Source organism: Acinetobacter kookii (assembly GCF_900096895.1).
Lineage (GTDB): Bacteria > Pseudomonadota > Gammaproteobacteria > Pseudomonadales > Moraxellaceae > Acinetobacter > Acinetobacter kookii.
Genome location: NZ_FMYO01000003.1, coordinates 1 through 115,343, shown reverse-complemented (window position 1 = coordinate 115,343; position 115,343 = coordinate 1). Strand labels below are relative to the sequence as shown.

The 115,343-nt window shown below is 41.0% G+C and carries 100 protein-coding genes, 1 tRNA gene and 2 pseudogenes (1 of these 103 running past the window's edge); 46 read left to right on the top strand and 57 right to left on the bottom strand.

All coding sequences use genetic code 11. The features are described from left to right. The 9 genes from moaCB to BLP85_RS06635 form a co-directional block, all read right to left on the bottom strand. Window positions 1-379: the 5' end (the start) of a bifunctional molybdenum cofactor biosynthesis protein MoaC/MoaB gene (gene moaCB / locus BLP85_RS06675; protein ID WP_092819345.1), read on the bottom strand. It extends 545 nt beyond the left edge of the window; the window shows 379 of its 924 coding nt (coding positions 1-379); the start codon lies at window positions 377-379; its stop codon lies off the left edge, out of view. Window positions 380-463: 84 nt separating this feature from the next. After that, on the bottom strand, window positions 464-982 hold the full coding sequence (locus BLP85_RS06670; RefSeq protein ID WP_228143261.1) for a molybdenum cofactor biosynthesis protein MoaE: 519 nt from the start codon (window positions 980-982) through the stop codon (window positions 464-466). A gap of 1 nt (window position 983) precedes the next feature. Further along, window positions 984-1,235 (bottom strand): MoaD/ThiS family protein, encoded by a 252-nt coding sequence (locus BLP85_RS06665; RefSeq protein ID WP_092819344.1) that lies wholly within the window; start codon window positions 1,233-1,235, stop codon window positions 984-986. A gap of 1 nt (window position 1,236) precedes the next feature. After that, the gene (gene moaA, locus BLP85_RS06660; protein ID WP_092819343.1) at window positions 1,237-2,289 is read right to left on the bottom strand and encodes a GTP 3',8-cyclase MoaA; all 1,053 of its coding nucleotides are present in this window, start codon (window positions 2,287-2,289) and stop codon (window positions 1,237-1,239) included. A 133-nt stretch (window positions 2,290-2,422) separates the two neighbouring features. Then, window positions 2,423-3,049, bottom strand: a complete 627-nt coding sequence (mobA, locus tag BLP85_RS06655; RefSeq protein ID WP_092819342.1) for a molybdenum cofactor guanylyltransferase — start codon at window positions 3,047-3,049, stop codon at window positions 2,423-2,425. Then, window positions 3,046-5,826, bottom strand: coding sequence for a nitrate reductase (locus tag BLP85_RS06650; RefSeq protein WP_092819341.1), 2,781 nt, complete (start codon window positions 5,824-5,826; stop codon window positions 3,046-3,048). Before BLP85_RS06650 ends, mobA begins: the two co-directional genes overlap by 4 nt. 274 nt (window positions 5,827-6,100) lie before the next feature. Then, entirely contained in the window at window positions 6,101-7,720 is a 1,620-nt protein-coding gene (nirD, locus tag BLP85_RS06645; RefSeq protein ID WP_092819340.1) for a nitrite reductase small subunit NirD, read from the bottom strand. 20 nt (window positions 7,721-7,740) lie between these two features. Then, the gene (gene nirB / locus BLP85_RS06640) at window positions 7,741-10,287 is read right to left on the bottom strand and encodes a nitrite reductase large subunit NirB (RefSeq protein WP_092819339.1); all 2,547 of its coding nucleotides are present in this window, start codon (window positions 10,285-10,287) and stop codon (window positions 7,741-7,743) included. A gap of 27 nt (window positions 10,288-10,314) precedes the next feature. Next, window positions 10,315-11,655, bottom strand: a complete 1,341-nt coding sequence (locus tag BLP85_RS06635) for an MFS transporter (protein ID WP_092819338.1) — start codon at window positions 11,653-11,655, stop codon at window positions 10,315-10,317. Between the two features lie 448 nt (window positions 11,656-12,103). Between BLP85_RS06635 and BLP85_RS06630 the strand changes: the two genes are divergently transcribed. The 3 genes from BLP85_RS06630 (at window position 12,104) to BLP85_RS06620 (ending at window position 15,961) form a co-directional block, all read left to right on the top strand. Next, complete coding sequence (locus BLP85_RS06630; RefSeq protein WP_092819337.1) at window positions 12,104-12,691, top strand: ANTAR domain-containing response regulator; 588 nt, start codon at window positions 12,104-12,106, stop codon at window positions 12,689-12,691. 3 nt (window positions 12,692-12,694) lie between these two features. Next, on the top strand, window positions 12,695-13,690 hold the full coding sequence (locus tag BLP85_RS06625) for an ABC transporter substrate-binding protein (RefSeq protein WP_092819336.1): 996 nt from the start codon (window positions 12,695-12,697) through the stop codon (window positions 13,688-13,690). A gap of 192 nt (window positions 13,691-13,882) precedes the next feature. Then, complete coding sequence (locus tag BLP85_RS06620; protein WP_092819335.1) at window positions 13,883-15,961, top strand: TonB-dependent receptor plug domain-containing protein; 2,079 nt, start codon at window positions 13,883-13,885, stop codon at window positions 15,959-15,961. 125 nt (window positions 15,962-16,086) lie between these two features. Here BLP85_RS06620 and BLP85_RS06615 read toward each other — a convergent pair whose 3' ends face one another. Then, window positions 16,087-16,362: a hypothetical protein gene (locus BLP85_RS06615; protein ID WP_092819334.1), complete on the bottom strand. Its 276-nt coding sequence runs from the start codon at window positions 16,360-16,362 to the stop codon at window positions 16,087-16,089. A 353-nt stretch (window positions 16,363-16,715) separates the two neighbouring features. On the opposite strand from BLP85_RS06615, the gene mdh reads away from it, so the two are divergent. Then, window positions 16,716-17,927: an iron-dependent methanol dehydrogenase gene (mdh, locus tag BLP85_RS06610; RefSeq protein ID WP_092819333.1), complete on the top strand. Its 1,212-nt coding sequence runs from the start codon at window positions 16,716-16,718 to the stop codon at window positions 17,925-17,927. A gap of 245 nt (window positions 17,928-18,172) precedes the next feature. Then, entirely contained in the window at window positions 18,173-19,156 is a 984-nt protein-coding gene (locus BLP85_RS06605) for an alpha/beta hydrolase (protein ID WP_092819332.1), read from the top strand. A 22-nt stretch (window positions 19,157-19,178) separates the two neighbouring features. On the opposite strand, the gene BLP85_RS06600 is transcribed toward BLP85_RS06605, so the two are convergent. Beyond that, window positions 19,179-20,360, bottom strand: a complete 1,182-nt coding sequence (locus BLP85_RS06600) for a helix-turn-helix domain-containing protein (RefSeq protein WP_092819331.1) — start codon at window positions 20,358-20,360, stop codon at window positions 19,179-19,181. A 203-nt stretch (window positions 20,361-20,563) separates the two neighbouring features. On the opposite strand from BLP85_RS06600, the gene exaC reads away from it, so the two are divergent. Together exaC and BLP85_RS06590 are read left to right on the top strand one after the other, a co-directional pair. After that, the gene (gene exaC / locus BLP85_RS06595; protein ID WP_092819330.1) at window positions 20,564-22,075 is read left to right on the top strand and encodes an acetaldehyde dehydrogenase ExaC; all 1,512 of its coding nucleotides are present in this window, start codon (window positions 20,564-20,566) and stop codon (window positions 22,073-22,075) included. A gap of 144 nt (window positions 22,076-22,219) precedes the next feature. Further along, the gene (locus BLP85_RS06590) at window positions 22,220-22,939 is read left to right on the top strand and encodes a glutamine amidotransferase (protein ID WP_092819329.1); all 720 of its coding nucleotides are present in this window, start codon (window positions 22,220-22,222) and stop codon (window positions 22,937-22,939) included. A gap of 61 nt (window positions 22,940-23,000) precedes the next feature. On the opposite strand, the gene BLP85_RS06585 is transcribed toward BLP85_RS06590, so the two are convergent. The 3 genes from BLP85_RS06585 to tkt form a co-directional block, all read right to left on the bottom strand. Beyond that, the gene (locus BLP85_RS06585) at window positions 23,001-23,585 is read right to left on the bottom strand and encodes a YceI family protein (RefSeq protein ID WP_092819328.1); all 585 of its coding nucleotides are present in this window, start codon (window positions 23,583-23,585) and stop codon (window positions 23,001-23,003) included. A 362-nt stretch (window positions 23,586-23,947) separates the two neighbouring features. Then, the gene (locus BLP85_RS06580) at window positions 23,948-24,163 is read right to left on the bottom strand and encodes a hypothetical protein (RefSeq protein ID WP_086195075.1); all 216 of its coding nucleotides are present in this window, start codon (window positions 24,161-24,163) and stop codon (window positions 23,948-23,950) included. A gap of 158 nt (window positions 24,164-24,321) precedes the next feature. Then, window positions 24,322-26,310 (bottom strand): transketolase, encoded by a 1,989-nt coding sequence (tkt, locus tag BLP85_RS06575; RefSeq protein WP_092819327.1) that lies wholly within the window; start codon window positions 26,308-26,310, stop codon window positions 24,322-24,324. 848 nt (window positions 26,311-27,158) lie between these two features. Here tkt and metK point away from each other — a divergent pair. After that, complete coding sequence (gene metK / locus BLP85_RS06570) at window positions 27,159-28,325, top strand: methionine adenosyltransferase (RefSeq protein ID WP_092819326.1); 1,167 nt, start codon at window positions 27,159-27,161, stop codon at window positions 28,323-28,325. Window positions 28,326-28,440: 115 nt separating this feature from the next. Further along, window positions 28,441-28,752: a monooxygenase gene (locus BLP85_RS06565; protein WP_092819325.1), complete on the top strand. Its 312-nt coding sequence runs from the start codon at window positions 28,441-28,443 to the stop codon at window positions 28,750-28,752. Window positions 28,753-28,820: 68 nt separating this feature from the next. On the opposite strand, the gene BLP85_RS06560 is transcribed toward BLP85_RS06565, so the two are convergent. Next, on the bottom strand, window positions 28,821-29,054 hold the full coding sequence (locus tag BLP85_RS06560; protein WP_092819324.1) for a hypothetical protein: 234 nt from the start codon (window positions 29,052-29,054) through the stop codon (window positions 28,821-28,823). A gap of 315 nt (window positions 29,055-29,369) precedes the next feature. On the opposite strand from BLP85_RS06560, the gene BLP85_RS06555 reads away from it, so the two are divergent. Then, a complete protein-coding gene (locus tag BLP85_RS06555) occupies window positions 29,370-29,558 on the top strand; it encodes a hypothetical protein (RefSeq protein ID WP_092819323.1) in 189 nt (62 codons plus the stop codon). On the opposite strand, the gene BLP85_RS06550 is transcribed toward BLP85_RS06555, so the two are convergent. Together BLP85_RS06550 and BLP85_RS06545 are read right to left on the bottom strand one after the other, a co-directional pair. Further along, complete coding sequence (locus BLP85_RS06550; RefSeq protein ID WP_092819322.1) at window positions 29,555-30,196, bottom strand: LysE family transporter; 642 nt, start codon at window positions 30,194-30,196, stop codon at window positions 29,555-29,557. The genes BLP85_RS06555 and BLP85_RS06550 overlap by 4 nt on opposite strands. A gap of 145 nt (window positions 30,197-30,341) precedes the next feature. Further along, window positions 30,342-30,917, bottom strand: a complete 576-nt coding sequence (locus tag BLP85_RS06545) for an FxsA family protein (protein ID WP_092819321.1) — start codon at window positions 30,915-30,917, stop codon at window positions 30,342-30,344. 122 nt (window positions 30,918-31,039) lie between these two features. Here BLP85_RS06545 and ruvC point away from each other — a divergent pair, with 122 nt between their 5' ends. Continuing rightward, window positions 31,040-31,585, top strand: coding sequence for a crossover junction endodeoxyribonuclease RuvC (gene ruvC / locus BLP85_RS06540; protein WP_092819320.1), 546 nt, complete (start codon window positions 31,040-31,042; stop codon window positions 31,583-31,585). A 6-nt stretch (window positions 31,586-31,591) separates the two neighbouring features. Here the strand turns inward: ruvC and BLP85_RS06535 are convergent, their stop codons facing one another. From BLP85_RS06535 to BLP85_RS06525, 3 genes are read right to left on the bottom strand one after another with little or no spacing between them, the layout of a single operon-like run. After that, a complete protein-coding gene (locus tag BLP85_RS06535; protein WP_092819319.1) occupies window positions 31,592-31,921 on the bottom strand; it encodes a hypothetical protein in 330 nt (109 codons plus the stop codon). Window positions 31,922-31,938: 17 nt separating this feature from the next. Then, a complete protein-coding gene (locus BLP85_RS06530; RefSeq protein WP_092819318.1) occupies window positions 31,939-32,235 on the bottom strand; it encodes an acylphosphatase in 297 nt (98 codons plus the stop codon). After that, window positions 32,232-33,719 (bottom strand): NAD(P)H-hydrate dehydratase, encoded by a 1,488-nt coding sequence (locus tag BLP85_RS06525; RefSeq protein ID WP_092819317.1) that lies wholly within the window; start codon window positions 33,717-33,719, stop codon window positions 32,232-32,234. The genes BLP85_RS06530 and BLP85_RS06525 overlap by 4 nt, the downstream gene beginning before the upstream one ends. A 23-nt stretch (window positions 33,720-33,742) precedes the next feature. Between BLP85_RS06525 and queG the strand changes: the two genes are divergently transcribed. Continuing rightward, window positions 33,743-34,855 (top strand): tRNA epoxyqueuosine(34) reductase QueG, encoded by a 1,113-nt coding sequence (gene queG, locus BLP85_RS06520; RefSeq protein ID WP_092819316.1) that lies wholly within the window; start codon window positions 33,743-33,745, stop codon window positions 34,853-34,855. 285 nt (window positions 34,856-35,140) lie between these two features. Further along, on the top strand, window positions 35,141-36,130 hold the full coding sequence (bioB, locus tag BLP85_RS06515) for a biotin synthase BioB (protein ID WP_092819500.1): 990 nt from the start codon (window positions 35,141-35,143) through the stop codon (window positions 36,128-36,130). 53 nt (window positions 36,131-36,183) lie between these two features. Here the strand turns inward: bioB and BLP85_RS06510 are convergent, their stop codons facing one another. Beyond that, window positions 36,184-36,396, bottom strand: a complete 213-nt coding sequence (locus BLP85_RS06510; protein ID WP_092819315.1) for a hypothetical protein — start codon at window positions 36,394-36,396, stop codon at window positions 36,184-36,186. Between the two features lie 669 nt (window positions 36,397-37,065). Then, window positions 37,066-37,266 carry a hypothetical protein gene (locus BLP85_RS06505; protein WP_092819314.1) on the bottom strand — a complete coding sequence of 67 codons (201 nt, stop codon included), beginning with the start codon at window positions 37,264-37,266 and terminating at the stop codon, window positions 37,066-37,068. Window positions 37,267-37,507: 241 nt separating this feature from the next. Here BLP85_RS06505 and BLP85_RS06500 point away from each other — a divergent pair. Then, window positions 37,508-37,856, top strand: a pseudogene (locus BLP85_RS06500) (IS5/IS1182 family transposase); the annotation flags it as partial. A 301-nt stretch (window positions 37,857-38,157) separates the two neighbouring features. On the opposite strand, the gene BLP85_RS06495 reads toward BLP85_RS06500, so the two are convergent. The 4 genes from BLP85_RS06495 to BLP85_RS06480 form a co-directional block, all read right to left on the bottom strand. Further along, window positions 38,158-38,844, bottom strand: a complete 687-nt coding sequence (locus BLP85_RS06495) for a metallophosphoesterase (protein ID WP_092819313.1) — start codon at window positions 38,842-38,844, stop codon at window positions 38,158-38,160. A gap of 177 nt (window positions 38,845-39,021) precedes the next feature. Continuing rightward, window positions 39,022-41,352, bottom strand: coding sequence for a DUF262 domain-containing protein (locus BLP85_RS06490; protein WP_171259670.1), 2,331 nt, complete (start codon window positions 41,350-41,352; stop codon window positions 39,022-39,024). Window position 41,353: 1 nt separating this feature from the next. Beyond that, window positions 41,354-43,312, bottom strand: coding sequence for a DUF262 domain-containing protein (locus tag BLP85_RS06485; RefSeq protein WP_228143260.1), 1,959 nt, complete (start codon window positions 43,310-43,312; stop codon window positions 41,354-41,356). Window positions 43,313-43,346: 34 nt separating this feature from the next. Further along, a complete protein-coding gene (locus tag BLP85_RS06480) occupies window positions 43,347-44,540 on the bottom strand; it encodes a DUF4268 domain-containing protein (protein WP_092819310.1) in 1,194 nt (397 codons plus the stop codon). Between the two features lie 1,257 nt (window positions 44,541-45,797). Here BLP85_RS06480 and dndB point away from each other — a divergent pair. The 4 genes from dndB to dndE are packed head-to-tail and all read left to right on the top strand — an operon-like array spanning window position 45,798 to window position 50,756. Continuing rightward, on the top strand, window positions 45,798-46,916 hold the full coding sequence (dndB, locus tag BLP85_RS06475) for a DNA sulfur modification protein DndB (protein WP_092819309.1): 1,119 nt from the start codon (window positions 45,798-45,800) through the stop codon (window positions 46,914-46,916). Then, entirely contained in the window at window positions 46,917-48,410 is a 1,494-nt protein-coding gene (dndC, locus tag BLP85_RS06470; protein WP_092819308.1) for a DNA phosphorothioation system sulfurtransferase DndC, read from the top strand. Further along, window positions 48,407-50,413 carry a DNA sulfur modification protein DndD gene (dndD, locus tag BLP85_RS06465; protein WP_092819307.1) on the top strand — a complete coding sequence of 669 codons (2,007 nt, stop codon included), beginning with the start codon at window positions 48,407-48,409 and terminating at the stop codon, window positions 50,411-50,413. Before dndC ends, dndD begins: the two co-directional genes overlap by 4 nt. Next, window positions 50,394-50,756 carry a DNA sulfur modification protein DndE gene (dndE, locus tag BLP85_RS06460; RefSeq protein WP_092819306.1) on the top strand — a complete coding sequence of 121 codons (363 nt, stop codon included), beginning with the start codon at window positions 50,394-50,396 and terminating at the stop codon, window positions 50,754-50,756. The genes dndD and dndE overlap by 20 nt, the downstream gene beginning before the upstream one ends. Before the next feature lie 29 nt (window positions 50,757-50,785). On the opposite strand, the gene BLP85_RS06455 is transcribed toward dndE, so the two are convergent. The 7 genes and pseudogenes from BLP85_RS06455 to BLP85_RS06425 form a co-directional block, all read right to left on the bottom strand. Further along, window positions 50,786-51,769, bottom strand: coding sequence for an O-methyltransferase (locus BLP85_RS06455; RefSeq protein WP_092819305.1), 984 nt, complete (start codon window positions 51,767-51,769; stop codon window positions 50,786-50,788). Continuing rightward, on the bottom strand, window positions 51,762-53,072 hold the full coding sequence (locus tag BLP85_RS06450; RefSeq protein WP_092819304.1) for an ATP-binding protein: 1,311 nt from the start codon (window positions 53,070-53,072) through the stop codon (window positions 51,762-51,764). The genes BLP85_RS06455 and BLP85_RS06450 overlap by 8 nt, the downstream gene beginning before the upstream one ends. Before the next feature lie 15 nt (window positions 53,073-53,087). Then, window positions 53,088-53,411, bottom strand: a complete 324-nt coding sequence (locus BLP85_RS06445) for a hypothetical protein (RefSeq protein WP_092819303.1) — start codon at window positions 53,409-53,411, stop codon at window positions 53,088-53,090. Between the two features lie 12 nt (window positions 53,412-53,423). Next, window positions 53,424-58,604 carry a DNA phosphorothioation-dependent restriction protein DptH gene (dptH, locus tag BLP85_RS06440; RefSeq protein WP_092819499.1) on the bottom strand — a complete coding sequence of 1,727 codons (5,181 nt, stop codon included), beginning with the start codon at window positions 58,602-58,604 and terminating at the stop codon, window positions 53,424-53,426. Then, window positions 58,585-59,895, bottom strand: coding sequence for a DNA phosphorothioation-dependent restriction protein DptG (gene dptG, locus BLP85_RS06435; RefSeq protein WP_092819302.1), 1,311 nt, complete (start codon window positions 59,893-59,895; stop codon window positions 58,585-58,587). The genes dptH and dptG overlap by 20 nt, the downstream gene beginning before the upstream one ends. Before the next feature lies 1 nt (window position 59,896). Beyond that, window positions 59,897-61,498, bottom strand: a complete 1,602-nt coding sequence (dptF, locus tag BLP85_RS06430; RefSeq protein WP_092819301.1) for a DNA phosphorothioation-dependent restriction protein DptF — start codon at window positions 61,496-61,498, stop codon at window positions 59,897-59,899. A 405-nt stretch (window positions 61,499-61,903) separates the two neighbouring features. After that, a pseudogene (locus tag BLP85_RS06425) lies at window positions 61,904-62,578 on the bottom strand (IS5-like element ISAba12 family transposase); the annotation flags it as partial. Between the two features lie 986 nt (window positions 62,579-63,564). On the opposite strand from BLP85_RS06425, the gene BLP85_RS06420 reads away from it, so the two are divergent. Then, window positions 63,565-63,846 (top strand): type II toxin-antitoxin system RelB/DinJ family antitoxin, encoded by a 282-nt coding sequence (locus tag BLP85_RS06420; RefSeq protein WP_092819300.1) that lies wholly within the window; start codon window positions 63,565-63,567, stop codon window positions 63,844-63,846. Between the two features lie 261 nt (window positions 63,847-64,107). Here the strand turns inward: BLP85_RS06420 and BLP85_RS06415 are convergent, their stop codons facing one another. From BLP85_RS06415 to BLP85_RS06400, 4 genes are all read right to left on the bottom strand, one after another. Continuing rightward, window positions 64,108-64,338: a hypothetical protein gene (locus tag BLP85_RS06415; RefSeq protein ID WP_092819299.1), complete on the bottom strand. Its 231-nt coding sequence runs from the start codon at window positions 64,336-64,338 to the stop codon at window positions 64,108-64,110. A 189-nt stretch (window positions 64,339-64,527) separates the two neighbouring features. After that, window positions 64,528-64,764, bottom strand: coding sequence for a hypothetical protein (locus tag BLP85_RS06410; RefSeq protein ID WP_092819298.1), 237 nt, complete (start codon window positions 64,762-64,764; stop codon window positions 64,528-64,530). Between the two features lie 105 nt (window positions 64,765-64,869). Beyond that, window positions 64,870-66,102, bottom strand: coding sequence for a tyrosine-type recombinase/integrase (locus BLP85_RS06405; protein WP_228143259.1), 1,233 nt, complete (start codon window positions 66,100-66,102; stop codon window positions 64,870-64,872). A 171-nt stretch (window positions 66,103-66,273) separates the two neighbouring features. Next, window positions 66,274-66,350, bottom strand: a tRNA-Ile gene (locus BLP85_RS06400). A gap of 968 nt (window positions 66,351-67,318) precedes the next feature. Between BLP85_RS06400 and BLP85_RS06395 the strand changes: the two genes are divergently transcribed. Beyond that, a complete protein-coding gene (locus BLP85_RS06395; RefSeq protein WP_092819297.1) occupies window positions 67,319-67,900 on the top strand; it encodes a 1-acyl-sn-glycerol-3-phosphate acyltransferase in 582 nt (193 codons plus the stop codon). Between the two features lie 112 nt (window positions 67,901-68,012). Then, window positions 68,013-68,762, top strand: coding sequence for a YebC/PmpR family DNA-binding transcriptional regulator (locus BLP85_RS06390; protein WP_092819296.1), 750 nt, complete (start codon window positions 68,013-68,015; stop codon window positions 68,760-68,762). A 103-nt stretch (window positions 68,763-68,865) separates the two neighbouring features. On the opposite strand, the gene BLP85_RS06385 is transcribed toward BLP85_RS06390, so the two are convergent. Together BLP85_RS06385 and BLP85_RS06380 are read right to left on the bottom strand one after the other, a co-directional pair. Beyond that, the gene (locus BLP85_RS06385; RefSeq protein WP_092819295.1) at window positions 68,866-69,336 is read right to left on the bottom strand and encodes an Lrp/AsnC family transcriptional regulator; all 471 of its coding nucleotides are present in this window, start codon (window positions 69,334-69,336) and stop codon (window positions 68,866-68,868) included. 372 nt (window positions 69,337-69,708) lie between these two features. Continuing rightward, a complete protein-coding gene (locus BLP85_RS06380) occupies window positions 69,709-70,473 on the bottom strand; it encodes a glutathione S-transferase family protein (RefSeq protein WP_092819294.1) in 765 nt (254 codons plus the stop codon). Between the two features lie 380 nt (window positions 70,474-70,853). Here BLP85_RS06380 and BLP85_RS06375 point away from each other — a divergent pair, with 380 nt between their 5' ends. From BLP85_RS06375 to ychF, 8 genes are all read left to right on the top strand, one after another. After that, window positions 70,854-72,056 carry an SfnB family sulfur acquisition oxidoreductase gene (locus BLP85_RS06375; RefSeq protein WP_092819293.1) on the top strand — a complete coding sequence of 401 codons (1,203 nt, stop codon included), beginning with the start codon at window positions 70,854-70,856 and terminating at the stop codon, window positions 72,054-72,056. 11 nt (window positions 72,057-72,067) lie between these two features. Then, on the top strand, window positions 72,068-73,291 hold the full coding sequence (locus BLP85_RS06370; RefSeq protein WP_092819292.1) for an SfnB family sulfur acquisition oxidoreductase: 1,224 nt from the start codon (window positions 72,068-72,070) through the stop codon (window positions 73,289-73,291). After that, window positions 73,291-74,712 (top strand): LLM class flavin-dependent oxidoreductase, encoded by a 1,422-nt coding sequence (locus BLP85_RS06365; RefSeq protein ID WP_092819291.1) that lies wholly within the window; start codon window positions 73,291-73,293, stop codon window positions 74,710-74,712. The genes BLP85_RS06370 and BLP85_RS06365 overlap by 1 nt, the downstream gene beginning before the upstream one ends. 15 nt (window positions 74,713-74,727) lie before the next feature. Beyond that, window positions 74,728-75,558, top strand: a complete 831-nt coding sequence (locus tag BLP85_RS06360; RefSeq protein WP_092819290.1) for a MetQ/NlpA family ABC transporter substrate-binding protein — start codon at window positions 74,728-74,730, stop codon at window positions 75,556-75,558. 11 nt (window positions 75,559-75,569) lie between these two features. Then, window positions 75,570-76,406 carry a MetQ/NlpA family ABC transporter substrate-binding protein gene (locus BLP85_RS06355; RefSeq protein ID WP_092819289.1) on the top strand — a complete coding sequence of 279 codons (837 nt, stop codon included), beginning with the start codon at window positions 75,570-75,572 and terminating at the stop codon, window positions 76,404-76,406. A 10-nt stretch (window positions 76,407-76,416) separates the two neighbouring features. Further along, window positions 76,417-77,487, top strand: coding sequence for a methionine ABC transporter ATP-binding protein (locus BLP85_RS06350; RefSeq protein WP_092819288.1), 1,071 nt, complete (start codon window positions 76,417-76,419; stop codon window positions 77,485-77,487). Then, window positions 77,468-78,127, top strand: coding sequence for a methionine ABC transporter permease (locus BLP85_RS06345; RefSeq protein ID WP_092819287.1), 660 nt, complete (start codon window positions 77,468-77,470; stop codon window positions 78,125-78,127). Before BLP85_RS06350 ends, BLP85_RS06345 begins: the two co-directional genes overlap by 20 nt. 113 nt (window positions 78,128-78,240) lie before the next feature. Beyond that, window positions 78,241-79,332: a redox-regulated ATPase YchF gene (ychF, locus tag BLP85_RS06340; RefSeq protein WP_092819286.1), complete on the top strand. Its 1,092-nt coding sequence runs from the start codon at window positions 78,241-78,243 to the stop codon at window positions 79,330-79,332. A 386-nt stretch (window positions 79,333-79,718) separates the two neighbouring features. On the opposite strand, the gene BLP85_RS06335 is transcribed toward ychF, so the two are convergent. Then, the gene (locus BLP85_RS06335; protein ID WP_092819285.1) at window positions 79,719-80,252 is read right to left on the bottom strand and encodes an Mpo1 family 2-hydroxy fatty acid dioxygenase; all 534 of its coding nucleotides are present in this window, start codon (window positions 80,250-80,252) and stop codon (window positions 79,719-79,721) included. Between the two features lie 100 nt (window positions 80,253-80,352). On the opposite strand from BLP85_RS06335, the gene BLP85_RS06330 reads away from it, so the two are divergent. Continuing rightward, window positions 80,353-81,054, top strand: coding sequence for a Crp/Fnr family transcriptional regulator (locus BLP85_RS06330; RefSeq protein WP_092819284.1), 702 nt, complete (start codon window positions 80,353-80,355; stop codon window positions 81,052-81,054). 133 nt (window positions 81,055-81,187) lie between these two features. On the opposite strand, the gene BLP85_RS15130 is transcribed toward BLP85_RS06330, so the two are convergent. Together BLP85_RS15130 and BLP85_RS06325 are read right to left on the bottom strand one after the other, a co-directional pair. Continuing rightward, the gene (locus BLP85_RS15130; protein WP_265733820.1) at window positions 81,188-81,322 is read right to left on the bottom strand and encodes a hypothetical protein; all 135 of its coding nucleotides are present in this window, start codon (window positions 81,320-81,322) and stop codon (window positions 81,188-81,190) included. A gap of 269 nt (window positions 81,323-81,591) precedes the next feature. Continuing rightward, window positions 81,592-82,071: a hypothetical protein gene (locus tag BLP85_RS06325; protein WP_092819283.1), complete on the bottom strand. Its 480-nt coding sequence runs from the start codon at window positions 82,069-82,071 to the stop codon at window positions 81,592-81,594. Between the two features lie 119 nt (window positions 82,072-82,190). On the opposite strand from BLP85_RS06325, the gene BLP85_RS06320 reads away from it, so the two are divergent. From BLP85_RS06320 to dapC, 5 genes are all read left to right on the top strand, one after another. Beyond that, the gene (locus BLP85_RS06320; protein WP_409449180.1) at window positions 82,191-82,931 is read left to right on the top strand and encodes an AzlC family ABC transporter permease; all 741 of its coding nucleotides are present in this window, start codon (window positions 82,191-82,193) and stop codon (window positions 82,929-82,931) included. Further along, complete coding sequence (gene ygaH, locus BLP85_RS06315) at window positions 82,921-83,268, top strand: L-valine transporter subunit YgaH (RefSeq protein ID WP_092819281.1); 348 nt, start codon at window positions 82,921-82,923, stop codon at window positions 83,266-83,268. Before BLP85_RS06320 ends, ygaH begins: the two co-directional genes overlap by 11 nt. A gap of 159 nt (window positions 83,269-83,427) precedes the next feature. Continuing rightward, complete coding sequence (gene purT, locus BLP85_RS06310; protein WP_171259669.1) at window positions 83,428-84,642, top strand: formate-dependent phosphoribosylglycinamide formyltransferase; 1,215 nt, start codon at window positions 83,428-83,430, stop codon at window positions 84,640-84,642. 30 nt (window positions 84,643-84,672) lie between these two features. After that, a complete protein-coding gene (gene glnD / locus BLP85_RS06305) occupies window positions 84,673-87,339 on the top strand; it encodes a [protein-PII] uridylyltransferase (protein ID WP_092819279.1) in 2,667 nt (888 codons plus the stop codon). Window positions 87,340-87,364: 25 nt separating this feature from the next. Further along, entirely contained in the window at window positions 87,365-88,534 is a 1,170-nt protein-coding gene (dapC, locus tag BLP85_RS06300) for a succinyldiaminopimelate transaminase (protein ID WP_092819278.1), read from the top strand. Window positions 88,535-88,678: 144 nt separating this feature from the next. Here the strand turns inward: dapC and BLP85_RS06295 are convergent, their stop codons facing one another. Together BLP85_RS06295 and msrB are read right to left on the bottom strand one after the other, a co-directional pair. Continuing rightward, complete coding sequence (locus BLP85_RS06295; RefSeq protein ID WP_092819277.1) at window positions 88,679-89,161, bottom strand: glutathione peroxidase; 483 nt, start codon at window positions 89,159-89,161, stop codon at window positions 88,679-88,681. Next, the gene (msrB, locus tag BLP85_RS06290) at window positions 89,158-89,577 is read right to left on the bottom strand and encodes a peptide-methionine (R)-S-oxide reductase MsrB (protein WP_092819276.1); all 420 of its coding nucleotides are present in this window, start codon (window positions 89,575-89,577) and stop codon (window positions 89,158-89,160) included. Before msrB ends, BLP85_RS06295 begins: the two co-directional genes overlap by 4 nt. Before the next feature lie 151 nt (window positions 89,578-89,728). Between msrB and BLP85_RS06285 the strand changes: the two genes are divergently transcribed. Beyond that, window positions 89,729-90,964, top strand: a complete 1,236-nt coding sequence (locus BLP85_RS06285; RefSeq protein WP_092819275.1) for a pyridoxal phosphate-dependent aminotransferase — start codon at window positions 89,729-89,731, stop codon at window positions 90,962-90,964. A gap of 96 nt (window positions 90,965-91,060) precedes the next feature. Here BLP85_RS06285 and BLP85_RS06280 read toward each other — a convergent pair whose 3' ends face one another. Further along, a complete protein-coding gene (locus BLP85_RS06280) occupies window positions 91,061-93,037 on the bottom strand; it encodes an acyltransferase family protein (RefSeq protein WP_092819274.1) in 1,977 nt (658 codons plus the stop codon). 230 nt (window positions 93,038-93,267) lie between these two features. Here BLP85_RS06280 and BLP85_RS06275 point away from each other — a divergent pair, with 230 nt between their 5' ends. Continuing rightward, window positions 93,268-94,446, top strand: coding sequence for a YbfB/YjiJ family MFS transporter (locus BLP85_RS06275; protein ID WP_092819273.1), 1,179 nt, complete (start codon window positions 93,268-93,270; stop codon window positions 94,444-94,446). 11 nt (window positions 94,447-94,457) lie between these two features. Here BLP85_RS06275 and BLP85_RS06270 read toward each other — a convergent pair whose 3' ends face one another. Beyond that, window positions 94,458-95,003 carry a M23 family metallopeptidase gene (locus BLP85_RS06270; RefSeq protein WP_092819497.1) on the bottom strand — a complete coding sequence of 182 codons (546 nt, stop codon included), beginning with the start codon at window positions 95,001-95,003 and terminating at the stop codon, window positions 94,458-94,460. 154 nt (window positions 95,004-95,157) lie between these two features. After that, a complete protein-coding gene (gene icd, locus BLP85_RS06265; RefSeq protein WP_092819272.1) occupies window positions 95,158-96,411 on the bottom strand; it encodes an NADP-dependent isocitrate dehydrogenase in 1,254 nt (417 codons plus the stop codon). A 195-nt stretch (window positions 96,412-96,606) separates the two neighbouring features. Between icd and BLP85_RS06260 the strand changes: the two genes are divergently transcribed. Continuing rightward, window positions 96,607-97,395 carry an rRNA large subunit pseudouridine synthase E gene (locus BLP85_RS06260; RefSeq protein WP_092819271.1) on the top strand — a complete coding sequence of 263 codons (789 nt, stop codon included), beginning with the start codon at window positions 96,607-96,609 and terminating at the stop codon, window positions 97,393-97,395. 113 nt (window positions 97,396-97,508) lie between these two features. Beyond that, the gene (uraH, locus tag BLP85_RS06255) at window positions 97,509-97,907 is read left to right on the top strand and encodes a hydroxyisourate hydrolase (protein ID WP_092819270.1); all 399 of its coding nucleotides are present in this window, start codon (window positions 97,509-97,511) and stop codon (window positions 97,905-97,907) included. A 162-nt stretch (window positions 97,908-98,069) separates the two neighbouring features. Here the strand turns inward: uraH and BLP85_RS06250 are convergent, their stop codons facing one another. The 3 genes from BLP85_RS06250 to BLP85_RS06235 form a co-directional block, all read right to left on the bottom strand. Continuing rightward, window positions 98,070-98,552, bottom strand: a complete 483-nt coding sequence (locus tag BLP85_RS06250) for a hypothetical protein (RefSeq protein WP_092819269.1) — start codon at window positions 98,550-98,552, stop codon at window positions 98,070-98,072. Window positions 98,553-98,582: 30 nt separating this feature from the next. After that, the gene (locus BLP85_RS06245) at window positions 98,583-98,810 is read right to left on the bottom strand and encodes a hypothetical protein (RefSeq protein WP_092819268.1); all 228 of its coding nucleotides are present in this window, start codon (window positions 98,808-98,810) and stop codon (window positions 98,583-98,585) included. 367 nt (window positions 98,811-99,177) lie between these two features. Continuing rightward, window positions 99,178-100,884, bottom strand: a complete 1,707-nt coding sequence (locus BLP85_RS06235; protein WP_092819266.1) for a M61 family metallopeptidase — start codon at window positions 100,882-100,884, stop codon at window positions 99,178-99,180. 181 nt (window positions 100,885-101,065) lie between these two features. On the opposite strand from BLP85_RS06235, the gene BLP85_RS06230 reads away from it, so the two are divergent. From BLP85_RS06230 to slyD, 3 genes are all read left to right on the top strand, one after another. Then, window positions 101,066-102,376, top strand: a complete 1,311-nt coding sequence (locus BLP85_RS06230; protein ID WP_092819265.1) for a D-alanyl-D-alanine carboxypeptidase PBP6B — start codon at window positions 101,066-101,068, stop codon at window positions 102,374-102,376. 121 nt (window positions 102,377-102,497) lie between these two features. Beyond that, on the top strand, window positions 102,498-103,799 hold the full coding sequence (locus BLP85_RS06225; RefSeq protein ID WP_092819264.1) for an NAD(P)/FAD-dependent oxidoreductase: 1,302 nt from the start codon (window positions 102,498-102,500) through the stop codon (window positions 103,797-103,799). 135 nt (window positions 103,800-103,934) lie between these two features. Then, window positions 103,935-104,417 (top strand): peptidylprolyl isomerase, encoded by a 483-nt coding sequence (gene slyD / locus BLP85_RS06220; RefSeq protein WP_092819263.1) that lies wholly within the window; start codon window positions 103,935-103,937, stop codon window positions 104,415-104,417. A gap of 136 nt (window positions 104,418-104,553) precedes the next feature. Here slyD and BLP85_RS06215 read toward each other — a convergent pair whose 3' ends face one another. The 4 genes from BLP85_RS06215 to rnk form a co-directional block, all read right to left on the bottom strand. Next, window positions 104,554-105,252 (bottom strand): Crp/Fnr family transcriptional regulator, encoded by a 699-nt coding sequence (locus BLP85_RS06215; protein ID WP_092819262.1) that lies wholly within the window; start codon window positions 105,250-105,252, stop codon window positions 104,554-104,556. A gap of 150 nt (window positions 105,253-105,402) precedes the next feature. Beyond that, window positions 105,403-106,368 carry a TauD/TfdA dioxygenase family protein gene (locus BLP85_RS06210; RefSeq protein WP_092819261.1) on the bottom strand — a complete coding sequence of 322 codons (966 nt, stop codon included), beginning with the start codon at window positions 106,366-106,368 and terminating at the stop codon, window positions 105,403-105,405. 9 nt (window positions 106,369-106,377) lie between these two features. Next, window positions 106,378-106,512 carry a hypothetical protein gene (locus tag BLP85_RS15125; protein WP_265733819.1) on the bottom strand — a complete coding sequence of 45 codons (135 nt, stop codon included), beginning with the start codon at window positions 106,510-106,512 and terminating at the stop codon, window positions 106,378-106,380. A gap of 271 nt (window positions 106,513-106,783) precedes the next feature. After that, window positions 106,784-107,188 (bottom strand): nucleoside diphosphate kinase regulator, encoded by a 405-nt coding sequence (gene rnk, locus BLP85_RS06205; protein WP_092819260.1) that lies wholly within the window; start codon window positions 107,186-107,188, stop codon window positions 106,784-106,786. 126 nt (window positions 107,189-107,314) lie between these two features. Between rnk and BLP85_RS06200 the strand changes: the two genes are divergently transcribed. Next, on the top strand, window positions 107,315-108,931 hold the full coding sequence (locus tag BLP85_RS06200; protein WP_092819259.1) for a hypothetical protein: 1,617 nt from the start codon (window positions 107,315-107,317) through the stop codon (window positions 108,929-108,931). A 48-nt stretch (window positions 108,932-108,979) separates the two neighbouring features. Here the strand turns inward: BLP85_RS06200 and glyA are convergent, their stop codons facing one another. Then, on the bottom strand, window positions 108,980-110,233 hold the full coding sequence (gene glyA / locus BLP85_RS06195) for a serine hydroxymethyltransferase (RefSeq protein WP_092819258.1): 1,254 nt from the start codon (window positions 110,231-110,233) through the stop codon (window positions 108,980-108,982). A 153-nt stretch (window positions 110,234-110,386) separates the two neighbouring features. Further along, entirely contained in the window at window positions 110,387-111,682 is a 1,296-nt protein-coding gene (locus BLP85_RS06190; protein ID WP_092819257.1) for an alpha/beta hydrolase, read from the bottom strand. A 617-nt stretch (window positions 111,683-112,299) separates the two neighbouring features. On the opposite strand from BLP85_RS06190, the gene BLP85_RS06185 reads away from it, so the two are divergent. The 3 genes from BLP85_RS06185 to BLP85_RS06175 all read left to right on the top strand — a co-directional run bounded on the left by BLP85_RS06185 (window position 112,300) and on the right by BLP85_RS06175 (window position 114,278). Next, window positions 112,300-112,998 carry a putative quorum-sensing-regulated virulence factor gene (locus tag BLP85_RS06185; RefSeq protein WP_092819256.1) on the top strand — a complete coding sequence of 233 codons (699 nt, stop codon included), beginning with the start codon at window positions 112,300-112,302 and terminating at the stop codon, window positions 112,996-112,998. An 87-nt stretch (window positions 112,999-113,085) separates the two neighbouring features. Further along, window positions 113,086-113,712 carry a hypothetical protein gene (locus BLP85_RS06180; RefSeq protein ID WP_092819255.1) on the top strand — a complete coding sequence of 209 codons (627 nt, stop codon included), beginning with the start codon at window positions 113,086-113,088 and terminating at the stop codon, window positions 113,710-113,712. 215 nt (window positions 113,713-113,927) lie between these two features. Further along, complete coding sequence (locus BLP85_RS06175; RefSeq protein WP_092819496.1) at window positions 113,928-114,278, top strand: hypothetical protein; 351 nt, start codon at window positions 113,928-113,930, stop codon at window positions 114,276-114,278. A gap of 209 nt (window positions 114,279-114,487) precedes the next feature. On the opposite strand, the gene BLP85_RS06170 is transcribed toward BLP85_RS06175, so the two are convergent. After that, window positions 114,488-114,706, bottom strand: a complete 219-nt coding sequence (locus BLP85_RS06170; protein WP_092819254.1) for a hypothetical protein — start codon at window positions 114,704-114,706, stop codon at window positions 114,488-114,490. Between the last annotated feature and the right edge of the window lie 637 nt (window positions 114,707-115,343).

Here is a 115,343-nt window from a genome sequence, read left to right as displayed (position 1 = left end):
GATCCAGGCATAAATCTTCCGGTTCACAGTGCGGTTTCAACATGTCATACAAGGTTAAACCGGCCAGACTGACTGCGGTTAAGGCTTCCATTTCCACCCCGGTCGGACCGATGGTTTCTACGGTTGCAATAATCTCGACATGGGCATCGAACAGTTCATATTCCACATCGGCACGGTAAATCGGCAGCGGATGACACAGTGGAATCAGCTCATCGGTGCGTTTCGCAGCTAAAATGCCTGCTATCCGTGCAGTCTTCAAGGCATCGCCTTTTTCAGTATTGCCTTGACGTAATAATTCAATGCAATGTGGCGGCGCATACAGAATCCCTGTGGCTACTGCAGTCCGGTAACTTTCTGCTTTCATCCCGACATTTTTCATTGCATATTTCCTGAATTCATTTTTACTTTAAATATTGCTGTTGACTGACATCTACCTGGGTTCACTCAGTAGATGAAACTGTTTTTAATGATGGCAATGGGCATGATCACCGTGTGCAGGTTGTTTATCTGCATGATGATGGACATGCACCTGCTCCGCTGTATCTTTACGGATACAGCAGCCTTCTACATATTGACTGCTGCCATCCAGATAAAATTCCTCTTTCCATACCGGAACTTCATGTTTGACCCGTTCCACCGCTTCCTCACAGGCAGCAAAGGCTTCGCGTCGATGGGCCGCATAGGCCATGGCAATAATGGCTTTTTCACCAATAGCCAAAGCCCCAATTCGGTGAATCACCCGAACATAGGACACCGCATATTTGGCCTGAATCTCCTGTTCGATCTGACGGATCATTTTTTCCGCCACGGGTGCATAGGCGGTATATTTCAGCGCTTTAACCGCTTTACCTTCATGATGATTGCGTACGGTGCCGATGAACACGCCAATTCCCCCACACTCGGGAAAATGTTCGATCGGGTCAAAACTGTCCAAGGTTAAGGCAGTATCCTGAATTCTGGAAAATGCTTTGAGTTGTTCCATTTCAGCCTCCTGCCACTGGCGATAACAGCACTAGACTACTGTCGATGCTTAATTGCGTCTGGCGTGAAATAATGTCTTCACCGATGGCACAGGCACAGCGTTCAATCATGGCAAAAGCTGCCGGATAATCTTGCCCTACTTGAGCCAATACCTGAGCAACCGTGCTGTATGGGCTACACATCATTTCCAGATTTTCCGGTAACTGGCGTTCTACCGCACCAAAGGCCTCAATTTTAATTTTGATCTGTGGCATCTTAACCTCCAAGCATGTGCATGCTGATTTTTCGGCTGCTTTTATTCATGCGCTGATTTTCCAAACGTTGTGCGATGGCGTGATAACCTGATTCTTTGTTCCAGATATATTTGGATAACACGGCATGCAAGCTCAGCTCACTCAAAGGCTCAGAACAACTCAGGGCTTTAATTTCAGTTTTTAGATTCAGGCCTTGAGGAGCAAACAGGCAGTTATAAAATTCACCTTGTGCGGTTAAACGGACGCGATCGCAAGTTCCACAAAATGAATTGGTAATGGTGGATATGATTCCAAGCGGATGGCCATCCATAAAATACTGTCGTGCCGGCTCTGAACTGGAGCGTGCCGAGTCACCTGGCTGTTGAATTACAGTAAATTCAGTACTCAGGCTATCTAAAATCTGCTGTTCGCTGACCACATGTTCTGATGACCATTTACGGTCACCATCCAGGGGCATAAATTCGATAAAACGCAGCATAATTTTTTGCTGAACCGACCAGCGTGCCAAAGGCAGAATTTGATTGTCATTGATCCCGTTCATCAATACACAATTGATCTTGATTGGCAGACCTACCGCTTGTGCTGCATGAATTCCTTCCAGTACGGGAGATAACTCTTTTTGCGTCAGCTGTTTAAATTGATGCGTATCCAGACTGTCCAGACTGATATTCAGATCATCCAGTCCGGCCTGTTTTAACGCGGCTGCATACTGTTTTAAATAATGGGCATTGCTGGTCATGGAAATGCGTTTAAGCCCAAGCTTTTTTAAGTTTTGCAGTTGAGCGATAAAGTGCACCACCCCTTGACGCATTAAAGGCTCTCCGCCGGTAATGCGAATAGATTCAATGCCACGACGCACCATAAAATCACAAAATTGATAGAGCTGCTCAAAACTCAGCAAATCATGTTTTTTCATCCATTCAGGATGTTCCGGCATGCAATAGACACACTTGAAATTGCAGCGGTCGGTCACTGAAATTCGCAATTTGCGCTTGCTGCGACCAAACTGATCGACAAATCGCGCATTGGTTTCAAGCTCTGTCATCATATTCATGTTGAACATCCATCTTCAGACATCTGGTGGTAACTGCACACCTATTGTGCGCAAGATTTAAGGTGCCCAATCTTGTGATAATTAGATTTGCAATAAGTGTTCCAACTTTGTGCCAAAGGCGAAATATTCAGGTTTAGTGCAGAAATTTGAGCTGCTGATACTGCTGCAGTTCATCGAGCGAGTTAATACTGTGAAAAAACAGGGCATGATTTTTAAAACGCGCCACTTGAGCGTGCAAATGGCTAAAACAGTGCTTTAAACTGCGCTGTTTTTGTTCAAGCTGGGCAGTCAGGGTCAGCATACTGCTCCGTTTCACCAGACAAAATGGATACAGGGCAACCCCATTCATTTCCACATACGCGACTTCTGACAAACTATTTTTGGCTAAAGCCTGATGCAACTTGAGTAGAACTCTCGAAGGAATATAAGTCACATCACAGGGTACAAACAGCACATAGTCTGCCTCTACATGTGACCAGGCACTTTTCATGCCCATCAGCGGACCTAAAAAGCCGCTTTCATCATCCTGATAGCAATGAATACTGGGAATGATTTTCTGATAAATCGAATAATCACGATGGCTGTTGATCCAGACCTGTGCAACATCGGATTTCAGTTGCTGATGTATTTTGATCAGTTGAATCTGGTCATCAAATTGCTGCAACAGTTTATTGATGCCATTCATGCGCCGTGCCTGACCACCGGCCAGAATCACCAGATCAGTGCCGGGATAAGCTGAAAGTTCCAGTTTCTTTCTCATTCCACCGCCTCCATTTGACAGGTTTTGATCAGGCCACGAATTTCAGGCAGACATGAACCGCAATTCCCTCCTGCTTTCAGGCATGCAGTGACCTGTTTTTCATCGGTGATATTTTTTTCTTTAATGGTGTCAATAATCCGGTTTTTACCGACCTTAAAGCAGCTACACACCAGTGGACCTTCATTATTGGCCATCGACATCGGTTGTCCGGCAAGCAGTGCCTTGCGGTGCATGGCACTCAGACGTTCACGTTTAAACAGGCTGGCGACCCAGTCGCGGTCCGGCAGCAAGGCCTTGGGGGCAATATATAAACTGGCAATTAAATGGCCCTCTTTCAGCACCACACTGTGACTGATATGGGCGGTTTGATCTTCAAGATTCAGCCATTCAAAACTCTCATCCTGAAACGGCAGCAGCTCTTTCAACTGCTCGGTGGTCTGGGTAAATTTTTTACGGTCGGCCAGTTCATAGCGCACCGCTTTGGCGGTGGTGATTTTCGTCCACCACACCGTATTTTCAATGGAGGATTGCACGATCTTTTCAAAGCCCTGACGCACATAAAACACGCCCTGCCACTGGCTGTAAAAGGGATGGATCATCACCGGCGTATGCTTGAACTCAGGTTCACCGGAAATGGCATCCACCACAGGATTGACCACTTTGCCAATACGGGCATCCGATGCCACCTGGTCATTCCAGTGAATCGGTACAAAAACCTGTCCACGGCGGATATCGTCACTGACCGTCGCGCGTAAAATACAATTGCCCCACTTCGATTTCACTTCTACCAGCTCGCCATCTTTCACTCCGTATTTCAAGGCATCATGCGGATGGATTTCACAATACGGTTCTGCACGGTGGCTTCCTAAATTGGCAGAGAGTCCGGTACGGCTCATGGTATGCCACTGGTCACGAATCCGGCCGGTATTCAGCACCAGAGGAAATTCGCTACAGATTTGATTGACCGGATTCACCGCCGTGATGGCGATAAATTTGGCTTTGCGATCTGCATGGCTAAACTGCCCTCGGGTATAGATTCGTGCCACAGCACCGTCTGGCTGATCTTTAGTCCAGACCGGCCACTGTAGCGGTTCTAGTTGATCATATTCAGTGGCATTTAAATCGCTTAATGCTTTTAGATTGAAATAGCGAAAATAAGGCGTTTCAGCACGATGCTCCAGATCTGAATTTTGTTCAGCCGATAACCGGGCATGTTCCACAAAAATGTCATGACTGCTGTTAAAGTCAAAACCGCTAAAACCTAACTTTTTAGCGACCTGGCTGATGGCCCACCAATCGGCTTTGGCCTGTTCTGGCTCATCCAGAAAGGCGCGCTGTCTGGAAATACGGCGTTCAGAATTGGTGACGGTGCCGTCTTTTTCACCCCAGCCCAGTGCAGGTAACAGCACATCGGCATATTGCGTGGTATCGGTATCTAAACAAATATCGGACACCACCACGAACTCACATTTTTCCAGGGCACGTTTGACCTGATCGGCATCGGGCAAACTCACCACAGGATTAGTCGCCATAATCCAGATGGCTTTAATCTTGCCGCTTTCGACTGCATGGAATAGATCGACGGCCTTAAAACCTGCCTGCTTGGCGATATAGGGACTTTGCCAGAAGTTCTGCACCAGCTGCTGATGGCTTTCGTTTTCCAGTTCCAGATGGGCTGCCAGCATATTGGCCAATCCACCAACCTCACGACCGCCCATGGCATTCGGCTGACCAGTCATGGAAAATGGCGCAGCACCCGGTTTGCCAATTTTTCCAGTGAATAAATGGCAGTTGGTTATGCTGTTGGCTTTATTCACTCCTTGCGAAGACTGATTCACCCCCATGGAAAACAGGGTCATCACTTTTTCGGTTTGGGCAAATTTTTCATAAAAAGTTTGCAGTTTTTCCAGTGAAATACCGGTACGGACTGCGACATCTTCAATGGACGATTCAGTTTGGCTGTGTGTTAAAGCTTGCTCTAAGCCTTGGGTATATGCAGCAATAAAATCTTGATCTGCATGACCATTTTGTGCCAGATATTGCAATAGGCCATTGAATAATTTGACATCTTGCCCCGGTAAAATCGGCAAATGCAAGTCTGCCGCTTCACAGGTACTGGTAAAGCGTGGATCAATCACCACCACAAACAGGTCGCGCTGCGCTTTGGCTTTCATGATGCGTTGATATAAAACCGGATGACACCATGCGGTATTGGAACCGACCAGAACCACCATGTCGCTATGTTCAAAATCTGCATAGCTCGCGGGAACAATATCTTCACCGAAAGCACGTTTATGGGCTGCTACAGCCGAAGACATACAGAGTCGTGAATTGGTATCAATATTGGCCGTGCCCAAATAGCCCTTCACGAATTTATTCACCACATAATAGTCTTCTGTCAGCAATTGCCCGGACACATAAAAGGCAATACTGTCACGCCCGTATTGGTCAATACATTGCTGAAACTTATGGGCAATTAAATCAGTCGCCCTATTCCAGTCGGTCTTTTCCCGCTGTTGCTTACGGCCCAGCATGGGATGAAGGACACGGGTTTCAAGTCCCAGGGTATCGGCCAGATTGCTGCCTTTAATGCACAGTTTTCCGTAGTTGGAGGGATGGTTAACATCCCCTGCAACCGACACTTTTCGACCCAAAGCTGTGTCCTGTACAGTCGCAGTGACACCGCATCCCACCCCACAATAGGGACAGGTGGTATTGGTGATTTTCGTATTTATTTCTGTGGAGCTATGCAGTTCCATCACAGGGATACTATTCATGGATGCTCCTTTCTATCGAATAAATTCACTTGAATAATTTCTTCTATTTTCCAAGCTATCTAAATCTTTAGAGTTCACGTAAGCATATATTCTGTCGAGGTGGCATGGATGCCACCGTTTCCCATCATTACAGGACGTAATGTATGGGAAACAAAGATTTTTGTTACTTTTGATCTTTCAAAAGTAAGATCATGCCTACGCAATTACTCTTTACTCATTAAGACAAAATGTGGCTGTGCAAATATTTAAAATTGAACAAATACCACTTATGTGATTAACCTGCTTTCTTTAATGCAAAATCTTTACCAAACAGCAATTTATTACGAATATTACTGATTGGCGTTTGGTCTGAAATCAGTTCTGCATACCACGCACCATCTTCCGTATCGCCAAACAGCACTGCACCAATGACTTTATCTTTTTGAATAATAATGCGTTTATAGATCTGACGCTTTTCATCATTCAAGATAATGTCTTCGTAATCGTCCTGCGGTTCAAAGTTGCCAGCTGAAAATACATCACAGCCACTGACCTTGAGCTGGGTTGGAACCGTCGGTGCTTTAAAAGTTAAGCTGCCATGCTCTGCCAGATGCGAGGCACAAATGAAAGCCTGGCCCCAAAGTGGTTCAACCAGACCGAAGGTTTGGCTACGGTGTTCAATACACTCACCGACCGCATAAATACTCGGGTCAAAGGTCTGCATGGTGTCATTCACCAGCACGCCGCGGTTACAGCGTAAGCCTGCACTCTGTGCCAGTGCCATATTCGGACGAATGCCCACAGCAAAAACCACCAGGTCAGCCTCTAAAACAGTGCCATCTTTCAGCTGGATTTGCTTCACATGACCGTCTTCGCCAATCAGTTGTTCGGTATTGGCCTGAGTTATGATATTGATACCCTTTGCTTCAATACTCTGCCTTAACAAGCTGCTGGCACGACTGTCCAATTGACGTTCCATAATCCGGTCCATCAGATGCAACACCGTTACATTCATGCCACGTTGTTTCAGACCATATGCAGCCTCCAAACCCAGCAGACCGCCGCCAATCACCACGGCATTCTGTTTAGACTTGCAGTAATCCAGCATGGTATTGACATCGTAAATGTCACGGAAACTGAGCACACCTTTTAAGTTACTTCCCGGAATCGGTGGAACAAAAGGTTTGGAACCGGTCGCCAGAATCAGGCGGTCATAATCTATAATTTCGCCTTTTTCGGTATAAACCTGCTTGCGTGGACGGTCGATTTTCACCGCGGCATCGCCGGCAATAAAGCGGATATTTTTATCGCTATACCAGGCATGCGGGTGCAGCATGATGTCATCAATGGTTTTATCGCCCGACAACACCGGTGAAAGCATGATGCGGTTGTAGTTCCCCCAAGGCTCCTCACCGATCACGGTAATTTCATAGCGATCCGGTGCCATATCCAGCAAATCTTCCAGGCAACGCATCCCCGCCAATCCATTGCCGATCAGGACCAGTTTCATCTTTTCCTGAGAGCTGCCGTTATTGGTGATATAGGTTTTTTGCGGTGTTGGACTGATCCAGACTTTGCCGTTTTCAATCTTGCTTGGGAATACCAGCAGTTTCTGGTCTTTATCTTCCAGACAGCGGCCCGTTGCCAGACTGAAATGCTGTTTATAGATTGGAGAGGCCACGACACGCTCGCCTTGCAGATCGCCAATGATGCCGCGCGACATCACAAAAGCCTGACTAAACGGATCCTGGTTACTTAAGGCATAGACCCGTTTTTCATTACCGACACGGAAAATGGCAATTTGCTGATTGTCAATTAATGCACCCACACCGGTGTTTGGGGTAATGTCATCCAATGCACAGATTTCCACCCATTCCAGCTCATGGGTTTTATTCATCTCTTTAAATATTGTCATCTTCTTTCTCCTTTATTCTTTTAAGCTTCAACAACAGGAATACGTGTCACATCACGCTCAGCTTCAGTTTTTGGACGAATTTGCCCGCGAACCTCTGCAAATTGAATGTGCGGATCGTTTTGCTGCTCAACTTTTGCATTGATAAAGGTTTTAAAGCGTTTACGGACTTCAAGATCTTGCACCGCGGTACGCCATTCATCCTGATAGGTGCCCACCACATGGTTCATACGGCGTTCCAGTTCTGCCGCCAGACCCAGCGAGTCATTCACCACCACATCTTTTAAATAATCTAGGCCGCCTTCCAGGTTGTCACGCCATACCGAAGTACGTTGCAAACGGTCTGCCGTCTGGATATAGAACATGAAGAAACGGTCGATATATTTGATTAAAGTCTGGGTATCCAGATCCGATGCCAGCAGTTCTGCATGACGTGGTTTCATGCCGCCATTACCGCACACATACAGGTTCCAGCCTTTTTCTGTGGCAATCACCCCGACATCTTTACTTTGCGCTTCGGCACATTCACGGGTACAGCCAGACACTGCCATTTTCAGCTTGTGTGGAGAGCGCAGGCCTTTGTAGCGGTTTTCCAGAAAAATGGCTAAGCCGACCGAATCATCCACCCCGTAACGGCACCAGGTACTACCCACACAGGATTTCACGGTACGTAAGGATTTACCATAAGCATGCCCGGACTCGAATCCCGCATTGATCAATTTTTCCCAGATTTCAGGCAGTTGATGCACTTGTGCACCAAACATGTCGACACGCTGCCCACCCGTGAGTTTGGTATACAAACCATATTCTTTGGCAATCTGACCAATTGCGATCAGACCTTCAGGCGTCACTTCACCACCTGCCATACGTGGCACGACTGAATAAGAACCGTCTTTTTGAATATTGCCCAGATAGTAGTCATTACTGTCTTGTAACCCTGCATGGCTTGGCTTCAATACAAAGTCATTCCAGCAGGAGGCCAGAATATTTGCCGCAGTCGGCTTGCAGATATCGCAACCAAGACCATGACCGTGTTGCTGAATCAGGTCATCGAAGGTCTTGATTTCATTGACCCGCACCAGGTGATACAGCTCTTGGCGTGAATAGGCAAAGTGTTCACACAGATGGTTATTCACAGTTACGCCTTGGCGTTGCAACTCCGACTTCAATACTTGAGTGACTAAAGGTGCGCAGCCACCACACGCCGTTGCGGCTTTGGTACATTTTTTCAGGGCACCCAGCGAAGTTGAACCTTCTGCAATTGCAGAACAGATATCGGCTTTTGAGACGTTATTACATGAACAAATGGTGGCGCTATCTGGAAGCAGATCCACACCGCTACCACCCGCTTTGGCCGTAGATTGCGCATAGCCTGGCATGATCAGGCTTTCAGGATTTTCCGGAATTTCCAGTCCATTCAGCATCATTTGCAGCAGGTCGTTATATTCCTTGGCACAACCCACCAGCACAGCTCCGAGCAGCTTGGTTTTTTCGCTATTTACCACAATCTTTTTATAGATCATGGCATCTTCATCGGCATAGAAATAGCTGAGCGCATTTGGCGTCATGGCATGCGCATCGCCTACCGATGCTACATCAACCCCCATCAGTTTCAGCTTGGTGCTCATGTCCGCACCGGCAAATGAATTACAGGCCTGATCCATGACATGTTTTGCTGCAATACGCGCCATGTCATAGCCCGGTGCCACCAGACCGTAGATTTTGTTTTGCCATAGGGCACATTCCCCAATGGCATAAATGTCCGCATCTGAAGTCTGGCAGTAATCGTTAATCACGATACCACCACGCTCACCAATTGCCAGGCCACTATGACGCGCCAGCTCATCACGCGGGCGAATACCCGCAGAGAACAGAATAATATCGGTTTCCAGCTCTGAACCGTCACCAAACTTCATCACATGCTTGGCATTCATGCCGTCTTCAATTGCAGAAGTGGCTTTTTGGGTATGAACTTTCACGCCCAGGTTTTCGATTTTGGAACGTAAAACCTTACCGCCCAGGTCATCAATTTGCACCGCCATCAAGCGTGGGGCAAATTCCACCACATGGGTTTCCAGGTCCAGGTCACGAAGGGCTTTGGCTGCTTCCAGACCCAGCAATCCCCCACCGATTACCACACCGGTCCTGGCATTTAAACTCGCGGCACGAATCGCATCCAGGTCTTCAATAGTACGGTAAACAAAACAGTTCTCGCGGTCATTACCTGGAATAGGAGGAACAAAAGCATATGAACCGGTTGCAAGCACCAATTTGTCATAAGCAATCACATCACCATGACTGGTCGTGACTGTTTTATTTAAACAATCAATGGCGGTTGCCTTGGTATTTAAGCGCAGATCTATTCCATAGGCATCAGCAAAATCTGCACGGCAAAGCGTTAAGTCCTTGGCTGATTTACCAGTGAAATATTCGGTTAAATGTACACGGTCATAGGCTAAACGCGGTTCTTCTGCCAAGATGGTGATTTCAACCTCATCCCCTGCATGTTCAAGCACGGATTCAATAAATTTGTGTCCAACCATGCCATGGCCAATCATTACCAGTTTCATATTGTTTCTCCTATTCTTTTAATCTATTTAAGCCATGTTGTTGCGTTCAAGCACTGCCTGTTCAAACAGCTTTTGTTCCTTCTCTTTATGTTCAACCGAGAAACGGATCATCAGAACAAAACTTGCTGCAATCACGACCAGGCCACCCAGCACCATTAACGTGGTTTGAATATCCAGCATGCCTTTGAGCAAGAAACCTGCTGCCACGGCACCGACATTGCCGCCTGCACCAATAATGCCGGCCACACCGCCTAAAGCATCACGGTCAATGAAAGGAACCAGCGCATAGGTGGCGCCACAGGCCATATGGGTGAAGAGTGCAAATACCGTCATGACAAGAATTGCAAGAACTGCGGTATTCATTTGTGAGAACACGATCAGGAACAGACCTTCCATCAGGATCATGCCAAATAGCACTTTGGTACGGCCATCCAGACCTTTTTTGGTTGCTACCTTGTCTGAAACGATGCCACCCAAAGCACGGGCAAACAGGGCCAGTAAACCAAAGATCCCCGCCGCCATGCCGGCTTCTTTTAAGCCAAAGCTGAAGTGTTCAACGTAGTACATCGCCACAATGTTATGAATGAAGATTTCAATACCGAAGCACGCCGCATAAGCTCCAAACAGAATCCAGACGCGGTAGTTACGTGCAGCATGCATGAGAATTGCCATGCCACCTTTTTTCTCACTTCCGACTTGAATGCCTTGCGCACGAAGTTCCTTAAAGTTGCCTTGCGGACAGTCTTGGGTAAATTTCCAGTACAGCGCACCGACAATCAGCATCATCAAGCCCGGAACAATCAGTGCAATTCTCCAGCCCATAGCTTGCTCAACACCGAACATCACCAAAGCAGCAAGCATTAATGGCATCAACGCCTGTGTGGCACCACCACCCGCATTCCCCCAACCTGCTGATGCCGCATTGGCCGTACCCACCACATTCGGTGCGAACATAATACTGGTGTGATATTGGGTGATGACGAAGCTGGCACCAATCGCGCCTATCAGCAAGCGGAAAAACAGGAATGATTCATAACTGTTGGCCGATGCCACACCAAACACCGGAATACTGCCAATGACCAGCAATGCGGTATAGGTTTTGCGTGGACCATACTTGTCACACAAAGGTCCCACAATCAGCCGGACTAAAATGGTAATGGCAACGGCAGCAATATTGATATTGGCAATCTGGTCTTTGGTGAGATGAAATTCACCGGCAATCACAGGCATGAGCGGTGCACAGGCAAACCAGGCAAAGAAGCAGACAAAAAAGGCGAGCCAACTCATGTGGAAGGCTCTCATCGCCGCGCTGTTAAAACTAAAAAGACTTATTTTTGTTGCTTTTTTTTCATATAAATTTGAAGACATGGCCTTCTCCTTCCTGAACTGAACGTATTGGGTTATCTGCCATACGGATAGCTGCATAACAGATTCGATCAGAACGGACGTCGTTGGCCGTCTTACAAATTTTTTTAGAGTCGTCTTTGACTCACCAGAGAATAAGCAATGACTGTGCCAACAATAAAATAAAAATACCAACTTATTATTTTTAATAACTTTTTATTTAATTTTTATCATTATTCAAACTGGTGAAATTCTTCGTCTTCCCTTTTGAATATCCAACTGGCTCGTCTTAGCAACTGCACTTATGCTTCCTCATGGCGCATTTTTGCATCAAGACGGGGCAGCACCAGATAGCATTCAACTTTTATGTCTGATTTTTATATAAAAAAAGAAATCCATTAATTTTGGCATTTAAATTGCTTTCATTTAGGGAGAAATTTTTCTGGCTCTGCTTGATGGTATTTAGCTCAATATGCCAAAACTGAAAATTGCACTGATTGATGACGATCAAGAACGTGCCAACTATATAAAAGCGTCCCTGATCGAACATCATTTCGAGGTGGTGGCTTGCCTGACCATCGACCATTTAAGCCTGTTCCGTTTAGAACAGTTACATGCCGATGTGATTTTGCTGGACATGGATCATCCCCATCGTGACATTATTGAAAGTTGTGTCAGCCAGTTCGATTTACCCACCGTGCTGTTTACTAAAAACAGTCATAAAGACACCATTAAAAGCGCCATTGATGCCGGAGTCACGGCGTATATCGTGGACGGAATTGATCCGGCAAAACTGCAAAACATTCTGGAAATTTCGATTGCACAGTATAAAAAGCATAAAAAATTACTGGATGATCTGGAAGAGACCAAAAATAAACTGGCCGACCGTAAAGTGGTCGATCAAGCCAAAGTGCTGATGATGCAATTGCATTCCCTGACGGAAGAACAGGCATTTCAATTACTCAGAAAAAATGCCATGAGCCACCGTATGACCATTGGCGAAATGGCACGGCGCTTACTGGATGCCCAACAACTGTTACAAAACCAATTCAAGGAATAAGCCATGACAGATTTAGAAAAAACCCAAATCCAGATTGGCTACATTCCTTTGCTTGACTGTGTCGCCGTGCTTTGGGCCAAACAGCGTGGCTTCTTTGCAGAGCGTGGCCTGGAGATCACGCTCGTCAAGGAAGCCTCATGGGCAAGTTTAAGAGACCGGCTGGCCTTTGGCTTTCTGGATGCAGCCCATTGCCTGTCTGCCATGCTTCCTGCCGCAGCACTGGGCGAAGACCAGCTGGGTATTCCCTTGCAAACGGCATTGGTCCTCAGCCATAACCGCGCCTTTATCAGTCTGAGTCAGAAATTGTGTTTTGATCTGCAGATTTCAGAACAAGATCATGCCCGGCAATCGGCCGAGAAAGTTGTTTCAGCCATACAGGCACAGCAATCGATTCAGCTGGCGCATGTATTTAAGCAGTCGATTCATCATTATTGCTTAAGAGAGTGGTTAGCCCTTGCCAATGTTGAAATTGCAGAAAAAATCAAGCTCACGACCCTTCCGCCTCCCTATATGGTCGAGGCCTTGAGGAGTCATGTGATTGACGGTTTCTGTGTCGGAGAACCGTGGAACACACAAGGAGAACTGTTGGGACTCAGCCAGATTGTGGCCAGCAGTCAGGATGTTATTCCCAAGGTGGCAGATAAGGTGCTGGCAGTCACTGCCGACTGGGCCACACAGCATCCGCATACGCATCGTGCTTTAGTGGCGGCGATTGAAAAAGCACAGCAGGAATTACAGGTGCTGGACGACTATACCGAGGTCTGGAAAATGTTGATGGATTTCAATATTGTGCAATTTCAATGCTCTGACAGCATCCATGTAAAAAAATTCCACTCCATTCAGACAATTATACGTAACTTTGTGAATGAATCATCAGCACCCAAACTGGAAGATTTTCACTGGCTGATTCAGCAAATGCTGAAATGGGACCAGATTCGCCTGAGTGAGCAGAGTATTGATCAGATCAGCCAGAACTGTATTTTATCTTTCGATCCTTAAAAAACCATTTCTATTGGACCAATGCCCCCGCTTACTCACCTGAACAGGCAGCTGGGGCTAAATGATTCATTTTGGTTAGATTTCAGTTGAATCCACGTTTGATCTTTTATTTTTATTTGCGCGATTTTCCACAATTTTTCTCCACATTTTTACGTTATCTTACGCACCAAACGACATCTGGAACATTGAATAATGAAACGCATACAACCGCGTTGGAAACTAAGTGCATTAAGCTGCGCCTTGTTTGCTTTTATGTCCCCCACTTGGGCTGCCGATAGCACCGCAGATACAACTACAACAGACAGCAGTGCCCCCCAGATCGATCCGGTACAAACCCTGGCGACTTTAAAATTTGAAGCCGCACCCGCCCAGGCCAAAGACCCGGATATCAGTGCGGTGGCGAAAACCATTGTCACTCGGGAAGAAATGCTGCAATTTGGCGATCAGTCGGTAAATGATGCCCTACGTCGTGCAGCCGGTTTTCAGATGCCCGCGCCAGGACAAGGTCCGCGTGGAGGTGGCGGTGCTTCAGCTATGCGTTTTCGGGGTGGCGGTGCCCCGATATTTTTAATCAACGGCGAACCTGTTCAAGGCGGCCCGCGTGGAGGCATGTCTGTGGTGGACAGCATCACCCCGGACATGATTGAACGGATTGAAATTACCAAACAGCCAAGTGTTGCTCAGGCCTCTGTGGCATCTTCCGCCGTCATCAATATTATTCTGAAACAACCCTGGGATGATGCCCGCATCAGCGGAACGATCCGTGCCGGATATGGTTTGGCGAAATCAGATCAAAAAGAAGAACAACGTAAAAATATCAGTGTTCAGGCCGAAGGTCGTGATAATGCTTGGCTATACAGCATATCTGCCAACCAGATGTGGAATGGCACCACCTCGATCACCCAGACTCAAACCAGTAACGAAACACGTGAACAAAAACGCGTCACTGAACGCAAGTCGCAAATGCTGGCACCGCGTGTTGAATATGAACTGGATGACCAGCAAAAACTGGTTGCCGAACTGTTCTATCGCAACAATGAAAGTGACGGTAGCCGCGGTGATCAGACCCAAAACGACAAGAATGACAGCATCCGTTTAAATACCCGTTATGAACGCAAGGACAAGGGCAACTCGGACAAGATTCGCCTTTCTGTAGAACAGCAGAATGAAACCGAATCGACCCGATCGCCACTATTCAGCAGCTATACGGATGAAACCGTGAATGAATATGGGGCGGCTTATGATGGGGTGCGTAAGTTTGATGAAAACAGACAACTGAAGTTTGGTACGGATCTTCGTTCCAGTGAGCTTGAAAGCAATATTGCCGATACACTCGATGAACAGCGTTATGCACTCTATACCGAAGGCAGCTGGAAATTTACCGACCGGCAAACCCTCACCCTGGGGGCACGTCAGGAATGGATCAATCGTTCCGGACTGGTGGATTATAGTGACCAGCACTTCAGCCCTGTTTTGGCTCATCGCTTCGATTTTGATGATCACTGGTCACTGCAAACCAATATCAGCCAGGCATTCCGCAGTCCTAAAACCGACCAGCTGCTGCCGACGGTTTCAGTTTCTACCGACAGCGATGCCGGCAGCCTGAATAACCCGGACCGGGGCGGCAATCCAAATTTACGTCCGGAAAAAATTACAGCTTTTGAATCGACCCTGGGTTATAACACCCCGGCAGGTGGCGTCAACATCACAGCCTATCAACGTGAAATTGACGACTATATTGAGAAAGTGATTCGTCAGGAAAACGGCCGTTTTGTTGAAAGACCGATTAACCAGGACAATGCCACTACCTACGGGGTTGAAGTTGCTGCTCGCTATGCATTGAAACAAACGGAAAATGGGCATTCATTGATGTTGAATGGTCAACTGTCGACGGTACGCGCAAAAATTGAAGATGCCAATCATCAGGAACGTTTAGCCAGTGATGTGGCCCCTTATACAGCAAGTGCCGGTTTGTCTTATAACTATCAGCCTTGGCGTATTTCCAGCAGTATCAATCTGAACTATGTTCCTGAATTTACCCGTGCCCTGGATAACCAGCCTTACGATCGTACCAGCAATGAGCGGGTCAATATGGATATCAGTGTGACCAAACGCTTTGACGATGGCTGGGCAACGACCCTGAGTGCACGCAATATCTTGAGTACAGATTATAAAGAGCGTTTAAACAGTCAATCTGATGGCAGCCTGTATGAATCACGGGTGAATCAGGCCATTCCAAGTGTACTCCTCAGTGTAGAAAAGAAATTCTAAGCTGAAAGATAAAAACCGGTGCCTGACACCGGTTTTTATCACACGCTATTCGTTGTATTTACGCCTGTTGTGGATGAAGTCGCCCTTTTGCTATGGGCTACTCAATTGTCTCATTCATTTGAACTTTAAACCGACAGTCCCTTAAGCAAACTCGCTATTCTTAAAGTATGTTGCTTATTTCCCTTTTGCTCTATGACCTTATGTTCAATACGCCATAGATAGTCAAAAATTTCAGACTCGCTTGCATTTTCATTCAGCATATTAAAAATTTTGGGTAAATAATCCTCATATTCATCCCGCATGGAAGGGTTACAGCAAATCCCCAAGGGATCCCATTCCTGCAGTAAAATTTTATGTATGGCATGTAATAATTTGACATCTTTATTTTGTGTGGCTTCCATACATCCCCCTACACTTCATCATAATATTCATATAAATAAAATATTTTTTTTAATGAAAGACAATCTATTCATAAAAGAAAAATATCTGTATCGCACTTTCAGATTTGTCCTCAACTTTTTCTTGTTCCTAAAAAATGATTTTTAAAATTATCTTTCACTCTAAAAGTTTTATCATTCATTCAAGCTAATTCCAACCCCCTTCCGCATTTTAATTTTCTACAATTCCTGCATCAAAAATATCTAAAATTTAAATGGTAGGTTTTTGGTAGGTGGGATTTTTTTACGCTTCATTGAATACTCAAATCACGGTGAGGGTCACCGATAATACAACGAATGGTAGAAGGAATCGCACCATGGCTTTTAAAAATATTGCAGATCAAACCAACGGTTTTTATATTCCCTGTGTTTCACTTTTCGGTCCAGGCTGTGCCAAAGAAATTGGCGCAAAGGCACAAAGTTTAGGCGCAAAAAAAGCCTTAATTGTAACTGATGCCGGTCTGTTCAAATTTGGTGTGGCAGATACCATTGCCGCCTACTTAAAAGATGCTGGTGTAGACAGTCACATTTTCCCGGGCGCAGAGCCTAACCCAACCGATATCAACGTGCATAACGGCGTACAGGCCTATAACGAGCATGCCTGTGATTTTATTGTGTCCTTGGGTGGCGGTTCATCGCATGACTGTGCCAAAGGCATTGGCCTGGTGACAGCGGGTGGCGGTCATATTCGTGACTACGAAGGGATCGATAAAAGTACAGTTCCGATGACGCCGCTGATTGCGATTAACACTACAGCCGGTACGGCATCTGAAATGACGCGTTTCTGTATTATTACCAATACCGAAACCCATGTAAAAATGGCGATTGTGGACTGGCGCTGCACCCCATTGATTGCGATTGATGATCCTAAACTGATGGTGGCAAAACCTGCGGCCTTAACTGCAGCAACCGGTATGGATGCCTTGACGCATGCCGTTGAAGCTTATGTCTCTACAGCTGCCACTCCCATTACCGATGCCTGCGCAGAAAAAGCGATTAGCATGATTAGCGAATGGCTCAGCCCTGCCGTTGCCAATGGTGAAAACCTGGAAGCGCGTGATGCCATGAGCTATGCACAATATCTTGCAGGCATGGCTTTTAACAATGCATCACTCGGTTATGTGCATGCGATGGCGCATCAGCTCGGCGGTTTCTATAACCTGCCGCACGGTGTATGTAATGCCATCTTGCTGCCGCATGTCTGCGAGTTTAACCTGATTGCCTGCCCTGACCGTTATGCCAAAATCGCCCAGCTCATGGGGGTAAATACAGAGGGCTTAACCGTAACTGAAGCGGCATATGAAGCCATCCAGGCAATTCGCCAGCTTTCAGCCTCAATCGGTATTCCATCAGGTTTAGCCGAACTGGGGGTAAAAGAAGCTGATTTAGGCATCATGTCTGAAAATGCCCAGAAAGATGCCTGCATGCTGACTAACCCGCGTAAAGCCACACATGCACAAGTGGTCGATATCTTTAAGGCAGCTTTGAAATCCAATGCATCGGTAGTCGATTTTAAAGCAGCCGTATAGACCTCCATGTAAGTCTTCTCTCCTATCTTTTGACTTACATTTTTGGCAACCCACATTCCCGCTCCAGTCTGGAGCGGCTGAGGAAATCGTCTTGAACCGGCTGTTTCCTCAACTGTTCCCTTGGACCCTGTATAACACGGGGTCAGGAATGGGGTTGCTTTTTTTTATTAAAATAATTCAATTTGACAAATTACTGCCCATCATGAAGGATAAGAAAAAACCGATGTTTCCAAATGAGTATAACAATGACAAATGGTACAATCACAAATGGCACCCTTGAACCGCTTTACCAGCTGGATGTATTAGGTCCAGGCTATGAACAGGCCACGCTGGACTTTCCCGATGATTATGAAGGTCAAGTCACTGCAACTTTAATTCGAAAAAAAGCAGCGCAAACCACCCCTAAAGCTGTTTTATATATTCATGGTTTTATTGATTATTTTTTTCAAACCGAAATGGCAGAACGGTTTAACCAGCATGGTTTTGACTTTTATGCGCTAGATTTACGCAAATATGGCCGCTCACATCTGCCCCATCAAAAATATTATAACGTCCGCGAAATGTCGGAATATGATGCCGAGATTAGCCAAGCCTTAGACATTATAGGTGCAGAAGGACATGATGCGGTGCTGCTCTGTGGACATTCGACTGGCGGCTTGACCACCACACTTTATGCCGCCCATCATCCCGATCATCCATTAATTAAAGCACTTTGGGTCAATAGTCCCTTTTACGACTTTAATATGAACCCGATCAAGAAAAAATTGGGGCTGCCTAATTTAAGTCGCGTCGGCAAAATCTGCCCGGATTTAAAGTTCCCCAGCGAACTGAATAAATGGTATGTGACCAGTCTGCACCACAGCTTGAAGGGAGAATGGGACTTTAATCTGGAATGGAAACAAGTCACTTATCCTATGGTTCGCCTGAGTTTTGTCCGGGCCATTTTTGAAGCACAAAAGGAAATTCATCAAGGCGTGAGCTTAAATGTCCCGACTTTGGTGATGCATTCCCATCAAACCAAAAATCCGAAAAAATGGCATAAATATGCTCAAACCAGTGATGTAATTCTAGATGTCAAGCACATAAAAAAATATGCCCAAAAAATAAAAGGAGATGTCACCATCAGCGAAATAAAAGATGGCTTACATGACTTGGTACTGTCAGAAAAATCGGTGCGCGAAACTGTCTATCAACAACTGTTTGAATGGTTAAAGCAGAAAGGCTTATAAAAACAATTATCCGATATCAGTATTAATTGTCTTTATATTTCAGTAAGGTTTGATGCACGGGGTGAGTTTTTGGCATCAGTTCAATCAAGCGCTCCACCGCATCGATCGCTTCTGGAAAATGTGCCATGTGTTTAAGCAAAACATCGGTTTCATTGGCTTTAAAAATGGCATGACTTAAACGCGATTCCAGACAATCACGCCAGGCACATAAAAATGGGCTTTCCGTTTTTGCCAGAAAAACACCGGTACACAGTTTTAAGGCAGAATCGATATATCCGGCATCTAGAGACTGTTCGGTCAGTAAAAAGTCAGCTTCGACATGTGCCAATAAACGATAAGGCCTGGAACCCAGCATGCCGCCTAAAATATCGCGCAACTGTGACATTTCCGCCTTTAAGGTGCCGATGCTGACTTTGCGTTCACCGTATAAGGCCTGATGTAAACTGTCCAGGCTTAAACCTTGCGGACACAAAGCCAGAATGGTCAAAATTTCGATTTGTCTTGGCGTGAGCACCAGGACCTTGCCATTAAACAACACTTGCGGCACGGAAAAAGCCCGGATAAACAGGCGCTGTTTTTGATATTCAAGTAATGCCGATTGAATAATCGAGGCACATCGTTCAGCTGCAAGCAGGCCCAGACTATTATGCTTTTGCCAGGTGGTCGACAGGTCAATCACCCCTAAAACCTGTTTGGAATAGGGATCAACAATCGGTGCTGCATAACAGACCCAATCATGAATGGAAGACATGTAATGCTCATTGGAAAACACACAGCTCGACTGCTGGGTTTTAAGTGATAAAGCCAAGGCATTGGTTCCGACCAGTTCCTCGCGCCACTGCCCGCCTTCGATAAAATGCACGCTTTCGGCTGCACGCTGCATTTGTGGGCTCGACGCTGTCCAGATGATGGTACTGCCGATATCTCCAACCGCCAGCACCATGGAAGATTGTTCAGCAATATGTTTTAAATCCTGCATACAATGTTGCAGGGCTTGTGCCAGGGCCGAAGGATAGGTTTCTTTTTGTAAATGAACCAAGGGCGCAGCTGCACGATCTTTTGGGATTTCAGCAGAAGTCGAGCGTTGCCAGGAACTGACAATGCTTTGGCCCAATTGTTCCGCATGCAAGGGAGAAAGACTGCTACTTTGTCTAAACTGCTCAATTTTCTGTCTTTTTTGCATCAAACTTTGCTTATTCATCATTCCTTATTCTCACAACAATTCATGACTTACATCCACTGTAATCTTTATTTTTTAAGACTGTTTGGAAAGATTGTAAACCTTCTTGTCTCCAACCTTTCTCCAACCTTATTCCCTGTATGCTAATCAAATAATGTACAAAAGTACCTTATACCAAAGCTGTAGATACAGCTTCTTCACACGAGAATAAGCAAAGGAAAATACATATGCGTTACGTCGATCCTAATCAACCCGGTTCAAAAGTTCAGTTTAAGGCCCAGTATGAAAACTTCATTGGTGGACAATGGGTCGCTCCTGTAAAAGGAGAATACTTTGACAATATTTCTCCTGTAGATGGCAAAGCCTTCACCAAAGTTCCGCGCTCAAGCGTTGAAGATATCGAACTGGCACTCGATGCAGCGCATAAAGCCAAAGCACAATGGAACAAGTCCTCTCCGACTACCCGTTCCAATATCCTGTTAAAAATTGCCGACCGTTTAGAAGCCAATCTGGAACTGTTGGCGGTTGCTGAAACCTGGGATAATGGTAAGCCGATCCGTGAAACCCTGGCAGCAGATATTCCTTTGGCGATTGACCATTTCCGCTATTTTGCCGGCTGTATCCGTGCACAGGAAGGCGGCATTTCAGAAATCGACGAAGATACCATTGCCTACCACTTTCATGAACCTTTAGGTGTGGTCGGACAGATCATTCCGTGGAACTTCCCGATTTTAATGGCGACCTGGAAACTGGCACCGGCTCTGGCTGCGGGTAACTGTATTGTTTTAAAACCTGCTGAGCAAACTCCGGCAAGTATTTTGGTCCTGGTTGAACTGATTCAGGACCTGCTACCGGAAGGCGTATTAAACGTTGTGAACGGTTATGGCATTGAAGTGGGCCGCCCACTGGCTACCAACCCGCGTATTGCCAAAATTGCATTTACCGGCTCAACAGCTGTGGGTCAGCAGATCATGCAATATGCAACCGAAAATATTATTCCAGTCACACTAGAGTTGGGCGGTAAATCACCAAACATTTTCTTTGAAGATATCATGGCTCAGCAAGATGACTACCTGGAAAAAGCGCTGGAAGGCTTTACCATGTTTGCGCTGAACCAGGGGGAAATCTGTACCTGTCCATCACGTGCGTTAATTCAGGAAAGTATTGCTGACCAGTTCCTGGAGATGGCAGTAGAACGGGTAAAACGCATTAAAACCGGTCATCCGCTGGATACCGACACCATGATTGGTGCTCAGGCATCGCAAGAGCAGCAGGATAAAATCTTGGGCTGTATTGCCACAGGCCGTGAAGAAGGTGCTGAATTGCTGACTGGTGGCGGTGAACGCCGTGAAGTGGGCCAAGGCTTCTACATTGAGCCGACCATTTTCAAAGGTACCAATGACATGCGTACATTCCAGGAAGAAATTTTTGGACCGGTACTTGCAGTGACCACCTTTAAAGATTTTGATGATGCCATCCGAATTGCCAATGACACCATTTATGGTTTGGGTGCGGGTGTCTGGTCACGCTCTGCGCATACCTCTTACCGTGCGGGCCGTGCAATTGAAGCCGGTCGTGTATGGACCAACTGCTATCACATCTACCCTGCGCATGCCGCTTTCGGTGGTTATAAAAAATCAGGGATCGGACGTGAAAACCACAAGATGATGCTGGATCATTATCAACAAACCAAAAACTTGTTGGTCAGCTATGCCACCAAGCCAATGGGCTTCTTCTAACATAACCTTGTATAAAGGATATCAAAAGCGAACTTCGGTTCGCTTTTTTTGCTTTAAATTGCAAACAATCCACAGTGAAATCTTCATTTTTCTGGCTATTCAGGCTAAATTGCACTTATTCCTGCCCTCTTAGAAAAATAGTATATGACTACAGCATCTCCAGACTTTCCCGACACCATTTATGCCATTCAGCATCTTGCTTTTGAAGACCTGGGTGCATTGGAAGATATATTTTATCAACTGGGCTTTCGGGTACGCTATTTTGAAGCTGGCGTAGATGACCTAAGCAAAGCATTTCAGCATAAAGGCTTAACTATTATTTTAGGTGGACCGATTGGGGTTTATGAAACAGAAGATTATCCATTCTTACAACAAGAAATAGACTTACTTAAAGTTCGCTTAAAAGAAAATTTGCCAACTTTAGGCATTTGTCTGGGTGCCCAACTGATTGCGCATGCCTTGGGAGCCAAAGTCTATGCAGGCCATCAAAAGGAAATTGGCTGGAGTCCCTTAAGCCTGTCCAATACTGAACATAACCTGCTTGCCCCCTTAATGGATACCCCGGTATTACACTGGCATGGCGATACTTTCGATTTACCTGAACAAGCTGAATTATTGGCCAGTTCAGCAATTTACCCCAATCAGGCCTTTGCGATGGGTAAAAACATTCTGGCCTTGCAATTCCATATTGAAGTTGCAGCAGACAGTCTGGAAAAATGGCTCATTGGCCATACCTGCGAATTGCGCAAAGCCAATATCTCCATTCCTGCTTTGCGGGCAGACAATCAACGCTATGCCCATGCCGTAGAAGTGCAGGCACAGGCTGTATTGCAGGCATATCTCCAACAGATTTCAGCAATTTAAAGTAAAATTTCAATAAAAAAAGCACCATCTTAATGGTGCTTTTTTATGAGCCACTTCGAACTTATTTTTTCGCAGGAACAGAGGCTTCAGTGGTAATGTTTACCGTGATTTTATCGCCCACATTTGGAACATAGCCGCCTACACCAAATGCTGAACGGTTAAATGAAGTCGTTGCATTGAAACCAATAGACTCTGCTTTAGTCATTGGGTGTACGCCCTGTTTATTTAACACTGCATCTAAAACCACCGGTTTAGTTACATCTTTTACGGTCAGGTTACCCGTGATTTTATATTTGTTTTTACCTAAAGCTTGAACCTTGGTACTTTTAAATGTGATGTTAGGATATTTGGCTGCATCAAAAAAATCTGCTGTTTTTAAATGCTCATCCAATGCCTTGACATTGGTATTTAAACTCGATAAAGGAATCGTCACATTCACAGATGAATTTGCAGGTTTTGCATTATCAACGTTAATGGTACCTTGAATGTCGCTAAAGTTTGCAGATGGGGTAGAAAAACCAAAATGGTTCCAGCTAAATACAGTCGCTGTATGGGTTGGGTCAATTTGGTAAGCCACAGGCTTTGCCAAAGACAATGTTGCTACCGATGCTACCGCCAAACCTAAAGTTATTGCTTTGAAATTCATGTGTCATTATCTCGCTTTGGAATGGTTATTAGTCTATACCTTTCTTATCTTAATTCACCGATATACATAAAACGATATGTTGCAAGAATAGAACAATTACTGGTTATCTAGCCCTATAAATGAAATGATAAAATCACCTAATCTTAATATATTGATAATCATCACAAATTATTTTAAACCCTGATCCGCAGCTTTATTGGTTTTGTCGCTTCTGTCTGTTTTTATTAAGAATTTCATACAAAAATATACAGTTTATAAAAATCATGATGAAGTCATCAAAATTGCGCTCTGCCTAACTGATGATTTTTAAATGTCCAAAATAATCAAAGCCCCGACTGGGGCTTTTTAAAGGTCTTTCATCTTTATAACTTTTCAACCAGAATACGGTCGATTTGCTTCAAGCCGGTATGCTTTTCATGATTCTTACGGCGAATCTTAATCACCTTGTCTTCCTGCAAGTCTTGCAGCATCAGTTCAACCGCAACCATGGCATCAAGTTCAAGGTCTGCACCAATCCATTTCTGTTCACCAGCATCCATCAGGACAATTTCATCATTAATCTGATCATAAAGGCTCATATTTTCCTCACTTGGGGCAATCATGCACCCCGGGCTGAATACTGTATGAATGAATTAATTTTAAACCTGTAGCTTTAAATCATTCGTTACAAATCGTTATTTTGCAATAAAAAACGCCCCTTCTACTGGGGCGTCTTTTAACCGGCTAATCGAATTGATTAAGCGGTAATTTCTTTCACAGCTGCAACCACTGCTTCAGTGGTAATACCGAAGTATTGGAACAAATCTTTTGCAGGCGCAGATTCACCGTAAGTGGTCATCCCGATCACGCGACCATCCAGACCCACGAATTTCCACCAGTAATCCACATGCGCAGCTTCAACGGCTACACGCGCACGAATATGAGATGGAAGAACCGCTTCACGGTAAGCAGCATCCTGTTTCACAAACTCTTCAGCACATGGCATAGACACTACACGCACACCTTCAAGCTGCGCATAAGCTTCCATTGCCAATGAAACTTCAGAACCTGTGGCAATAATGATGGCTTTTAATTCACCTTTTTCTTCAGCCAGAACATAACCACCTTTAGCAACGTTCTCAATTTGCGCTTGATTACGGGTCTGGAATGGCAAGTTTTGACGAGAGAAAATTAACGCGGTAGGACCTTCACTACGTAACAATGCAGATTTCCATGAAATAGAAGCTTCTACAGTGTCACATGGACGCCAGGTATTTAAGTTTGGCGTGCCACGTAAAGAGGCGATCTGTTCTACCGGTTGATGCGTAGGACCATCTTCACCCAGACCGATTGAGTCATGGGTATAAACGTGGATGACACGCTGTTTCATTAATGCAGACATACGTACTGCATTACGCGCATATTCCATGAACATCAGGAATGTTGCAACGTAAGGGATGAAACCGCCATGCAGTGCTACACCGTTGGCAATTGCAGTCATACCAAATTCACGTACGCCGTAGTGAACATAGTTACCCGCCGGATTGTCTTGTACGCCTTGCGCACCTTTCCAAAGCGTCAGGTTAGAACCTGCCAGGTCAGCAGAACCGCCCAGAACCTCTGGCAATAATGGTACAAGTGCCTGAAGTGCATTCTGGCTGGCTTTACGGGTTGCAATGGTTTCTGCTTTTGCATTCACTTCAGCAATATAAGCATCTGCTTTAGCGACGAAGTCAGCCGGTAATTCACCGCTTAAACGGCGTTTAAGTTCAGCTGCTTCAGTTGGGTATTTTGCGGCATATGCTGCAAAAGTTTCATTCCATGCAGATTCAGATTGAGCACCCTTGTCTTTGGCATCCCAAGCTGCATAAACGTCAGCAGGAATCACAAATGCTTCTTCTTTCCAGCCCAACGCTTCGCGAGTCAATGCGATTTCGTCGTTACCCAGTGGCGCACCGTGGCAATCTTCTTTACCTTGTTTGTTTGGTGAACCCAGGCCAATAATCGTTTTACAGATAATGATGGTTGGCTTAGCCGTTTCCGCTTTTGCTTCTACAGTTGCCTGACGGATCGCATCGCTATCGTGGCCATCCACTTTAATCACTTGCCAGCCATAAGATAAGAAACGTTGTTCTGTATCGTCAGAGAACCAGCCTTCAACTTCACCGTCAATAGAAATGCCGTTGTCGTCATAGTAAGCAATTAACTTACCTAGACCCAAAGTACCCGCCAGTGAACATGCTTCATGTGAAACACCTTCCATCAAGCAGCCATCACCCAGGAAACAGTAAGTGAAATGGTCTACAACCTGGATGTCATCTTTGTTGAATTGAGCAGCCAAGGTTTTTTCAGCTAAAGCAAAACCAACCGCATTGGCAATACCCTGACCCAATGGACCAGTGGTGGTTTCAATCCCTGGTGCATAACCTAATTCTGGGTGACCCGGAGTTTTAGAATGTAACTGGCGGAAAGATTTTAAATCTTCGATAGAAAGATCATAACCGGTCAAATGCAATAGCGCATATTGCAACATAGAACCATGGCCATTAGACAATACAAAACGGTCACGGTTTGCCCATTGCGGGTTTTGCGGGTTGTGATTTAAAAATTCGCGCCAAACCACGTCAGCGATGTCTGCCATCCCCATCGGAGCACCTGGATGTCCTGAATTTGCTTTTTGCACAGCATCCATTGCCAATACACGAATTGCGTTTGCAATACGACGTTCGTTAAGCGGGGTTGTCATAGGTCAGAGTCCAACTAAATCGTTTAAAGAAGATGATGAATAGGAAAATTCAAAGCTGGCTATATTGTCTTAAAAAAACAGCAAGGGGTAAAGCCTAATAGCCAACATTTCGGCATTTATTCACCTCGGGGCATATTTTAATGCAGGCAAAGCTCAATTTCAGATCATTTGCAGGGACTTGGCACCCACGTAAATGCCTTGACCTATTGAGTTTAAAACTTATATATGACATTTGAACGAACAGTCCGCTGCCTTTTAAGGAGTGGATATATCATTCAAGACCTCTATCATTCATAAAATCATTTTCATTTGCTGATGATTTGACAGATTTTCAATACAGAATCAAAGCAGCTCAATTTTAGTTTCGCGAGAATGATGAATAAATGTGCAAAACCCAAAAAACTGAATTAAATTCAGCTCAAATAAAACTAACTGAAAAATTTAACCCCTGTTCATGGTTACTTTTTACTGGATGGCTTTTATTCAACCCCTTCCCAGCAAGCTGGGTCAAGTCTAAATTCCCACCAAGGAAATAAATATAAGCAGCTAATATTTATCATCTTTTTAAACCATAAAATCCTTTTATTATTCTCCATGAGAGTTTTTCAATTCAAAACAGTCCCACGTTTGAATTCCTGGGTAAATATTTGCTTAACAAAATTCATGAAGGGTAAATGTCAATTTTCAAACTCAATTTTACTGGCTTATCAGTTTTTTAGATGCCCATATCAATTAAAAAGTCATTGAATTGAAATAAATTCATCCATTTTTATCGTCTAGAACTGGCCCAAAAGACCAACTCGATGTAACATATTGCGTCTTTTGAATTATTAACTGTGATAGGACTTATGCGCGAGTACGCTGTATTTACCTCGGAATCTGTAAGCGAAGGCCATCCGGATAAAATGGCTGACCAAATCAGTGACGCTATTTTGGATGCAATCTTAAAAGAAGACCCATATGCACGGGTTGCTTGTGAAACGCTTGTAAAAACGGGTGCGGTAGTACTTGCCGGTGAAATCACAACAACGGCAAATGTTGACTTCGAAGCGATTGTACGTCAAACCGTAAATGGCATTGGTTACCACCATTCTGACCTCGGTTTTGATGGTTCAACCTGTGCGGTAATCAACATGATTGGTAAGCAGTCTCCTGAAATTGCTCAGGGTGTAGACCGCCAAAAACCTGAAGATCAGGGTGCCGGTGACCAGGGCTTGATGTTCGGTTATGCCAGCCGTGAAACTGACGTTTTAATGCCAGCTCCAATTTCATATGCACACCGCTTGATGGAAAAACAGGCTGAGTTACGTCGCAATGGTTCTCTACCATGGTTACGTCCGGATGCGAAAAGTCAGGTGACTTTTGCCTATGAAAATGGCCTGCCGGTTCGTCTGGATGCCGTGGTACTTTCTACCCAACATGATCCTGAAATTTCACAAGCCAATCTTAAAGAAGCTGTGATTGAAGAAATCGTGAAAAAAATCATTCCTGCAGAAATGTTCCATGCAGACACCAAATTCCACATCAACCCGACCGGGATGTTTGTGATTGGCGGTCCTGTGGGTGACTGTGGTTTAACTGGCCGTAAAATCATTGTCGATACTTACGGCGGTATGGCTCGTCACGGCGGCGGTGCGTTCTCTGGTAAAGATCCATCAAAAGTTGACCGTTCAGCAGCTTATGCCGGCCGTTATGTAGCGAAAAATATTGTGGCAGCGGGCCTTGCAGATAAATGTGAAATTCAGGTGTCTTATGCAATTGGTGTTGCTGAGCCAACTTCTATTTCAATCAATACATTTAATACTGCAAAAGTGCCTGAAGAATTCATTATTCAATTGGTTCGTGAGCACTTTGACTTACGCCCATATGGCATCACCCGCATGTTGAACCTGATTCAACCGATGTACAAGCAAACTGCAGCTTATGGTCACTTTGGCCGTCAAGGTTCAGACACTGCATTTACCTGGGAAAAAACTGATAAAGTCGAAGCGCTTAAAGCTTCTGCCGGACTGTAATTTTTCCATCAAAAAGCCCACATTTTTGTGGGTTTTTTTATTTCTGCTTTAAAATAATATACAAAAGCTTAAAATGTTATGATCAATCATCTTTTTATGGCACAGGATAAAAAAAATGGCCGTTATTCTTCAAGTTGACTTCCCTTCTCAAGGTCCATTTGGAGCGGAAATGAGTCAAGCCTATCAGCAACTTGCCGAAAGCATTAATCAGGAAGATGGCCTGCTATGGAAAATATGGACAGAAAATAGTGCCTATCAGGAAGCAGGCGGCATCTATTTATTTGACAGCCAAGCCAATGCAGAAAAATACTTACACATGCACACTGCACGTCTGCAAAGTTTTGGCATCGATCATATTCGTGGAAAAATTTTTGAAGTGAACCAAGCTCTATCTGCCATCAATCAGGCAGACTTTTTAAATATCTAAAAACTGATCCCCACAAAATCCTGATCATCAACAATCAGGATTTTTTCAATCCTTCAAACCGAAGTCTATTATTGTCTGGCACTAATCACTTCGAGTACCGAGGGTTGCACCGGAACGTCTTGATGATCCTGTAAATAAACATGGACAATCTTAAAGAGAATCACGGCTGCCAGGCAGGTTAAAATACAAAAAATCCAGAAACCGTAAGGACTTTTAATATTGTGTGAACCGCAATTTGTGCATTCTTTTTCGGTTGATTCCACAACCTTGTTACAACAGGCACAATGATATTGATATAACATAGGTATGCTCCTATCACTTTCTACTGTTTTTGTTTTTATTTTTCCACTCTTGGCACTGATGGACTGGAGTCTCAATAAAATATTAAGCCAGTCTTTTGGGGAATACAAGCCTATTGAGTCACCTGTAAAGTTCCCTAAGCAAAAACATCATTAAAACCATAATAACTTATTAATTTTTATATAAAATTTTAAAACCTCAAAATAAAGAGTGATGATTTATCATACGCATACATCACCTTTTAATCTTGATATTTTTATCTCCACATGCTGGCTCATATTTTTAGTAAAATAGCGGTAAATGACTAGGAGGATAGTATGGTTCAACTGATTAAAAAAGGCGGCTTACGCGAACGTGCCAACCGTAGTCGTAGTTATAAAGGTTCAGAAAATACAGAAACAACCTTAAAACCTAACCGTTATGTACAGCCACAAAAAAATGAGCAAGTCATATCCTCTGCTCCCTCATCTATTCCTGCGACTGAAGATATCAGTACAGAGCATTAAAGCATGGTCAATGCGTCATACCACAACCAGATGGCAAAAATCAGGAATAATCCGCCCGAGATTACATCAATATAACTGCCCGAACGCTGATAGGCCCTTTTAATTTTTGGCATGGATAAAATCAGCATGAGCAGAGCAAAGACCAAAAAGGTTTGTAGGGGAATAATGATGGCCAGCTGTGTTTTTAAATGATTTGAAGCGGAAGAACTTAAGGCCAGAGAAAAGACACTACTAAAATAAATCAGCGTTTTGGGATTGGAGAGATTGGTCCATAATCCCGATAAAAAATAATTTTGGGTATCTGCTGTCGCAACCTGTTGACCATCCGTCTCTACGCCGGTGTGCTGTTTAAGGGTTTTTAAACCGCCATTCAACATGGCCCAGCCCATCCGCGCTAAAAACAGCCCACCAACCAGCATCAAAATCTGTTGTATCCAGGGAAATTGTTCAACCAGTACAGTGAAACCCAGCAAGGTCAGCACCACCCAAACCAGAATACCCACAGAAATACCCAGAATAATCTTTAATGTATTCGCTCTTGAGGTCGATGCCGAACTTCTGGCAATCAATAGAACATCCGGTCCCGGGCTAAGCTGTGCAACAAAATGCAGTGCACAAATGGTCAAAAGCAGTGACATAGAAAGAGAGGAGATTTTTTAAAAACCGTATTATATCGCCTGTTCAATTTTTTGCATGATTGCAGCTTTAAATAATTTAGATAAAAATCCAGAACATAAAAAAGCCGAATTCTCATGATTCGGCTTAAAAATATCATTTAAAAAATTATTTTTTCACATCTTTCATTTCAATTTTTTTCGCTTCGGGTGTCACTTCACGCGCTTCACCATCAATAATGCTGGAATCGCGACGCTGTGAACCGCCCTGTTGCATGTCTTGCATTTGACGCATTAAATCGGCAAATGGATTCTGACCCTGAGCATCACCACCCATGCCATTCATATTACCCATCATGCCACCCATCATTTTATCCATCATGGCTTGCTGACGTTTGGCCATGGTTTTCATCATGACATTTTTAAATGTATTCTGAACGCCCGGAATCAAAATCAGTAATGCCAAAACATCGGTTATTAAACCTGGAATCAGCAGGAAAAAACCGGCCAGAATTTTAGGCAGATTATTGGTCAATGCAGGGTCGCCACTCATTTGCCCCATCTGCATCTGCTGCATTTGCGGCATTAAACCCGCTGAATATTTACGAATCAGGTTCATACCGATAAAAAAGGCTGCAACAAACCAGAAAAACACGTACCACATGCTGCCGACGAGGTCGCCCACGCCAATCCAGACAAAGACTTCCAGGATTAAGCCAACCAGTACAATAAGAAATAATTTCATGAAAATTAATCTAATCTCAACAAAATGAATAAGGTGTAGTCATTTACGGCTTAATCACCATCAAGCTTTTTTGCTACGCTTATGTAACAATATGGGCATTATTTTATTTTTAAAGGCTTTGCATGTCATTAATTATCGGTATTGACCCCGGTTCACGTTTAACAGGTTATGGCATCATCGAAAAAGATGGGCAGAAACTGACTTTTGTAGATGCAGGAACCATTCGTACCGAAACTCCGGAAATGCCTGAGCGTTTAAAACGGATTTTTGCAGGTGTGGAACGGATTGTTAAATTTCATGGCCCTACTGAAGCCGCAGTCGAACAGGTGTTTATGGCACAAAACCCGGACTCTGCTTTAAAACTCGGTCAGGCCCGTGGTGCAGCCATTGCGGCTTTGGTCAATCTGGATTTGCAGGTTGCTGAATATACGGCCCGCCAAATCAAGCAATCGGTCGTGGGTTATGGGGCAGCGGATAAAGAACAGGTACAGATGATGGTGATGCGGATTTTAAATTTAAGCATTAAACCACAGCAGGATGCTGCCGATGCACTGGCCGCAGCCATTTGCCATGCACATGCGTCAGGCAGCATGAGTAAAATGGCGGTACTGAATGCCTTAGGGGGCATGGCCCGTGGTCGTAGCCGATATAGTGTTCGCAGACGCTAAGTCAATTCATGAAAGATATGGCGCAAAATCCTGACGCATTTCCCGAACTGAGGGTTCCTTGCTATAGGTAAAAGTGATTCTCCGCCCAAAGTTCCTGACGTTCTTTTTCTGGCTCGGATCAATTCGAATCAACACCAGCTCATCCAGTTCGTTACGATGGTTAATTTCACAAATCATAATGGTCTGATTCTTTTCAATGACCTTATATTTATTGAATTCTTTTTGCACAATGTCTTTAAATGACCTGCTCGCTGAACTCATATCAGCGCGCTGCGTATAAATAACGATGAATATGCATAAGATCACGACTATAGCCACCACCAGATATTTATCCATCTTTCCCTCTTAGATCATTATTCTGATTGCGTTTTCATTGAATACAATATTTTAAAATCTTTCAGATTCGAATCTGGCTGAACTGGTGTTTGAATAATATGGGAAACTTCTGCCCGATAAGGCCCTGCCCAACTTCGCTGCACAAGTTTCTGAATAGTCAGTTCATCACAGACAAGCATGGCCTCCACTTCACCCGTGGGCAAATTTTTCACATAACCTTTCAGTTCTAATTCCCGGGCCTGCTGTTCAAACCAGCGACGATAACCGACACCTTGAACCTTGCCCTGAATAATGAGTTTGATCGCCTGATTCATTTGTGACTTCCCTGATTCACCACATGATAAATTGCTGCGTTCATATGATGGGCCTGCAAACCGCGCATGCCTTGCTCTGCCAGCCAGTCTCCCGCCAAGGCATGCAAGCTTACAATTTCATGCAGCTGGATTTTCCCGGCAAACTGGGCTTTTAAACTGGCAGTCATACCGGCCAATACATCCCCCATACCACCAGTTCCCATACCCGCATTACCGGCGGTACAAATCCACAGCTGATCTTGCAGAATCAGACTGCCTGAACCTTTCAGTACCCATTGTCCGGCATATTTTTCCTGAAGTTGATGAATGGCGGCTATCCGGTCGCTTTCAACTTCTTTGACCGAGCAAGCTAACAATTTTGCTGCTTCACCCGGATGTGGTGTGGCATAAGTATCCGATTTTAATGCTTCTGGATGCTCGGCTAGAAACCACAGTGCATCTGCATCCAGCACGACCTGTAAATGATCGGCGGCATTGATTTTAGGGAACCATTTAAAATATTGCTGTTCCGACCAGCTGTCACGGCCAAGTCCCATCCCGAAACTCACCGCATCAACATGTTCTAAAAGCTGCTGAATCTCGGCTTTGGTCAAGGCATTGATATCACGCAGCATGATATTCGGTGCACGGGCCAAAATCGCGGTGTGATGTTTTTCATGGCAGACAATGGTGACTTTACCTGCACCCGCAGCAAAAGCCGATTCTGCCGCCATCATCACTGCGCCGCCCATATCTGCATGACCACCGACCACAAGCACATGACCATAACTACCTTTATGACCAAAAGCCTCACGCTGTGGCAAAGAAATAGACCTTGGCGAAAGCTGGGCAATGGGCTGTAATTCAGCATCGGCAGGAATGAGGGAAATCACCTCCACCTGTCCGGCAAACTCTTTGCCTTGACCGGTAAAAAGTCCTGCCTTTAAGCCTAGCGCGGTATAGGTATAATCTGCCTTAATGGCACAAGGTAAAGGCTGACCGCTATTGGCGTGTAAGCCGCTTGGAATATCAATGGCGATTTTCAGGCCTGTTTGAACATTAATTCCTTGAATGATCTGCTGCCAGTCTGCACCCAGCTCACGGTTTAAACCAATGCCAAACAGCGCATCAATATAAGCGTCATATTTTTTTTGAAATATAAACCCTGCACAGATGCAGATTTCAGCATCTACTGCCTCCTGACAGGCAGTGTGCAAATCTTTGGATGCACCCAATTCAGCTGCGTAAATCTCGACATCAAAACCGTATTGTTTTAGATATTTAGCCGTGAGATATCCATCTCCGGCATTATTGCCCTGCCCACAGCAAACTGCGATATTTTGTATATTCTGTTGCTGAAAAACAGGAACTAAGCGCTGTGCAATGCTCCAGGCCACTTGCTGCATGAGGCCATAAGAACTGTTTTGCCGGGCAAACCAGCGTTGCTCCCAAGCTTGAATACTTTGGCTATGATAAACAGGGCTATGGTAAACTTGCTGAGGCATTGTTCTTCCTTTTTTATATCATTATGGCTTCTTCCACAGCATCACAAAAAATTCCTTTAGATCAAACCGATCCTGAAGCGCTGAAGGCGTGGATTAAAGCCCAGGCATTGCAATTAGGCTTTAGTGATTGTGTCATTGCCAAACCGGATGCTCAAGAAGAATTGCCACGTTTTCAGGAATATTTGAAACGTGGCTATCACGGCGACATGAAATTTCTGCAAGAAAATCTAGAAAAACGTGCCGACCCGACTTTGCTGCTTCCGGGGACCAAAAGCATCATCTGTGTCCGGATGAACTACTTGGTGGAAACACCTAAACCGCGTTATGTACCGGATGAACCGAATGCCGCCATCATTGCGCGTTATGCCCGTGGCCGTGATTACCACAAAACCATGCGCGGTCGCTTAAAGACTCTCGCCACGAAAATCCGGGAAAAGGTGGGAGATTTTGAATCCCGTCCCTTTGCTGATTCTGCGCCAATCTTTGAAAAATCTTTGGCTGAAAATGCCGGCATGGGCTGGACCGGGAAACACACCCTGCTCATTCATAAAAAATCAGGTTCTTTCTTTGTCCTGGGCGAGCTATTTACCTCGCTGGATTTGCCCTTTGATGGTCCAAGCAGCAAGCACTGCGGCTCGTGTACAGCGTGTATTGATATTTGCCCAACCCAGGCCATTGTTGAGCCCTACATGCTGGATGCACGTAAATGTATTGCCTATCTGACCATTGAATATCAAGGCATCATTCCTGAAGAATTGCGCCGTGGGATTGGCAACCGTGTATTCGGCTGTGATGATTGCCAGCTGATTTGTCCCTGGAACAGTTTTGCCAAGAAAGCCACAATTGAAGATTTTAATCCGCGACATGGTCTGGATCAGGTGAGTTTACTGGACTTATGGCATTGGGATGAACAGACTTTTTTAGCCCATACCGAAGGTAGTCCACTACGACGTACCGGTTACCAAAGCTTTATGCGTAATATTGCGATTGGTTTGGGCAATGCGCCTTTTTCCCGTGAAATTATGGAAACTTTAAAGCAAACTCGCGACCAGCATGATGAGATTGTGCAAGTCCATATTGATTGGGCAATTCAAGAACAGCGGGCCAAATCCAGTTCAATAATGAACCGGAATTAACAGCTGTCATTCCAGTTTTTTAATTTCAAGATACTGACAAAGTTTTGCCCTAATAAAAAACATAAACTCCAGATCAGGACAAACTTGTAAAAACAATAAAAAAACTTTGCAGTGATATTTACATTAAATCGGTTCAGTTTGCTACTAAATATAAAATCTTACAATAAGCATAAATTTTAAAAACCCATCGTGAGATACTCTTATTTTTGGTCGTTTATGCCTTTGGATTTGCCATAAATTATGTATGATAAAAGCAATAATGAAGATGATTATGGAATTTCACTAATGAATGTACGTAATGACTGGACACGAGAAGAAATTCAGGATTTATATAACCGGCCTTTTTTAGATCTGGTTTTTGAAGCACAGCGCATTCATCGTGAACATTTTGCTGCAAATACCATTCAGGTCAGCACCCTGCTTTCAATCAAAACAGGTAAATGTCCGGAAGACTGTAAGTATTGTTCACAATCTGCACATTACGATTCAAAACTGGAAGCCGAAAAACGTATAGCCGTGGACAAAGTAATTCAGGAAGCCAAAGAAGCGCTTGCTTCTGGCTCATCACGTTTCTGCATGGGAGCCGCGTGGCGTAATCCGCATGAACGCGATATGCCCTATGTGCTGGAAATGGTAAGAGAAGTCAAGTCACTGGGTCTGGAAACCTGCATGACTTTAGGCATGCTTAATCAGTCGCAAGCAGAACGTTTAAAAGATGCCGGTCTCGATTACTACAACCACAATCTGGATACCTCACGCGAATACTATTCCAATGTGATCAGTACCCGTACCTTTGATGACCGTTTAAATACACTGGACTTTGTCCGTCAGGCCGGCATGAAAGTCTGTAGTGGCGGTATTGTCGGCTTGGGTGAAAGCAGTCAGGACCGTATTGGTTTGTTACATGAGTTAGCCACATTAGCGATTCACCCTGAATCGGTACCCATCAATATGTTGGTGCCTATTGAAGGTACGCCACTGGCTGATGTGGAAAAACTGGATGTCACTGAATGGATTCGTACCATTGCAGTTGCCCGCATTATTATGCCGAAGAGCTATATCCGCCTGTCTGCGGGTCGTGAATCCTTATCTGATTCTGATCAGGCACTGGCTTTTATGGCGGGTGCCAACTCGCTTTTCTCTGGTGAAAAACTTTTGACCACCCCGAATGCCGGTGAAGGCAAGGACAGACAGTTATTTAGCAAGTTAGGTTTAATCGCAGAAAAAGCCAAGCCAACAGTCAAAGAACTCTCCGTCGATGCCATGGCCAGTTAAACTGAGCGAATTCTAAAAAAAGCCCACTTGGGCTTTTTTTATTTACTTTTTATTTAACTAGAAGTAAGCAAAAGGCCATACCGTGCATTTAAATAATTTCCCCGACGGATAACGTCTGCCCCATTGGCATGGTAAACCACCAACTCCTGAGTAAAAGTGTCATAACTGAACGAATCAAAACAGTCCTGATGATGACTTAACCAGACCAAAGTGTCTGCCAATTGATCAGTGACAATGTATGTATCTGCGGTAAAATCAATGCTCATGACTACAATTTCAAATAGCTTTAAATTGGTAGTTTAATCTTTTTTTCAATTTTTTCTAAGCATTAAAAAGTGAGCCTGAAGCTCACTTTTTAATGATCCCCATAGTTTCATTTAAAGCGGTTTATTCACTCCACACTTTCTGCATTCCTTATGATGTTCCTCGATCTCTTCCATGTGTTCATACTCATACACATGTAAGCAAAATAATTTCATAAGTAATTGAAGCATCTTCCCAACTCCCTTCTGATTGTTTTTAAAATTTAAATTTTTAAAAAATACATTTCATCCCGAAATATCAATGTGATTAAAAAAACATCATATTTATTTATTACCATATTTTTATGAAAATTCAAGTAACTTAACTTATAATTTTTCAAGAAAATTACACAATAAACGTTACCTTAATGACTTAAAAAAGTAAGGCTGTTTTTAAAAGTATGTGGCTATTTATGTTCAACGTCATTCACTTAAGATACATCCAGAGTCGGTATCATGACCGGCTGTACAAAAAGAGAAGCTCTACACTGTTAGACATAACCCTATTAAAAAATAGTTTTCCGAGAAAGCCGCGGATTTATTTCTGCTTTTTTATTATTTTCAAGAGGGAGCTTATTTTGCTTCTATTTTGATAGGCAATAAAAAAGCCCAATACTGAATTAGGCTTATTCTTTACTCTTCAATTTCGATGGGATCTCCATCTTCAGGACGAATATGGCGCGTTCCATCATCTGCCGGATCAACACTTGAACCATCTTTAGTAATCGTGTTGTACATTTCATCCTCTTTCTTATCATTGATAAACTCTTCATCTTCAAGATCTAGAGGCTCATCATCGTCTTCGAAATCCAAGGGCTTTTCTTCATCTATCATGGCGATCCATCACTTATTTAACCAAGATGACTTCATGTTCAAACATTCGCCAACGTTATTCAATAGTGGCTTTGTTGCATAAACCCATGACCACAGATTTATTCAGGCCTATAATCTGGCCATGAGTAAACCAGCCCCTAAAATCTATCAAACAGGAAATTGGCCTTTTTACAATCAAGCCTGGATTAATCAAGGAAATATAACGATTTGGCTTGCTGCTAACCTACTCGATCATCCCCCCCCTGAAGATGAATATATTGATTCAGTCTATATCGATGGGATTTTGATACATAATAATGCCGTCAGACAGTTTCAAATCGACAAGTACATGCACCTGTTCCACCCAGGAAAAATGCTAAGCCCTGGAACAACTCAAGGACAAGTTCCTTTGGGTGAAATGAATTGCTAAAGACAATAAAGCGTTTAGGTCGGACAATATGAAAAAATGGTCGGGGTACCATCGTCTAAGTCTGATAGAAACCAAGATGCCTGTCCTGCGTCAAATTATCAGCGATACATTGTCAGCAAAATATTTTTCAAGTCAGGAAATCCATGCATGTGTGGCAGTACTTAATAAATTTATTGAATGAGGCAGACCGCATGCCCGAGTTGTATCTTAAATTTGAATGGTTTGGGAAAATTTCAGCTTTTGAATATTTGTGCCCCAAAGCTTATCTAAAAACAAAAACCCCTTACGATTAGTACACGTAAGGGGTTGTTTTATATGGTGGGCCCAGACGGACAACAACCCTCTCCTACCCTATTGTTTTTAATAAATAAATTATCTATGTTAAAATTTAGGATACAAAGCAGGATACACGTTTTAAATGTTGTTTTTTTGATCAATTAAACTTTTAACACTACTTTACTCCCCCACTCCAAAGCAAATTTTTATTGAACTTTTACAATACAAAGCTTATGAGTGAAAGATGATCCGACATCAATATAATGACAATTATCAATTTGAGTATGTTCTTTTACGATCGTATGACCTAAATAGATTTCATCGATATTTTCAACAATATCATATTGGTTTGAGTTATTACGTATTCTTCCCCTTCCCCATAAAGCGTTTATGTACGCTGATGTGATTCCTGAAATTTTATAATCGCCTTGCACAATATCTTCTTTAAAGCTGATCCAATCGTTAATATCAATATCAGCATGAACGATGCCGATTTTTTTACTTTCTAGTTGAACTTCTATGACTAAAGGTAATTCTTTAAAGTAATTGATAATTTCTAGCTGCTTTTGCTGAGGCAACTTATAAAACCATTCCCCACCATTCCTTTCATGCATGTCTTTCATTTTAGGATCATACTGCCCGCGAATACACATTTCTTCATGATTACCGCGTACAGTTAAAAACCATGTTTGATCCAGTAATGAAATACATTCTAAATTTTCATTACCTCTATAGATGAGATCACCTGTACAGATCAATAGATCATTTTCGAAATCAAAATTAATCTTTTGAAGTTCTTGCATTAAAAGTTTATAAGAGCCATGAAGATCTCCTACGATATACAATCGTATCTGAGGATTTAGTTCGAAATGTAGAATTAAGCGATTAGTCATCAACTAATCCTATTTAATTATCCTGTATATAAGATATATATCTAATGACAATCTATCCACAAACTTTGATTTAAAGGTGTTATTCAGTCATGTTTTTTCGAATATCCCTTATACATTTCCTGAGCAACACCTTTCTAATTAACACTTTTAAAGCTTTTCTATCTGTTTAACTTACTCTTATGCAACTTCCTCTACTTCTTGTACTTCAACCCAACTCATTAGTTCTTTTTCCAAATCTATAACTTTTGCATATTCCGGTCTCATCAATAACTCTGTATATTCAGATCCGTTCTCCTCATTAATTACTGAATCTTGCATCAGGAAGTCATTTTTAAATGAACCTGCTTCAAATTTTACTCTTAAAATAGGTAAATCCTTTGACTTTACAATTAATGAAGGATTTTCACTACTGGTAGCAACTTCGACATACTGTACTTTAGATTCGTCGAAACCTATTTTAAGCAGCTTTGAATATAGAACATATGTTCTTAGTTCAGCATGAGCACCATTCATTTGTCTTGAACTTAATAAATAAATTTCGTTTTCATTATGGAAACGTATCTGATATTTTTGACAATATGTAATAGTCTTAGGTTCTTTAATGAAATAGCTACGCCAGTCTTTAACCTGGCTAATATTATTTGAAATAATATTTTTTAAGCTTTCAAACTCACTACCTTCATTGATTTGATTTAGTAAAGTTTTAAGCATTTTACGTCTGTCTTTATCTTCAAATACTTTTCGCCAATTTTCATTTCTTTGTCGAACAGTATTAAAAACTTGTCGCCCAAAACTCCAGTTAGATCCATCTTTTACTAAATAATCTCCGATGCTTAATAAGCTTCTATGGAAAATATAATCTTCATCTTTAAGGAATTTATCAGTAAAAATTTTACTGGAGATTTCTGCATACTTCGTGAATATATCCATAGAAACATTTTGATTCCCCTCATCTTTGGCATAATCAATTAAAAAACTGATTTGCCCATAGAAGTAGTCATGTTTTTCATACTTTCTAAATAGTGATTTCCATGCTGCATTATGATGTATTAATTCTGCTTTTTCTATTTCATGCTCAATATGCTGTTTATCAAATGCCGTAGTAAGTTTTTTAAATATTTCACTCGTCTCAGTCAATGAACGGATTTTGTCTAAAATATTGTTTTCAGAAATTTCAACTGCTAAATGATTGATTGCATCCAAAACACTAATTAAATCTTTTTCAGCATTAAAATAGTTTTTGGCATTATTAACTAATCTCTTTGTAACATTAAACCAATCATCGAATTGGCTTTCATTATTAATGTATGCATTATAAAAATAGAGAATTGCAAATTGTGCCTGGGCTTCATAAGAACTATCTTTAGAGTTAAAAATATTCAGTAAAATATCCTGAATATTTTCTTCACCACTATAGTTTTTTAGAAACTCAAAAAACCTATAAATATTTTGCATAATTTGTACTTGTGAATTCGCATTGCCCAATAGCACTTCATATTCATCTGTTGTAATAATGAGGTTTTTTCTTAAACGACTAACCAAACTTTTTTCATCTTTATCATATGTACTCTCTGTTTTTGCATTTTTAAATGTTGCTAATACATAACTATGACACAATAAGCAGGACTTAAAGAGCTGCATATACATCTCATCAAAGTTAAGATTGTGAGGCTTGTTAGTATCCTTTGATTTACTTGAAAACTGTTTCAAGGTCCACAAATAATCCGTCCATTCGCGATCTATTTGATTAAAGAAATCTTTCCTAGTCTCATTATCTATAGATTTTTCTAAATACCCCTGTAACCAAGCTTTGAAATTCTCAAATTCAGTAAGCTGAACTCCCCTAGCGTTCATCTTAATGTAAAGCTCCTCACTCAGGGCAAAGTCATTCATTGGCAATAGATAAAAACAAAGTACTTTGTCTATTGTCAGAGCTTTCCATAATTCAATTGCAGTTATTTTTGAGTAATTTACTAATGCTTGAAACTGACTATGAATTTCATCCAATACCGTCAACATCGATATAACTGTAGGGTCTTTTTTCCAGATAGCTAAATACCAAGCCTCATTTTCGATCATTGAAGATAACTTATTATCTTCGGCCACCTGTTTTATCTGTATTTCATGACCATGCTGAATGAGTTCAGAAATAAACATTCTTGAACTAACTCGAGTTTGATAGGTAAATTGACTTAGATTTTTTTTAATTTCAATTTTTTGAAGCTTTTCTTCAGTTCTATTTGCCAGATACCAATGTAACAGGAATAAAGTCGTCAATCGCTGCTGACCATCCAACAATTCCAATTCATCCTGATGTAAAGCACCGTATATGAAGTCCAATTCTAATGGGACTGAGGAAACAAGATGATCAAATAGGTTTTTAATAAAGCCTTTTCTAATCTGTTCAATCTGACGATCATCTTTTCGACCTTGAGCATAGTCTCGCTGAATAATAGGAATAATGACTTTATATTGCTGTAAAGTATTCCATAATGTATATGTTGCCATGCTATTCTCCCCCCATTCCAATATGGTTAAGTTGAATACCATATTTATTAAAACAATTTATTAATGCTTTTTTATACGCATCCCTATCAGCAATACCCCATTTCAGCATTTGGTTTACATTTGGACTAAAGTACTTTGAAAACACTTGTTGAGATGCCAAAGGTATAAAACTAGTTTTCAAATCAGTTTTAGTATTCTCGTGTTCCCATTTTTGTTCACTACTAATAATGTCTTGCCGTTTAATAAAAAATGGAGCATTTCCGATCGAACGATTAATTTCATCAGGTAGAAGACATAAGTTATCAAGTGTATGAACATTTTCAGATGTATCACCTACAACGGCGTATAATTCTTTCAAATATTCAGTTTGCAAGATATCAGACTCATCCTTATTCGCTGCTCTATATCTATCCAATGCTGTTCTTAAACGGGCTTGATCTTCGCTAGGTACATTGTCAATAATTTTATTTTGGTCTTCAAACCAACTTTTTAACTTATCCTCTTGTGAGAGTTCTGGGCTTTGCTGGGCATGAATATGCTCAATATCCCATTTACATGCATAATATTGTTTAAATGGAAACCGTGTTCTTTGCTGCTCATGGCGATAAATATTAAACAATGTTAATAATGAGATCAGTTTTGGCCGAGCATTACTACGTTCATAATCAATAGCCTCAAAAGCCAAAATTTCCTTATCTTCTTTTTTTTGCTTAAAAATAGTTTTAAGTTCTTCTCCAATAAAACCAATCAATATATGCTTAAAATTATCACGTTTAGTTTCCTTAGCCGCTTCCCAAAGGTCCTGTATCTTCTTATATTTCTGCCCGATTAAATAACCGATTAAATGATAAAGCCGATCATCTTGATACCACTCATTTAAGCGTTGAAAACCAGTCAGTACATCTTGCCAAATTAACTCAAGGGTTTCTTTAAGTTGTTCTTTGGAATTGACATCGCTTTTAAACTGGTTTGCATAATGAAGGAAAGTTTGATGATCTTGTTCAATGGCTGAATGTTCTAACTTAGATTTTTGTGCAATCAAATCAAAGATCAATTCAATACGAGTATATTTATTCGTGTCTTTGTGTGGGCTTAGAAAGGCCCAAAAATCATTATCCTGTAATGATTGCTCAATTAAATCCCACTGATTCGCCATTTCCATCTGTTTTTGAATAGCAATTTCTGGGATTTCATAAGCCTTAACTACATTTTGTAAAAACAAAGCTTTGAGTAATTCAGCATCTGTTAAAGGAATCTTACCTTGATTCAGGCGAGTAAAGATTTCTATAGATTGTTTTCTGAAATCTTCATTTTCATTATTACGAACTGCATACCAAATCACTTTAGTATTCTTTAAAAGCTTTGATTTCCAATCTTCACGGCTAAACCCAGCCTCTTCCTCTTTTTTCAAAAACCATTCCTGGATGGCCTTGTAAGCTTCAAAAAAATAATGACTATCAATTGTACTTAAGGGAATCTCACTAGCATTTTCAGGCAAATTAGATAATTGATTTAAAAACTCTATGCTTTCTTTCCGGGTTTCATATCTTAGATGGAAAAATTTTTCTTTATTCAGGTAACTTAAAATAATAAAAATTGTGGTCATACGTTGTTGACCATCAATTAGTTCCCAATAGTATTGGGCATCATCTTGTAATTTTGTTCGCTTAACTACGACAGGTTGTAAACAATAAAAATCTGAAGATTTTTCAATCTTAAACTCATCAATATCATCCAACAATGCTTTGACCTGTTGGGGCTTCCATTTGTAGCCACGCTGATAACTGTCTACAAAAAAGTGTTTATTTCTTAACTCCTCAATTCTCTTAAGCTCAAGAGAATTTTCTCTTTGCTCTAAATCATTAATTAGATGATTTAAAGATCTTTCAGCAACTTCAAATAAATCAGGTTTTTGTCTTAAAATTTCTTGAACCTTTGATAGTAGTTTTTCAGCTTGCAAGATTTTCCCCTCAATTTTAAATTTGTTGTAGAAACTACTTGATGACCTGATGAGCTTCGCTCATAAAAGGCTTAAATGCTTGTTCAAGTTTTTGAATATATTCCAAATGCCAAACTATATGTCTTTGCCAAAGATCTGGATTGTGTGCATCTACATCTATAGTAAATTCAATTCTTGAGGACTTTTTATCTTCTAATCTTAACCAATCTAATGAATGACCAAAATTTCTTTCGATTTCATCTTTATGACCATAGAAGAAATCAAATAGCTTTTTATTTTCTACTGATTCTTTTCGGGCAAATTCAACATCTACACGCAGGGCTTTTTGCAAGATAATCAAATGATAGTTACATTGAGCTATTCCTGTCGACCCACTTAGCCAATGTGCAGTTGTAGGGCCAATGTTGTTATAAAGGGTATTATTGTTCTGAGCGAAATATGCCAGTAACTTTTCCCAATACTGATAACGAATGTCTGAAGTATCTTTACCTTTTGTTTTTGCTTTGATTTCTTCATCTTCCTTTCGAATTAGCCGAACCATATATTCTGAGGCTTCAGGTACAGGAATAATCTGCTGGATATCTACCAATAATTGATCACCTAACTTGTATGGCGAAACCTTAACGCATTTGACATCAATCTTTCGATCAAGAAGCCATAATGCTGTATTTGTTACTTCTTTACGGAACTCTCCAGCCACCAAAATGATGCGCTGACTATTGCGTGGATTTAATGTCGTTATCTGTTTGTCCGTATCCTGGAATTCTTCTAAAAAACGTTGAATTAGAAGTTTTGCCGTATTCTTAACTTGATCTAGTTCAAAAGCATTGTCATCCAGATCAGAATATTTCGGTTTGTTTTTAAGCAGGTATTTTGCAAATACATCCTCAATATCATCTGCAGTAAACGGCGCAACATAGGAAGCATATTTGAGTGCTTGCCAAACGGCGTCACGCCCACTGTCATCTCGTTTGTTTTCTATAAGAACTAACTGTCCTTGTGTATCTAAAGCTAAAAGATCTAGACGTTCACCTGTTCCATCAAATCCATCAAACTCTTTTTGGATAATCAGTAACTCTTCGCCTAGTGCTTCTGGATGGCTGACTAACCATTCCTGTAGATCATAACGTTCTGTAAGTTGTTGTTCGCCAAGTGTTGTACCACTAAGTGTTGTACCACTAAGTGGCTGTAGTTTCTTAACGGCTGTATCTACTGTATATAAGCCCATAATAAAAATAACTAACTTTTTAACTTATTGTTAATTCTAATTTTATCTTATTTCATATTTTTTTCATGCCATACCTATACCTTTTTACTAATAAAATTTATTTATAAATTACCAAATCTGATTTTTTTCATCTCAAAAAGTTGAGTATGAAACGGACTAAAGTGAGGCATTTCTGTGCCTAAAATGTGCCAAAAGTGAAATATAACTGCGACTTTAGTGATAAATAAGTGAAGCATTTATGTGCCAAAACTTGGTCATAAATGATACAAAAGTGTGCCAAAGTCTTTTCAAAAGTTTATATAAAACTCCCAAAATTTAAATAAGAAAAATCTAAGAATATAACTCTTATGAAAATAATATTTTTCCAAATTCTATTTAATTTAAAGTTATTTAATAATATTTAAACATCAATATATAATTAACAATTCGTTAAAGACAAATATATTTTCAATATAAAACATCATATTTTCTATTAGAATTTATGACGTAACACTGATTATTTTTCATACACACTATGACGTAACACCGATCAAACTTTAATCTCATTATGACGTAACACCGATGATATTTTGTACTAATTATGACGTAACAAAAATTATTGTTAAAAATCCTTCGGTGAGTAACAGTAGTCTTGTATATAATTTAACCAAAAAGATTTGTTGAGAATTTTTCTTATTTCTAAAACCATGCAAGCTAAATTTGATCACCAGGAAGCATATTGGGCCAAAATATTAACATTAGAATATTTTTCAATCATCCTAGAACTCTAAATATAAATATTAATTAATTTTCTATAAAAATAATTCCGAAAAATAATATTTTTTAATTAACTCTAAATATTTTTATAAATAATAAGAATTAACAACCTTTAATAGAAAATTAATCCCTAATTATAATCTAGTTATGCGTCATGGTGTCGCAATGATAGTTATAGCTTTGATGCAATCCAATTGTAGGAATTGTAGGAATTGTAGGAATTGTAGGAATTGTAGGAATTGTAGGAATTGTAGGAATTGTAGGAATTGTAGGAATTGTAGGAATTGTAGGAATTGTAGGAATTGTAGGAATTGTAGGAATTGTAAAAGTAAACCTATTTCCTTACCTATACCTCATAAATCTGTTTACTTGATAGAAGAATTAAAGATATCGAATTCCTAGATCCAGCTCATTTTTTTAATTTTATAAACGTCCAACTTATAAAGTTTTAACGTCCTTTGTGATATTATCACAGAAAATTTAATTAGGAATTTCCAAGTTATGGATGGCAATTGGTTTGAATTTGTGGCGATGCAAGGCCTCCAGGCACGTTCAGCATTTTATGTCATCATGGTGCCTCTTAAATTTGTACCCAAGTTTTTTAAGTTCGACGATGAGTCATTACCAGCTACACTCAGAGCTCAAAGGACACTTAATAAAGCTCGTATTCCGCAAATAAGTAGATACATTACTGAAAATCCACATGAGTACATCATGTCTTCCCTATGTGCGTGTATAGACGGCGAAGTTAAGTTTGAACCTTCCCCTATTTCTCACAATATGGGGAAACTTAAAATTTCAATGGATGCCACAGTACTCATTAATGATGGCCAACATCGTCGTGCTGCAATTGAGGAAGCTATAAAAGCAAAACCATACTTAGGTGATGAGACAATTTCTGTAGTTCTGTATGCTGATAAAGGGCTTAAACGTTCCCAACAAATGTTTGCTGACCTCAATATGCATGCAGTAAAACCTGCTCAATCAATTAAATTGCTTTTTAATCATAGAGATGAGCAAACACATATTACTAAAGCTGTAATTGAACAAATACCATTGTTCTCGCGATTTACTGATTTTGAAAAATCGAGTATTTCTCACCGCTCAAATAAAGTCTTTACTTTCAGCTCATTACATCAAGCAACTAAAGAGCTCTTATGTTCAAAAAGTGAAAATCTTAGTACTGAGAATGCTATAAAAATCTCAACCGAATTCTGGCAAGAAGTAATACAATACATCCCTGGTTGGCTGGATTTACTAGAAGGCAAAACAAGTGCATTTCAAATGAGACAGGAGTATATCCATGCTCATGGCATTGCATTACAAGCACTTGCTCGAGTAGGTAATATTTTATTGCAGGCACATCCTCAAGATTGGCAAAAATATCTGAGCAAACTTATCCATGTTGAGTGGTCACGTAATAATTTGGCTATATGGAACGGTCGAGCTCTGGTTGCTGGGAAAATCAATAAGTCCCGTAATAATTTAGTTCTAGTCACAAATCATATTCAGAAAATTTTAGGAATTCCATTGAGTAGTGAAGCACAAAGAGTTGAAGATTTATTTATCAACTCATTACAAGTGAGTCAGCACACAACTTTAACCGAGGAGATGGTCTAAATGAGCTTTTTTGAGACCAACTCTCTAAAAGATGTTTATGAATCAATTCAAGAAGTCTACTTATCTGATCAGCGTCCATGGGTCGTTGGCTATTCAGGTGGTAAGGATTCTACATGCGCATTGCAATTAGTTTGGAATGCTCTTGCTAAACTACCAGAAGAAAAAAGACAAAAGCCTGTTTATGTAATTAGTTCAGATACACTGGTCGAAACCCCTATTATCGTTCGCTATATTGATAAAAACCTTGAAAACATTCAGAAGAAATCTGATGAACAAGGAATGCCTTTCATTGTTCAAAAGGTGAGTCCACGTGTTGAACGTTCATTTTGGGTAAACTTAATTGGTCGTGGCTACCCTGCTCCAAGTAATAAATTCCGCTGGTGTACAGAACGACTTAAGATTGAACCTGCGAATGACTTTATTACGCAACGGGTAGCAGAGTTTGGAGAAGTTGTTGTTGTCTTAGGCGTACGTTCCGCTGAAAGTGCTACACGTGCCCAAGTGATTGCAATGCACAAAATTAAAGGCACAAAACTTGCTCGTCACTCCTCATTACTCAATGCTTTTGTATTTGCTCCTATTGAAGCTTTTACTACAGATGACGTCTGGAACTACCTTTTACAGAACAAGTCACCATGGAACAATGACAACCGTGAACTTGTGACAATGTATAGAAATGCTCAAGCTGGTGAATGCCCTCTTGTTGTCGACAAAACTACTCCTAGCTGTGGTAACTCACGATTTGGCTGTTGGGTTTGTACCGTTGTTCAACAAGATAAATCGATGGAAGCGATGGTTGAGTCTGGTGAAGAATGGCTTGAACCTTTGCTTGAATACCGTGATCTACTTTCATCAACGCAAGATCCAGAAAAAAAATTCATCTATCGTGAATTTAAACGCCGTAATGGCCAAGTTGCTTTTAATCATGCAAATGGCAAACTGGTTCCTGGTCCCTACAAACTTGAGTTCCGTAAAGAATTACTTACCAAGTTATTAGAGATTCAGAAACAAGTTCAAGCTGAAGCACCAATTGGTGAAGCTCCAGTTCTTATTCACCCGGCCGAATTACATGAAATCCGCCGTCTATGGCGTTCTGAAAGTGGTGATTGGGCTGATTCTGTTCCACAAATTGTAAAAGCTACTCTAGGTATTGAATTAGATTGGGAAATCGAAGATAGCGTTCTGTATAACACCCAAGACTTTACTTTACTTGACTCGATTTGCAAAGAATATGATCTTCCTACGGAACTCATGGTGAAGTTGATTGGTGTGGAAAAAGCATCTCATGGTCTCAAACGACGTCACAACATTCATAGCCAACTCAGTAAAGTGCTAAATGAGGAATGGCGTGATTTGAAAACTATTCTTGCAGCACGAAACTCTGATCAAGACATAAGTGAAATCATTGAAACAGATGATGAAGAATCTTCTTTCGCAGAAGAAATATCTTCTGGTCAGTTAGATTTATTGAATAACGCTGGAGCTAACCCATGATTATCAAATCATTAATTTTAGATAATGTTGGTTTATATAGTCAGCGTACCGAATTCTCTCTAGAGCCTAAAAAATCTTCTATTACTAATCGTCCAATTATTTTGATCGGTGGTCGAAATGGTGCTGGTAAAACCACATTTTTAGATGCTGTGCGCTTAGCTCTCTATGGTAAGCGTGCCTTAGGTTTAGGTGTAAGTAATAAAGAATACCAACAGTATTTACTCAGCAAGACTAATCAAAACCATCTAGATCGTACCTCATGTATAGAACTCACTTTTGTCTATACAGAAGGTAGTGTTCCTGCTGAGTTTATGATTTGTCGTTCTTGGTTAATCGCTACAGATGGACAAATTCGTGAAAATTTAGATCTAAAGAAAAATGGTGAAACCGTTACGTCTGTACCAAAACAGGAATGGGAAAACTTTTTATTAGAGTTGATTCCTATTGGTGTTTCACAACTGTTCTTCTTCGACGGCGAAAAAATCCAAGATATTGCGGAAGACAATAATGCTTCTTTGTCTGATGCTATTAAGAACCTTCTTGGGATCGACCTAATTGAAAAGTTACGTCTTGATTTACATTCATATTTAACTCGTAACAAATCAGATGATGCAGGTCGAAATGATGTTGAAATTCTAACTCAGCAGTTAGATCAGCTTAAATCTCAAGAAAACACATTGAAAAATGAATATGCTCAGCTGAAGTACGAACATCAGAGTTTACTCACGAATATCGAACGAGAAAGACTGCGCTTCATTTCTGAAGGTGGTGCTATTGCGTTGGAATATGATCAACTCAAAGCTAAGCTATCACAGTTAAATAAAGATATTAATGCCTGCAAACAAGAGTTAGTGAATTTAGCCAATGGCCTACTTCCCTTTCTATTTGCACCTAAACTTATTACGAAATTCAGCAAGCACTTAGAAGGTTCATCAACAGATCAAACATCGGCTCAAAAGCTCTTTGAAGAAACGCTTAGCTCATTTCAGAATAGTTCCATTCAGAAAAAAGAACTTTGGAAAAATGAGCATTGGGAAAATTTGAACGAATTTCTTGCAAGTTACTTCAATACTCAACCACAACTAAGTACACATATTGCTTTTTCTGAATTGTCTGAGCCTCAACAGGCCTTAACTAAATTATTAAGTTTAGATGCTGAAGTGAGGAAGCAAGTAAAAGCTTTATATGAACGATTTACATTATTAAATCAGGAAAAAGAAGCAACAGAGTTCTCAATCGCTCGTGCTGAGAATGCTGAAGACTCTAATTCTTACCTTGATGAATTGTTACAGAAAGAACGTAAGCTTGGTGAGCTTGATCTAATCCTGAATCAAAAAGAAGAAGAATGCCGCAAAATCAGTTGGGAAGTTGTAACTGCAGAACGAAACTTAAAAGCAGCGAGTGAAGCTGTTGCAGAGTTTGAATTGCAAAATCATAAGAACTCTTTAGCTGCAAAAAGTATTAAAGCACTTATTGATTTTGAGACTGCTCTACTGGAACAGAAAATTATTCAAGTCCGCAAGAACTTTGTAGAAATTTTCAATTCATTATTACGTAAACGTAACTTCATTACTGATTTGCAGATTGATGCTAAAACATTCAATACATGTTTGATTAAAGCGAATGGTAAAGTCATTGAAAAGTCGGCTTTGTCCGCAGGTGAAAAGCAAATTTACGCAATCGCCATGTTATGGTCTTTGGCTAAAACAAGTGGTCGCCATTTGCCAATGATTGTGGATACTCCACTTGGCCGTCTAGATCGCGAACATCGCGATAACCTGATGAAGTTCTATTTCCCTCACGTTAGTCATCAAGTCATTATTCTTTCAACAGATACCGAAATTGATGATCTTTATGTAACTCAGTTAGATGAGTTCATTTCTGAAAGTTATCTACTTGAATACAATCATGAGTTAGCATCTACTCAAGCCTTACCAGGTTACTTTACTGATCTGAAACGCAACAATACGACGGAGAAGAGAATTGCATTACAGCAAGCTTAAAATTTCATCGGAAGCAACTACTCGTCTTCGTATGTTAAAGCAACGTACTGGTTTAACACCAAACTTGCTTTGTCGTATTGCCCTGATGATGTCTTTGGAAGAAGGCCCTTTGGGTAATATTCCATTGCCTAATGAAGATGGCTCTGAATTTAATGCCTATACACTTACAGGTGAAAATACAGATCTATTCTTCTCACTTCTTAGATACGTTGAGGATAATGAGGAAGAACCTTTAGAAAATAAAGTTCTACTTGATCGTATGCGTGGACATATTCATAGAGGTGTTGGGGCTATGTCTGTTAGAATGAAATCACCCTCAGATATATTAAGTCTCATAAAATAATAAAAGCCCCTAATTTAGGGGGCTTTTCATTAATAAGCTTCAACTTCATGAAAAGATGGAAAATATTGATAATTTTTGGCAAAATTTTTCTGCATTTCAGCTGGTATAATTTTTTCATCTATAGGTACGTTTTCTTCTTCACTAATTGGCATTTTAGACATCAAAGATCGTATTTCTTTAATTGTTAAATGACAAGTTTCAATTAGGTAAGGTTGATCAATCCGATTAGAATAGAAATTGAAGTTACCTAAATTTAGTACATTATACTTTTGTCTATCTTCCTCTGAAAATATTAACCATCCAAATGTAATCATTGGGATGCCATCTGCATATGAAAAGTAAAAAATCTGTTCTAAATTAAGCTTTTTATTTTCTCTTAAATCAGAATTTCTAATCGAAATAGCTGAAAGTAATCGACTATATACTTTTTCATTAATGAAATTTGAAAATTTATTTGGTTGGTTCCAGCCTCTATCATCGAGATCAATACCAATATCACCAAAAATTTCTTCAAAGTATTTTTTAAAAAATCCTTTTTCTATATTGGGATATTTTTCTTTTAATTTATGAATCTTTGGAATATCACATGAAAAACTTACGCTTAAAACAGAACCAGAAGTGAGATTCTCGACTAAAAAAATTAAATCTGTCATTACCTCTTCATTAAAACTATAATCATAATCCAACCAAACAATTGTTTTATCTTCATACTTAAGCTTTGGTAAAATTTGATATGAATAACCAAAATGCATCTGTATAAATTCATAGGGTTTATTAAATTCATATCGAGCAATATTCATTGAATCACATTCAATGCTGATCATTTTTTTACAGCCTAATGTTTTGTGAAAAAAAGTGAAATCAGTAAAATATTTAGACCCAAAGCCAATATATTGATACTCAGCCAACTCATCAAAAACAAATAATCGAGAAAAAACATCTTTCATCATTTTTCTTTCAATATTTTTTGCAGGGCGTACGGAGTAATTTATTTTTAAACCTGTATTACTCATTTCCACACTCATATTCAAAATAATATTCAAAAGTTCTAAGACCAACTTCAGCTTTAACATCTGTTTCTAAAAGCTGGCTTACCATATTAAATTGAGATATAGGCACACTATATTGTATTCTTACCGAAGTGGGAGTTTCCTTTCTTAAATTTGCCTGAGTAGCGTAAAAATCTTTTTTATTACAATCTAATTTAAGTAAAGAAATTAATTTTGCCTCAGCAATTGCCTGATTTAATGGCTCACTCTCAATTAATCCTTCTTCTAAGTATTTCTGCTCTTTAGCTCTATCACTCAAAATTGGTAAGACTTTTTTCATCACACTCAACATCGATTTAAAAGCCATTTTATAATATTTATTATCTTCGTCTATACCAGTTTTTGTTGTTGTCCACGGCAATAAGGATGAATCTGATGACTCAAAAATTACAATCCCTCGAAAATGAGCAAAATCATTGTGGTATTTTCTGGTACCAAAATCAGTATCCCATCCTGTTAGCTTTGTCTTATCTGCGGTAACAATTAATCGACCATTACAAACAATATACCATCCACTTTTTTCAGGATCTCTTTCAGATAGTCCTGCTATAACTTTTATTACCACACTATCAATATTTTTTTCCTCAATTTGAGGATTTATACTATTGCTCTGGAATAATTGAAAATCATATTTAGGTACTAAATCAGTATTTATTTTAATTTTCAAATTCTTATTTATTGGCATAAAATGCGCCAAAGAAACTTCATAAATAAGATCATTTATAAAATCATCTAATTTAAATTGTTCAGAAACTTCGCTATATATGTTTTCAACGATAATTTTTGTCGATCCATCTTCTAATCCAGTATTTCCAATTTGGCAAGGAAAGTTCCATTCTCCTGAACTTTTCCACTTACTAACATCTACATCTACAATAAAACCATCATCAGCTTCTGACTTAGTGATAACTTTAAATTTTTCACCTAATTTAAATAAAGTTCTCTTCATTCCTACACCAAACTGTCCCACGGAATTAGGTGTTGGAGGTGCCTCGGGATCACGCCCAAATCTAAATGCATACTTTTGACCTGTTTCAAAATCAAATCCGCCACAGTTATCAAAAATTTCAAAAGTATTTTTGTTAATTTTAATATTAATTTCAAAGCCCGATAAATCTTCTAACCCGTTAGCTAACATCTTCGAATTGGCAGCATCTACACTATTATCTATAAGATCTAGAATAGCTCTATTTAAAGGGATATCCCTAGTAAGCATTGTGATGAAAAACTCTTTTGTTGGTTTTGCATCAATCGATATTGAACTCATATTTCTTGCACCAAATTAATTATATATTTTGTCAAATACGCAGGCTAAAGCACACAGTGGCCCCAAAAGATCAAGATCCTCTCGAACAAATGTGGCCTCTACAAATACACCATTACTAGCTTCATATAGCTCCGTAATACGTTTAACTCCACGCTTATGAAGCTCTTTGCCTAATCTTCCTAAATTACAGTAATGCTTAAAGTATTCTTCTAGTTCATAACCATGCTGAGTTGAATCATACCACTCACGTAAAGTCACAATTTCTGCAGCTTTTTTAGCTGCAGAAATTTGTTCTTTCCGTAATTGAACTTCACTTTTTGAAAATTCAGAATTACTCATTACTTATCTCCCTTAAGAAACTTCAAGTTGTTGACACAGCTCCCAGAAAGCTTTGTCTTTCATCTTCACTAGTTTCTTATGGCCATCAATGTATAAGCTATAATGTTTATTAAGCTTACGAATTGTCTCCATCAAATGTTCTTGCTCAGATTTATCATCAACGTTAAATATAGCTTTAATATCGCCGTTGCTAATCTGTGCCACACGATGGATCACCCAAGTCAAGATATAAGCTGAGTAATTATTTTCCCCAGTTTTGAAGTGTGTAATATCCTGTGTAGACAAGACCACACCTACCCCATACTCACGGCCTTCTTTAAGAACCTTTCGTAAACTTGGGAAGTCTTGGGACATAAAGTTATCAGCTTCATCGACAAGGATCATCTTAGTGATCTGTCTGTAGTCGCCTTGAACCTGAGGTTTACCTTTTTTCTGCATTTGTGAGTAGAACAAATCTAACGTCAAAGCAACTACAAGGTTTTGAACTTGAGGTGGATATCCAGCCAACTCAACAACTAATACGCCGTCTAATAAGTCATATAAACTAGAACATTTGCTATTATCCGATTCGAAGATTTCCAGCTCATTTAAGCTTTCAAGAGCAGCATATAATGAATCTATTGAAGGCTCGGTTGCTTCAAATAAATTCCAAATATCTTTAATTGTTGGTGCCGGTAAATGCCATGTGGCAGGATCTGCCTTATCAATTCCTGCTTGCTCATACGCATCTAGAACCAATTTACGTAATGTTGCCTGCTGTTTAACCCCTAAACCAAATGCTTTGGCCATGGTGTCAGAAAAACCGCGAGCGGTATGTACCGGTAACATTGGCGTATCCCCAAATAAACTTAAGGGGTTATAAGGCAATTTATAAAGTTTATGTCTTTTTACAGAGTTAATTTCTACAAACGGATCATCTACGTAATCTGACTTGTAGTCGAAGATCAACATACCAATAGGTGCTGAATTTACATTATCTCTTTGGTTCTGCATCAGCTGCGTTATAAGGGACTTGGTAAATTGAGTTTTACCTGTCCCCATTGTGCCGATGATACCCGTATTGGTATTCATAAATTTAGAAGTATTAGTTGGCTCCCAATACAACTGTTCACCTGTGATCGCATTTTCTCCAAAGTGTACATTAAGCAATCCATTAGCAGGCTCAGGCTCAGGCTCAGGCTCAGGCTCAGGCTCAGGCTCAGGCTCAGGCTCAGGCTCAGGCTCAGGCTCAGGCTCAGGCTCAGGCTCAGGCTCAGGCTCAGGCTCAGGCTCAGGCTGCTTCAAGTCAATATTAGGATCAATCACATTTTGATCTTGTTCGTTCTCTTTCTCATCTACCAATTCTTCTGAAAGATTAATTTCTGAATACTCTGTTTCGCCATTAATAATGTATGGTTGAGGAATATTAAATAAATTTTTACTATCTGTTTGTTCAAGCAAATCTTTCAACGGCGTCGAAATAAATTTATTCTGACAAGCACCTGGTAACTTGATCACAAGAATATCTTCTTCCATACCAAATTTTTCTTGGAAGAAAGTATCACTTTCAATAAAGGCTAATACAAAACCTTTTGGATAGTTTTGGATATTGGCTAACTGATAATTACCTTCTAACCACCATTCTCTGTTTTGGATCACCTGATCGAAATAGTTCTCTGGATATGTCTGATAAAGCTGATATTTCTCAATCTGCATCATGATTTGTCGAATGAATAAACCTCGATAAAGATGTCCGACCAAATCCTGACGACCAAATAAGCAAGTTTCTAAATATCGTTTTAACTTTTGAGCTTGTAAGATCCCTTTATCATGCTTTTGTTTTTGACCAACTTTTACTTCTAATGGCAATAAATACATTTGCTGGTCTTTAAACCCGACAAATACAACATCATCCGAAATGACACCATATTTTTTACCCTGACAATAAGTACTAAAGTCAGACTCACTCATTTTTAAGCCAATATTGCCAGATACACGAATCATTTCAGCAACACTGAGCGGAACCCAAGTGATATCACTTTTATACAGAAGTGCATTCACATACTTATAAGCTGCAATAATACTTTTCTTCTCGCGTCTGTCCTTTTCAGGAAGTGTCAGCATCTTCAATAACCACTCACCATTAAAGGCATTAAATTCATCAATACGTCCAGCCTGACCTTGACTTAGAATTTGATCATAAAGATCACGACGCTTAGTTACAGTGATCGCATCATAGTGTGCAGAATTTGTGTAGTTATCAGAGTAATGGATTAATACAACATCCTGCTTTGTTTTGAAAAATTCTAAAGTTACTTTAGGATCGATGATCACAGTCCATAGACTATCTTCGTATGCACGATCAAGTAACCGTTGTAATTGATTCGATACTTTCAATGATAAACCATTGGATTCATAGAAATTTTGATCTTTCCAGGCAGCATGGCTCAAGGCACTATAACGCTGAACAATTTGAAGGGCTGGTTTATTATCACATTGAACACCTTTTAAACCTGCTGTTGTGAAATATGTATTCTGTTGATGATAAGAAGTCTCGCCAGCCAATAGTCCATTACAAGCGATTCCTGTTTTTTCTGCTTTTAAATCAACATTAGCAACTTCTACAGGCGTATTGTTCCGAATAAACGTAAGATGCGCATATTTAAAATCCACATCATCATTAATTTCAAATTTGCTATACGTAATCCGTCTACGAATGAGATCTGCAATTTGATCTACACTTGTATCAGATAAAGACAGTTTGCATAGTTGCTTAAGCTGCATTTGGCTAACAGCATCAGCTACCAAATCAAAATATGTAGAGGTTAACTCATCATCATAGATATTGACGTGAATATTAGGCACATCTTGAGGTTTAAGTTTTTGAACAAAGCCAACTAAGCCTAAAAACAGCTCCTGGTTAAAGCCATTATGAATAGAGTTAATTAATAATGTATCTCTTTCACCTTGATTGAATAAAATCTTAAAAGCTTCAACAAATTCTGCTGTCTTTTGTCGAACTAATGGGCGGATATAGTTTAACTGAGTCTGCTTCTGTGGAATGACTTTAATCCACATAGGATGTTCAACAACGGCTTGGCTATAGCTAAAATCGTGTGCAGCATGCCAATTAAAAGGAATTAAACCTTCTGCACTCAAACGCCGTAGGGTTGTTGTATGCAAAGTTTTAAAAGAGCCTGTAGCGTCATTTAAACACTCATTGATTAAATTTAAGAAATACGAAAGATTCAGCGGATGAAATGGATTGATATACTCCTGCCCATCTAACTCACTAAAACCTAGATTCACGAGATTTTTAGCCTCATCTGAAAGCATACGCTCTGTCGGAATCTCATGAATGAGTTTTACATATTCTGTAACTACACTTTCAACAATGGCTCTAAATTCTGGTCCCCATGAACCTAAACTTAAAGTTGTATTTCTTTCTGATAAATAATCATATAACTTTATATAAGCCTGACTGAGATCAGGGTAATCAACTGCTAGAGCATCAATATCAATCTCTGTACTATGGACAGTCTCAGTAGAGAGCAATTTTTTAGAAATAAGTTCGATTTCTAACTCTAGCAACTTTTTATAATCATTCTTTGATTTATATTCTCTACCTAAGAAAGAAATCCTTGAGTTTTTGGCATTGTAGATTCCATATATTTGATCATCAAAGAAATATTGATACGAATCTAAATTAAAAATCAGCGGTAGATTCAAGCTTGAAACTGAAAGAATACCCTGAATTTCAAAATTTAAAATTTGGTCATTTCGTTTTAGACCAAAACTAACTTGCTCTTCTGTATTAAGGAGCTTATCAAAATCTACAGTCCCAAATTCATTCGTATCAACAATTTCTCCGCAATTAGACAATGTATGAGTTGTACTAATAGAAGAGTCGAATATAAATTCGGATTGATCTGTTTCGAGAATAATAAATTCTTTATTAGGTACTATAAGAAACTTGTCTTCAAATGAACTTACTGGAAAAATATTTTCAGGAACCAGCAAAACTCTAAATTTAAAACACTCTTTGGGTTTTGATCTCTTAATTTCGAAGTTCAGGTACTTAGGCGTTCCATCAAACTCTGTTTCTAAACTAAGTACTGTTTTTTTATTAGACCGATTATTAATTTTGAAATTTAAGAACTTCTTAAATTTATTTGATATTTTGATCTCATCTTCAGAAAGTTGTCCTTTTACAAATACAAGATTTAAATCAATGAGTGACTGATCTGGAGCAACTTCTAGAATTAAATGATGATCACGACTTGCCGAACTACTTTTTTGAGAAGCAGCACCTTTAGTTCGATGATATTGTTTTGCAGCGGATGCGTTTAATTCAGAAAACTCTATAAGATCAACTGAATTCTTTTCACGTTCTTGCTGACATTCACCAAAATCTAAAGTTTTTTTCCATGACTCTAAGTCATTATCTTTAAAAAATTTCTCGATGAATTTTTCACTAAAATCTAAATCGACTAATTTTTCCACATATTCAGTTGGAAATTGCTCAATAATATATTCAATATCATCTTTGAGTCTTTTATTCTCACTGAGTCTTTTCTCAATCTGATTAATGTTAGATTCACTCCAACTTTCTAATGCTGAGTCATTCAAATAACCAAGTTCATGAAACTCTATTTTTCCATCTTGAACAGCTTTAAATAATTCTTTAAAGCCAAACATTGTCGCACCATCAGCACAAATTAATTCAAACTGATGGTTCAATAAGTGTTTAGAAATTTCATGATCTTTGAACGAACTTTCACCAATAAAGCTGAGTAGAGCCTCATAGATTGCTTTGGGATTCCATATGTTGTCAGTTAAAGTTAAATCTTTAGATGAGTTATTCAAAGTATCTAAAGATGAATTATGTATGATGAGTAGAATTGAGTCCTTAAACTCCCCTATTTGACTTGATACATGATCTCTCAAATAGGAAATATAATTTTCTGAATAACCAAGTTCGCTATCTGCATGAAGTACTGGGATTACCTTATATCCATTTAATACAAAATATTGAATTTCTTCATTATGTAAGGAAAATGATGCCGATGATTTACGACGAAAAGCTTCAAAAAGTTTTAAACTATTTTCATCATCCGGTGATTTAAAGTGGAGTTTCTCACCAATTTTTAAGTGATTTTTTGCCCAGTCAAAAAATAATTCAACCAAAAAATCTTCATATTGTTTTTTTGACATAAATTGCATCCCCACTATCACTCATTTTTTCTACATTACCTAAACGTTCATAAAAACTTACTAAAGCTTTTGTACTTTCCTTATCAAAGAAAATTCCTCGTAGTTTTAGTCCTGTAACAACCTCATATAAACGTAGCTTCTCTCTTTCACCAATAACTAAATTCGTTAATAACAATAAATATTCTTGGGTAAGTACAAATACAGTACCTGCACTTCCTCTAGATTGTGTGAAAGGTTTTAAAATTATATTTTTTATTGCACGAACCACATTTACATTTCGGCTTGCTCTAGTTTCACCCTTTGCAAATTGAGCTTTAAATAGGAGTTGCAGTGCAAACAGAGCTGACTCTACATTCTCAAAACTATTATGATTTATTGATAAATTTCGATCTTCAGCAAACTCTTGGTAGTAACGTTCTAAGATTTCAAGGTCATCATCACTCAACAGTGTTTTCAATTCCCATAAAGGGAATTTTTGGCCTGCATTATTTTGTAAACTTTCGCATAGGGACAAGGTTGGAAAAATTGAATCTAGTCCCTTTTCCACTAATTTATAGCCACTTCTTTGTAGAGAGGCTCGTTCTCTGCTTGCTTTTTCATTGTCTAATATGAAATAACAATCTTTAATATCCGGCTCATGTGCCTCCTTCCACCCATTAACTACAATGGATAATTGTGCTGTATATAGGAATGTATACAACTCCAAAAATAGTTGTATATTTTCTAAAAAATATTTTGAATGATTTGTTAAAAAAATTAGATCTTCAGCAAAAATATTAGATAGCTTTGGCAAATACGAATTTAAACCATCATAATTCGGCATACGACTTGGAAAAGAGCTCTCGAAAGCTTCATAAATTTTTTCTTCTATAAAATTTAAGTTCTTTACGTCATTATTATAAATAAAATTTTGCTTAAATATAGTCTTTAAAAGGCTGACTATTCGTTTCTCAGCTGAAAGATTTTGAGCATCAGCAGACAATGAGAAAATACGTAATTTGGGAGAAATTTTAGCGATATTATTTTTTAGGAAATAGATATCGTTAATCATCGCCCAAGCTTGATGATCTAGTAATGCATCCTTAAATTCCCGTTCAAAATTTGTATGAAATTTCTTTAATTCATCTTCAAATTTATTTATTTTTTTCTCTGCAAGTAACCCATATAGCTCACTTAAAAATAAGTTTGTCACATTTTCCCAATTGAAGTCATTACTATTCTCGTTCGTACTGATAGGGTAAAAAGAAGCCATACTATTACTTGTTGGCTTTAGATCAGGAGTCAAATGCATTCTAATATCCTACCTCTATACAATCATCTTCACGAATAAATTTAACTTCAGTTGAACTAGACCTAAAACTGATTTGATTAGATTTGTTTGCAAAATCAAGTAGCCTATTTACCATTTCATTCAGCACAACAACCACACTTCTGTCATTTTTATTAGGCCGATATCCTGCTCTAAGCCTACTTAATAATTCATATAAATTGATATCAACACTAAACTTGACTATAGGATCATCTTCTAACTCTGAAAAATCTTTAATTTGGATGTAAACATCAAAAAATCCTTTACCTTTTTTAGGTTGATTTTCTATAGCTTTGAAATCAGGTGTAAGTTTTAGATGAGAAATAACTTTGTAATCACCATACTCAGCAATTAAAAATTGATCATCCTCTAAGTAAGGAGCTTTTTTATTGATATAGCCTCTAATCGCATTTAGAAACTCTTTGTTATAAAAATTTCGTAATATTGGTCTCGAATTGACCTTATCAAAGTAAGTGTGATGCCTATATACTTCCAAATAATTCAATAGAAGGTTTTCTGTAAAATCTTCAGTAAATTTTTTGTGATAATTGTTTCCAATATCAATAAATTTTAATAAGTAAAACAACCTAATATAGGAACTAGAGTCATTTAACGGTAGAATCATTAGATCCGATTTTAATTTTTGATTAAATATCTCAAAATCCTTAGGCAGGCTATTAAGCTCATAACCAATAACAAATCGATCTATCGTCTTTGTTCTTAATCTAGATGGATCAAACTCGCTTGCTTTTTCCAAAATCTCGTTTTCATTACAAGTAAACAGATTATTAAATAAATAATCGTTTTTAGTGACCAACTCGTAGATTAGATCTAAGAATGTTCTTGCTGTTATAAATTGATTTCTGAATAATCTAATCTTTAGTAATAATTCAACAATAACCTTCTGTACTTTTTCATTACATAGTAATCTGTAATTAATGAATTTCAGATAATCTTTGCCGTTTAAACCATCCAGCTCATCTTTTAAAAAAAGTTTATAAAGCTCTGATGATGGAGATGTGATCCTCTGCAAAATTCGAGAAATAAACTCACTCTTATATGCATCCTTTGTAATCTCAAACTTTGGATAATCTTCAAAATTTATAAAATTAAAGTCATGTGATACTTCTTTTAATTCTAAATATTTTTTAAGTTTTTTACGTACTTCAAGATTCTCAGCTTCTTCTGCATAGTTGCCTAACATCCCAATATTAATACCAATGACTAATGAATGATTACTCCTTTCAAAAGCACTAAAAATTTTATTCAAAGTCTGAATAGCATTATCATGTGGCTCAAAGCTATGAGTCGCATCTAAATGGAAATGTACATAAGATTGCGTGAATTTTTGTTTCGCTCTAAGCATGAGCTCAGACTTCCCATCACCACTACTTCCACACAGAAAAATAACTTTTTTTGAATTTTCATTGACCTTATCTAAGAGGGAGAAAAAATCCTCTTCGATCGGCATCGCGACATATAAATCAGATTTGATTTTGGAAAGATCCTCATCACGATCACTTTCAGTCGAAACTGCAAATGAAGATGATTTAGACAACACGTTCAAAGCATCGACAAAGCGCACGCATTACCCCAACATATAATTTTAAAAATCAATTTCTTATTTAAAGTTATATTCATTAAACCCTTAGATGACACCTTAGGTTTCGTCCTTAATCTTTCTTAAGTCACATCAAAAGATGAAGGCATTAATGAACTTAACCAAAAATTTACTAGCTTTATATTACGATGATTTTTAGGTTTTTTTCTATCGAAATAAGACTAAAGACGTTTTTAGGGTATTATTTTTTGCTAAACATTCTTCTACAACTATTATGTTGTGCTGACTTAAGATCACTTGAATTTTCATTTTTTATGGGCTTTGTTGCACAAAGATTTCATAACTATATGATTTTAAAAGTTTTGATTATTTTTTGATCCAAAATTAAATTTATTTAAATCAGATGCTTACATATTTATGCAACAAAGCCCATGGTTTCGCATTTTTTCTAGGTGGAATCACCGCATGCGCTTGCCGATCTGCAATGACCTGACGGCATTGCTTGGTGTCATAAGCTCCATCGGTATAAACAGAGTTAATCTGCTCATCTTGTGGAATCTGATTAAGTAAATCACCAAGCACCTGTGAATCACTGACATTATTGGTTGTAAGCTGAACTGCTCGTATTTGTAGGGTTTTAGCATCTATACCAATATGAAGTTTACGCCATTGGCGACGATATTCAGGTCCATGTTTCTTGCGTTTCCATTCGCCCTCACCTAGAAACTTCATGCCTGTAGAGTCCATGAGTAGATGCAGCCCATCGCTACTTTTTTGGTAGCTGATTACAATATCAATATGCTTTTGTCTTCTACAAAGCGTGGTGTAATCTGGAGCTATCCAATTTAATCCGCAAAGTTTAATCAGACTTTGCACAAAGCCAGTGACCATACGTAAAGACAGACGGAATAAGGATTTAATCATTAAGCAGCATTGGATGGCTGCGTCGGAGTAGGTTTGATTTCGCCCTTGTTTGCCTTTTGATGGCGCATACCATTGCGTAGCAGGATCAAACCAAATGGCAATATTTCCGCGACTCATGAGTGCTCGGTTATATACGGGCCAATTGGTTGTGCGGTAGATTTTGTGTGTAGGCTTCTTCATTTGAAAATTATATCGCTGAAAAACCCTTTACAGATAGGTTTGTGCAACAAAGCCTATCCAAATGCATCGAATCCTCTTAAATCAGGCTTTCTGCTTAGCCACTATTACATTTTTTTTAGCATGAATTTGAGGGGTAGCTTAGGAAATCGTGTCAAAAAAAATGTAATATCCAAATGCATCGAATCCTGTCAAATCAGGCTTTCTGCTTAGTAACTCTTACATTTTTTTTAGCATGAATTTGAGGGGTAGCTTAGGAAATCGTGTCAAAAAAAATGTAATATCCAAATGCATCGAATCCTGTCAAATCAGGCTTTCTGCTTAGTAACTCTTACATTTTTTTTAGCATGAATTTGAGGGGTAGCTTAGGAAATCGTGTCAAAAAAAATGTAATATCCAAATGCATCGAATCCTGTCAAATCAGGCTTTCTGCTTAGTAACTCTTACATTTTTTTTAGCATGAATTTGAGGGGTAGCTTAGGAAATCGTGTCAAAAAAAATGTAATATCCCAATGCATCGAATCCTCTTAAATCAGGCTTTCTGCTTAGCCACTATTACATTTTTTTTAGCATGAATTTGAGGGGTAGCTTAGGAAATCGTGTCAAAAAAAATGTAATACGCTGATAGAGCTATATCCTGCATATTCTTATTCAAATAGACACTAAATCTCACAAATAAATGAACAAAGATTTAAACTTTCTGGTACCAGTATCTATGTAATTATTCGGAAAATTGCACTATTCATAAGTCTTTTGTATTCGTATATACGAATAAAACAGAAAATGTCAGGCTCAAGTTCAGTGTAGATTTTAGTCTACAATTGACGGTTTTTTACTCAATTTTAATGTAAAATTCACTTTCTAATTCAATAATGCAAAATCAACAGCTACTTGGATACCAATTCTTATTAAGAATGGACACTTACTACTCACTTTCCCTGTGCCATTTTATGGCATAAAATGGCATTAATAAGATTGAGAGGTGTTAAATGTCTACGCTAATAAAAAAGAGAGTTCAATATTCTGTGGATGAGGCTATTTCGGAATCAGCAGAGTACATTATAAAAAAAGTTGGGCTAACCCCTGCATCTGTTTTTAGTATGGTCATGGCTGAAATTGCCAAAACAGGTCGAATCCCTGTAAGCAATCAAATAAGTGATGATGATTTTAATACAGCACAGCTCATAGCACTTAGCCATAATATCCCAAGTGTAAAAGTATCAAATACAAAATCTGCTCAAGCATTTTTAAACGATGATGGTGGGTACTAATGGATTGATACCGTACAGACATATCAGCTGCCAATTGATAAAACAAAATTAACTTACATTGGTAAACTTTCTAAAAATGACTATGAGCGATTAATTAATCATCTTAAAGAACAATAACTGTTTGTCCAACTAGCCGAATAATGTCTGTCCAAGTTAGCACAAAATTTAATGATCATTTAAATAAGAATTTGCACAATAACTTCAATCACAATAATAGTTCTTGTCTTAGTCATTTTAATTTACAGTCTCGGCATTTACATTTCATTGACGTCTGGCCAGCTCTTTTAAATGCCAGTCAATAATCTCATCATAACGATACTTAACTCCACATTGCTTGCTCATTCCGCTTTTGATTCCCCGTGGGAAAAGATCATCTTTTAGTTCTTGCTCTCGAAGTTCATTAATCGAAATTCGAAGAAGTTTACAAACTGTTTTCTTATTCAAAAACTGATAAATCTCATTAGACTTAGTATGCGTTTTACAAGAACTCATTGATACTATTAAACCTGCTTAAATTGGAATCTGTTGAAAGATTTAATCTAGCATCAACTCTAAAATATCTCTGTGTGTGGTTAAAAAAATGAGAAAATAAACAGTTTTATTTATTTATTAGCCAATTAACAATACTTCTCGCATCTTTCTATAAAAAAATTAGGCCCCTTAGGGCCTAATTCATAAAACTTACTTACCGTAATTTTTTTCTTTCCAAACCGTTATTTCGTTGAAATCATAATAAACACCAGATTGTCGTGTACTACCAGTTTTGATCGGTCTTGGAAAGCTTTCATCATTCATCGAAACTTTTCTTAACTGCTCTACTGAAAATTCCAGATAGTCACATACTTCTTTCTTTTTTAATCTGAGTGGCTTTAATACGATACCATTTACAACAATGTCAAATGCAGTATTTGAAATCATCTCTATTCCTAATGATTAATAGATAATTTCAAAACTAGCATGCTTCAAAAAAAAGGCCTGTTGTACGTTAAAAAAATGGAAAAATAGTAAAAAACTGCTTAAAAATTAGCTTACATGAATCTTAGGAAACTCTCTCGGTCCACAAATTTGTTCAAGGTAGTCCGACCAATACTGCATGATTTCATACCTTTCTCGAAGGTGTGCGCCTTTGTCGTAGGCTCCTTTTACCCCAGATTTTAAGTGAGCTAATGCAGACTCGATCACTTGTGATCGATCACTAAATTTATCGTTTAATTTCGTTGATGCAATATGTCTAAAGCCGTGTGGATTCTGCTTCCCAAAGTATCCCAATCTATTTAGGGCTGTATTGAAAGTTAAATTTGAAATTGACTTATTAACACTGTCTCGAGCTGGAAATAGATAATCACTCTCACGTTTCGAAATTGATTTCAATCTTGTTAACAAAGTAATTGCTTGATCTGACAGAGGTATTCCATGTTCAATCCCCTTTTTCATTATTGAACCAGGTCTAATCCAAACCCGTTCATCAAAGTCGAATTGCTTCCACTGTGCTTGCCTAAGTTCCCCAGGTCTTGGAAACATATGTATCAGTAATTCTAACCCAATACTGATTTCTTCAGAGCGGTATTCCCTGATTTTTCCAATCATTTCAGGAAGTTCTTTTATAGGAATGTGTTTCATACACCCTGGATTAGACTTGTCTAAAAACTTCTGAATACCAGTTAGAGGGTTGAATTTAATCTCATCTTTAAAAACAGCCAAATCATAAGCATTCCGGCAATATGAAACTAATTTTTCGATTCGATTGAAAATTTTTTCTTCACGTTGTTTTGTTTGGAAGAATTCAAGCCATTCTCCAGAAGTAATATCTTTATATTTACGTTGACCAAAAACAGGCAGAAGATGCTTTTCAATAGATTGAACCTCTTTCTTAAATGTTGTTGGATCCCATGTATTTTTCTTAGTATCGATCCAATCTCGCATTAAGTACTCAAACAACTCACTTTCATCACGTTGAGCTTGTTTTAGACGTTCTGATCGCGTAACAATTTGAAGCTCTCCCGATTGAAATTTTAAAGCTTGTGCTCGAGCATTTTTAACTGAAACATCAGGGTAAGACCCTAAACCGACCCATGTCCATTTACCCTCATTATTCTTCAAACGAAGTTGCCATGACTTCTTACCTGAAGTTTGAACTTTCATATAAAGTCCTGAAATATCTGCCTTTCGATATTCTTTATCTTTTGCTTTTAAAGCAGCATATGCCACATCAGATAAAAGTTTATTTCTGCTCATAACTCTTTGTTTACCTACCATTTATTTAAACTTTGTATCCTGAGTTATATTTTAAATTTAGGATACAAACAAGGATACAAACGAGCAGTTCCTGTATGAGTGTATATAAGATTATTTTAAGTATAAAAAAACCCTTAATCCGTTAAGAATTAAGGGTTTAGATTTCATATGAGTGCATATGATTATAAAATATGGTGGGCCCAGACAGACTTGAACTGTCGACCAACGGATTATGAGTCCGCTGCTCTAACCAACTGAGCTATAGGCCCTATATTCTGAAAGCTTTATTTATCAATAATTTCAGACGAAAAGCATACTATCGAAGATTTTTTTAAAAGACAAGTCCTTTTGTTTATACCTGCACACTAACGCAACAATTTTGGACATCTTTCAAACGGCTATTATTCTTTCAATACACTCAACTCTTGCTTAGAGTGAATAAATCGTAAATTTATAGTCAAAGCCCTTCATAATAAGTATTTGAAACATTCCAATGAAATATACTGAACCAATGTCTTACACGAATAAATTAAGAAGAATGAACAATATTTAAGGAAATATAAAATTCAAAAAAATAGCCGGATTGATAGTTCACTCTCTCGACAGCCAACTTTTTAAATGAATGACGTTTGAATCCGCCATTTAAAAAATACTCAGACCAAATTTAGTCATCAATCGTTCAGCATTTTTGACATTCAAATCATGTGAAAAAGATGAATAAATTATACCTAAAAGATATTACTTTAATTTTTATTTAGATTGTGAACAGAGTATTTTTAAAATCTAAATAATAAATATTTTTAAGCTTCGACTGCAAAGCAATAGCTAAAGACTACGTTCTTTTTGCTCTTCAATGCGAATTTCGATTAAAGACCATACAACAACGAGCATAAACAAGCAAAATGCCAATAGAAAAGTCGAAACATACATCATTCTTTTCAATCCTCATTAAACAACTGTCCAGGTCAGACCATGTGTTTAAAAAATTTTATCTTCGACAAAAGTCTAATAGGTATCTTTTCATCTGACCAGTCATTATTAAGTCTTAATTTGTATTAAATAATATCTTTTACATCTTTTTAATATCTTTTTATATATAAAAACAATTAATAGGTGTATTTTTAGAAACTATATCAAGCGTATTTATTTGGTCATTTTTAATGCATCGGTACTTGACTATATATACGAACAGGCAGAAATTAGCCCACTTTCATATTGTCAAATATCCCGCACATTTATGTTAAAAAAATTTATTGGTGAATCCGCATTTAAGCTTGCAGGATGGAAATATCAAGTTGAACCAGATGTACTTGAAAATAAGCAGGTTATTGTCGGGTTTGAACATACTTCCATGATGGATGCCGTGCTTTCACTGGCACTGTTCCAGATTTATGATATAAAAATTCATACCCTGATTAAAAAAGAATTATTTAAAGGTCCCATGAAACCTTTATTAGAGGCTATCGGTGGAATTGCTGTCGACCGAAAAGCAAATCAGGATATTGTTTCTCTTATGGTCGAGCATTTTCAGCAGAATGAAAAATTCAATCTGGTGATTGCGCCTGAAGCGACCCGTGCCAAAACAGGTGAAGCCAGAAAGCCCATCCGTACAGGTTTCTGGTATATTGCCAAAGCCGCTGGTGTGCCTATTGTTTTAATGTATGCCAATTCACAGACCAAACAAGGTGGCATTTTAGGCAAGATTTATCCCACAGAAATTAATCACGACCTGGCTTTATTAAAACAGCTCTACAAAGAAAAGGTAGGATTGGATATTACTATTCCTGAACCTCAAAACATTTCCGAAGATAAAAACTAAGCAGCATTTGTTTAAAAACTCAAAACTGAGCCCTTTCTAAGAAAAAAGGGCTTATGGTAGAATTTGCGCAATCTGATAGGCATAAGGCCAATCTACAAGGAGCATATTTCGCATGGCGGGTCATTCCAAGTGGGCTAATACTAAGCATCGTAAAGCAAAACAAGATGCGAGCCGCGCTAAAGTATTCACAAAATTCATTCGTGAAATTGTTACAGCTGCCCGTTTAGGCGGTGGTGATGTTGCGTCTAACCCACGTTTACGTGCTGTCGTTGAAAAAGCATTAGTCGCAAATATGACACGTGATACCATCAACCGTGCAATCCAGCGCGGTGTTGGCGGTGAAGAAAATGCTGATTTAAAAGAAGTTACTTATGAAGGTTATGGCGTAGGCGGCGTTGCCGTTATTGTTGAAACAATGACAGACAACTTAAACCGTACAGTTCCTGACGTACGCCACTGTTTCTCTAAAACAGATGGTAACCTGGGTACTGCGGGCTCGGTTGCTTATATGTTTACTAAACGTGGTGAGATTACTTTTGAAGATGTATCTTTGGAAGATCAAATCATGGACGTAGCTTTAGAAGCAGGTGCAGAAGATATTGAAGTTGATGAAGAAGAAATCTTGGTCATTACCACTCCAGAAAGTTTCGGTACAGTTCAAGATGCTTTAGCCGCTGCCGGCCTTAAATCTGACAATGCCGAAGTTGTGATGAATCCATCAACAAAAGCTGAAATCACAGATATCGACCAGGCGAAAAAAATCATGAAGATGATTGATATGCTTGAAGATCTTGATGATGTTCAAAACGTTTATACCAACGTTGAATTTTCAGAAGAAGTATTAGCAGAATTAGATGCTTAACGGTATTTAAAGCAAAAAACGCACCTTTGGGTGCGTTTTTTATGGGCTTGAAAACCTTTTCTATATATAGAACTGTGAACAAAACATAGGATAAGTTTTTAACTCAGATTCGATTAAGCAAGCCGCTACAATTCAGTACCTTATATTCCTTAATCACAAAACTGGAATGTAATGCCACCACATGCTCAATTTTACCAATCCGCTTTAAAAGAATTTCACTATAGTTTTCCATATCTTTTGCAACGACTTCAACAATAAAGTCAGCAGATTGGCCGGTCACCAAAAAGGCATTAATCACTTCAGGAATACTTTCCAGTTCTTCTAAAAACTTGGCGAACGTATCCGTGTCATGTTTATTTAAAGAAACCTGCAAAAGTACATGCAAGCTGAAACCCAACTTGGCATAGTTAATATCACGCTTTAAATGGGTCATGATATTGGCTTCAATCAGATGCTTGATCCGTCGATGCACTGAGCTCACAGAAAGGTTTATACGTTCCGAAAGTTCATTTAAGTTGACATCTTCATGACTCAATATTTCTAGAATCTGTTTATCGAAACGATCCAGTTCCATTTTATACTCTTTTCAATAATCTATAGATACGTAAAATATTACGCTCTCTCTGTTATACAACAATTATTTATTTTTCACAAAGTTTTAATATCCTGAAAATATTTTCCAAAAACTGGTGAACACATAAGAGAAATTTTGCTGTCTACCTCGATTACCGCTGGTCATTTAAGTATAAAAAACGACCAATTGTAATTTTAATTATATATCGAATTTAACACTCATCTACTCAAGTGTCCTGCTCCGGATCACTGCTTATCTTTTATATCTACCTAGAAATTGATTAAAAATTAAATGCTCGAACAAAACAAAAGAATACAGTCATTTGATTTGCAATAATACGCGCGATATAGCGCGTATTTTTAGGTGTTCCTTTTAAACACCGCGCCAATCCACCCGTGCATTACGTTCGGTTTGATAGATGCGCAGCACATATTGTCCCAAGGGTAATGTCATTAGATGCTCTTTATATTGACGAAATTCTTCAGATAAGGTTTCACCCTGCTCTTTTTCCCAGGGTGTACCTGGAATTTCCAGAATGGGGGCAAGCATTGAACAGACAGCAATATCAGCAAGCCCTAGGCGTTCACCGACAAAATAACGTCCATGATTTTCAATCAATCTTTCATTTAAATTTTGGATGATACTGTCCATGTGCAGTTTAGATTCGGCCACCTTGTCTGCATTCAGTTGGTAACCTTTAGAAAGCAGGGCTCTGATAATCGGTTTGGAATATTTTTCAAACTGGCGTAAATAGCCCTTTTCACCAATCAGAATATCTAAAGATTCTTCATTTTCTGTCAAAGTATGGGCCAGCCCCCAACGACGCACGTGTCTGCCCAGTTCGGTGGCAAGCCCATTGATTTCCAAAGCTAGTTGGCGCTGCTGGGGATCAGCACGCAATAAAGAATGTTCCGGATATACGTCATCCAGATATAAGGCAATTTCAGTCGAGTCGGCAATCCAAAAATCTTGATCACGTAAAATAGGTAAACGGTTTTGTCCAGTTTTTAATTGGGCAAATGCACGATGCACTCCTGGAATCAGATTATGCGCCACATAATCCAACTCTTTATGATCGAGCAACCAGCGCGCTTTTTCACAAAAATGAGATAAAGGAAACTGGTATAAAATTCGCATAAAAACTCCGCGTTTATTTTTTTAGTTCTGCCAAGCCAAAACCATCTAATTCAGTCGGATACTTTAGTCACCCTACCCCGGAATTACAATGCGCTTTTTATTCAAAATATTATCTTGATCCTGTCAGTCATACACTTTTTATTTTTATACATTTTTTTGTCTTGATTATCTTTAAAGTAGATATCTCCCCATCAAAATCCTCCAACAAATTTCTTAAAAAATAAAATCATGTTGTTTTTTAAACATTTAATATATCCAAAATAAATAAAAATCTAGCAGTTTTTATTTTAAACAGGATTTTTCATAAGCTTTGCAAAAGCAATTGCTTAATTTTGAATTCGATTACTTGTAGCGTTTTGATATCGATTTAAGGTGTCATTATGTCTCGTTTAATTTCTGAAAATGTTCATGTGATTGAAAACGATCTTGAAGCTATTCATGCTGCTTATCATGTCGCAGATTTTGCTTTGGAAGGTCGCAATGAACGTGATCAACAGCGCTTGTTGCCTTTTGCTGAAATTGATCTGTTCAGCCAGAAAGGCTTAGGTGGAATTCGTATCCCAAAACAGTTTGGGGGTGCATTCGTTTCCAATAAAACGCTTGCCCATGTATTCCGTATTTTGAATAAAGCCGATTCCAGTGTGGGACAAATTCCACAAAACCAGATTGCGCTGTTGAACATGATCCAGATGATGGGTACGGAGCAGCAAAAACAGTTTATTTATCAAGAAATTTTACAAGGTAAACGCCTGGCCAATGGTGGCCCGGAACGCCATACCAAAGATACCAAAACCCTGGCGACTACGCTCACGATTGAAAATGGCCGCTATTTTGTCGATGGCGAAAAATTCTATTCGACTGGCAGCAGTTTTGCCCACTGGCTCGCGATTAAAGCCATCCATCCGGAAGGTCATGTGGTACTGACCCTCGTCAATGCTCAGGCTGAAGGCGTGAATGTGATTGATAACTGGAACGGTTTTGGACAGCGTACCACTTCAAGTGGCACGGTTAGACTCGACCATGTGGAAGTTGATCCGCTGCTGATTTTTGATGAACGCCTGCTTTCCAGCCAGCCCAATTACCGCGGTGCGTATTCACAGTTATTACAGGTGGCCATTGATGTCGGCATTGCTGAAGCCGCCTTTGCCGATACTATTACTGCCGTGCATAAGGCCCGCCCGATTGTGGATGCTCAAGTGGACAAAGCCAGTTTTGAACATTACACCTTACAGGAAGTCGGCAAATCTTCTGTTCTTCTGGATGCAGCCATTTTACTGCTTGATGAAGCGGCTGAATATCTGGATGAACTGGATCGACTAGAATCGGTCACAGATGAACAGGCGGCAAAAGCCTCTATTTTGGTCGCTGAAGCGAAAATTTATGCCAACGATGCAGCCCTGCACATTTCAGAAAAATTACTGGAACTTGGCGGTAGCCGTTCCAGCCTGAGCCAGCACAACCTGGATCAGCACTGGCGCAATGCCCGTGTACATACCTTGCATGATCCGGTGCGATGGAAATTGCATGCGCTTGGGGATTATTACCTGAATCATAAACTCCCTGCCCGCCACGCCTGGATTTAAGGACACTGCCCATGACTTCATATCAAAATATTCTTCCTTTTCAATCGGAACAACTGGCGCATGCACACATCATTCAGTCTGATGCAGAGGCGCTGGAAATTGCACATAATTTAGCGGAACAGTTCAAAGCTGGAGCCGTGCAGCGCGATGCCGAGCGTATTCTCCCATTTGAAGAAATCGAAGCCTATAGCCAGTCTGGACTCTGGGCAATCACGGTACCGAAACAGTATGGCGGTGCAGAGGTATCCAGTTATACCGTCGCGCAAGTCATTGCACTGATGAGTGGTGTAGATGGTTCGATTGGCCAGATTCCTCAAAACCATTTTTATGGCCTGGAGATCCTGCGCAATAGCGGCACCAAACAGCAAAAACAGAAACTCTATGCTGAAGTGTTAAAAGGTGCCCGTTTTGGCAATGCCCTGGCCGAGTTTAAAACCAAAACTGCTGCACAGCGTCAAACCGCGATACGCAAAACTGATCAGGGCTATGTGATTAATGGCGAAAAGTTTTATTGCACCGGCAGTTTATTTGCTCATCGCATTCCAACACTGGTGGTCGATGAACAGGATCAGCAGTTCCTGGCTTTTGTTCCGCGTAATAGCGAAGGTCTGACTTTAATCGATGACTGGAGTGGTTTCGGGCAACGTACTACAGGCAGCGGCACAGTGAAATTCAATAATGTGCAGGTGCTCGCTGAAGATGTAGTGCCATTTGATATTGCCTATTCAGAGCCAACCATCTCGGGTCCGTTTGCGCAATTGCTGCATGCCTCGATTGAAACCGGGATTGCCCGTGCCGCTTTTGAAGAAACCTTAAAGCGTGTGCGTCAGGCCCGCCCGTGGATCGATTCTGGCGTAGATCAAGCCACCGACGACCCTCTGACAAAATTTGAACTGGGCCGGATTGTCGCCGATGTGCGTGCCTCTGAAGTTTTACTGAAACAGGCCGCTCGCTCGATTGATGCCGCCAGACCTGCACCAACCGCAGAAAATGTCGCTAAAGCCTCTCTGGATGTTGCCAAAGTGCGTGCACACAGCACCGAAACTGCACTCAAAGCCTCCTCAAAACTGGTTGAACTGGCCGGTAGCCGCGGCAGCCAGCGTGAAGATGGTCTGGACCGCTTCTGGCGCAATGCCCGCGTGCATACGCTGCATGATGCTTCGCGCTGGAAATATTATTTCATTGCCAATCATATTTTAAATGGCGTACTGCCACCGCGTCGGGGGACATTGTAATGACAAAAACATCACAATTCGTACCCAAGAAAATCTTGCTGAATGCTTTTGACATGAACTGTGTCGGTCATATCAATCATGGCTTATGGACCCATCCGCGCGATGAGTCACACCGCTTTAATGAGCTGAGTTACTGGACAGATTTAGCCCAAACTCTGGAACAAGGACTGTTTGACGGCCTGTTTATTGCCGACATTACTGGGGTGTATGATGTCTATCAAAACAATATCGACCTGACGTTAAAAGAATCGATTCAGTTACCGAGCCATGACCCCAGTACTCTGGTTTCTGCCATGGCTGCTGTGACGCAAAACCTTGGATTCGGTATTACCGTCAATTTAAGTTATGAATCGCCTTATCAGTTTTCCCGTCGTTTTGCCAGTATGGATCATCTGACCAATGGCCGTATTGGCTGGAATATTGTCACCGGTTATCTGGACAGCGCACAGCGATTAATTGGTGAAAAAGGCCTTAAAGACCACGACCTGCGCTATGAACAGGCCGAGGAGTTTTTACAGCTTTGCTATAAGTTCTGGGAAGGCTCCTGGGAAAATGATGCAGTGCTCAAAGATAAACAAAACCGTATCTTTACCGATCCGGCCAAAGTACATCAGGTCAATCATCAGGGCCAATTTTACCAAAGCCAGGGTGTGTTTCAGGTTTCCCCTTCCATTCAGCGCACCCCGGTATTATTTCAGGCCGGTGCTTCACCGCGTGGAATGGCCTTTGCCACCCGGCATGCGGAAGGCATGTTTATTGGTGGAGATCAACCGGAAAAAATCAAAAAGCAGGTCGATCAGATTCGTCAGCAAGCCATCAATCAAGGACGCAATCCTGAAGATATTAAAATCTTTGTCGGCATTACTGTGGTGACTGCGGAAACCGATGAACTGGCGCAGCAAAAACTGGATGAATATCAAGCTTATGCCAGCCCTGAAGCCGGTCTGGCGCATTTTTCCAGTTCGGTCGGCATAGACCTGTCCAGATTTGCCGATGATGAGCCTATTCCTTACCAGCAAACCAACAGCATTGCTTCGGTCAACAACAAGTTTAAAGAACAGCGCATCAGCAAAAACGACTTAAAAGCCCAGCATGTATTAGGCGGCCGTTATCCGCTGATTGTCGGGAGTGGCGCCACTGTGGCGGAAAAACTGATTCAGCTGATTGATGAAACCGGCATTGATGGCTTCAACCTGACCCGTACCGTTGCGCCTGAATCGCACCATGATTTTATCCGTCTTGTGATTCCTGAATTGCAGCAGCGTGGTCGCTATAAGACTGAATATGAACCAGGCAGTTTAAGACACAAACTGTTTAATCAGGGAGACCAGCTTGCAGATTCGCATCCGGCACAACAATTTCGATGTCCAAGCTCCGCCTCAACTTCGAATTCCAACTTAAAGCAAAAACAATCCGCATAAATTTTGAGGTGCAACATGGCACAAACAGCAAAAACCAAACTGACCATTCTTGGGGTCATTATTGCCGCCGTCATTATTGGACTGGCGGTCTGGAACCAACAAAAGAAATCCGCTTCGGATGAACTGGTGATTGGCATCAGCCCATCCTTTGCCACGCCTTTACAGGTGGCAGCAGTCGAGGCCAAACAGCAAGGCCTGAACGTGAAACTGGTGGAATTTTCCGACTGGAACACGCCCAATATTACCCTGAATCACGGCGATATTGATGCCAATTTCTTTCAGCATCAACCTTTTTTGGATAATGCCAAAAAAGAAACTGACTTTAAGATCAAAGCCTTTGCCAAAGGTGCAGCCACGCATGTGGGTTTATATTCCAAGAAAATCAAAAGCTTTGATGAGTTAAAAGATGGCGCCAAAGTTGTGGTTCCAAACGACCCTGTCAACCAAGGTCGTGCTCTACTGTTATTGCAACAAGCCAAACTGATTACCCTGAAGAATCCTGAAAATCATTTATCGAACCTAAAAGACATCGCAAGCAATCCGAAAAAATTGCAGTTTGTTGAAGTGGAAGGCCCTCAAACCGCACGTGCCATTGATGACGTCGATCTGGCTTTTGGTTATCCGCACTACTTGCGTCTGGCAAAAACGGCTGATCCTGAACAGGCGCTGTTATTTGACTCTAACAAGGACAACCGTTATGCCATCCTGTTTGCCGTGCGTGAAGATTATCAAGATACAAATGACAAGCTGAAAAAATTTGTCGAGATCTATCAGAACTCGCCAAAAGTGAAACAGGCTCTGGATGCAGATTTCGGTGCCAAACTCTGGTTCCCGGGCTGGAAATAAGGGGTTAAATCATGTCTCAAGTTTCCAAACTGAACCTTAAAAAACTGCTGATAGGTCTCACTGTCCTTGTCATCATTGCAGGATTAATAACCTATCGTTATGTGCAAAACCCGCAACAGGATAATGTCCTGACGATTGGTATTAGTCCGCCTTATGCAGAACTATTACAGACAGTTGCAAAAGAAGTAGAGAAAGACGGCATTCATGTCAAACTGGTGGAGTTTTCAGACTGGCAGGCTCCCAATGTTGCGGTACAAAATGGCGATATTGATGCCAACTTTTTCCAGCAAAGCGTGTTTTTAAAGAATGCGATTCAACAGACCCGTTATGACCTGCATGCTTTCGGCATCGGCAGTGGCAGCCATGTCGGTTTGTATTCCAAGCAATATAAATCCTTAGAGGCCTTGCCACAAAATGCACGTGTGGTGATTCCCAGTGATCCTGTGAACTCAGCTCGTGCATTGATTTTGCTGCATCGTGCAGGCCTGATTCAAATCAGAGATATCCATAATGAGCTATCAACCCTGCAAGATATTGTGGCCAATCCAAAACAGCTTAAATTTTTAGAAGTGGAAGGTCCGCAAACGGCTCTGGCCTATGACGATGCCGATTTGATTTTTGGTTTTCCGCATTATTTAAATATGGCGAAAAAAGCCGATCCTCACAGTGCCCTGTTTTTAGACCCGGTGGACAAGAAATACGCCATTCTTTTTGTGACCCGAAAAGATTATGTCGATCACGATAAAAAGCTCGAAACCTTTGTCAAAGCTTTCCAGAACTCTGCAAAAGTAAAAACAATTTTAGACCGGGATTTTGGTACAGGCATGTGGTTTGAAGGCTGGAAATAAGGTGAATACTATGGTGAGTTTTGGTTCTCAGGTGGACTTTTCCGTCCCGCATATCAAGATCAGAAACCTGAACAAATATTATGAAGTACAGGGTAAATCCGTACATGCCTTGAAAAACATCAACCTGGATATTCCGGAAGGAAAAATCTTCGGGATTATCGGCAAAAGTGGTGCAGGTAAATCTTCCTTGCTGCGTACCTTAAATGGTCTGGAACAGATCAGTGAAGGACATATCCACATTCACCAGCAAGATCTGGCAGAACTGAAACATGCTGAACTGATCCAGCTGCGTCAGCGCATTGGCATGATCTTCCAGCATTTTAACTTGATGTCTGCCAAAACCGTCTGGGAAAATGTTGCCCTGCCGCTGAAAGTTGCAAACTATCCCAAACATGAAATTGAAACGCGGGTCAATGAAGTGTTGCAACTGGTCGGGTTGGGCAATAAATCGCAGAACTATCCTTCACAGTTGTCTGGCGGGCAGAAACAGCGCGTCGGCATTGCCCGCGCACTGGTGCATCATCCGGAAATTTTACTCTGTGATGAAGCAACCTCTGCCCTGGACCCGGAAAGTACTTCTGTGGTGCTGTCCCTGCTCAAAGAAATCAATCAAAAGCTCGGGATTACCATTGTGCTAATTACCCATGAAATGCAGGTCATTCGTGAAATTTGCGATCAGGTGGTGGTGATTGAACACGGTGAAATTGTTGAAGCAGGTGAAGTCTGGTCAGTCTTTTCCAATCCGCAGCAAAATATTACCCAGGAACTTCTGAATCTGGAACAGCTGGAATTGCCTTTTTCACTAACGCCAGAGATTATTGCCGACAGCTCACATAGCATTTTAAAACTGCGCTATGCCTCCAGTGTTCAGCACGCCCCGGATTTAAAAGTGATTTTCGAGCAGTTTGAAACACCAGTGCATTTGTATCAGAGTCATATCGACAGCATTCAAAACCATCTGGTCGGCAGTTTTATTGTCGCTATCCCCGATCTGCATATAGATACCACACTACTCCAGCAGAAATTAAAACAGTACATCGCACAGATTGAGGTGATTGGCTATGCACGACCAGCTTATTGATTTATTACTTACTGGCACCATTGACACGCTATTGATGATCGGCGTATCCGCCATTGTGGCTTTTCTGATTGGCTTGCCTATCGCGATCATTTTGGTCAGCACCTCCGAACATGGCATCTATCCATCCAAGCCTATTAATCAGGCCTTGGGCTGGGTGGTCAACATTACCCGTTCGGTACCATTTTTAATTTTAATGGTGGCGCTCATTCCACTCACTCGCTGGATTGTTGGCACCAGTTATGGGGTCTGGGCCGCGGTGGTACCTTTAACCCTGGCAGCCACACCGTTCTTTGCCCGTATTGCAGAAGTCAGCTTACGCGAGGTCGATCAAGGTCTGATTGAAGCCGCCCAGGCGATTGGCTGTAACCGCAAGCAGATCATCTGGCATGTGCTGCTGCCTGAAGCCCTGCCCGGGATTGTGGCCGGTTTTACCGTGACTTTAGTCACCATGATCAACTCCTCGGCAATTGCCGGTGCCATTGGCGCAGGCGGTTTGGGCGATATTGCCTATCGTTATGGTTATCAGCGTTTTGACATGCCGATTATGCTTGCCGTAATTGTAGTGCTGGTGATTCTGGTCATGCTGGTGCAGGCCACGGGCGATAGCCTCTCCCGTCAGCTGGACAAACGCAAAATTTAAATCCCTATCCATTTTAGGAGTTTTCAACAAAGCATCCAGCCATGACCTGACTTTGTCATGGCTTTCATGTAAAATCAGCGGCAATTTTTAAATAACACGTTGTGAGTCATTTCATGGGTTTTAATTGCGGTATTGTCGGCTTGCCGAACGTTGGTAAATCTACACTTTTCAATGCATTGACTAAAGCTGCTATTGCTGCAGAAAATTTCCCGTTCTGTACCATCGAACCAAACACCGGTATCGTGCCTGTACCTGATCCACGCTTGGACAAACTGGCTGAAATTGTCAATCCGCAACGCGTGCTTCCAACCACCATGGAATTTGTAGACATTGCCGGTCTGGTTGCCGGTGCCTCTAAAGGCGAAGGTCTGGGTAACCAGTTCCTGGCCAACATCCGTGAAACTGATGCCATTGCACACGTGGTGCGTTGTTTTGAAGATGAAAACGTGATTCACGTCAATGGTAAGATTGACCCGCTGGATGATATCGCGACCATCAACACGGAACTTGCACTGGCTGACCTGGAAACTGTGACTAAAGCGGTTACGCGTCTGGCTAAATCTGCAAAAGGCGGCGACAAAGATGCACTTGCCACCAAAGCCGTTCTGGACAAAATCCTGCCTTTACTGGATGAAGGCAAACCTGCACGTGCAGCCAATCTGGATGATGATGAACGCAAACTGGTACGCGGTTTCGGTTTAATGACTTTAAAACCGACCATGTATATTGCCAACGTGGCTGAAGACGGTTTTGAAAACAACCCGCATCTGGAAGCTGTTAAAAAATTGGCCGCTGAAGAAAATGCGATTGTGGTTCCACTGTGCAACCAGATTGAAGCTGAAATTTCACTGCTTGAAGATGAAGACCGTGCTGAATTTTTAGAAGCGATGGGCATGGAAGAACCAGGTCTGAACATCGTAATCCGTGCCGGTTACAGCCTGCTTGGCTTACAGACTTACTTCACTGCGGGTGTACAGGAAGTTCGTGCCTGGACCGTGAAAGTCGGTGCGACTGCACCTCAAGCAGCCGGTGTGATTCACACGGATTTCGAAAAAGGCTTTATCCGCGCTGAATGTATTGCTTATGATGACTTCGTGCAGTACAACGGCGAAGCTGGCGCGAAAGAAGCCGGTAAATGGCGTTTGGAAGGCAAGACTTACGTGGTTCAGGACGGTGATGTGCTGCACTTCCGTTTTAACGTTTAAGCCATTCTGACGTTTCAAAACAGCTTAAAAAGCCAGCATCATGCTGTAATGCCAGTCAGTTAAGAAATTGACTGGCATTTTCTTTTTTAAAGTCATGATTATATTTGACATGTGGAAAAGTCATCCGCAACTGTTTGAGGCATGACTACATTAAAAAATGATTGTTTCTGCGACAAATTTGCTAGTTGATGGTGGCTGACGAGTTTTGCGGATGACAAATGCCTTTGGTTACTTTGGGCGAAACCAAAGTAACAAATGAGCTGAAACAGTTTGATTTAAAACGGCAAGACTCCGCCGTGAATTACTTAAAAATTAAAAAGTCTATTTCTAAACTCCTTAACTGATCAGCATTAAGTATGATGCTGGCTTTTTTATGTCGAACTTTTTCAGTTCAGGCTTACCGTCTGGGCATCCATTGCAGCACGTTGCTTGCGTGCTTCTGCCAGCATGCGTTGCTCCAGCTCTTTTCGAAATCCAAACATAAACACCATTTCAGCCAATACAAATAAAGGACCGATTGCTAGGCCAATCACATCATCCATAAAAGCCGGTTTTTTCTTTTCATAAAAATGGCCCACAAACTGGAATACCCATCCCACCACAAAAATGCCAATACTTAAGCTTAACCAGACCGCCGTATCCAGCTGGGCAATCCTGTAAGCGAATGGATAAGCAAGCGCATAGATGAGCAACATGATCAGGCCAAAGATGCGGTCCAGGCTGAGATAATACAGCGTACTGGCAAGCAATAGCCCTAAAGCCAGCGTCAGCTCAACACCTGAAATGATCACACCGGCACGTGCAGTCAGGCAGATAATAGAAAACACAATCAATGGAATGCCAATAAAATGGGTATAAATATTTTTCTGGTCCAGATGATATGCTGCATACTGGCTCAGCAGCTGTTCTAGTTTGGTCATGACCGTTTCCTTGTTAGACTTATATTTTATTTCACTATATAAAAAAATACCCGGACAAGTTGTCAGCTAGCCGACAACTGACATTAAAAAAGGAATAACAATGCTCGAACCGGTTTATATCGATCATTTACAGCAGAATATATGGTTTGCACAATTGTCAGCCGAATTTAAGCAGTTCATTATCCAGCATGCCGTGCAGCAGCGTTTTGACAAGGAACACGCGATTTTTCATGCCGGTGATTCATTTAATGGCATCTATGCCGTTTTAGAGGGTGCCGTTCGCCTGGGCTATATTGATATTCATGGCAAAGAGTCGGTGGCTGCCATTGTTGAACCGATTATGTGGTTTGGTGAAATCTCGCTGGTTGATGCCCAGCCCCGTTCCCACGATGCCATTGCCACGCAAAAAAGTCTGATCCTGCATATTTCCAGTACCGCCCTGCAATCACTGCTGCAACAGCATCCGGTTTTTTGGTATCACATCGCGCAATTGACCAGTCAAAAGTTGCGCTTTGCTTTTCTGGAGCTGATTTCCATTCAAACGCAAAGCATCAGCCAGCGTTTGGCACAGCGTTTGATGTTTATTTTAAATGGCTATGGCAATCATTTAAGTATTGAAAAGAATGTCATTCATTTATCTCAGGAACAACTGGCTCAAATGCTGACCTGCTCCCGGCAGACCATCAATCAGGAACTGCAAGCTTTGGAACAGCAAAATATATTGCGCCTATCTTTTAAGAAAATTGAGATTGTAGATGTACCGAAACTGCATCGCATCGCGCATGCCTTTCCCAATCTTTAAATCGGAACATGAAGAAAATTTTAAATCATGAAAATAATTCAGCGATGTATCGCGTTGCGGTATCAGCTGTGTTTGGGTCAAGCCTGACAGGTGAATGACTTACCGGATGACGCATTTATTTTATTTATCGTGTTTATGAACGTAATTGACACACATTGACATCATCAAACCCATTGGTGCATGGCGCAACTTCATGTTCATTGTCCAATGACGCCTGGATGGCCTGTAGCGGCTCTGCAGCTGTGGCAACACTACTTAAAGCACTCAAAACGACAGCCATACTTATTGATAAAAACACTTTATTTACCATCTTTATTACTCCTGATTCTTTTAAAGTTAAATAATTCTTGAATTTATTTAAATAATATTATAATAACAATGTCTATTATTATACATATTTTATCGTTTTGTGATAATTTAATATTTTTATCAGGTTATCACTTTATCTTCTCACTCATTCTTTAAAGCTATAAATAAGAACCTGCTTAAACATTTAAAATATAAAAAAACGAGGCCATTGCCTCGTTTGCTTTGCATTTAAACGCCGATCTTTTTCGGGTCGGTATTGCCCAGCTGCGGATGCTCAATCGCACCTTTACATTGCTGTTTATCGCGTTCGTAATCGGCCTGCTTCTGCGCCACTGTACTGGATTGCTCCATCGTCTCACGCGCCCAGATTTCCAGACTGGTCAATGCCTTACGACATAAGGCATATTTTCCCTCAGTCACGGAATCGGTCATTTTGACATTAATGCGCCAATCTGTACTGAGCTTGCGAGCCGGCTTACGGACTTGTTCATCAATCAGATCCAGCTGTTTCTTATACACCAGACCATCCACCCTGTTAATGAATGTCCAGGCTTCATGCGCATAAGTCGTTGCATCATTGGTCAGTTTGGGTGCGGGTTTAATTTCAGCTTTTTCTGTTTTTTCGCCATCATTTCCACAAGCCTGCAGCAAAACACTACTGCACAATAAAGAAACGATCAGCATTCCACGTGTCTTCGACATCAACATATCAGGCTCGCTTAGATAAACAATTCGGCACTATGCTAGTGAATTCGAGTACAATACTCAATCATCATTTGACCTGTTGTTCAACTCTCCCGCAAAGGTGTGTCGTGTCTGAGGACAAAATCCCTCCAATTCAAGCTGCCGGCTTTTGGCAAGGTGCTAAAGACAGCCAAGCCATTATTTTTACTTATCTTCCTGTTTCATTTGCTTTTGGTGTTTCGGCCAGCCAGTTCGGTTTTAGCTCCTGGGAAGCGCTGTTTTTATCCTGCTCGATGTATGCCGGTGCCAGCCAGTTTCTGGTTGTCGCCTTACTGGGCAGTGGCACCTCCATCTGGATGACCGCCCTCACCGTGATTGCACTGGATATTCGACATGTGCTTTACGGCCCAGCCCTACAAAACCTGATTCAGGACAAGCTGAATTTAAAGAAAACCGCCGTCTGGGCCTGGGGCCTGACCGATGAAGTGTTTGCCTCGGGCATGATTAAACTGTCGCAACGCCGTCAGGAATGGTCAGAGTCCTGGATGCTGGGCTTAAGCCTGTTTAGCTGGATGTCCTGGGCTTTAGGTTCTTTCCTGGGTGGATTGTTCGCCGATCAGGTCAGTGCCTTGCCGCAGTTTTTACAGGCCGCCCTGGATTTCCTGCTGCCGGCTTTATTCCTGAGCTTCCTGCTGGCTGCCTTTGAAAAGAAACATACCTTTATTGTCACAGTCTGTTTAATTGTTTCAGCAATTGCCTGCTATTTCATTAATTTGTCTGCAGCCATTTTTATAGGGATTCTATCCGGCATTCTGGCCGGCTTATTTAAGCACTATGTTTTAAAACAGCATGATGATGCACTGGGAGAAGCCCATGAATCTTGAAATTATTCTGGTCGGGATTATTGTCGGGATTGCCAATTTTGCTTCGCGTTTTGGTCCTTTTTATGTCATTCAGAAAAGTCGGCAAAACGCTCAAAAGCGTGGCTCGGTCTGGATCAGAATTGCTTTAGGCAGTATTGGCATTGCCGCTATCAGCTCCATGCTGGTGGTGGCGACACTTCCGCCACTCATGGAAAATCCGAATAAAAGCTTTGCCATGCTGGTCGGTTTTTTAACCTTAGCCGGGCTGTATTTTAAGTTCAAGAAGATTGTTCCGGCGACTTTAACCGCTGCGCTGGCCTATGGCGTGATTTATACTTATCTGCCGGTTTCCTTTTAAACCCTGTATACAAGTCCCTCTTTTATAAAGAGGGATTTAGGGAAATTTTTAAAGCACTTTATAAATAAAATTGTTGGACAATATCATTATTTTATGTGAATCCGGGCTTAATTCGGCAATCAGTTCTGCTATGCTAAAAGTCCATAAAATCAAGCATGGATGATTTACATGAGCGTGACTATTGGTACTCCCCTTCAAGCTTCTGCCTTTAAAGTTTTGCTCTTAGGCTCAGGAGAATTAGGTAAAGAAGTGGTGATTTCTCTGCAACGTTTAGGTGTAGAAGTTCATGCTGCTGACCGTTATGACCATGCGCCTGCCATGCAAGTTGCCCATTATGCCTATACCTTGAATATGGCAGATGCCGAAGAACTCAAGCAACTGATCCAGCAGGTTAAACCTGATTTAATTGTGCCTGAAATTGAGGCTATTGCGACCCAAGTTCTGGTGGAAATCGAACAACAGAATATTGCCACCGTCATTCCTTCTGCCAAAGCCGTCAACCTGACCATGAACCGTGAAGGCATTCGCCGTCTGGCTGCCGAAGAACTGGGCTTGCCGACCTCAGCTTACCGTTTTGCCGACTCGCTAGAATCATTCCGTGCAGCCTGTGATGACATTGGCTATCCCAACTTTGTCAAACCGGTGATGTCTTCTTCCGGTAAGGGACAATCACGCGTCAAGAACTTTGATGAAGTGGATGCGGCCTGGGAATATGCGCAAACCGGTGGCCGGGTCAATCAGGGTAAAGTGATTGTCGAATCGCAAATCGACTTCGACTTTGAAATTACCCTGCTCACGGTACGTGCCAAAAATGCGGAAACAGGTGAAATTGAAACGCAATACTGCGACCCGATCGGACACCGTCAGGACTCTGGCGATTATGTCGAAAGCTGGCAGCCTCAAGCCATGACAGCGGCGGCTTTGGAAGAAGCCAAACGCATTGCGCATAAAGTCACAACAGCTTTAGGAGGCTGCGGTATTTTCGGTGTGGAACTGTTTGTCAAAGGCGATAAAGTATGGTTTAGTGAAGTCTCTCCACGTCCGCATGACACCGGGCTTGTTACTCTTGCATCGCAATTCCAGAGCGAATTTGAATTACATGCACGTGCCATTTTAGGCCTGCCGGTGAACACATCTCGTCATAGTGTGGCAGCCAGTGCCGTCATTTATGCAGGCGTTGATGACACCAATCTGTCTTTTTCTGGCTTAAATCTTGCTTTAGCCAATCCAGACACCGATTTACGCCTTTTTGGTAAACCCGAGGGTTTTAAACGCCGTCGTATGGGGGTTGCAACTGCACGTGCTGAAACAACAGATCAGGCGCGTCAACTTGCCCTAGAGACGGCGTCTCAAGTCAGTGTTCAACAAAACTAAACCTGCCACCTTATTAACGGACCACTGTTCATGATCAATACCTCTCCTCTGCTGAATTACGTTAAAAGTAACCATGACATCCAGGCAATCAATCAATGGCGCACCGATGTTGAAAATCAGCTTCAGGAAAGTTTTGAAAATGGACAGTCTATCCGGGAAATTATCCTGGCCCGCTCCCATTTGATTGATGAAGCCCTGGAGTTTCTCTGGAAACATGCTGAACTTGACCAGACCGATCTGGGCTTGTTTGCGGTAGGTGGTTATGGCCGCCGGGAAATGCTGCCTTATTCCGATGTCGATATCATGATTTTATCGGAACAGGACATTACTGCCGAGCAGGAAAAACTGATTTCCACTTTTATCTCCTCGCTTTGGGATGTCGGCAATTTCAAACCCGGTATTAGCGTACGGACCATTTTGCAATGTGTTGAACAGGCCACCAATGATTTAACCGTCGCAACTGCGCTGATTGAATCGCGCTTAATTAGTGGCAACCGGCATCTGGCCAAATGGCCACGCCGTATTGTTTCGCAAACCTGGACCGATAAAACCTTTTTTGATGCCAAAATGGATGAGCAGGCAAAACGCTATGCGCAGCACAACAATACCGAAAGCAACCTGGAACCAGATATTAAAAATGCGCCGGGAGGCATCCGCGACATCAACCAGATTGGCTGGATTGCCAAACGTCACTTCCGGGTCAACCGGATTTATGACCTGGTGCATTTAGGCTTTATTTCAGAGTTTGAACTGGGTGTTCTAGAAGAAGCCGAAAGCTTTTTATGGGAAATCCGTCATCATCTGCACCGTCTGACCAAACGCGATGAAAACCGCTTATTGTTCGATTATCAGCGTGATATTGCAGCCTTGTTTGGCTATACCCGTGAAGAAGATAAATCGCCGAATTATCCGATTGAACAGTTCATGAAGCGCTATTACCGTAGCGCACAGCAGGTCTCTACCTTAAATGAAATGCTGCTGGCCTACTTTAATGAATCTGTGATTACCCCACGGTTGCCCAACTACGAGCGCAAAATTGAAGAAATTAACGAAAATTTCAAATTGGTCGATGGCAAACTGGCGGTACAGCATCATAAAATTTTCTCGGAACGTCCAAGTGCAATTTTAGAACTGTTCTATTTATTGGCGAACCGTCCTGAAATTGAAGGTATCCGTGCCCGTACTTTGCGTCTGCTCACCCTGGCAGCCAAACGCATCAATCAAGCCTATCGCGATAATCCCGAACATCAGGCCCTGTTTATGGCAATCATGCGTTCGCCGCATCGCCTGTATGACACACTGGTGGCGATGAAACGTTATGGCGTGCTCGGAAACTATATTCCGGCATTCGGGCAAATTATGGGGCTGATGCAATATGACCTGTTCCATATCTATACCGTAGATGCGCATACTTTATTATTGCTGCGCAATTTAAACCGCTTTAAAGAACCTGAATTTGCCAAAGATTTTCCGGTGGTCAGTTCGGTGTTCCAGCGTCTTCGCCGTCGCGACATTGTCTATCTGGCGGCCTTGTTCCATGACATTGCCAAAGGTCGTGGCGGTGACCATAGCGAACTGGGTGCAGAAGATGCGATTACCTTCTGTCGTACCCACGGCTTTACCGAACGTGAATGTAACCTTGTGGCCTGGCTGATTCAAAACCACTTGCTGATGTCGATGACCGCACAGAAAAAAGATATTTCAGACCCGGACGTGGTGCAAGATTTCGCTGAAAAACTCGGTGATATGGAACACCTGGACTATCTGTATACCTTAACCGTTGCCGATATTAACGCGACCAATCCAAAACTGTGGAATACCTGGCGTGCCTCCCTGATGCGTCAGCTTTATACCCACGCACGTGATGTGATTCGTACCGGTCTGGGACATCCGGTGGATTATCAGATGCTGATTGAAGACACCAAATTCGCTGCCAGTGAATTGCTGGTCAATGACTTCTCCCTGGCGGATGTCGAAAAAGTCTGGCAAGAACTCGGCGATGAATACTTTATTAAGGAATCAGCCGATGAAATTGCCTGGCATACCCGTGCCATCTTGCAACACGGCCATAATCCAGAGCCTCTGGTCTTGATGCGTGCCCATCGCCAGTCGGCACAAGATGCGGTGCAGATCTTTATTTACACTCAGGATCAACCGAATCTATTCGCCACCACCGTCGCCATTCTGGACCGGATGAACCTGGACGTTCAGGATGCACGGATTATCACCGCCTCGACTGCCTTTAGCCTGGACACCTATGTGGTGCTGGACCGTTTTGGGACTTTGCTGACTGACCCTGAACGTGAACAAACGGTCATTGAGGCATTGGTCAAGGCGTTGAGCGAGTCAGATAAATACCCGGGCCTAATGCAACGCCGTATTCCACGCCAGTTACGTCATTTCGATATTGAAAATACCGTGGATATCACCCTGAATGCAGCACTTCAGCAAAACATGGTGGAAATTGCAACGCTCGACCATCCGGGTTTACTTGCTAAAGTAGGTGGTTTATTTATGATGCAGGGTTTAGATATTCATTCTGCTAAAATTGCCACCCTGGGTGAGCGTGCAGAAGATATTTTCTTTGTCACCAAAAAAGATGGCAAGCCAATGACTGATTCAGAAGCTGAAACTTTTGCTGCCCAATTGAAGTCAGCTCTGGATGAAGCCTCAAGTCTAGTCTCTGGTCACCATTAACTTAAATTTACGCGGTATCGATTTCATGAACTCAAGTTTGTCATTATTGCATCCTTATCCTTTTGAAAAGTTAAATAAGCTTTTTCAGGGTATTCAACCTGCAGATTTACCACTCATTCCATTATCGATTGGTGAACCAAAGCATCCGGCACCGGAGTTTGTGAAGCAGGCCATTATTGACAACTTCCAGCATTTATCGACTTACCCAAACAGCAAAGGCTTGCCTGAATTACGTCAAAGCATTGCCAACTGGCTCACCCGTCGCTTCAAGCTGAACAGCATTAGCGCTGAAAACCATGTTTTGCCTGTATCGGGAACACGTGAAGCGATCTTTTCTTTTGTTCAGGCTTTGGTCAACCGCGAAGATGCGCCTTATGTGGTGATGCCGAATCCTTTCTATCAAATTTATGAAGGGGCAACTTTGCTTGCCGGTGCCAAACCTTACTTCATTAATTGCACAGAAGAAAACAATTATCTGGGTGATTTTGATGCAGTTCCTGCGGAAGTGTGGGAAAAAACGACATTATTATTTGTCTGCACCCCGGGTAATCCGACGGGTGCAGTATTGTCCAAAGAACAATTTAAAAAACTGATTGCCCTTTCAGACCAGTACAATTTTGTGATTGCCTCAGATGAGTGCTATTCAGAACTCTGGTTTGATGAAGCCCCTGTCGGTTTACTGGAAGTCTGCGCTGAACTGGGTCGTGACGATTACAAAAACTGTGTGGTGTTCCATTCCCTGTCCAAGCGTTCAAACCTGCCGGGCATGCGTTCAGGTTTTGTTGCTGGTGATGCCTCTTTGCTGAAACCTTATTTGCAATACCGTACCTATCACGGTGCTGCCATGCCGGTTCAGCATCAACTGGCCTCTATTGCAGCGTGGGATGATGAAGCGCATGTGGAAGAAAACCGTAAGCTGTACCGTGCCAAATTTGAACTGTTTCAAAATGAACTGGGGCATTTACTGCCACTGAAAAAACCGGATGCAGGTTTTTACTACTGGCTGAAAGTCGACAATGACGAAACTTTTGCCAAAATGCTGATGGAAAAAGCGCATATTAAAGTCCTGCCAGGCCGTTATCTTTCACGTGATACCGGGCAAGGCAACCCGGGTGAAAATCATGTCCGTATGGCATTGGTCGCCGATATCGCACAATGTGAACAAGCCATTCAGCGTTTGAAAGCCATTCTTTAATGGCTTGAATAAGCAATAAGATTAACCATTATCCACTGCTGCAACAGTGGATAATTTTTTGCACATGCATTTAAACGCAGCCTATAAAACGAGAGAGGGCGATTCATGAATCGCCCTATTTTATTTATTTTCTATTATTCCAGCTTACTGCGCTAAAGCTGCTTCAATTTCATTTTCCAGATCTTCAGGTTTGGTGGTCGGTGCAAAACGATTCAATACTTTGCCATCTTTACCGATCAGGAATTTGGTAAAATTCCATTTAATGCCATTACCTAAAATCCCCTTGCTGTTATTGGTCAAATAGCGGAATAAAATGTGGGCTTCAGGTCCCTTGACATCCACTTTGGCAAACATCGGGAAATTCACCCCGTAGTTTTTTTGGCAAAATGCACCAATCTGTTCATTGGACCCCGGATCTTGCCCGCCAAACTGGTTACAGGGAAATCCCAATACTTCAAATCCCTGATCTTTGTATTTTTCATACAATTTTTCAAGACCTGCAAACTGGGGCGTAAAACCGCATTTACTTGCGGTATTTACAATTAATAAAACCTTACCTTGATAATCGGCAAATGATTTATTTTTTCCATCTAACAACTCAGCCTCAAACTGATAAATGTTGGTCATGGATAGGTTTCCTCATCATTTTTTTCTTGTGTTTTTAATTCTAAAGAAGCTGAATTGACGCAATAGCGCAATCCTGTAGGTTGTGGACCATCTTCAAAAACATGGCCTAAATGTGCGCCACAATGATGGCAAACAATTTCGGTTCTGACCATCCCATGCGAAGAGTCCTGATGCTCTTCAATAACCGAGTTATTTACAGGACGATAAAAACTTGGCCAGCCACTGCCGCTGTCATATTTAGTTTCAGAAGAGAATAATTCTGTCCCACAGCAACGGCAAAGATAAGTCCCTGCTTGCTTTGTATTCCAGTACTTACCGGTAAATGCTGGCTCCGTCCCCTTTTGTCGCGTAATGCGAAATTCGTCTGGTGATAACTCTCTTTGCCATTCTCGGTCTGTTTTATTGAGTTTTCCCATCACTAACTCCTTTAAATCTTTGACATTCAATGTCATGCTTCAGTACTTCATATTTACGCTAGAGCAAAAAAAATATCTAGCTAAATTTCAATATAGATTGTGATATTTCAGTAATCTATTTTTTTACACACTTACATAGTTGGATGGAAATATGTCCGTTTTAGGTAACACTACGCCACGCGAAATTAAAAAATCGTCTAAGCTCGAGCATGTATGCTACGACATTCGCGGACCTGTGTTACGAGCGGCCAACGAAATGGAAGAGGCCGGGCATAAGATTATCAAGCTGAATATCGGTAATCCCGCCCCGTTCGGTTTCGAAGCGCCGCAAGAAATTATTAATGATGTGGCTTTAAACCTGCCGAATGCTGTAGGTTATACCGATTCAAAAGGGATTTTCCCTGCGCGTAAAGCCATTTGCCAGTATTACCAGCAAAAAGGCATTCTGAACATGCATGTCAATGACGTGTATATCGGTAATGGCGTGTCTGAACTGATCGTGATGGCCATGCAAGGCTTGCTGGACGACGGCGATGAAATGCTGGTGCCAATGCCTGACTATCCATTATGGACAGCTGCCGTAAACCTGTCTGGCGGTACCGCGATTCACTATAAATGTGATGAGGAAAACTTCTGGTATCCAGACATTGCAGATATGGAAAGTAAAATCACGCCAAATACCCGCGGTATTGTGATTATCAATCCAAACAACCCGACCGGTGCGGTCTACCCACGTCATGTATTGCAACAAATCGTTGATCTTGCAAAAAAATATGACCTGATTTTGTTTGCTGACGAAATTTATGACAAAATTATTTATGATGGCATCGAGCATGTTTCTGTTGCTGCACTTGCCGGTGACCAGCTTTGTATTTCATTTAATGGCTTGTCTAAAGCGTACCGTATTGCAGGTTACCGTTCAGGCTGGATGGCCATTACCGGTGATAAATCACGTGCTCTAGACTATATTGAAGGCCTGGACATGTTGGCCTCAATGCGCCTATGCGCCAACCACCAGGCACAATATGCGATTCAAACCGCTTTAGGCGGTTATCAGTCCATCAATGACCTGATCCGTCCGGGTGGCCGTTTATATGAGCAACGCAATATTGCCTGGGAAATGTTAAATGACATTCCGGGTGTCTCTTGCGTAAAACCGGAAGGTGCCATGTACTGTTTCCCTAAACTGGATCCGGAAATTTACCCAATTCAGGATGATGAAAAATTCATGCTCGACTTATTGCGTGCGGAAAAAGTGTTACTGGTTCAAGGAACCGGTTTCAACTGGCCGACTCCTGACCATTTCCGTGTGGTGTTCTTGCCTGCCGAAAATGAACTGCGTGAAGCGATTACCCGTTTAGGTCGTTTCCTGTCAAAAATGCGCTAATGTTCTAAGTTCTAAGTTCTAAGTTCTAAGTTCTAAGTTAAATAAAAAAAACCGCGTTTGATCACGCGGTTTTTTTATGTCTGATGTGAGCGCTTGTTAGTCTTTCAGCGGATTGCCAAATCGTTTTAGATATTCAATGCCCAATTGCCGCGACCCCTGATCATTAATATGATTGCTGTCTTTATTCCGATATAAAGGCACATCATTAATCATAATTTTACACGTCTGCTGATTACAGATGACCCTGGTCGGGTCAATGATTTTCAGGTCAGGGTATTTCTGTTTGGCTTCTGCAACAATGCGATTAAATTGTAGTAGCTGTGCCTCATAATTCTTTCGGGAAACAGTACATGGCGCCTGGGTATTTAAAATTTCATTGCGAAGATTACAGTCTGCCGGCACCCCATCTCTATCTAACCGAGGTACATCATTCAGCAGAATGACCTGATCACTGGACTGATAGGCAATCTCCAGGGCTTTCATGAAACCGGTTTTAAATATTTCTGCATTGGAGTGATGTTTACCATCTTCCAGTTTCACCTCATCACCGAAATACGGCACATAGGAACCGGCCAAAATAATGGTGGGATAATGGGTTTTCGCAAGATGGGCCGTAATCGCCTCATTTCTGAATGCAAACTTGTCGAGTTTTGTCCAGCGGTTAAAATTCGCTTCCGAACGCTGCACCCCGGGCAAGTAAAAAGTTGAACTTTGCGTGATGTCATAACCGCGCAAATTCGCATCTTTGGCCCATACATCCAGCATCGCGCTATAACCGTTAGCATGCGAATCGCCAATCAATAAAAAGTCGATATCGGCTTTCGGCTTGCCCAAGACACAATCCTCCTGATCGGGTAAAGCTTTCGGATCCTCAATATCCATGCATTTATTTCGGATCACATGCGCATAAGAAAGCATGGCTTCCTGCTTGCTATAAACAGATTGCGGAAACCGGTCTGGAAAACCCTCATTGAGATTGACGGTCTTGGCAATGGCGATAAAACTCAGGGCTGGCATCAGAAAGCCGATAACAATCACTTTGTAATTCGCTGCCATCACAAAACGTTTACTGGGTTTTTCAATAAGTTGATAGGTTAAAAATGCCAACAGGATGGACAATAATACAATCACCACCTGATTTTCGACATTCAATGGCCGCATATAGATGCCGAATAACACGATAATCGGCCAGTGCCATAAATATAAAGGATAAGAAATTCTTCCCACCCAGGTACTGAAACGATTGCTTAACAATATATTGCTTGAGGGTGAAGACTGGCCTAGATAAATAATCAGCGCTGTCGCCAAACACGGGATCAGCGCCATTGCGCCAGGAAAAGGCGTCTGTTTATCAAAATACACAGCTGTGGCAAACAATACGACCAAACCGCCCCAAATCAGGCTTTGCAGCAATTTTTTTGGCAGTTTGAGCTGGGGCAGAAAGCCAATCAATGCACCAATCAGCAGCTCGAAGGCACGAACCGGCATACTGTAATAGGCCTTCGCTGCATTCTGAGTCAACTTGTGCTGGGCATACAGCAATAAGGCCACAATGAATGCAGTGACTACAGCCCACATATATTTACGCGATACCTTTCCTGCAAATAGCAATAACAGTAAAGGCCAGAAAATATAGAACTGCTCTTCAACCCCTAGCGACCATAGGTGCAATAAAGGGATTCCTTCAGCATCCTGGCTAAAATAATCACCCACTTCATTGCGCATATAGATATTTGCCATGAGCAAGGTTGCATACATGACACTGTCAAAATATTCGGTCAATTCGCCAGGAAGCATGACCTGCCAGGCAATAATACTCACAACACTGAGTACGGTAAAATAGGCCGGAGCTAAACGTACCACACGTTTCTTGTAAAATCGCGCGATGGAAAACCGTTTGGACTGAATATCATGCGTTAAAATAATGGTGATTAAATAACCTGAAATGACAAAAAAGACATCCACACCAATATATCCTCCTGAAAAGAAAGATAATCCGACATGGTTAAAAATCACCAATAAAACAGCAATGGCCCTTAAGCCATCAATATCAGCGCGATAGGAGAAATTCATAATTTCAAAAAAGTACGATAACGTAGCGGGATTGTAGACCTTTATTGAAAAAATTCAATTTTCAAAATAAAGGGTTATATGTCACACAATGCTATAAAAGCTGTCTTAAACATTACTTAATAACGCGTGCCTGCATGTTTTTATAGTGTTTATTGGTTCTAATCCTGTTTATTCTGCGGCACTCATGCTATTTATAGGATGAATGAATAATAAATACTGTGAGTACATGGATGTCCTCAAACAATATCAAGCTTAGTCTGTTGTTATGCCTCAGTATGTGCTTGGGGATTGGTATTTTGCGTTTCTCCTATACTGCGCTTTTACCCAGCACACGTGAAGCTTTTGCCTGGAGTACAGGCTTTGCCAGCCTTTTAGGCAGTGCCAATTTACTCGGCTATTTAATGGGTGCTTTTGCAGCCATGCGCCTGCCTCAAAACAAAAGCATGACTCTATACATTCAGATTGCCGCCATCGCCGGCATGTTCAGCTTGATGTGCTGTGCATTTTCCGGTTTTCCGCAAGCCTGGTATATTTTTTGGCGGGTGATTTCAGGAATCAGCGGTGGCCTGCTGATGATTTTATCTCCGAGTGTGGTGGCACAGTGCTGTGATATTCAGGACCGTTTTAAAATCAATTTTATTGGTTTTAGCGGAATTGGCCTGGGGGTTTTATTGGCGACCCTGTTCCTGCCTTATCTGGACCAGATTTCGATACAGACCGCCTGGCTGATTTTATGCGGCTTCGCGCTGATTATCTGTATTTGCTTAAGTATTTTACTGCAACAATTTAAGCATCATCTTTCTGCACAACCAGTGCAGACACAATCTAAAATTCCACTCAACACAATCTTTTATAGCTTGTTGGTTGTGTATGCCTGTAGTGCATTTGCCTATATTCCGCATTCACTGTTCTGGATTGACTACCTGAGCCATGAACTGGGACTAAACCTGTTCTGGATTAACTTGAACTGGATTCTGTATGGCTTGGGCAGCGCTTTGGGGGCTTTTGCTGCCTATGCACTGGCAAGAAAATTTGGCAATTTTTTCGCCCTGAAAATTCTCTACAGTCTGTATATTATGGCGATTTTTATTGCCACCTTAAATACCAGTCCGCTGCTGACTTTTGCCTCTTCCTTTTTTACCGGCATGCTTAATCCGGCAGTGGTGTTTTTGACCTCTTATACGATTTTACAACTCTATGGTCTGGCCTATAAAAAGCTCTGGAGTATTGCCACGCTGTGTTTTGCCTCTGTGCAGCTGATTGGCGGATTAAGTTTTAGTACCCTGCAACATTTCGGCGTGACTTATCATCAACAGTTTATCCTGGCTGCGGTGGTTTTATTATTGGGAACATTGCAACTGGCCTGGTATACCCGCCCGGCTAAATTCAAAACCAGTGAGCAGACATAACCGCTTTCTGCTCAGGAATCTGGAACCAGATAAGGATATGGGTTGAGGGCACCTTGCCCTTGCATATAAATTCCATAATGCAAATGTGGTGGGGTATTTTCAGCATTACCGGTATTGCCGACATAACCGATCACTTCGCCTGCTTCTACCCAATCGCCTGCCTGAATCCGGGCTGCATAATCCTCTAAATGGGCATAATAATGCCGGCTTAAATCCGGTCCCACAATCCAGACCACGTTTCCCCCCAAATGATTCGTACCTACCTGCAATACAATGCCTTGAGTAGTGCTTCGCACCGCAGTGCCACACCTGGCAAAAATATCCACACCTTCATGCTTGCGCCCTTCGCTACGCGCAGCTCCCCAGGTGTCTTGTATTTGTCGGGGTTGAATATTTTCCACGGGTATGGCAAGCCGTGTGGGCAAGTCCGTTTTTTGTAATTGCATATATAAAATGGGATAACGCATGCCTGCTGCATCACCCGATGCTGGCGGCTGGCAGCCTGAAAGCAGCACAAATGCCATCATTAAACTCAGGCAGGAAATATTTTTGGACATGTTTCGATGCTGATGCATGAATTTCAAAAATGAGAATAATCTAATCCATTTCATCTTAATTTTTTAATTCCATTGAATGAAAGATCATTTCTGTAAATATAAAAAACCTGCGACATACGCAGGTTTGTTCTTATACAGATTTAGGTCAAATGACTTATTCCATGTTGTTAATGACCGCCTGACCAAATTCCGAACAACGGAGCAAAGTCGCGTCCGGCATTAAGCGTTCAAAATCATAGGTCACGGTTTTATTGGCAATCGCACCGGAAATACCCTTGATGATCAGGTCAGCCGCTTCAGTCCAGCCCATGTCACGCAGCATCATTTCAGCAGAAAGAATAATCGAACCCGGATTGACTTTGTCTTGGCCGGCATATTTAGGTGCAGTCCCGTGAGTCGCCTCATACATCTGGATGGCTCCACCAATGTTGGCACCAGGCGCAATCCCGATCCCGCCCACTTCAGCAGCAAGCGCGTCAGAAATATAGTCACCGTTTAGGTTCAGCGTGGCAATTACCGAGTAATCGGCAGGACGCATCAGGATTTGTTGCAGGAACGCATCTGCAATGACATCTTTAATAATGATATCTTTGCCATTTTTAGGGTTTCTGATTTTAACCCATGGTCCACCATCCAGAAGTTCACCGCCAAAACGCTCAAGCGCAACTTCATAGCCCCATTCCTTGAAGGCACCTTCGGTGTACTTCATGATGTTGCCTTTGTGCACCAGGGTTACGCTAGGTTTGTCATTATCGATGGCAAACTGAATGGATTTACGAACCAGACGCTGAGTCCCTTCTTTAGATACCGGTTTAATCCCGATCCCGCAATTATCTTCGAAACGGATTTTGGTCACACCCATTTCTTCTTTCAGGAATCGAATGATTTTTTTCGCTTCTGGAGAATCTGCTTTCCATTCAATACCCGCATAGATATCTTCAGAGTTTTCACGGAAAATCACCATGTCCGTCAGTTCAGGATGTTGAACCGGAGAAGGCACACCTTCAAACCAGCGCACTGGACGTACACATACGTATAGGTCTAATTCCTGGCGTAATGCGACGTTTAGGGAACGGATACCACCGCCAACCGGCGTCGTTAAGGGACCTTTAATAGAAACCACAAATTCACGCAGGGCTTCAAAGGTTTCTTCCGGCATGTAGGTACCGTAGATTTTATCTGCTTTTTCGCCACAGTAGACTTCCATCCACTCGATCGAACGTTTGCCAGCGTAAGCTTTCAGAACCGCAGCATCAACCACTGCTTTCATTGCCGGTGTAATGTCTACACCAATACCGTCGCCTTCAATAAAAGGAATAATAGGATTGTTTGGAACATTGAGTGACAAGTCTGCATTTACGGTAATTTTGCTACCATCTGCAGGAACAACGATCTTCTGATAACCCATTCTCTAGGTTCTCCCTTTGTATCTAGCGATATCTAAAAATAATTGCCAATTGGGCAATACTTTCGTCCTTTCTTAACGCATAATAGTTTAATTGAATTCCATTGTGTTTAAGATTTATACGGGAAATAACAATATTTCCCCATTGAATAAAACTTAACCTTTTTTAGTCTTATGTAATTAAAGAAGTCATTTCCTATGAAAATCGTCATTCTCAACAAACCTTATGACGTCCTCTCCCAATTCCGTAAAGACGAAGCACACATGACCATGTCTGACTTCGTAGACGATCCGACTTTGCGTTTGGCGGGTCGCCTTGATATGGACTCGGAAGGTTTAGTTTTTTTAACCGATCACGGCGGTTTAAACCAGTTTATTACCAACCCGGCCAACAAGAAGTTTAAAACCTATCTGGTACAGGTGGATGGTGATGTCACTGAAGAAGCGCTGGAACAGCTTCGTCAAGGGGTTGAACTGAAAGATGGCATGACCCTTCCTGCCAAAGCCATTAAAGTGCAACAGCCTGAATGGTTATGGGAGCGTGATCCTCCGGTTCGTTTCCGTGCGTCGGTGCCTACCTCCTGGATTGAAATTTCAATCTGTGAGGGCCGTAACCGCCAGGTTCGCCGTATGACTGCTGCGGTAGGCTTTCCAACTTTACGTTTGATTCGTACTAAAATTGGTTCGATTGATCTGGTTCAGTTGGGTCTGCAACCGGGTGAAACCAAAGAAATCGAACCTTTACTCTACCCTGACTTTAAAGATGTCCCTGCCGAAGAACCTTACCGTTCACGTTCTTATGTGAAAAAACCGGGTGGTACAGGTGGTAAACCTATGGTTCGCAAGAACAAAGATGGTTCACCTAAGAAGTCTGGGACTAAACGTATCTGGCAAATGGATGAAAGCGAGAAACCGCGTCGCAAGACCAACGGAACAACGCGTCCAAACACCAAAGCGCCGCGTGGACGTGGCCGTGGTCGCGGTTAATCGCCACAATATAATAAGGGTGCATAAGCACCCTTTTTTAATACAAAATCCAAATATATTGTTTTTTTATATTCTGTAGACTGAGTTTAGGTTGCAATTTGAGTCGGCTTATTATGAAAAATATTATCTTTTCTGCTTTAATCGCAGGTTTTTCGACTTTGAGTTTTGCTCAAAATCCTTTAAGTGTTCATGTACTGAATCTGGATTCCGGCTTGCCTGCCTCCAATGTATCCGTAGTACTGGAAGCGCAGCAAGGTGATAAATGGACCAAGCTCAATGAAGCGAAAACCAATAGTGAAGGCAGGGTTACGGATTTATACCCCAAAGACACCAACCTTCAAAAAGGCATTTATAAAGTTACTTTTAAAACCGGCGACTGGTTTAAGGCAAAAAATCAGCGTTCATTCTTTCCAGAAGTCCCCGTAGTATTTGTGATTGATGGCAGTTTGGAGCATTACCATATTCCGCTGTTGCTCAGTCCTTATGGGTATTCAACTTATCGGGGGAACTAAGGACTTAAACTGATTAATGCTAAGAAATATTGATTATCCAAACCCAACCAACTCAATAATAAGCAAATGGTACGAGTCGTCCACATACTAAAGCATTACGCGATCGTGGGTGTAATAGTTGATAAGATTTAATTATTAAAACTCAAGTAAGTAGTTTTATTTTTATAGAAAGAATTCCGCACCAAATTGTAATTCATTACGCTTATAAATTAGAGATCTAAGTTTTTTACATAACTTTCTCCCATTCTTACACATAAAATCCATATCAAACTCAGCAAATAATTGTTGTTCGCGATTTAATAAATCTATCTGGATATATGTTAATTCCAACTCTATATTTTGAATTTTTCCTATTGCTATATGGTCAAATTTTACTAATATCAGTTGCTTTCCACTTTCTTTAATTTTCACATCAAAGATTTCTTCACCAAAATTAATTAAATTAAAAGTAACCTTAACAAATACATTCTGGTTTAAAGTTAATAAATGATTATTTTCAGAGTTTCTATCAAACTCTTGACCTAATACATTAAATACCTCTGTATTAGAAATAATAAACCGTGGCTCAAATATCCTCTGCTGGTCTTCAAATTGCTGCCTCTGAATATTTACAAGTTCTGCTTGCTGTTTAACACTCTCCCTCATCTCATCAATTTGAAGTTGAAGTGCTCTTTCCTACTGTTCTAAAGCCTTGGTGTTTTGATCTAACTGTTTGCCCTGTTGAACATAGCCTAAAATCAACCAAAAGAATGCGACTGGTGCAAATATTCCTGCGAGAAAATCCCCTAAAGAATTTAAATTATTCTGCTCAAATCCGAAGTTTTCTAAAATACAAAAAATGGTTATAGCCAAAAACCAAACTAGAGTTACACAAATTCCAATAATTAAACTTTTTTGATTCATCTTCTAATCATAAAAAATATTTAAGCCATTGTTTAACATAATTTTTATGAAATTATCAAATAATACTTAGGCTATTTAGAACGAAATTTATTCTTCAAAAAATCGTACACAAGCTTAATGCTGACCACAGCAACAATTGTCAAAATACAGGCGAACAAAAGCGCTGCATCAAATGAATACCTCCCATCCAAAAAGTAAATATTGACCGGGTGAGCCAGCACCATGGGCAATATTAATACCCAGATCGGGATATCGAAATTATGGTTCTTTCTCACTTTTATACTTTTTAAAATGAGGCTTAAATAAAGCATAGAACAAAAAAAGAGGATGTAAACATCCTCTTTTATACAAAGTATTTAAAGGTGGATTAAATTGCCTTTAACCACTTCTCAGCCTTAGCCTGATCTGTAACTTTCAGCTCAACTTCAGTCAATTCAGAACCACCGGCCTGAACTTCAAAAGTCATTAGCTCATCACGGCGGAAAGCATGAACAGTATACATTTCCTCTTGTTTTGCATATTTTTCAACAAGTTTAGTCGTCGCTTTCAAACCATCAATCGCGATAACAACATCTTGCGCAGAAAGACCTGCTTTCGCCCCGGCACCCTCTCGACGTGCTTGTTGAATCACCACGCCTTCAGGTTTATCGGCAAGCTTTAAGCCAAATGGCAATGACTTGTCATTTTTAACCTCAAAACTTAGACCAAACTCAGGGAATAACTGGTCTAGCGGCAACTCATCGGTGGTATTAATCAAATGATTGATCTGTTCAAGCCATTTATCACCGGTCAACTCATTACACAAATCGAAGATGGTACGCTCATTAACTTGAACACCATTTTGCGCATTTTTATACAATTTACGCATTAAGGCATCCAGGCTTGAACCGCGTAAACGCAAGCCCAAATCCAGACACAGCGCCACCAAACAGCCCTTATTATAGTAGCTGGTACCGGCGTTATTCGAGTTTTCATCCTGACGGTAGAATTTCACCCAAGCATCAAAACTTGAATCTGCAACGGTTTGAATCGCACGTCCCGGGTTTTGCAAATAGCGGTCTATCTGGGTTGTTAATAATTTCAGATAGGATTCCTGAGAAATCACACCACTACGCAGCAAAATCAGGTCGTCATAATAAGAAGTAAAACCTTCAAAAATCCACAATAATGAAGTGTAGCCTTCTTTGTTCAAATCATAATTGACGAAATTTTCAGGACGGATAAATTTTACCAACCAGGAATGGAAATACTCGTGACTGCACAGCCCCAGAAAACGCTGATAATCCGCTGAGGGTTCAGCAGGTTCATCCGCTTTAGGCAAATCCTCACGCGGGGTAATCAGACTGGTACTGTTCGGATGCTCCAGGCCCCCATAGCTATTGCCTGTCGCCATGGTCATAAAGGTATAGTCGCTAAATGGCGCAGAACCGAACATTGAAATTTCAGTGGCACAGATTTTTTCAATGTCTTGCTGCATGCGCGCGGCATTCATGGCATGTTTGCCAGACACCACGAATTCATGCGGAATACCATTGGCTTCAAAGCTAAAGCGGGTTTGCTCTGCCAGCTCGAAGGGTGAATCAATCAACTGGGCATAGTTGTCTGCCTTTAAGGTATAACGACCTTTAACCAGACTTTTAGCCATTAAACCGGTTGCCAACTGGAAATGCTTCAGCTCATCTGGCAAGAACACTTCCACTTCAACCGCTTTATCTTCCTGTCCCTCAAGTCCCAAACATGCACAGGCCGGATTCACATAAAGGCGGGTTTGATCGACATAAGCGCCACGTACCGATAAATCATAGGCATAGACATCATATTCCACCGTAATCAGCTCATGATCGGTGTTAAATAAACGCCATTTATTCTTTTCAAATTTCTGAATTTGTAAAATGCGGCCCTCTTCATCATATGCACGAACTGACTCAATATGCTTTGAAAATTCACGAATCAGATAGCTGCCCGGAATCCAGGTCGGCAGTGACAAGACTTGGGTGGGATCTGCCAAAAAGCGAAGTGTCACGTGAATAAGATGCTGACGATAATCGTCAAATTCGATTTGATAATGCAACATAATGGGCAATATAAAATATAAGAAAAGTTAACTTAACAATTAGCTTAGCATTTTTTGCCCGGCAATGCTGAACTGTCGCAATTGTCTACAATTCCGACTAGCCATACTTAAAAAAAAGGCATAGCATTCCTCATATTTTTTGCATTTCTACCACCAATGGATTGGTAAATAAGGAAGATCATTGAAAGCTGTCATCTACCTCCTCGCATCCTTAAGTTTATTGTGCTCCACGATAGTCAATGCTGCATTGCTGAACCTGGTTCCTGAAAGCGTTGAAGCCGCTGCATGGACCATTCTTGACACCCAATCAGGTCAGGTCATTGCAGAGCACAATAGCCATGAGCAACGTGCACCGGCATCCATGACCAAAATGATGGTTGCCTATATCGCCCTGAAAGAAATTGAAGCCGGTCATTTAAAGAAAGATGAGGTCATCACGGCGACACCGGTGGTAAAAATGGTGCAGTGGGATGAGTCGCAGATGTACCTGAAAGAAGGTGATCAGATCACCGTTGATCAGCTGCTTGCAGGCCTGATCGTGATGTCAGCCAACGATGCGGCTGTGACTTTGGCAGAACGCATTTCGGGTAGCGTACCGGCTTTCATCGAACGCATGAATAAAGAAGCCAAAACCTTAGGAATGAAGGACACGCATTTTGCCAATGCGCCAGGCGTGACCATGCCAAATCATTACTCATCTGCTCATGACATGGCCTTGCTCGGTCAAGCCGTTAGTGTTCAGACACCTGAATACCTGCATTATTCAGTCATGCCAAGTTTCAGTTATAACCAGCGTTTTCATCGCGCAACCAACCTGGCACTCAAGTTTGACCCCAGTGTGGATGGTTTAAAAACAGGTTTCACCAAAGCGGCAGGCTATAACCTGGCACTGACTGCACACCGTCCTACCGGTAATCCTGCACTGCCTGAACGCCGCCTGATTGTGGTGGTGATGGGAACAAAAAATGCCTTAAAACGTGCTGAAGTTGCACATACCCTGCTGGATATGGCTTATACCTATACCCGTAATGAAGTGGCAATTAAAGACAAGCAGCTGATCGCTGAGTTGCCGGTCATTAAATCCACTTTAAAAATGTTCAAACTGGAAACCAGCCAACCGCAAATTGTGACGACGTCTTTGTATAACCAGCCCTATGCAATTGACCTGCAAACTTATGATAGGGTGAATCAGCGTGTTATGCTGAATACCGGCAATGGAACAATTCAGGCGGTTGCTCCCTTACAAGAAACCAAAACCTACTTAAATGTTGAAATTAAAGAAAAATACCTGACTGCACCTTTAGCCCAAGTCATGCAACTGGCAACTGTGCATGTTTACCAGAATAACCAGTTGATTCGCACCATTGCCATTGAAAATGATGTGCAAATTGAAGAAGCCAATTTCTTCCAGAAAATTGCCATTTGGCTTAAGCAGCTTTTTAGCTTTTTCTCCACTGAGGAAATTAAAGTCAAAATTTATCCTCTAGGTTAATTGCGTGACATTTCTTTAAATTATGTAAGCTGTATAACAATATAAACAAAAGCAATGAATTGAAGGTGGCATATTGATGCCATCTTTTTTTTCGTCTTTAAAATAAAAATAGGTCAAAAAAATGAGTAATCTCCATAAAATTGTTATTGTGGGTGGCGGTGTCGGCGGTTTAGAGCTTGCAACGCAACTGGGTAATACTTTAGGTAAATCCCATCAAGCTCACATCACTTTAGTCGATCAGAAGCTCACCCATATCTGGAAACCGCTGTTACATGAAATTGCCGCGGGTACACTCAATCCGCATGCCGAAGAAACCAATTATTTTGCCCATGCTGCCAAACATCATTATGAGTTTGTTCTGGGCAGTTTTATTGGAATCGACCCAAACGCCAAACAGATTATTCTTGAAACATCGCAGCGGTCTAAATTCCAACAAACCAAGCCAGATCAAAGCCAGAAAAATATTCATCTGGATTACGATACCTTAATTATTGCAGTGGGTTCGACCTCGAATGACTTTAATACTGAAGGCGTGAAACAGCACTGCCATTTTCTGGATAGCCGTAAACAGGCAGATGTGTTTCAGCAAGACCTCCTGCATTTATATTTGCAGGCCCAAAATCATGATACTACCCGCGTCCTGAATATTGCCATTATTGGTGCAGGTGCAACCGGTATAGAACTTGCTGCCGAACTGTTTCAAGCCAAAGAAACTTACTTTAAATATGGCTTAAACAAAATTGACCCGAACAATGTCCATATTAGCGTAATTGAAGCCGCCGACCGGATTTTGCCTGCCCTTTCTGAGACCATCGCCAACCACACCCGCCATCAACTTGAGCAATTTGGAATTCAGGTATTGACCCAACACCGGGTAGCAAAAGTTGACGAGGACAAAGTCTATTTTGCCGATGGAAACTCTATAGATGCCGAACTGAAAGTCTGGGCGGCAGGCATTAAAGCCCCTGCAGTTCTGGAAAAGTTAAAAGGCTTTCAGAAGGACAATATTCACCGCCTTAAAGTGTATGCAACACTGCAAACGCTATCTGATCCGAATGTTTTTGCTTTGGGTGACTGCGCCCATTGCCAACCCACTGCGGATGAACCGGTACTCGGTCCACGTGCTCAGGTGGCCAGCCAGCAAGCCAGTTTCCTGGTTGATGCCATGAAAGCCCGCATTCAGGGCAAGCCCCAACCGATGTTCAAATTCTCCGATAAAGGCTCGCTGGTGTCATTAAGCCATAACAAAGCCGTGGGAGAATTACTCGGACAAGTGAATGTGCAAGGTTTGCTGGCAAAATCGATGTATATTTCTTTATATCGACTGCATCAGGCGACCATTCATGGCTATGTCCATGCAGGTCTTTTAACCGCCAAAGATTTTGTCACCAGAAAAATGGGGCCAAAGATAAAATTGCATTGAAATTTAAAAAATTGTCCCCATTATTAAAAAAACGCCATACAAAGTGGGAAAATTGCAGATTTTTGCTAAATCTAGTCTACAAAACCCACTTTTCACTTTATGATGTACCCTTAAAAAATTGAATGGATCAATAACATGACTGCTATTGCAAATGACCTCGTGGTTTCTTTCCACTACACGTTGACTAACGCAGAGGGCGAAACTCTCGACCAATCACAAGGTGAGCCACTTGCATATTTGCACGGTGCGGGTAACATCATCCCTGGTTTAGAAAACGCTTTAGAAGGCAAAACTGTTGGTGAAAAATTCACTGTAAACGTTCCTGCTGCTGAAGGTTATGGTGAATACAACCCTGATCTCGTACAAGAAGTTCCAGCTCAAATGTTCCAAGGTGTGGACAACATCCAACCTGGCATGCAATTCCAGGCTCAAACTGATGACGGCGTTCAAATCGTGACTGTTAAAGCGGTTGAAGGCGACAACGTTGTTGTAGATGCCAACTTCCCGCTTGCTGGCCAAGATTTAACTTTCGAAGTTGAAATTGTTGAAATTCGTGCAGCTTCTGCTGAAGAATTAGAACACGGTCACGTACACGGTGCAGGTGGTCATCACCACTAAGATCGTTCATGATCATAAAAGGCAAAGTTTTGACTTTGCCTTTTTTATTGCCTTAAATTTTGAAATTATTTTCAGTCATCCAGGAAAGTTTCAGTGTGATGAGCAATTTTCTAATACTCTATCCCGAAATGCCCCGCTAGAAATGACTGATCTGTTTTAAGCGCTGCAGATCAAGAATACGGATTTGACTATAATTCCACTCTACAATGCGCTCTTGGATAAAATATTGCAGTTGCTTGTTTAAGGTTTGCCGGGACACATGCAGTAATTCGGCAAATTCCTGCTGGCTCATTTTAAACTGCATGCTCGAATTGGCCTGACCTGCTGATCTTGCCTGTTGACCCAAGCTTATTAAATGTCGCGCAATTTTTTGCGTCATACTCGCGGTTTGCAGATAACGGTTTTTCTCCATCAAGCCATACATCCGTTCACTCAATAATTGAATGATCTGCCACATGGCTTGCGGCTGCTGCTGTAATTGTTCCAGAAAAACCTGACCTGAAATTACCGCCACTTCGACTTGCTCTACCGCATAAAAATCAAAATTCAGCGGTTTTTGCTGTAAAAATGGCACCAGATTAAACACCGAATACATTTTCACATAATCGCTGACCTTAAACTCGCCATCACTGAGCAGCCAGCCAATCTGCATCCGTCCAGACAACAGCACATAGATATCCTCCATTTTCTGCTGATAATGCAAGATCTGTTGCTGTGGTAAAAAACGCAGATATTTCACATGCTGCATTAAAGTTTGATGCGACTGTGTATTGAATGCAGAAAACACTGCATCCTGACCGAAAATCTGCTGTAATTTTTCTGCGCGACTCTGCATACGAAAGTGATGATCTCATTAAAATAAAAAAACCTAATATATAAATACTAGGTTTTTCGTATGCTTAGACCAACCAATTTTTAGCGCTATGTATATCTCGAATTCAGATCACTACGGGTCCAACACAGCGCAAATCAGTTCGTTGAATCATCAGGATGCTTTTTCCAGAATTTGACCATTTTCAAAAGTAAAATTAGAAATGTCCTGTTTCACCACTTTTTTCAGGCTCACACTTGGGCGACCATCTACACCAAACGGAATATCCCCTGCAATGGTGACACGGCGCACGACACGCAGCTCATCCCCATAATCATTGATTGCACGGTGCTGGGTGGCACGGTTATCCCAGATGGCCACATCACCTACACTCCAGCGCCAGCGCACGATGTTTTCCAGATGCACGGCATAGTCCTGAAATAGATCAAACAGGCGGCGTGAATCCTGGCTGTTATAGCCCACAAAACGTTTAAAGAAGTGCCCCAATAACAAGGTCTTTTCACCGCTTTCCGGATGCACACGCACCAATGGATGCTCTGTTTCATATTCGGTTGAATTGAATAGCGCACGATATTTTTCTGCATCGATACGCGGGCTTGTGGTTACCTTAGAGGCATAGTCATAGTCATTGCTGTGTACTGCTCGTAAACTATCCGCCAAAACTTTCAGTTCTGCTGGCAGGTCGTTATAAGCCGCTGTGGTATTGGCCCAAACCGTATCTCCTCCCGCTGCCGGCGCAACTATACTGCGTAGAATAGAGGCTTTGGGATAATCTTCAATAAAGCTGATATCGGTATGCCAGGTATCTGCCCGTCCACCACGTGAATCCAGTTCTAATACATGGGCTGTGCCACTTTTGACCGGAACCGTTGGGTGGTTTAAAGGCTTTCCTAATAAAGCAGCAAAGCCTTCCTGTTCGTCATCGGTCAGGTGCTGCTGATTTTTAAAGAAGATGGCCTTGTATTTCACCAGTGCATGGTTAATTTCATGGACCGTAGCTTGATCTAGAGTTGCAGAGAGTTTTACGCCCTCAATTTCCGCACCGATACGACCGGTAATCGGTTTCACCTGAATATGTTGATACTGGTAATTTGGGTCATATTGTGCTGTTTGGCTCATGGCGATTCCTTATATTTCAATTTTTATTGCAACATTGTGTTGTTGAAATACAGTCTGCCCTGAATAGGCGATAAACACTGTCAAAGCGTTGACAGTGATCAGCACAATACCTGCTGAAGTTTTGAATTTTCCTGATTTAGCCATCTTGATGACTCACACAGACTCATCGCCCAAAGAAGAAGTGAAATCTTTATCTCAATCTAAACTATTAAAAAATATAAAAAATGTCGAATTTTTAAAGTGATTTATTTATGATCACGTCAAAATATCAAGAAAATCATCTGGGGAATAACATGCACCTGACCTTTGTGGTTTCAGCATTTATGATGGGGTATCTCGATAAAATAAGTAAGCATTAATTATGTTTATCTGCCTATCAAAAAAGCCCCTAAATTAGGGGCTATTTATTTAAAAATTAGAGATAATTGCCTTCACGTTCTGGCTGATACAACACTTTTTCAATTTTCACTTTCATTAAATGACCATCTGGCTGTGGCCATTCAATTTCCTGACCTTCAGCCAATCCTAAAATTGCTGCACCGACGGGCGCGAGTACATTCACCTGCCCTTTCTCACCCAAAAATTCATGCGGGTAAACCAGGGTAATCGTGGTCGGTTCATTCGCAGGGGCAATAGTAATCGATACCCGTGCATTCATTGTCACCACGTTTGCCGGCATATCCTGCGGAGCTACCACTTGGGCACGTGCCAGCTCATCTTCAAGATGCTGCATGGTTGGCGTCAATTTAGATTGATGCTCAAGCATCGTTTCCAAACGATCAAGATCTTGTTGCGAAATCACAATGATAGGTCTTTGCATATTCAACATCCTCTTTTTTTAAACTTTTCTTTCATTCAGCAACAATAAGTCTAGTTACACAGTTGATTTAAAATTTATTTCAAGTATACATGTGTATATAAATAATTACTTTACAAGAATAATACGATGTCTCTTACTGAACTCCATTCAGCAGCTGAACTCGGCTCTCACAATTTTATGCAGCATATTCGCAGCCACTTTGAAATGCCGGAACATCAACATGAATTTTATATTGCTTCCGCACTTAAAACCGTTAATTTTGATGGCACATTTGCCAGTTTTGAACGACTGGATCAACTGTTTACCGCATTTAAAAAACAGATAGGTACACAAGCCACAGATTTTATTGAAGATCCCCTAAAATTAAATACCGTCTACCTGATTTCCAGTTATATCGGGCAATTTATCAGTCAAAAATTGGGTATCGATGAAAAATGGCAAAGCTTTGCAGAGCTGCAAGCCCATTTCGTAAAATTCCGTGATCGTCCCAATAACTTTGTACATAGCTATGCGCTCAATTGCAATGATCAAATTATTCTGCCCCTGCATTATGTGGCAAAGCATTTCTGTGAAAATGATTTACCGCTGAACATCAGCCAGGAAATTGAAGCCATTATTCTGAATTATCAAATTACCTTTGCAGATAAATGCCATAAATTTACTGAACAAATGCACGATTTACAAAGCATGTATTTCAAGGGTTATCCGCTGTTTTGTGGTTCTGCTTTTCAGAATCTGGTGCAGATTTCCGATTTGGATCATAGCCTGTCCAGCCTGGATCGCCTAGATGATCTCATGCGTGAAATTCGCCAGAACTATATGGTTTCAATCGATAAATTTTTAGAAGATGACGCCCATTTTTTCTTTATTCTGTTTTTATCCTCTTATGTTGGGCAAGTCATTGCCGAGCAAGCTGGAACTTCGCTACGCTGGTTCGCGCCGGAACAAGTCAACCAGATGCTCGGGCAACACATCCCGAATGCGTTAACCACCTGCCGGATTGCGCAGATTAATGCTTCCATTTTTTTTGTGACCCATCATATTTGCCAGTTTCTGTTTGAACCTGTCATTCCCGAATCCAGCAAACAATACGTTTTGAATGCCTTGCAAAGCATTAAAGCCAGCAGCAATCCTATTTATTTGGCTGAAGATACGCAAAAGACCAATAGCAATTTACAGCAATCCCCATTTTATGAGGCTTTATATCATGCCGGTCAGCTGACCCAATTTTTATTGCTGCATATTCATGGGGTGGTTCCACGCACTTCTTCCGAGCAGAGCCTGACACCCACCAGTTATCCACCGGGCAATACCTTTTTTAGCCATATGGAGGGACCGGATGGCCCCTTAAGACAACTGGATATCAATGCTGAAAAACATCCTTATAATGTGTTGGGTTATGAGATGTATGCCTGTCTCCCGCATGTGCGAACCGATGCCATTTCCCTGCATGTCCGTAACTATGGCGAACAGCCTATGAACATCCATTTGGTCATCCCTTTTTTCCAGGTGTTTGACTATCGCGGTTTTTGCATTCTGCAGCCCTATTTTCTCAGTAGCGATGCCATCACCAGTAAAAATTTACCCGAGATTTATCATGCCATGGGGGCATTTTTTAAAGGCATTCAAGACAGCGAACGAAATCGCCCGGCAGCGTCACAAACCTGGGCGCAATATTACAAGCCGAGCAAGCTCCCTTATCCAAAGGCGATGCAACAAAATATTCCCCAGCAGGTGTCATAAAAATATAAAAAAAGCCTCCATTCAGGAGGCTTTTTTTAAGTCAGAAACTTATTTTGCGTAAACAGGGAATTTCGCGCAAACAGCAGCAACTTTTTCTTTAACAGTAGCGATCACAGCTTCATCACCTTTGCTGTCCAGGATGTCAGCGATCCAGCCAGCAAGTTCACGTACTTCTGCTTCGCCGAAACCACGCGTTGTAACTGCTGGGGTACCGATACGGATACCAGAAGTCACGAATGGAGAACGCGGGTCGTTAGGTACAGAGTTTTTGTTCACAGTGATGTGAGCAGCACCTAACCAAGCGTCAGCATCTTTACCTGTAATGTCTTGTTTGATTAAAGACAACAAGAACAGGTGGTTTTTCGTACCGCCAGAAACAACGTCATAACCACGAGCGATTAATACTTCAGCCATGGCTTGAGCATTTTTAACCACTTGTTGTTGGTAAGTTTTGTATTCAGATGCCATTGCTTCTTTAAAGCAGATTGCTTTAGCGGCTACAGCGTGAACCAATGGACCACCTTGGTTACCCGGGAATACAGCTGATTGTAATTTTTTCTCGATTTCTTCGTTTGCTTTTGCAAGGATTAAACCTGAACGTGGGCCACGAAGTGTTTTGTGAGTTGTCGTTGTTGTTACGTCAGCAATTTGAACTGGGCTTGGATAAACGCCAGCAGCAACCAGACCTGCTACGTGAGCCATATCGACAAACAGGTAAGCGCCAATTTTGTCCGCGATGTCACGGAAACGTTGCCAATCAACAACTTGGCTGTAAGCAGAGAAACCGGCAACGATCATGCGTGGCTTGTGCTCGATTGCTAAACGCTCAACTTCTTCGTAGTCAATTTCGCCAGTTTCAGGGTTTAGACCGTATTGAACTGCGTTATAAGTCTTACCAGAGAAGCTTACTTTTGCACCGTGAGTCAAGTGACCACCGTGAGCCAGGCTCATACCCAAAACGGTGTCGCCCGGGTTAAGAAGCGCTAAGTAAACTGCAGAGTTTGCTTGAGAACCAGCATGTGGTTGAACGTTAGCGTAATCAGCACCAAAAAGTTCTTTAGCACGGTCAATTGCCAATTGTTCAATAACATCTACATATTCACAACCGCCATAATAGCGTTTGCCTGGGTAGCCTTCTGCATATTTGTTAGTGAGTTTTGATCCTTGCGCTTCCATCACTGCTGGTGAGCAATAGTTTTCAGAAGCAATCAACTCGATGTGCGCTTCTTGGCGAGCATCTTCGTTAGCGATTGCTTGAGCAATTTCCGGGTCAAATTCAGCAATAGAGATATTGGCAAACATTAGCGAGGTCCTATTAAATTAGGGCTTTTAAGCCGTGCTAAGATTGGCGCGTATTGTAGCATGAAGTTTATAAATGTTGAGAATGAACTTTACTCAGTTTGAAATAAAAATGCTCATGATTTAAAAAACATGAGCATAGACAGTCAAAACAAGTTACTGAATTGGCATTAGAGATTTTACATCTGCAATAATATTAGGAATATTCGAAGTATAGGCAGTTGAATGATTCCATGCCAAGTCATATGTCAAAACGATATTAGTCGTTCCAAGTTTTGTTGCATTGGTAATAAGGTCAGCTGTCGCATTTGCCGGAACAGTCGTATCCGACCCACCCTGATAGATTTTTACTGGTGTCGTAACTTTTACAGACAACGGCTGAGAAGTGCTATTCAAAAAGGTTGAAATTGCAGGTACTTGCATAAAATCACTTTGGGTTAAATAACCTGACAATGAAGTATTGGCGGCAGTTGCCATTTTAGTATTAAAATCTATTCCTAAGGGTTCTGAGCAGATTGTTTCAGCTTGTGCAGCTATTGTTGCTGCATTGGTTTCAAAGACTTGAGCATAGGTCGGTGATGCGGCTTGACCCTGCATTCCCGCAGTAATCAGCGCGGCATAAGTATTTAAAGATGCCAGGGTAGAAACTTGATCTTTGAGGGGTAAATTCGCTACAAGCTGTTTTCCCGTATTAAAAATTGTTTGTAAATTAGATGCAGGTGCAACGGCAACAGCTCCTTTATAGTCAAGATTTGCACGCGAAGCATATTGAGCGGCACCTAGTGCTGCATGTCCGCCTTGTGAGTGCCCTACTGCCATCCATTGATTCGATACTTTTACCCCCAAATAATGACGTGCAGCGACAACTGCATCAGTAATTGAATAAGCCTCGCTTTTTAAATTCAGGAAAGGATGAAACTCATTGCCACTTGGCTCGCCCAGGCCTTCATAATCGGGAGCCACCACCACATACCCTGCACTTAAAAGTTGAGTAATCATCCCTTCAATCTCTACCTTCAGTTTACTTCGACTCGGTGCACATTGATCTGCCACACCAGTCGTACCATGCGCCCAAACCACAATTGGCCAGCCTTCTACAGGTGCCGCTGTTTTCGGTGTAATGACCAGTGACGTTGCTTGAACTTCCTGACCATTAACCCCCAGCATTTTATAAGTCATCACCAGGCTTTCACCTGCTACGCTGGTCATATTTGTTTCGGTATAGGCTTCGGTTCTTACCACAGGATCAGCAATGTTATTCAGCGGAATAGAAGGTTCAGGCTGAACAATGACGCCGCCATTATCCCCACCCCCAGTTCCATCGCCAGCTCCATTGTCAACTCCAGTTCCATTACCAGAACCAGATGCACTCTCATCTCCACTTCCCCCCCCACCGCAGGCGGTAAGCAAAAAGGCACTGCTGATTAACACCGTTAATAATGTTTTTTTCATTTTTGCATTTCCTTATATATTGTTATTTTGATGATTGAGGTAATCATGAATACAAACTATTACCTTTATTTAATATTTGAACAATGTGATTTAACATCAAATAAAAAATATAAAAAAAGACTGGATTGCTATTAATATAAATAAATGATTTTTATAGATTTTATTTTTATGGATTTACAAATATCAAACACTATTAATTTAACAAAATATGTCTGCTGTTATTTGTCCAATTCCAGGCTTGCATGAGATCAGGCTGTAAATGTTTAAAAAGAAAAATAGTGAACAAAATGGTCCCTTCTTATGCAGCCTCGATGACCGATCAACAAAAAATGACCGCTCAGAAGCCGTTATCTCAGTTGTAGCGTCCAGATTCTTGAAGTCATTAAACATCACTCAAAGGATATATTCAGGCTTTCTTAAATACCCCCTGATCAAGCCAGTTATCCTAAATTCATCTAAAGCGTATATTTCGCGTGATATTTTCAAAGCAGTGCATTTAACCAGCATTTCGCTACAGAAATCATCATGAATGGGCAAAAGACTGTATTTTCAGTTTGTACCGGTATCTTCGAAAATGCTAAATTTACCCAAACGATCGCAACGGTTATGGACCTGTCATGCAAGCAATTATTCTCGATACCGAAACCCATACTTTAAATGGACAGCCGATTGAGATTGCATATGCGCCGATCCAAATCCAAGGTAGCAAACTTTCCTTAGATAAGAGTGAAATTTTCGACCAGCTCTATAGTGTCGATGAACCGATTTCTTATGCCGCCATGGCGGTGCATCATATTCTGGAATCCGAGCTGGTTGGTCAGCCTCACTACACGACTTTCAGCCTTCCACAGGAAACTACGTATATTATTGGCCACAATATTGATTATGATATTCGTGCCATTGAGAAATGCGGTGTAGATACCAGCAAAATCAAAGCCATTTGTACCCTTGCCCTTGCGCGTTTAGTCTGGCCAGATGCCGAGGCTCATAATATTTCTGCCCTTATTTATATGATCAGCAAAGGCAGTGAAAAAGCCCGTGAAATGATTAAAAAAGCGCATCGTGCCGATATGGATATTATTTTAACCGCCAATATTTTGATGCATGAAATCCATCATTTAAACATTCAAAACATTGAAGAGCTTTATCTGGCATCGGAAGACGCACGTATTCCTCGTACGATTAATTTCGGTAAACACCGGGGTACAGCGATAGCAGACTTACCGGCAGATTATATGCAGTGGCTGCTTCGTCAGGAAGATCTGGACCCTTATTTGCGCAAGGCTCTCGAGAAAGCCAATATTTTAACGCTGTAATATTATGATTTGTAATATTATTTAAATAATACTGTCATTATTAATACTTACAATCGGCCTTAGTTTACCGCGGGGATAAATTAAGGCATGAATCAATATCATAAAACTGATTTAGGCATTGAAAGTTTAAAACAACGTTCACTCAATCTGAATGCACGTCAACGCCGGCTGTTACTGCTGATCGGCACCGATGATTTTGACCTGCTTGCCGAACAATTCAAGCGTCGTATCGCGCCACCCGAATTACTTGAACAATTGCTGGAAATGGGATTAATTGCCCAGCAAGCGAGCCCATCCATTGAAGCTCCACTTCCATCCAGTCCCCTGAATACAGAAATTGAAGCCAGCCTTTCGCTGCAAACCTCTCAACTTAAGGATCACTCTGCCGAAGAGATCTTGGTTCCCGGCATTTCCCCATCTTCAATCACGGATGAAAAAGCTGAGCCGGCCTCCTATGAAAATGAAATACAGACAACGCTAGAAGTCATGGACTTTGAACAAGTCAAACAATTTATGGCTCAACTGCTGCAACGGCATTGCGGCTTAATGGCCAAACAGCTGATTAACCGTATTCTTTCTGCCGATGATTTACGCAGTTTAAAACAGTGTCAAATGCAATGGATTACCACCTTACAGGAAAGTCGCATGACACCTCAGGAATTAAATAAATACCTTAACCAGATCAATTTTTCGCTCCAGAAACATCTGAGCTGATCAGGCTTAAGAGCTTTTTTATGTTTCATTATTTATTTAAGGTCTTAACTATTGAAAGGATATTTTTTTTTATAGTTATAAAACAATAAGATTGGATTTATTCAACCACAGCCAGATTAAACTAGAACCCCTGGCCTGCGCCTAAATACGACCTAAGCTGAATGGCAAATATTTGCTAAAAGCCCAATATAGTCAATATTTCAGGGGAATTCATGATGACGTCCTTACATTATTTAGAATTTCATCCAGCAGACAATCCTATGCACTTAAAAAAAGTAGGTAACTGGGTACTGACATTTTTAAGTCCGAAAGAGAATCTGAATCATATTCAACTTGCCATTACCAGTGTATTGCCCCGTCAGGTCAGCGAAAACCTGCAACCCCTTCGGGTCATTATTGATCAAACAGAAGTTGAAAATCGCTGGTCAATCCAGCAAATCATCTGTTACAACAGTACGCAAGGCAAGGATGAAATATTCAGTTGTGATGATGGCATTGGAATCAAAGTCATAGAAAACATCATACAAGAATTTAATAAATATGATGTCGAGCTCAGTTTAATTTAAGCCTTCATCTTTTATTCGATTCCCTAATATTTTCCAATCGTATTGTTACTATTTTATAAAAACTCACCTTGAACAGTGAGTTTTTACCTTTTATCCATAATTTAGAATAAGTTTTATCAGACTTCTTTCATAAATTCCCTTTATTTCTCTCTCTGGGAAAAAAATAAAGAGGGTGGGAACAAAGATGAAAGAAGTCAACTATATATGCATTATTCAATTATACGATAAATACTCGCGGAAATACGGCTTTCAAAAAGCAGTTCAATACTGGGGCGAATAATTTCACCATTCACAATAATATGTTCAATCTTTTGAAATAATGAGAGTTTATGCAATACTGAATTTTCCGGAATTGCCCGTAATAATGCCTGTACTGCATGAATATTGCTAAATTGGTCTTTAACCTTCACCTCTATTAATTGGCTCATATTATTCTCTGCTCTCTTTATTTAACTAAACTTTTTATAACATATATTTGATTTATCCATAATTTAGAGATGTTAGATTTCTTGGCAATGTAATTTTTTATAACTCAATAAATGATATCTACTTTAAATATTTCAGTTAAGCTTTCTAAACTTCAATAATAAACTCTGTAGATCACCTTCAGTAATCTAAAATAAGTTCTGCAATTGGGGCCATCCGCAAAGCATTTTTTGACATGAAAAATAAGAAAGCCCGCATTACTGCGGGCTTTTATGTTGGAAGGCTAGTGCTGATTTTTTGCTTCAACCCGAAGTTGCAAGCTCAACAAGCTGTCATTGATCCGTCCAACCACTTTGTAGCGTCTCTCGACCTACTGTATTTTTAATATAAAACTCGAAAATGAAATAGGCAACCCTGACCAACATTTATATACAACAATCTAAAGAAACTATGATTGTATATTTTATAAACACGTGAATAATAGATGTCGTTTTAATATCCGCGCTTAAATTCACATAAAACCTTAAATAAGGCCATATTTAATAGGGCAGAGTAAAACTTGAAGTGCGACATAAACCACCTAATTAATTTAAAGGGTTTATGGAGTATATAAAATTGTCATACCATCATCTTAACTTT

Excerpts from the sequence above, each read along its gene's own strand:
- BLP85_RS06670 (WP_228143261.1), bottom strand. The coding sequence starts at position 982 with ATGGAACAACTCAAAGCATTTTCCAGAATTCAGGATACTGCCTTAACC.
- BLP85_RS06665 (WP_092819344.1), bottom strand. The coding sequence starts at position 1,235 with ATGCCACAGATCAAAATTAAAATTGAGGCCTTTGGTGCGGTAGAACGC.
- moaA (WP_092819343.1), bottom strand. The coding sequence starts at position 2,289 with ATGAATATGATGACAGAGCTTGAAACCAATGCGCGATTTGTCGATCAG.
- mobA (WP_092819342.1), bottom strand. The coding sequence starts at position 3,049 with ATGAGAAAGAAACTGGAACTTTCAGCTTATCCCGGCACTGATCTGGTG.
- BLP85_RS06650 (WP_092819341.1), bottom strand. The coding sequence starts at position 5,826 with ATGAATAGTATCCCTGTGATGGAACTGCATAGCTCCACAGAAATAAAT.
- nirD (WP_092819340.1), bottom strand. The coding sequence starts at position 7,720 with ATGACAATATTTAAAGAGATGAATAAAACCCATGAGCTGGAATGGGTG.
- nirB (WP_092819339.1), bottom strand. The coding sequence starts at position 10,287 with ATGAAACTGGTAATGATTGGCCATGGCATGGTTGGACACAAATTTATT.
- BLP85_RS06635 (WP_092819338.1), bottom strand. The coding sequence starts at position 11,655 with ATGTCTTCAAATTTATATGAAAAAAAAGCAACAAAAATAAGTCTTTTT.
- BLP85_RS06630 (WP_092819337.1), top strand. The coding sequence starts at position 12,104 with ATGCCAAAACTGAAAATTGCACTGATTGATGACGATCAAGAACGTGCC.
- BLP85_RS06625 (WP_092819336.1), top strand. The coding sequence starts at position 12,695 with ATGACAGATTTAGAAAAAACCCAAATCCAGATTGGCTACATTCCTTTG.
- BLP85_RS06620 (WP_092819335.1), top strand. The coding sequence starts at position 13,883 with ATGAAACGCATACAACCGCGTTGGAAACTAAGTGCATTAAGCTGCGCC.
- BLP85_RS06615 (WP_092819334.1), bottom strand. The coding sequence starts at position 16,362 with ATGGAAGCCACACAAAATAAAGATGTCAAATTATTACATGCCATACAT.
- mdh (WP_092819333.1), top strand. The coding sequence starts at position 16,716 with ATGGCTTTTAAAAATATTGCAGATCAAACCAACGGTTTTTATATTCCC.
- BLP85_RS06605 (WP_092819332.1), top strand. The coding sequence starts at position 18,173 with ATGACAAATGGTACAATCACAAATGGCACCCTTGAACCGCTTTACCAG.
- BLP85_RS06600 (WP_092819331.1), bottom strand. The coding sequence starts at position 20,360 with ATGATGAATAAGCAAAGTTTGATGCAAAAAAGACAGAAAATTGAGCAG.
- exaC (WP_092819330.1), top strand. The coding sequence starts at position 20,564 with ATGCGTTACGTCGATCCTAATCAACCCGGTTCAAAAGTTCAGTTTAAG.
- BLP85_RS06590 (WP_092819329.1), top strand. The coding sequence starts at position 22,220 with ATGACTACAGCATCTCCAGACTTTCCCGACACCATTTATGCCATTCAG.
- BLP85_RS06585 (WP_092819328.1), bottom strand. The coding sequence starts at position 23,585 with ATGAATTTCAAAGCAATAACTTTAGGTTTGGCGGTAGCATCGGTAGCA.
- BLP85_RS06580 (WP_086195075.1), bottom strand. The coding sequence starts at position 24,163 with ATGAGCCTTTATGATCAGATTAATGATGAAATTGTCCTGATGGATGCT.
- tkt (WP_092819327.1), bottom strand. The coding sequence starts at position 26,310 with ATGACAACCCCGCTTAACGAACGTCGTATTGCAAACGCAATTCGTGTA.
- metK (WP_092819326.1), top strand. The coding sequence starts at position 27,159 with ATGCGCGAGTACGCTGTATTTACCTCGGAATCTGTAAGCGAAGGCCAT.
- BLP85_RS06565 (WP_092819325.1), top strand. The coding sequence starts at position 28,441 with ATGGCCGTTATTCTTCAAGTTGACTTCCCTTCTCAAGGTCCATTTGGA.
- BLP85_RS06560 (WP_092819324.1), bottom strand. The coding sequence starts at position 29,054 with ATGTTATATCAATATCATTGTGCCTGTTGTAACAAGGTTGTGGAATCA.
- BLP85_RS06555 (WP_092819323.1), top strand. The coding sequence starts at position 29,370 with ATGGTTCAACTGATTAAAAAAGGCGGCTTACGCGAACGTGCCAACCGT.
- BLP85_RS06550 (WP_092819322.1), bottom strand. The coding sequence starts at position 30,196 with ATGTCACTGCTTTTGACCATTTGTGCACTGCATTTTGTTGCACAGCTT.
- BLP85_RS06545 (WP_092819321.1), bottom strand. The coding sequence starts at position 30,917 with ATGAAATTATTTCTTATTGTACTGGTTGGCTTAATCCTGGAAGTCTTT.
- ruvC (WP_092819320.1), top strand. The coding sequence starts at position 31,040 with ATGTCATTAATTATCGGTATTGACCCCGGTTCACGTTTAACAGGTTAT.
- BLP85_RS06535 (WP_092819319.1), bottom strand. The coding sequence starts at position 31,921 with ATGGATAAATATCTGGTGGTGGCTATAGTCGTGATCTTATGCATATTC.
- BLP85_RS06530 (WP_092819318.1), bottom strand. The coding sequence starts at position 32,235 with ATGAATCAGGCGATCAAACTCATTATTCAGGGCAAGGTTCAAGGTGTC.
- BLP85_RS06525 (WP_092819317.1), bottom strand. The coding sequence starts at position 33,719 with ATGCCTCAGCAAGTTTACCATAGCCCTGTTTATCATAGCCAAAGTATT.
- queG (WP_092819316.1), top strand. The coding sequence starts at position 33,743 with ATGGCTTCTTCCACAGCATCACAAAAAATTCCTTTAGATCAAACCGAT.
- bioB (WP_092819500.1), top strand. The coding sequence starts at position 35,141 with ATGAATGTACGTAATGACTGGACACGAGAAGAAATTCAGGATTTATAT.
- BLP85_RS06510 (WP_092819315.1), bottom strand. The coding sequence starts at position 36,396 with ATGAGCATTGATTTTACCGCAGATACATACATTGTCACTGATCAATTG.
- BLP85_RS06505 (WP_092819314.1), bottom strand. The coding sequence starts at position 37,266 with ATGATAGATGAAGAAAAGCCCTTGGATTTCGAAGACGATGATGAGCCT.
- BLP85_RS06495 (WP_092819313.1), bottom strand. The coding sequence starts at position 38,844 with ATGACTAATCGCTTAATTCTACATTTCGAACTAAATCCTCAGATACGA.
- BLP85_RS06490 (WP_171259670.1), bottom strand. The coding sequence starts at position 41,352 with ATGGCAACATATACATTATGGAATACTTTACAGCAATATAAAGTCATT.
- BLP85_RS06480 (WP_092819310.1), bottom strand. The coding sequence starts at position 44,540 with ATGGGCTTATATACAGTAGATACAGCCGTTAAGAAACTACAGCCACTT.
- dndB (WP_092819309.1), top strand. The coding sequence starts at position 45,798 with ATGGATGGCAATTGGTTTGAATTTGTGGCGATGCAAGGCCTCCAGGCA.
- dndC (WP_092819308.1), top strand. The coding sequence starts at position 46,917 with ATGAGCTTTTTTGAGACCAACTCTCTAAAAGATGTTTATGAATCAATT.
- dndD (WP_092819307.1), top strand. The coding sequence starts at position 48,407 with ATGATTATCAAATCATTAATTTTAGATAATGTTGGTTTATATAGTCAG.
- BLP85_RS06455 (WP_092819305.1), bottom strand. The coding sequence starts at position 51,769 with ATGAGTAATACAGGTTTAAAAATAAATTACTCCGTACGCCCTGCAAAA.
- BLP85_RS06450 (WP_092819304.1), bottom strand. The coding sequence starts at position 53,072 with ATGAGTTCAATATCGATTGATGCAAAACCAACAAAAGAGTTTTTCATC.
- BLP85_RS06445 (WP_092819303.1), bottom strand. The coding sequence starts at position 53,411 with ATGAGTAATTCTGAATTTTCAAAAAGTGAAGTTCAATTACGGAAAGAA.
- dptH (WP_092819499.1), bottom strand. The coding sequence starts at position 58,604 with ATGTCAAAAAAACAATATGAAGATTTTTTGGTTGAATTATTTTTTGAC.
- dptG (WP_092819302.1), bottom strand. The coding sequence starts at position 59,895 with ATGCATTTGACTCCTGATCTAAAGCCAACAAGTAATAGTATGGCTTCT.
- BLP85_RS06420 (WP_092819300.1), top strand. The coding sequence starts at position 63,565 with ATGTCTACGCTAATAAAAAAGAGAGTTCAATATTCTGTGGATGAGGCT.
- BLP85_RS06415 (WP_092819299.1), bottom strand. The coding sequence starts at position 64,338 with ATGAGTTCTTGTAAAACGCATACTAAGTCTAATGAGATTTATCAGTTT.
- BLP85_RS06410 (WP_092819298.1), bottom strand. The coding sequence starts at position 64,764 with ATGATTTCAAATACTGCATTTGACATTGTTGTAAATGGTATCGTATTA.
- BLP85_RS06405 (WP_228143259.1), bottom strand. The coding sequence starts at position 66,102 with ATGGTAGGTAAACAAAGAGTTATGAGCAGAAATAAACTTTTATCTGAT.
- BLP85_RS06395 (WP_092819297.1), top strand. The coding sequence starts at position 67,319 with ATGTTAAAAAAATTTATTGGTGAATCCGCATTTAAGCTTGCAGGATGG.
- BLP85_RS06390 (WP_092819296.1), top strand. The coding sequence starts at position 68,013 with ATGGCGGGTCATTCCAAGTGGGCTAATACTAAGCATCGTAAAGCAAAA.
- BLP85_RS06385 (WP_092819295.1), bottom strand. The coding sequence starts at position 69,336 with ATGGAACTGGATCGTTTCGATAAACAGATTCTAGAAATATTGAGTCAT.
- BLP85_RS06380 (WP_092819294.1), bottom strand. The coding sequence starts at position 70,473 with ATGCGAATTTTATACCAGTTTCCTTTATCTCATTTTTGTGAAAAAGCG.
- BLP85_RS06375 (WP_092819293.1), top strand. The coding sequence starts at position 70,854 with ATGTCTCGTTTAATTTCTGAAAATGTTCATGTGATTGAAAACGATCTT.
- BLP85_RS06370 (WP_092819292.1), top strand. The coding sequence starts at position 72,068 with ATGACTTCATATCAAAATATTCTTCCTTTTCAATCGGAACAACTGGCG.
- BLP85_RS06365 (WP_092819291.1), top strand. The coding sequence starts at position 73,291 with ATGACAAAAACATCACAATTCGTACCCAAGAAAATCTTGCTGAATGCT.
- BLP85_RS06360 (WP_092819290.1), top strand. The coding sequence starts at position 74,728 with ATGGCACAAACAGCAAAAACCAAACTGACCATTCTTGGGGTCATTATT.
- BLP85_RS06355 (WP_092819289.1), top strand. The coding sequence starts at position 75,570 with ATGTCTCAAGTTTCCAAACTGAACCTTAAAAAACTGCTGATAGGTCTC.
- BLP85_RS06350 (WP_092819288.1), top strand. The coding sequence starts at position 76,417 with ATGGTGAGTTTTGGTTCTCAGGTGGACTTTTCCGTCCCGCATATCAAG.
- BLP85_RS06345 (WP_092819287.1), top strand. The coding sequence starts at position 77,468 with ATGCACGACCAGCTTATTGATTTATTACTTACTGGCACCATTGACACG.
- ychF (WP_092819286.1), top strand. The coding sequence starts at position 78,241 with ATGGGTTTTAATTGCGGTATTGTCGGCTTGCCGAACGTTGGTAAATCT.
- BLP85_RS06335 (WP_092819285.1), bottom strand. The coding sequence starts at position 80,252 with ATGACCAAACTAGAACAGCTGCTGAGCCAGTATGCAGCATATCATCTG.
- BLP85_RS06330 (WP_092819284.1), top strand. The coding sequence starts at position 80,353 with ATGCTCGAACCGGTTTATATCGATCATTTACAGCAGAATATATGGTTT.
- BLP85_RS06325 (WP_092819283.1), bottom strand. The coding sequence starts at position 82,071 with ATGTTGATGTCGAAGACACGTGGAATGCTGATCGTTTCTTTATTGTGC.
- ygaH (WP_092819281.1), top strand. The coding sequence starts at position 82,921 with ATGAATCTTGAAATTATTCTGGTCGGGATTATTGTCGGGATTGCCAAT.
- purT (WP_171259669.1), top strand. The coding sequence starts at position 83,428 with ATGATTTACATGAGCGTGACTATTGGTACTCCCCTTCAAGCTTCTGCC.
- glnD (WP_092819279.1), top strand. The coding sequence starts at position 84,673 with ATGATCAATACCTCTCCTCTGCTGAATTACGTTAAAAGTAACCATGAC.
- dapC (WP_092819278.1), top strand. The coding sequence starts at position 87,365 with ATGAACTCAAGTTTGTCATTATTGCATCCTTATCCTTTTGAAAAGTTA.
- BLP85_RS06295 (WP_092819277.1), bottom strand. The coding sequence starts at position 89,161 with ATGACCAACATTTATCAGTTTGAGGCTGAGTTGTTAGATGGAAAAAAT.
- msrB (WP_092819276.1), bottom strand. The coding sequence starts at position 89,577 with ATGGGAAAACTCAATAAAACAGACCGAGAATGGCAAAGAGAGTTATCA.
- BLP85_RS06285 (WP_092819275.1), top strand. The coding sequence starts at position 89,729 with ATGTCCGTTTTAGGTAACACTACGCCACGCGAAATTAAAAAATCGTCT.
- BLP85_RS06280 (WP_092819274.1), bottom strand. The coding sequence starts at position 93,037 with ATGAATTTCTCCTATCGCGCTGATATTGATGGCTTAAGGGCCATTGCT.
- BLP85_RS06275 (WP_092819273.1), top strand. The coding sequence starts at position 93,268 with ATGTCCTCAAACAATATCAAGCTTAGTCTGTTGTTATGCCTCAGTATG.
- BLP85_RS06270 (WP_092819497.1), bottom strand. The coding sequence starts at position 95,003 with ATGTCCAAAAATATTTCCTGCCTGAGTTTAATGATGGCATTTGTGCTG.
- icd (WP_092819272.1), bottom strand. The coding sequence starts at position 96,411 with ATGGGTTATCAGAAGATCGTTGTTCCTGCAGATGGTAGCAAAATTACC.
- BLP85_RS06260 (WP_092819271.1), top strand. The coding sequence starts at position 96,607 with ATGAAAATCGTCATTCTCAACAAACCTTATGACGTCCTCTCCCAATTC.
- uraH (WP_092819270.1), top strand. The coding sequence starts at position 97,509 with ATGAAAAATATTATCTTTTCTGCTTTAATCGCAGGTTTTTCGACTTTG.
- BLP85_RS06250 (WP_092819269.1), bottom strand. The coding sequence starts at position 98,552 with ATGAGGGAGAGTGTTAAACAGCAAGCAGAACTTGTAAATATTCAGAGG.
- BLP85_RS06245 (WP_092819268.1), bottom strand. The coding sequence starts at position 98,810 with ATGAATCAAAAAAGTTTAATTATTGGAATTTGTGTAACTCTAGTTTGG.
- BLP85_RS06235 (WP_092819266.1), bottom strand. The coding sequence starts at position 100,884 with ATGTTGCATTATCAAATCGAATTTGACGATTATCGTCAGCATCTTATT.
- BLP85_RS06225 (WP_092819264.1), top strand. The coding sequence starts at position 102,498 with ATGAGTAATCTCCATAAAATTGTTATTGTGGGTGGCGGTGTCGGCGGT.
- slyD (WP_092819263.1), top strand. The coding sequence starts at position 103,935 with ATGACTGCTATTGCAAATGACCTCGTGGTTTCTTTCCACTACACGTTG.
- BLP85_RS06215 (WP_092819262.1), bottom strand. The coding sequence starts at position 105,252 with ATGCAGAGTCGCGCAGAAAAATTACAGCAGATTTTCGGTCAGGATGCA.
- BLP85_RS06210 (WP_092819261.1), bottom strand. The coding sequence starts at position 106,368 with ATGAGCCAAACAGCACAATATGACCCAAATTACCAGTATCAACATATT.
- BLP85_RS15125 (WP_265733819.1), bottom strand. The coding sequence starts at position 106,512 with ATGGCTAAATCAGGAAAATTCAAAACTTCAGCAGGTATTGTGCTGATC.
- rnk (WP_092819260.1), bottom strand. The coding sequence starts at position 107,188 with ATGCAAAGACCTATCATTGTGATTTCGCAACAAGATCTTGATCGTTTG.
- BLP85_RS06200 (WP_092819259.1), top strand. The coding sequence starts at position 107,315 with ATGTCTCTTACTGAACTCCATTCAGCAGCTGAACTCGGCTCTCACAAT.
- glyA (WP_092819258.1), bottom strand. The coding sequence starts at position 110,233 with ATGTTTGCCAATATCTCTATTGCTGAATTTGACCCGGAAATTGCTCAA.
- BLP85_RS06190 (WP_092819257.1), bottom strand. The coding sequence starts at position 111,682 with ATGAAAAAAACATTATTAACGGTGTTAATCAGCAGTGCCTTTTTGCTT.
- BLP85_RS06185 (WP_092819256.1), top strand. The coding sequence starts at position 112,300 with ATGCAAGCAATTATTCTCGATACCGAAACCCATACTTTAAATGGACAG.
- BLP85_RS06180 (WP_092819255.1), top strand. The coding sequence starts at position 113,086 with ATGAATCAATATCATAAAACTGATTTAGGCATTGAAAGTTTAAAACAA.
- BLP85_RS06175 (WP_092819496.1), top strand. The coding sequence starts at position 113,928 with ATGACGTCCTTACATTATTTAGAATTTCATCCAGCAGACAATCCTATG.
- BLP85_RS06170 (WP_092819254.1), bottom strand. The coding sequence starts at position 114,706 with ATGAGCCAATTAATAGAGGTGAAGGTTAAAGACCAATTTAGCAATATT.